General features: G+C 57.4%; 102 protein-coding genes. 31 read left to right on the top strand and 71 right to left on the bottom strand.

The features are described 5' to 3' along the window. Positions 1 to 55: 55 nt before the first annotated feature. The 4 genes from N5095_RS12085 to N5095_RS12070 form a co-directional block, all read right to left on the bottom strand. The gene (locus N5095_RS12085) at positions 56 to 736 is read right to left on the bottom strand and encodes a Fic family protein (RefSeq protein WP_267623137.1); all 681 of its coding nucleotides are present in this window, start codon (positions 734 to 736) and stop codon (positions 56 to 58) included. Positions 737 to 806: 70 nt separating this feature from the next. Next, the gene (locus tag N5095_RS12080) at positions 807 to 1082 is read right to left on the bottom strand and encodes a hypothetical protein (protein ID WP_267623136.1); all 276 of its coding nucleotides are present in this window, start codon (positions 1080 to 1082) and stop codon (positions 807 to 809) included. 38 nt (positions 1083 to 1120) lie between these two features. Continuing rightward, positions 1121 to 1765 (bottom strand): Cap15 family cyclic dinucleotide receptor domain-containing protein, encoded by a 645-nt coding sequence (locus N5095_RS12075; protein WP_267623135.1) that lies wholly within the window; start codon positions 1763 to 1765, stop codon positions 1121 to 1123. Between the two features lie 3 nt (positions 1766 to 1768). Next, positions 1769 to 2650 (bottom strand): nucleotidyltransferase domain-containing protein, encoded by an 882-nt coding sequence (locus N5095_RS12070; RefSeq protein WP_267623134.1) that lies wholly within the window; start codon positions 2648 to 2650, stop codon positions 1769 to 1771. A gap of 158 nt (positions 2651 to 2808) precedes the next feature. Here N5095_RS12070 and N5095_RS12065 point away from each other — a divergent pair, with 158 nt between their 5' ends. Together N5095_RS12065 and N5095_RS12060 are read left to right on the top strand one after the other, a co-directional pair. Next, the gene (locus N5095_RS12065) at positions 2809 to 3714 is read left to right on the top strand and encodes a nucleotidyltransferase domain-containing protein (RefSeq protein WP_267623133.1); all 906 of its coding nucleotides are present in this window, start codon (positions 2809 to 2811) and stop codon (positions 3712 to 3714) included. Next, positions 3698 to 4384, top strand: a complete 687-nt coding sequence (locus N5095_RS12060) for a Cap15 family cyclic dinucleotide receptor domain-containing protein (protein WP_267623131.1) — start codon at positions 3698 to 3700, stop codon at positions 4382 to 4384. The genes N5095_RS12065 and N5095_RS12060 overlap by 17 nt, the downstream gene beginning before the upstream one ends. A gap of 201 nt (positions 4385 to 4585) precedes the next feature. Here the strand turns inward: N5095_RS12060 and N5095_RS12055 are convergent, their stop codons facing one another. From N5095_RS12055 to N5095_RS12020, 8 genes are all read right to left on the bottom strand, one after another. Further along, complete coding sequence (locus tag N5095_RS12055; RefSeq protein ID WP_267623130.1) at positions 4586 to 5452, bottom strand: hypothetical protein; 867 nt, start codon at positions 5450 to 5452, stop codon at positions 4586 to 4588. Between the two features lie 110 nt (positions 5453 to 5562). Continuing rightward, positions 5563 to 6489 carry an ImmA/IrrE family metallo-endopeptidase gene (locus tag N5095_RS12050; protein WP_267623129.1) on the bottom strand — a complete coding sequence of 309 codons (927 nt, stop codon included), beginning with the start codon at positions 6487 to 6489 and terminating at the stop codon, positions 5563 to 5565. Positions 6490 to 6574: 85 nt separating this feature from the next. Continuing rightward, positions 6575 to 6922 (bottom strand): DUF8013 domain-containing protein, encoded by a 348-nt coding sequence (locus N5095_RS12045; protein ID WP_267623128.1) that lies wholly within the window; start codon positions 6920 to 6922, stop codon positions 6575 to 6577. 76 nt (positions 6923 to 6998) lie between these two features. Further along, on the bottom strand, positions 6999 to 8009 hold the full coding sequence (locus N5095_RS12040; RefSeq protein WP_267623127.1) for a DUF6610 family protein: 1011 nt from the start codon (positions 8007 to 8009) through the stop codon (positions 6999 to 7001). 103 nt (positions 8010 to 8112) lie between these two features. Then, positions 8113 to 8412 carry a hypothetical protein gene (locus tag N5095_RS12035; RefSeq protein ID WP_267623126.1) on the bottom strand — a complete coding sequence of 100 codons (300 nt, stop codon included), beginning with the start codon at positions 8410 to 8412 and terminating at the stop codon, positions 8113 to 8115. Between the two features lie 55 nt (positions 8413 to 8467). Then, on the bottom strand, positions 8468 to 8689 hold the full coding sequence (locus tag N5095_RS12030) for a DUF8129 domain-containing protein (RefSeq protein ID WP_267623125.1): 222 nt from the start codon (positions 8687 to 8689) through the stop codon (positions 8468 to 8470). Positions 8690 to 8739: 50 nt separating this feature from the next. Continuing rightward, the gene (locus tag N5095_RS12025; RefSeq protein ID WP_267623124.1) at positions 8740 to 9015 is read right to left on the bottom strand and encodes a DUF7389 domain-containing protein; all 276 of its coding nucleotides are present in this window, start codon (positions 9013 to 9015) and stop codon (positions 8740 to 8742) included. Positions 9016 to 9032: 17 nt separating this feature from the next. Then, positions 9033 to 9437, bottom strand: a complete 405-nt coding sequence (locus N5095_RS12020) for a DUF6166 domain-containing protein (RefSeq protein WP_267623123.1) — start codon at positions 9435 to 9437, stop codon at positions 9033 to 9035. Between the two features lie 130 nt (positions 9438 to 9567). On the opposite strand from N5095_RS12020, the gene N5095_RS12015 reads away from it, so the two are divergent. Beyond that, positions 9568 to 10491 (top strand): bile acid:sodium symporter family protein, encoded by a 924-nt coding sequence (locus tag N5095_RS12015; RefSeq protein WP_267623122.1) that lies wholly within the window; start codon positions 9568 to 9570, stop codon positions 10489 to 10491. 3 nt (positions 10492 to 10494) lie between these two features. Here the strand turns inward: N5095_RS12015 and N5095_RS12010 are convergent, their stop codons facing one another. Further along, a complete protein-coding gene (locus N5095_RS12010; RefSeq protein ID WP_267623120.1) occupies positions 10495 to 10860 on the bottom strand; it encodes a winged helix-turn-helix transcriptional regulator in 366 nt (121 codons plus the stop codon). Between the two features lie 79 nt (positions 10861 to 10939). Here N5095_RS12010 and N5095_RS12005 point away from each other — a divergent pair, with 79 nt between their 5' ends. Beyond that, the gene (locus tag N5095_RS12005; protein ID WP_267623119.1) at positions 10940 to 11278 is read left to right on the top strand and encodes a Zn-dependent oxidoreductase; all 339 of its coding nucleotides are present in this window, start codon (positions 10940 to 10942) and stop codon (positions 11276 to 11278) included. Between the two features lie 57 nt (positions 11279 to 11335). Here the strand turns inward: N5095_RS12005 and N5095_RS12000 are convergent, their stop codons facing one another. From N5095_RS12000 to N5095_RS11990, 3 genes are all read right to left on the bottom strand, one after another. Next, positions 11336 to 11731 carry a DUF7567 family protein gene (locus tag N5095_RS12000; RefSeq protein WP_267623118.1) on the bottom strand — a complete coding sequence of 132 codons (396 nt, stop codon included), beginning with the start codon at positions 11729 to 11731 and terminating at the stop codon, positions 11336 to 11338. Positions 11732 to 11805: 74 nt separating this feature from the next. Beyond that, positions 11806 to 12171: a DUF7568 family protein gene (locus N5095_RS11995; protein ID WP_267623117.1), complete on the bottom strand. Its 366-nt coding sequence runs from the start codon at positions 12169 to 12171 to the stop codon at positions 11806 to 11808. Between the two features lie 3 nt (positions 12172 to 12174). Further along, positions 12175 to 12666, bottom strand: a complete 492-nt coding sequence (locus N5095_RS11990) for a DUF7995 family protein (RefSeq protein WP_267623116.1) — start codon at positions 12664 to 12666, stop codon at positions 12175 to 12177. Between the two features lie 327 nt (positions 12667 to 12993). On the opposite strand from N5095_RS11990, the gene N5095_RS11985 reads away from it, so the two are divergent. Next, complete coding sequence (locus N5095_RS11985) at positions 12994 to 14202, top strand: CBS domain-containing protein (protein ID WP_267623115.1); 1209 nt, start codon at positions 12994 to 12996, stop codon at positions 14200 to 14202. 83 nt (positions 14203 to 14285) lie between these two features. On the opposite strand, the gene N5095_RS11980 is transcribed toward N5095_RS11985, so the two are convergent. Further along, a complete protein-coding gene (locus tag N5095_RS11980) occupies positions 14286 to 14573 on the bottom strand; it encodes a hypothetical protein (RefSeq protein WP_267623114.1) in 288 nt (95 codons plus the stop codon). Positions 14574 to 14596: 23 nt separating this feature from the next. Here N5095_RS11980 and N5095_RS11975 point away from each other — a divergent pair, with 23 nt between their 5' ends. Then, positions 14597 to 15847, top strand: a complete 1251-nt coding sequence (locus N5095_RS11975) for a magnesium transporter (RefSeq protein WP_267623113.1) — start codon at positions 14597 to 14599, stop codon at positions 15845 to 15847. A 283-nt stretch (positions 15848 to 16130) separates the two neighbouring features. Next, positions 16131 to 16610: a DUF7992 family protein gene (locus tag N5095_RS11970; protein ID WP_267623112.1), complete on the top strand. Its 480-nt coding sequence runs from the start codon at positions 16131 to 16133 to the stop codon at positions 16608 to 16610. Positions 16611 to 17146: 536 nt separating this feature from the next. Here the strand turns inward: N5095_RS11970 and N5095_RS22570 are convergent. Together N5095_RS22570 and N5095_RS11960 are read right to left on the bottom strand one after the other, a co-directional pair. Then, positions 17147 to 17479 (bottom strand): DUF5789 family protein, encoded by a 333-nt coding sequence (locus N5095_RS22570; RefSeq protein ID WP_390203101.1) that lies wholly within the window; start codon positions 17477 to 17479, stop codon positions 17147 to 17149. 166 nt (positions 17480 to 17645) lie between these two features. After that, complete coding sequence (locus N5095_RS11960) at positions 17646 to 18074, bottom strand: DUF7539 family protein (protein WP_267623110.1); 429 nt, start codon at positions 18072 to 18074, stop codon at positions 17646 to 17648. 270 nt (positions 18075 to 18344) lie between these two features. Between N5095_RS11960 and N5095_RS22630 the strand changes: the two genes are divergently transcribed. Beyond that, positions 18345 to 18785, top strand: a complete 441-nt coding sequence (locus N5095_RS22630) for a diadenylate cyclase (RefSeq protein WP_308203538.1) — start codon at positions 18345 to 18347, stop codon at positions 18783 to 18785. A gap of 38 nt (positions 18786 to 18823) precedes the next feature. Here N5095_RS22630 and N5095_RS11950 read toward each other — a convergent pair whose 3' ends face one another. Both N5095_RS11950 and pyrH read right to left on the bottom strand, forming a co-directional pair. Beyond that, positions 18824 to 19063, bottom strand: coding sequence for a hypothetical protein (locus tag N5095_RS11950; RefSeq protein WP_267623109.1), 240 nt, complete (start codon positions 19061 to 19063; stop codon positions 18824 to 18826). A 34-nt stretch (positions 19064 to 19097) separates the two neighbouring features. After that, the gene (gene pyrH / locus N5095_RS11945) at positions 19098 to 19808 is read right to left on the bottom strand and encodes a UMP kinase (RefSeq protein ID WP_267623108.1); all 711 of its coding nucleotides are present in this window, start codon (positions 19806 to 19808) and stop codon (positions 19098 to 19100) included. A gap of 93 nt (positions 19809 to 19901) precedes the next feature. On the opposite strand from pyrH, the gene N5095_RS11940 reads away from it, so the two are divergent. Further along, the gene (locus N5095_RS11940; protein WP_267623107.1) at positions 19902 to 20084 is read left to right on the top strand and encodes a hypothetical protein; all 183 of its coding nucleotides are present in this window, start codon (positions 19902 to 19904) and stop codon (positions 20082 to 20084) included. A 104-nt stretch (positions 20085 to 20188) separates the two neighbouring features. Here the strand turns inward: N5095_RS11940 and N5095_RS11935 are convergent, their stop codons facing one another. Both N5095_RS11935 and N5095_RS11930 read right to left on the bottom strand, forming a co-directional pair. After that, positions 20189 to 21997, bottom strand: coding sequence for an SLC13 family permease (locus N5095_RS11935; RefSeq protein ID WP_267623138.1), 1809 nt, complete (start codon positions 21995 to 21997; stop codon positions 20189 to 20191). Positions 21998 to 22193: 196 nt separating this feature from the next. Continuing rightward, the gene (locus N5095_RS11930; protein ID WP_267623106.1) at positions 22194 to 22610 is read right to left on the bottom strand and encodes a CBS domain-containing protein; all 417 of its coding nucleotides are present in this window, start codon (positions 22608 to 22610) and stop codon (positions 22194 to 22196) included. 443 nt (positions 22611 to 23053) lie between these two features. Here N5095_RS11930 and N5095_RS11925 point away from each other — a divergent pair, with 443 nt between their 5' ends. Next, positions 23054 to 23248, top strand: coding sequence for a cold-shock protein (locus N5095_RS11925; RefSeq protein ID WP_267623105.1), 195 nt, complete (start codon positions 23054 to 23056; stop codon positions 23246 to 23248). Positions 23249 to 23604: 356 nt separating this feature from the next. Here N5095_RS11925 and N5095_RS11920 read toward each other — a convergent pair whose 3' ends face one another. The 8 genes from N5095_RS11920 to N5095_RS11895 all read right to left on the bottom strand — a co-directional run bounded on the left by N5095_RS11920 (position 23605) and on the right by N5095_RS11895 (position 28617). Next, positions 23605 to 24945: a hemolysin family protein gene (locus N5095_RS11920; RefSeq protein WP_267623104.1), complete on the bottom strand. Its 1341-nt coding sequence runs from the start codon at positions 24943 to 24945 to the stop codon at positions 23605 to 23607. Between the two features lie 335 nt (positions 24946 to 25280). Further along, complete coding sequence (locus tag N5095_RS22565) at positions 25281 to 25415, bottom strand: heavy-metal-associated domain-containing protein (RefSeq protein WP_390203097.1); 135 nt, start codon at positions 25413 to 25415, stop codon at positions 25281 to 25283. A 78-nt stretch (positions 25416 to 25493) separates the two neighbouring features. Next, positions 25494 to 25634, bottom strand: a complete 141-nt coding sequence (locus tag N5095_RS22560) for a helix-turn-helix domain-containing protein (protein WP_390203111.1) — start codon at positions 25632 to 25634, stop codon at positions 25494 to 25496. 12 nt (positions 25635 to 25646) lie between these two features. Then, the gene (locus tag N5095_RS11915; RefSeq protein ID WP_267623103.1) at positions 25647 to 26357 is read right to left on the bottom strand and encodes a transcriptional regulator; all 711 of its coding nucleotides are present in this window, start codon (positions 26355 to 26357) and stop codon (positions 25647 to 25649) included. A gap of 86 nt (positions 26358 to 26443) precedes the next feature. Continuing rightward, positions 26444 to 26872: a DUF8025 family protein gene (locus tag N5095_RS11910; RefSeq protein WP_267623102.1), complete on the bottom strand. Its 429-nt coding sequence runs from the start codon at positions 26870 to 26872 to the stop codon at positions 26444 to 26446. A 49-nt stretch (positions 26873 to 26921) separates the two neighbouring features. Next, entirely contained in the window at positions 26922 to 27302 is a 381-nt protein-coding gene (locus N5095_RS11905) for a hypothetical protein (protein ID WP_267623101.1), read from the bottom strand. A 102-nt stretch (positions 27303 to 27404) separates the two neighbouring features. After that, complete coding sequence (locus N5095_RS11900; protein WP_267623100.1) at positions 27405 to 27593, bottom strand: DUF8012 family protein; 189 nt, start codon at positions 27591 to 27593, stop codon at positions 27405 to 27407. 139 nt (positions 27594 to 27732) lie between these two features. Beyond that, positions 27733 to 28617, bottom strand: a complete 885-nt coding sequence (locus N5095_RS11895; RefSeq protein WP_267623099.1) for a biosurfactant protein 1 — start codon at positions 28615 to 28617, stop codon at positions 27733 to 27735. Between the two features lie 136 nt (positions 28618 to 28753). Between N5095_RS11895 and N5095_RS11890 the strand changes: the two genes are divergently transcribed. Then, positions 28754 to 29305: a DUF7342 family protein gene (locus N5095_RS11890; protein ID WP_308203537.1), complete on the top strand. Its 552-nt coding sequence runs from the start codon at positions 28754 to 28756 to the stop codon at positions 29303 to 29305. 7 nt (positions 29306 to 29312) lie between these two features. Here N5095_RS11890 and N5095_RS11885 read toward each other — a convergent pair whose 3' ends face one another. The 3 genes from N5095_RS11885 to N5095_RS11875 form a co-directional block, all read right to left on the bottom strand. Beyond that, positions 29313 to 29765: a toxin-antitoxin system TumE family protein gene (locus N5095_RS11885; RefSeq protein ID WP_267623097.1), complete on the bottom strand. Its 453-nt coding sequence runs from the start codon at positions 29763 to 29765 to the stop codon at positions 29313 to 29315. Then, the gene (locus N5095_RS11880) at positions 29762 to 30274 is read right to left on the bottom strand and encodes a winged helix-turn-helix domain-containing protein (protein WP_267623096.1); all 513 of its coding nucleotides are present in this window, start codon (positions 30272 to 30274) and stop codon (positions 29762 to 29764) included. The genes N5095_RS11885 and N5095_RS11880 overlap by 4 nt, the downstream gene beginning before the upstream one ends. Before the next feature lie 79 nt (positions 30275 to 30353). Further along, complete coding sequence (locus N5095_RS11875) at positions 30354 to 31280, bottom strand: transcription initiation factor IIB (protein ID WP_267623095.1); 927 nt, start codon at positions 31278 to 31280, stop codon at positions 30354 to 30356. 274 nt (positions 31281 to 31554) lie between these two features. On the opposite strand from N5095_RS11875, the gene N5095_RS11870 reads away from it, so the two are divergent. Further along, positions 31555 to 32394: a hypothetical protein gene (locus N5095_RS11870; RefSeq protein WP_267623094.1), complete on the top strand. Its 840-nt coding sequence runs from the start codon at positions 31555 to 31557 to the stop codon at positions 32392 to 32394. Next, entirely contained in the window at positions 32391 to 33647 is a 1257-nt protein-coding gene (locus N5095_RS11865; protein WP_267623093.1) for a DsbA family protein, read from the top strand. Before N5095_RS11870 ends, N5095_RS11865 begins: the two co-directional genes overlap by 4 nt. A 153-nt stretch (positions 33648 to 33800) precedes the next feature. Here N5095_RS11865 and N5095_RS11860 read toward each other — a convergent pair whose 3' ends face one another. Next, on the bottom strand, positions 33801 to 34700 hold the full coding sequence (locus N5095_RS11860; protein ID WP_267623092.1) for a DNA-binding protein: 900 nt from the start codon (positions 34698 to 34700) through the stop codon (positions 33801 to 33803). 735 nt (positions 34701 to 35435) lie between these two features. On the opposite strand from N5095_RS11860, the gene N5095_RS11855 reads away from it, so the two are divergent. Further along, positions 35436 to 36359 (top strand): helix-turn-helix domain-containing protein, encoded by a 924-nt coding sequence (locus N5095_RS11855; RefSeq protein WP_267623091.1) that lies wholly within the window; start codon positions 35436 to 35438, stop codon positions 36357 to 36359. Next, entirely contained in the window at positions 36356 to 37168 is an 813-nt protein-coding gene (locus N5095_RS11850; RefSeq protein WP_267623090.1) for a MarR family transcriptional regulator, read from the top strand. The genes N5095_RS11855 and N5095_RS11850 overlap by 4 nt, the downstream gene beginning before the upstream one ends. Positions 37169 to 37231: 63 nt before the next feature. On the opposite strand, the gene N5095_RS11845 is transcribed toward N5095_RS11850, so the two are convergent. The 7 genes from N5095_RS11845 to N5095_RS11815 form a co-directional block, all read right to left on the bottom strand. Continuing rightward, positions 37232 to 37561, bottom strand: a complete 330-nt coding sequence (locus tag N5095_RS11845; RefSeq protein WP_267623089.1) for a DUF8158 family protein — start codon at positions 37559 to 37561, stop codon at positions 37232 to 37234. A 9-nt stretch (positions 37562 to 37570) separates the two neighbouring features. Then, complete coding sequence (locus tag N5095_RS11840) at positions 37571 to 37927, bottom strand: DUF8105 family protein (protein WP_267623088.1); 357 nt, start codon at positions 37925 to 37927, stop codon at positions 37571 to 37573. Between the two features lie 96 nt (positions 37928 to 38023). Beyond that, positions 38024 to 38365 (bottom strand): ribbon-helix-helix domain-containing protein, encoded by a 342-nt coding sequence (locus N5095_RS11835; protein ID WP_267623087.1) that lies wholly within the window; start codon positions 38363 to 38365, stop codon positions 38024 to 38026. Between the two features lie 58 nt (positions 38366 to 38423). Beyond that, a complete protein-coding gene (locus N5095_RS11830; protein ID WP_267623086.1) occupies positions 38424 to 38993 on the bottom strand; it encodes an amino acid kinase family protein in 570 nt (189 codons plus the stop codon). Continuing rightward, positions 38990 to 39358, bottom strand: a complete 369-nt coding sequence (locus tag N5095_RS11825) for a hypothetical protein (RefSeq protein WP_267623085.1) — start codon at positions 39356 to 39358, stop codon at positions 38990 to 38992. Before N5095_RS11825 ends, N5095_RS11830 begins: the two co-directional genes overlap by 4 nt. Before the next feature lie 102 nt (positions 39359 to 39460). Then, on the bottom strand, positions 39461 to 39796 hold the full coding sequence (locus tag N5095_RS11820; protein WP_267623084.1) for a DUF7558 family protein: 336 nt from the start codon (positions 39794 to 39796) through the stop codon (positions 39461 to 39463). Further along, positions 39796 to 40086, bottom strand: a complete 291-nt coding sequence (locus N5095_RS11815) for a DUF8069 family protein (protein ID WP_267623083.1) — start codon at positions 40084 to 40086, stop codon at positions 39796 to 39798. The genes N5095_RS11820 and N5095_RS11815 overlap by 1 nt, the downstream gene beginning before the upstream one ends. A gap of 135 nt (positions 40087 to 40221) precedes the next feature. Between N5095_RS11815 and N5095_RS11810 the strand changes: the two genes are divergently transcribed. Then, the gene (locus N5095_RS11810; RefSeq protein ID WP_267623082.1) at positions 40222 to 40455 is read left to right on the top strand and encodes a hypothetical protein; all 234 of its coding nucleotides are present in this window, start codon (positions 40222 to 40224) and stop codon (positions 40453 to 40455) included. Between the two features lie 36 nt (positions 40456 to 40491). On the opposite strand, the gene N5095_RS11805 is transcribed toward N5095_RS11810, so the two are convergent. After that, positions 40492 to 40974: a hypothetical protein gene (locus N5095_RS11805; protein ID WP_267623081.1), complete on the bottom strand. Its 483-nt coding sequence runs from the start codon at positions 40972 to 40974 to the stop codon at positions 40492 to 40494. 374 nt (positions 40975 to 41348) lie between these two features. Between N5095_RS11805 and N5095_RS11800 the strand changes: the two genes are divergently transcribed. Together N5095_RS11800 and N5095_RS11795 are read left to right on the top strand one after the other, a co-directional pair. After that, entirely contained in the window at positions 41349 to 41795 is a 447-nt protein-coding gene (locus N5095_RS11800) for a VOC family protein (protein WP_267623080.1), read from the top strand. A 146-nt stretch (positions 41796 to 41941) separates the two neighbouring features. Then, positions 41942 to 42496 carry a dihydrofolate reductase family protein gene (locus N5095_RS11795; protein ID WP_267623079.1) on the top strand — a complete coding sequence of 185 codons (555 nt, stop codon included), beginning with the start codon at positions 41942 to 41944 and terminating at the stop codon, positions 42494 to 42496. A gap of 936 nt (positions 42497 to 43432) precedes the next feature. On the opposite strand, the gene N5095_RS11790 is transcribed toward N5095_RS11795, so the two are convergent. From N5095_RS11790 to N5095_RS11745, 10 genes are all read right to left on the bottom strand, one after another. Beyond that, positions 43433 to 44938, bottom strand: a complete 1506-nt coding sequence (locus N5095_RS11790) for a primase-associated protein (protein WP_267623078.1) — start codon at positions 44936 to 44938, stop codon at positions 43433 to 43435. Then, positions 44935 to 45828: a bifunctional DNA primase/polymerase gene (locus tag N5095_RS11785; RefSeq protein ID WP_267623077.1), complete on the bottom strand. Its 894-nt coding sequence runs from the start codon at positions 45826 to 45828 to the stop codon at positions 44935 to 44937. The genes N5095_RS11790 and N5095_RS11785 overlap by 4 nt, the downstream gene beginning before the upstream one ends. Then, the gene (locus tag N5095_RS11780) at positions 45825 to 50024 is read right to left on the bottom strand and encodes a hypothetical protein (protein WP_267623076.1); all 4200 of its coding nucleotides are present in this window, start codon (positions 50022 to 50024) and stop codon (positions 45825 to 45827) included. The genes N5095_RS11785 and N5095_RS11780 overlap by 4 nt, the downstream gene beginning before the upstream one ends. Beyond that, the gene (locus N5095_RS11775; RefSeq protein WP_267623075.1) at positions 50017 to 52254 is read right to left on the bottom strand and encodes a VirB4 family type IV secretion system protein; all 2238 of its coding nucleotides are present in this window, start codon (positions 52252 to 52254) and stop codon (positions 50017 to 50019) included. The genes N5095_RS11780 and N5095_RS11775 overlap by 8 nt, the downstream gene beginning before the upstream one ends. Continuing rightward, the gene (locus tag N5095_RS11770; protein WP_267623074.1) at positions 52254 to 53303 is read right to left on the bottom strand and encodes a TraC-like domain-containing protein; all 1050 of its coding nucleotides are present in this window, start codon (positions 53301 to 53303) and stop codon (positions 52254 to 52256) included. Before N5095_RS11770 ends, N5095_RS11775 begins: the two co-directional genes overlap by 1 nt. Positions 53304 to 53309: 6 nt before the next feature. Then, positions 53310 to 53696 (bottom strand): hypothetical protein, encoded by a 387-nt coding sequence (locus N5095_RS11765; RefSeq protein ID WP_267623073.1) that lies wholly within the window; start codon positions 53694 to 53696, stop codon positions 53310 to 53312. Between the two features lie 75 nt (positions 53697 to 53771). Next, positions 53772 to 55157 (bottom strand): AAA family ATPase, encoded by a 1386-nt coding sequence (locus tag N5095_RS11760; RefSeq protein ID WP_267623072.1) that lies wholly within the window; start codon positions 55155 to 55157, stop codon positions 53772 to 53774. A gap of 1 nt (position 55158) precedes the next feature. Then, the gene (locus N5095_RS11755; protein WP_267623071.1) at positions 55159 to 56640 is read right to left on the bottom strand and encodes a TrbL/VirB6 family protein; all 1482 of its coding nucleotides are present in this window, start codon (positions 56638 to 56640) and stop codon (positions 55159 to 55161) included. 77 nt (positions 56641 to 56717) lie between these two features. Then, entirely contained in the window at positions 56718 to 58556 is a 1839-nt protein-coding gene (locus tag N5095_RS11750; protein ID WP_267623070.1) for a DUF8186 domain-containing protein, read from the bottom strand. Positions 58557 to 58617: 61 nt separating this feature from the next. Next, entirely contained in the window at positions 58618 to 58953 is a 336-nt protein-coding gene (locus tag N5095_RS11745; RefSeq protein ID WP_089872516.1) for a hypothetical protein, read from the bottom strand. 427 nt (positions 58954 to 59380) lie between these two features. Between N5095_RS11745 and N5095_RS11740 the strand changes: the two genes are divergently transcribed. The 3 genes from N5095_RS11740 (at position 59381) to N5095_RS11730 (ending at position 61295) form a co-directional block, all read left to right on the top strand. After that, positions 59381 to 59761, top strand: a complete 381-nt coding sequence (locus tag N5095_RS11740; protein ID WP_267623069.1) for a PadR family transcriptional regulator — start codon at positions 59381 to 59383, stop codon at positions 59759 to 59761. A 683-nt stretch (positions 59762 to 60444) separates the two neighbouring features. Continuing rightward, positions 60445 to 60681 carry a hypothetical protein gene (locus N5095_RS11735; RefSeq protein ID WP_267623068.1) on the top strand — a complete coding sequence of 79 codons (237 nt, stop codon included), beginning with the start codon at positions 60445 to 60447 and terminating at the stop codon, positions 60679 to 60681. Positions 60682 to 60755: 74 nt separating this feature from the next. Next, entirely contained in the window at positions 60756 to 61295 is a 540-nt protein-coding gene (locus N5095_RS11730) for an HhH-GDP family DNA glycosylase (protein WP_267623067.1), read from the top strand. A 24-nt stretch (positions 61296 to 61319) separates the two neighbouring features. On the opposite strand, the gene N5095_RS11725 is transcribed toward N5095_RS11730, so the two are convergent. From N5095_RS11725 to N5095_RS11695, 7 genes are all read right to left on the bottom strand, one after another. Continuing rightward, positions 61320 to 61883 (bottom strand): hypothetical protein, encoded by a 564-nt coding sequence (locus N5095_RS11725; protein WP_267623066.1) that lies wholly within the window; start codon positions 61881 to 61883, stop codon positions 61320 to 61322. A gap of 66 nt (positions 61884 to 61949) precedes the next feature. After that, positions 61950 to 65891 carry a helicase-related protein gene (locus tag N5095_RS11720; protein ID WP_267623065.1) on the bottom strand — a complete coding sequence of 1314 codons (3942 nt, stop codon included), beginning with the start codon at positions 65889 to 65891 and terminating at the stop codon, positions 61950 to 61952. Positions 65892 to 66003: 112 nt separating this feature from the next. Then, positions 66004 to 66357, bottom strand: a complete 354-nt coding sequence (locus N5095_RS11715) for a hypothetical protein (protein ID WP_267623064.1) — start codon at positions 66355 to 66357, stop codon at positions 66004 to 66006. Between the two features lie 601 nt (positions 66358 to 66958). Continuing rightward, a complete protein-coding gene (locus tag N5095_RS11710; protein WP_267623063.1) occupies positions 66959 to 69802 on the bottom strand; it encodes a DUF1156 domain-containing protein in 2844 nt (947 codons plus the stop codon). A gap of 31 nt (positions 69803 to 69833) precedes the next feature. Beyond that, positions 69834 to 70478 (bottom strand): DUF7680 family protein, encoded by a 645-nt coding sequence (locus N5095_RS11705; protein WP_267623062.1) that lies wholly within the window; start codon positions 70476 to 70478, stop codon positions 69834 to 69836. Next, positions 70475 to 73786: an ATP-binding protein gene (locus tag N5095_RS11700; RefSeq protein ID WP_267623061.1), complete on the bottom strand. Its 3312-nt coding sequence runs from the start codon at positions 73784 to 73786 to the stop codon at positions 70475 to 70477. The genes N5095_RS11705 and N5095_RS11700 overlap by 4 nt, the downstream gene beginning before the upstream one ends. Then, complete coding sequence (locus N5095_RS11695; RefSeq protein ID WP_267623060.1) at positions 73779 to 73994, bottom strand: hypothetical protein; 216 nt, start codon at positions 73992 to 73994, stop codon at positions 73779 to 73781. The genes N5095_RS11700 and N5095_RS11695 overlap by 8 nt, the downstream gene beginning before the upstream one ends. Before the next feature lie 105 nt (positions 73995 to 74099). On the opposite strand from N5095_RS11695, the gene N5095_RS11690 reads away from it, so the two are divergent. Then, complete coding sequence (locus N5095_RS11690) at positions 74100 to 74975, top strand: DUF8172 family protein (protein WP_267623059.1); 876 nt, start codon at positions 74100 to 74102, stop codon at positions 74973 to 74975. Between the two features lie 349 nt (positions 74976 to 75324). Here the strand turns inward: N5095_RS11690 and N5095_RS11685 are convergent, their stop codons facing one another. After that, positions 75325 to 76500 (bottom strand): competence protein CoiA family protein, encoded by a 1176-nt coding sequence (locus N5095_RS11685; protein WP_267623058.1) that lies wholly within the window; start codon positions 76498 to 76500, stop codon positions 75325 to 75327. Positions 76501 to 76820: 320 nt separating this feature from the next. On the opposite strand from N5095_RS11685, the gene N5095_RS11680 reads away from it, so the two are divergent. After that, entirely contained in the window at positions 76821 to 77849 is a 1029-nt protein-coding gene (locus N5095_RS11680; protein ID WP_267623057.1) for a Cdc6/Cdc18 family protein, read from the top strand. A gap of 22 nt (positions 77850 to 77871) precedes the next feature. Further along, positions 77872 to 79719, top strand: a complete 1848-nt coding sequence (locus tag N5095_RS11675; protein WP_267623056.1) for a DUF4365 domain-containing protein — start codon at positions 77872 to 77874, stop codon at positions 79717 to 79719. A gap of 15 nt (positions 79720 to 79734) precedes the next feature. On the opposite strand, the gene N5095_RS11670 is transcribed toward N5095_RS11675, so the two are convergent. Next, positions 79735 to 80421 (bottom strand): SOS response-associated peptidase, encoded by a 687-nt coding sequence (locus tag N5095_RS11670; RefSeq protein WP_267623055.1) that lies wholly within the window; start codon positions 80419 to 80421, stop codon positions 79735 to 79737. A 303-nt stretch (positions 80422 to 80724) separates the two neighbouring features. On the opposite strand from N5095_RS11670, the gene N5095_RS11665 reads away from it, so the two are divergent. From N5095_RS11665 to N5095_RS11655, 3 genes are read left to right on the top strand one after another with little or no spacing between them, the layout of a single operon-like run. Next, positions 80725 to 81690 carry a hypothetical protein gene (locus tag N5095_RS11665; protein WP_267623054.1) on the top strand — a complete coding sequence of 322 codons (966 nt, stop codon included), beginning with the start codon at positions 80725 to 80727 and terminating at the stop codon, positions 81688 to 81690. A gap of 2 nt (positions 81691 to 81692) precedes the next feature. Next, positions 81693 to 81998: a DUF8156 family protein gene (locus N5095_RS11660; RefSeq protein ID WP_267623053.1), complete on the top strand. Its 306-nt coding sequence runs from the start codon at positions 81693 to 81695 to the stop codon at positions 81996 to 81998. A gap of 2 nt (positions 81999 to 82000) precedes the next feature. After that, a complete protein-coding gene (locus N5095_RS11655; protein ID WP_267623052.1) occupies positions 82001 to 84166 on the top strand; it encodes a type B DNA-directed DNA polymerase in 2166 nt (721 codons plus the stop codon). A 432-nt stretch (positions 84167 to 84598) separates the two neighbouring features. Here N5095_RS11655 and N5095_RS11650 read toward each other — a convergent pair whose 3' ends face one another. The 5 genes from N5095_RS11650 to N5095_RS11630 form a co-directional block, all read right to left on the bottom strand. Then, complete coding sequence (locus tag N5095_RS11650; protein WP_267623051.1) at positions 84599 to 85921, bottom strand: orc1/cdc6 family replication initiation protein; 1323 nt, start codon at positions 85919 to 85921, stop codon at positions 84599 to 84601. A 1015-nt stretch (positions 85922 to 86936) separates the two neighbouring features. After that, positions 86937 to 87251: a hypothetical protein gene (locus N5095_RS11645; RefSeq protein ID WP_267623050.1), complete on the bottom strand. Its 315-nt coding sequence runs from the start codon at positions 87249 to 87251 to the stop codon at positions 86937 to 86939. 24 nt (positions 87252 to 87275) lie between these two features. Then, positions 87276 to 88205 carry a ribonuclease H family protein gene (locus N5095_RS11640; RefSeq protein WP_267623049.1) on the bottom strand — a complete coding sequence of 310 codons (930 nt, stop codon included), beginning with the start codon at positions 88203 to 88205 and terminating at the stop codon, positions 87276 to 87278. A gap of 229 nt (positions 88206 to 88434) precedes the next feature. After that, a complete protein-coding gene (locus N5095_RS11635) occupies positions 88435 to 88755 on the bottom strand; it encodes a DUF6788 family protein (protein WP_267623048.1) in 321 nt (106 codons plus the stop codon). 231 nt (positions 88756 to 88986) lie between these two features. Then, positions 88987 to 90255 carry an RNA-guided endonuclease InsQ/TnpB family protein gene (locus N5095_RS11630; RefSeq protein ID WP_267623047.1) on the bottom strand — a complete coding sequence of 423 codons (1269 nt, stop codon included), beginning with the start codon at positions 90253 to 90255 and terminating at the stop codon, positions 88987 to 88989. 183 nt (positions 90256 to 90438) lie between these two features. Here N5095_RS11630 and N5095_RS11625 point away from each other — a divergent pair, with 183 nt between their 5' ends. Both N5095_RS11625 and N5095_RS11620 read left to right on the top strand, forming a co-directional pair. Further along, positions 90439 to 93021: a PD-(D/E)XK nuclease family protein gene (locus N5095_RS11625; protein WP_267623046.1), complete on the top strand. Its 2583-nt coding sequence runs from the start codon at positions 90439 to 90441 to the stop codon at positions 93019 to 93021. Beyond that, entirely contained in the window at positions 93014 to 95917 is a 2904-nt protein-coding gene (locus tag N5095_RS11620) for a UvrD-helicase domain-containing protein (protein ID WP_267623045.1), read from the top strand. Before N5095_RS11625 ends, N5095_RS11620 begins: the two co-directional genes overlap by 8 nt. A 249-nt stretch (positions 95918 to 96166) precedes the next feature. Here N5095_RS11620 and N5095_RS11615 read toward each other — a convergent pair whose 3' ends face one another. After that, positions 96167 to 96949 carry a DUF8170 family protein gene (locus N5095_RS11615; RefSeq protein ID WP_267623044.1) on the bottom strand — a complete coding sequence of 261 codons (783 nt, stop codon included), beginning with the start codon at positions 96947 to 96949 and terminating at the stop codon, positions 96167 to 96169. Positions 96950 to 97064: 115 nt separating this feature from the next. Between N5095_RS11615 and N5095_RS11610 the strand changes: the two genes are divergently transcribed. Both N5095_RS11610 and N5095_RS11605 read left to right on the top strand, forming a co-directional pair. Then, a complete protein-coding gene (locus N5095_RS11610; protein WP_267623043.1) occupies positions 97065 to 97541 on the top strand; it encodes an ArsR family transcriptional regulator in 477 nt (158 codons plus the stop codon). Positions 97542 to 98066: 525 nt separating this feature from the next. Next, positions 98067 to 100001 carry a hypothetical protein gene (locus N5095_RS11605; protein ID WP_267623042.1) on the top strand — a complete coding sequence of 645 codons (1935 nt, stop codon included), beginning with the start codon at positions 98067 to 98069 and terminating at the stop codon, positions 99999 to 100001. Positions 100002 to 100413: 412 nt separating this feature from the next. On the opposite strand, the gene N5095_RS11600 is transcribed toward N5095_RS11605, so the two are convergent. The 3 genes from N5095_RS11600 to N5095_RS11590 all read right to left on the bottom strand — a co-directional run. Next, a complete protein-coding gene (locus N5095_RS11600) occupies positions 100414 to 101538 on the bottom strand; it encodes a tyrosine-type recombinase/integrase (RefSeq protein WP_267623041.1) in 1125 nt (374 codons plus the stop codon). Between the two features lie 385 nt (positions 101539 to 101923). Then, the gene (locus tag N5095_RS11595; protein ID WP_267623040.1) at positions 101924 to 102427 is read right to left on the bottom strand and encodes a hypothetical protein; all 504 of its coding nucleotides are present in this window, start codon (positions 102425 to 102427) and stop codon (positions 101924 to 101926) included. A gap of 70 nt (positions 102428 to 102497) precedes the next feature. Further along, positions 102498 to 104220, bottom strand: a 1723-nt coding sequence (locus N5095_RS11590; protein WP_267623039.1) for an AAA domain-containing protein, incomplete at its 5' end; no start/stop codon positions are given.

Genomic DNA, 104220 nt, shown 5'->3' with positions numbered 1-104220 from the left:
CTGAAACCGCTGAAAACTGGCTCCAAGCGTTCGCTGCCTGGTTCAATTCTCCAAACTAAACACGACCCCTCTGCCCGGGCGAATTCGCAGGTGGGACGTAGACGCTACAGGAGATTTCGCTACCTTGGACTCTCGGTCGCGCGGACTGGATCTTCCCACCACCCGAACTCTCAACTTCTACCCCTCGGCTAACGACCGTGTCTAACTCCTCTTCATGGGTTCGAAGGAGTTCAGTCCGAACGAATTGAAGCGTATCGTTGACGTAATCGGTGTAGTCCTCGTCGTCCAAGGCCTGCTGAGCGGTAATCGGCTCAGATCTGTACGGAGGTCGATCATCGATCAAATCCAACTCGACGTCGTCTGGCAGATCGAAATGGCGATCCCAAAATCTGAGTCTGTAAGCCAATCCCGACCGAGCAGCCTCTTCGAACTCAATAAATTCGTCGAGATCTCCTTCTGTGTCGTAGTAATGCAGTGCTTCGCCGTACTCGTCCTTCCGATAGGCGATATACTCACCCGTCAGCTCGGGGTGGTCTGTCTCATGGACCGGAAGCATAACGACATCACCCGTTCCAAGCCCCCGCCGGTTAAACACGGTAACGAGGTGGTCGAGAGCCACATCGGGGTCACCGTTCTGCCAGAGATCGCAAATCTCCGCGTCGTCTGTTGAAAGTTCTATTTGAGTTGGCGAGTTAGAACGTAGTTGAGCCGCGATATCTTCCAAATACGTATCCATTATCACTCGCCGTGGTTTTCAAACACAAAAATCGTACTGTTCGGTCGGGCTTCGAACCAGACTCAGAGGGTCAGACACCGCCAACGCCATCGTCATCGTCGTCAGTCGAGAGGACGAGACCCGCCAGACCGCCGATCAACGCACCGGCTGGCCCACCGATGGCGAAACCAGCCGCGGCCCCGCCCGCACCCCCGAGTGTCTGGCGCTGGCCCTGCGTCAACTTCTCGTGCATCCCGCGACTGACAGTCCCCGATCCGTTGCACTTGGGACAGTCACCGTAGCCTGTCTGCGGGTCAGCCGTTGCACCACTCCCGTTGCAGGTGGGGCACTTCTTCGTCTCAGTCATAATCGGTAGTGTCTGTCAAGATGGCAAAGATGTTCCGGTCAGTCAGCCCGTTCGAAGTACATGAGACCGTTGTTCTCACGTCCAGGGCCAGTGTAGTAGAGCCCTTCGAGGGTCTCTGTGTCGCTCTCATCACGGTATTCGAGGGACGCAGTTCCGAAGTGCATGTTCAGCCCCTTGACGAGTGGCGAGCCCTCGTTCTCGTACTGGTAACTGACACTTGGCCACTTTCCTTCGTCAGTCAGCATCGTCGCACCGTTGCTGTCTGAAGGCGTCTGCGTCGTCTCGAAGTGGACGTTGATCTTTCGCCACGTCTGATCGATGTCAAGCCAGGCCTTCAGTTTCTGGCCATCCTGGCTGTGGTCGTTATCGGGATGAAGCGCCTCGTCGGGGATTTCTCCTTCATACGATGTGACGATCCACCCCTCCCACTTCCCGTTAAGATTTGGAACGCAAGTGATACCGAGCGCCTGGGCGATTCGAGTCTTCCAGAACCACCGGTCGTGGATCTTCCAGACAGCAGCGAAGGCGAGTCCCCATGAGACAACGAATCCCGCCGCAAATGGAAGGACAGTTGAGAGCGCCGAGGTAACCAGCTCGACGAGGATCGTGATGCCGTAGGCGAGCAAAGCCAGGCCGCCGTATATCTTCGGGCGGAGATCATTGTCCGTGGAGTACGTGTGCATAGGTTACCAGTTATCCCAGAGTGTGACCATCGCGTCGATGTACCGGCCCGCGTACCGGGTGTTCCACTCCGCGGGGCCCGACCCGAATATGTCGGTGATGCCGTTCTGGCAGGTCCAGTCACTATAGTCCGTCGAATTCAGGTATCGGAGAATTTTCGCGACTCGGTCCTGTTTGTTATAGGTATATCGTCCGTCTGGGACGTTGTACAGGAGGTTCTCGATGAAGTACGATGGGACGTTCTCCTTGTTCAGTTCGTTATTATCGACGAGGTAGTTCCGTGCGCGCTTGAAGATGCGCACGGTCTCTTTGAACCGGTTGCTGGTGCTTGACTGCCTGGTGCTGCCGTTGTTGATGTGTTGTTTCGGGTAGTTTACGATCTTCGTGTTGTTGAGGTTGAAGAACGCGATGCCCGAGTGGTAGCCGTTCGGATAGTGGTAGTAGTCGCGGTGGTCCGCACAGACGAGCACGTCGGCGTCCAGCGGCAGTTTACCCGCTTCCACTTCGATTGCTTTCCCGACCGGATCGACAGCCGAGGAGCCGAAGCGCGACTCCAGTACGTCAACGACATCGGACCGGAACTCGTGCCAGCTGTAGTCCGGGTCGCCGGAGTTGCGCCGCCAATGATCCCGCTCGGCGGGGCTGAGCCCGGACAGATCAACGTAGTACATGTCCGTAAGCTGGACCACGATGTCCACATCGGAACTGGCCCGGACGATGGTGTAGTTCGCATAGGAGCCCTGCAGATAGGTGTCGAAGTCCGCGTGGGCGAGCGTTTCGCTGGACTGCAATTCCTTCTGGATTCGGCTGTGGGTCCGCTTCGCGGAATCGATGGGGCCGCTCTCGTATTGCGCCCACGATTCCAGTGTCCCTGTATCTATCGGCATTAATGGGAGTTACACGCCTCTTTCTGACCGACCGCTAAAACCCCCCCGATTCCACTTCCACCGTGCTCTGCGAACCGTTAAGGGACCGTAGCAGGCAATTAGAATCGTGACCGTCCCGTCTCCTATCGAAACTCTGCCAATTTCTCTTGGTGGTGGCTATGGCAATCGATGAGGATACCCTCGAAAGCTGGACCGACCCGAAGCGAGCCGCCGTGAAATCAGCGGAGAAAACTCACAAGAAGATCCGGAACGCGCTCAACGACAGCGATACGCTCGCTGACGTCGAGTTCCACGACTTCCTCCAAGGGTCGTACGCGAACCACACGATCATCCGCGATTCGAGCGACGTCGATATCGTCGTTCGCCTCGACGAGTTCCAGTACTTCAACCTCCACGACCTCGACCCGGAAGACCAGGAGGATGTAGATGTCGAAGATTACGATTACGACTACGACGAGTTCCGAGACGACGTGCTGAGCGTTCTGCAGGACACCTACCCTGAGGGGACGTTCGACCCGTCCGGGAACGCTATCGAGATTTCGGCACCGGGTCTACCACTCGACGCCGACGTGCTGGTATGCGTTCAGTACAAGCACTACTACAACTATCCCCAAGGGTACGATGGGATCCTTTTCTGGCCGACCGATTCGATCTCCTCGGTCGTGAACTATCCGACGCGACACAAGGACCACGGATCGGACAAGCAGGACGACACCGACGACCTGTATAAAGAGACTGTGCGGATGTTCAAGAACGCCCGCAAGGAGATCGTCGCGGACGGGTACATCACCGACGACATCGTAGCGTCCTACTTCATCGAGTGTCTCCTGTACAACGTCCCACCGGGCCGGTACGTGGACGACCTGCAAGAACGGTATGTCAAGATCGTCGATTACCTGAAGGACGCGGACTTCTCCGGGTGGAAGTGCCAAAATGGTGTGACCGATCTCTTCGGGCGTGGCCGCACGAAGTGGGACACCTGGCACGCCAAGCTGTTCGTCGATGCTTTGGAAACGTACTGGGAGAACGCCAGCACCAACAGCATAAATGCACGTCTATTCTAGCGATAACGAGTTCCGCCCGACGTTCCTAGCGACCCTGGGCGTCGTCGCGTTCGTCGTCGTGATCGCACTGAACGCTTACGTCTTCCCGTGGCTCTACCAGCAAATCCCGTTCGAAATTCCATCACTGATAGTTCCCGGTCTCGCCTTCGGGGTTGTGTTCGGCCTGTTTCGCCGAGTGTTCGACCGACGGCTGTGGAACAAGGCCTGGATGCCAGACTTCATTGCCGCCGTTCCCGATCTCACTGGCCACTGGGAGGGCGAAATCAAGACCAGCTACGAGGGTGAAATCTCAGACGACTACCTCGCCGACGGAGGCCATCGGCCGATGACGGCTACACTGGACATCGAGCAGACGTGGAGCAAGATCATCATCCACTTCGAAACAGATCGTTCTCAGTCGGTCAGCACGGCGGCCAACTTCCAGACCGAGGGGACGCTCCATCCAAAGCTCTCATACCTATTCGAGAACGAGGGTGCAGATGTTGACGAGCAGGCGGCAGACGAAGGACCATACGACGGGACGACACGGTTCACGTATCGGGAATCGAACGACCGACTCGTGGGCTATTACTACACTGGGCCTGCCCGTGCTTCGGAGCAAGGCGATGGCCAAAAGACGACGTATGGGACAGCGGAGTTCACTCGTATGAGCGACGAGTCCCAGAAATAGTGTTAACGCACTGCTTGGTTTGGAACTCGTGGCCGGTCGTTTTCCCAAGAGGCGGCATCAGCGAGTTCCACGAGATCGGTAATACGCTGGTCAAACACGTTCATGCGTGATATTGAGGAGCAGCTGACGCAACGCTAGCTTCCCAGGGCTTTGGTCTAGCCCATTCTTAATATTAAGAATAAGATTAAGTCTGCTGACAGCCTACAGTGTCGAATTTGGCTGCTGTTCCGATTCTGTGCGAGGGAGGCGTCCGTCTGGTCGGGGAACGTTCCCTGCATCGATTTCGATATCGACGCGGCGCATATGTTTACAGCCCCCTTCAGGTTCGCGTCGCTGCCAGTCGAGACATGTACACGTCTCAGCGGCGACATCGACATCGTAGAAATTCCCGGACTCTGAATGAACCTCGTACACGCCGCCCTTCCTCAAGAGTGAGACGTCCATCTCTTCGTCGCATGCTCGCCGCATTCGCGGTGCGAGCTCATCGGCTGACGGTTCTGCCGAAACCGTATCTGTCTCTGGTTGGATGGCGCTCTGGCGGTCTCTGTTTGCTACCCATCCACCGTCCGGGGCGAGAGCGGAGTCGTCAGGTTCAACGAGGCGAGCAAGGTGCTCCTCGATCGGGTGATTGTAGTGAAGGAGAAAGTGTGCTTCGCGTCGCCCTCGGTGATCGTAGGAGCCACACGCTGCAGCTGGCCCCTCCCAGACGCGCCACGCGCCGAGCGCCGTCATCACCTCCAACGCCCGTCGCGGCAACTCGTCCTGGTCTAACTGCTCGTAGAAGATGCGAAACCGAGTACAGTGCTCTTGCGGTTCGATGTCGGTCCACCACTCAACCTCGTCTCTCCAGTGATCGAACATCGCCGCATCGTTCCCGTACCCGACCGTGATCCCTGGAACACGTGATTCGCCCGTATGGGTGTCTTCAGCCTCGTTCTCCAGCAGCCGGAGTACCGCGAAACGCAGGTGTTCGTGGAGTGGCTGTTCGGTTCCGTAGCCGACTTGCGGATGGCTCTCGATTGTCTGGCGGGCTTCGTCGAGAACCGTCGTGAGGTACTGTTCAGTCATGGATTCGTTCTACCCTGGTCGACGCACGATCACGCGCGCCGCCACCCTTCCGCGGCGCAATAGAAACTCACGGCGACGTGGAGAGCTGTTCATCGACGCGCTACACTGACCTACCCATCGATCACGTCGATGATCTCCTCTGCGGTGCTGCTAATCCGTCCGAAACGATCTTGGATCGACTCTGGTTCGTCATCCTGCCACGCGGCGAGATAGAACGCTGAGCCGCTCGTTTCAAGGCCGCAATACCGACCAACGATGTACGCGACGGCTTCTGCTTCGACTTCGCGCTTTGACCGTTCGGCCTCGTCGTCGACGTCGAAATGGAGCAGCGCGTGCGCGAACTCGTGAATTAGCGTAACTGCGAGGTCGGCCTGGTTCGTCCGTCCTTTCGCCTCAACGATCGGCGTGAAATCATGGATATCCCGCTGTTTGCAGACGCCCTTTGCGTCGCCGTGCTTCCACTCGTCAGCGTCGACGATGCGAACCGTCACGCCGAGATCATCCGCTGCGTCTGTGAGGGCGGGTACGAGGTCCTCAGCGTCGCCTGTCGCCTCAGTTTCTAGCTCGGGAAGCGGCTCTCCCTCGGTCTGGGAGACGTCGAAGACAGCGGCCGGTTTGAATCCCACGAGCCCTTTCGACCACTCTTCGGGTGGTGTCTCGTCGTACTCACAGTCGGTGTTCTCGTGGTAACTGGGCGAGTTCTCGCATTCGGGGCACTGCTTCGTAATGATCGGTGCCCAGATCCAGATCGCCTGTTCGCCCTCCTGGACGTGCCGGTCGAACTCATTCCGCCAGGTGTTGAAGCCAGCGACCTTCGTCGCCTCGGGACACTGGAGTTTGATGAGCAGCGTGTTGCGATGGGAGTAGTCGTGGAACCGACTCTGGACGTCGAGCCACTCTTGGAACTCATCGCTGGCCTGCGCCGCATCAACGTCGCCAACGAGTTCGTCGATCCATGCTTCAATCGTACTTTGCATCTCGTCTGTTCGTGTGTCGGTCTCCTCGAAGGAGGCCGACGAGTCACTAGTCGTAGCCATGATGTTCTGAAATTCGCCTTACTGGATCGCTTCAATTCAGCCCGCGCCGCGCCCCTGACGGCGCACAAAAAACTCGTGACGGCGGTTAGCGGAGGGCTTGTTTCGCATCAGCGAAGCCGACTGTGACGAGGTAGTCGAGAAATGAATCGAACTGGTCGACGTCGCTGGGTCTGTCGGTCGCGAGGTGCCGCGTCCACTCGATGGCCCACTGAAACACTGGATCAGTGCCGCCCTTGCCGTGGATATACCACCAGCGGGCGGCCTTCAGCGCGACGAGCGGATTCGTCGGTGGCTGCTCGGACGCGAGCGCTTGCGTAATCGACCGAATTTCCTCGGGGACATCTTCTGGTTCGACCCTGGTTGATTGGCTGTTCGCTACGTCGACTGGAATTGCATCGATCGAGACGTCGTTCGACTGCTGTTGTTGGCTCACGGAAATCACCATCTCGGAGGGCCTGATCTAGCACGCCCTCGTCCTCTCCGGAGGGCGCGAAAAACAGGACGCTGCGTCACGCAGGCGGGATGTAGACGCTCCGATCACCGGCGACCTCCTCAAGGTTGTTCCGATGCCGATGTGAGAAGTAGCACTCATAGCAGCAGTACCCACAGACTGCTCCTGTGTCGTACTCGGCGACGTATGGGCCACGATCAGTCGTCCAGACGTTGGCGCTACACTCAGTACACGCCGCGCTTTCGATATCGCCTAGTGTGGGCCCGGAATAGGTGAGTTCGGTCTCATCCACCTGGGGTGTCGAATCGGGCCAGACGCCGTGGTCCTGCCAGAATTTTTTGAGCCGGCTGAGACTATGCCGGACCGTCTTTCGGACCGTGACGTGGTCAGCGTCGCGACCACTGTCGTCCCAGCCGTCGGCTGTCCAGAACTCGCCGAACTGTGCTCCGCGATGTAGACCATTCCAGTCGAGGCCGACGATGTCGGCCGGCGGGTCACCCGTCAGCGTTGGTTGGGTGAGCTGCTCCACGACTTCGAGTTGCTTGGGTGGGCTACCACCGAGGATGTGGACGCGACGTCCCCGCCAATCGACGGGGGCGGAGAACTCGTGTGCGAGCGTCTCCGCGTAGCCTCGCGAGTAACCAAGCACGATATCGTCGGGAATTGCCTCGATGGCGGCCCGGCATTTCGGGACGATGATGAACTCCGTCTCGGCAAGACTCCCTTGGAGCTCTCGAATCGTATCGACGTACGACTGTGCTTCTGCAGCGTCGTAGGCGTCACCGATGACACCCACGTCGGGCTCGTACTCGAGCGCTCGATCGACGTACCGATCAAGATCGGGATTCCGAAAATCGTTATCGAGCATTCCGACCGGGCACTCGAGGGTATCGAATTGCGACTGCTGATACGTGCAGTCCTCGCGAAACCCAGGGAGGAAGCCGAGGGCCAGCGCATCGAGCGCAAACGGAACCCGATGGAGGAACGCCACGTACGCCGCCTGTCGGGCGTCAGTGTGTGTCTCAGTAGTACTGTTGCTAACTGGGTCTGCGCTGTCGTGAATGGCCATGAGGAGTCTCCTGCGGGACTCCGTCGCCCCGCAGGGCTCTCCGGGGCAAGATAGACCTCGCTAGTATTAACCAACGGAAGTAGAAAATGGGACTGCGTGTTGGTTAATCTCCGAAAAGGCACTGCAATGCTGCCTCGTCTCCTGTGAGCGTCTGTTGGTCGGCGTCAGTATCCGCAAAGAGCGTCGACTGGTCTCCTGTTGAGGACTGCGCTACCTCTGGCCGGTCGTCGACACCGAACTCACTAGCCTCGGGTCGAGCGAGCCGCAAATCGCGGTCGCGATGATCGACGTCTGCACCGAAGTCTTCGAGCGATGTCTCGACGCTCGTCTCGGCCAGTTCGAGCTGGCCGTCCTCACCGAACGCAGTCTGTCGCTGAATCTCAATCTCGGGTCGGTCGCTCATCTAGTTCGAAGCCTCCACCTCTGATGGCGTCGACAAACAGCCCGTGAGCGTCCATTTAGGTGTCTTCTGACCGAAGCTCGCTGGCTCGGTCATCGAGCCGGCGAAGAATTTGGACGCGTTGCCCGTGGGCGTTCTCATAGGCAACGCACGCTCGCAGCGTTTCCATGTCGTTGATCGTCGCGATACCTGCGTTGATGAGTCGTGTATTCGGTGGGTCGAGGCGCTGTTCCGGGGATAGGTCGCTCGAATCTGGATCGTGCTCTTCTGTATCGCTCACTCCTGGTCGCCTCCACGTCTCCTGAGGCGACGAAAAACAGCACCCGCTCGCTACTCGTCGTCTTCTGGTTGGATCTGGCGAGCGTCCTCGGCGAGGTCGTGGATGTACTCCCGAAGCGTCTCCATATCCTCGCGGGCCTCATCGAGCGTTTTCGCCTTCACTTTCGCTGTGACCTTATCCTGATCGCGGGTGCCAGTGCCGCGAGTGAGTTTCACAGTGAGTGAGACGCCGACATCGCTTCGCTCGACGTATTCAGTAGGAGTCTGTCGCTCACTGTTCTCGGTCGATTCTGTGTTCGTACGGGACTGCTGGGTGGGTTCTGGCATGGATTGCTCTCTGAACGTTAGTTGACGGACGGTGCGACTGGTTCGCCGACTATCTCACGAAGGGCTGCATCGATCTCACGCCCGGTGAGTCGCCAGCAGCCGTCTGGCTCTGTACACTCCAGCTGGCTCACCACCTCGGTCTTGAAGGCCATGTACTCCGCGAGTGCGACCTCCTCGCCGTCGGTGTAATCGAGCAGGAGAGCGAGCGCGAGTTGGGCTGGTCCGCTACCACCATATCCCCATTCGAATCCGCTCGGACTGTGGTCCACCAACTCGAGACTTCGATCGAGTGTGAGCTGTTCCTGGTCAGGCTGTTTCTCGACTATGGCGCGGCCTCGACGACGGTAGCCGACGTAGACGACGTCGACGTCATCTGAGACGCCTCTCTGTTCGTGCGAGTGTGAGTCGTTGATTCCACTCATCGTTTTGTTCGAGAGATGCTCGTTCGAGCACCCCCGCACCCCTCTGGGGGCGAAAAACCACTCTAAGCGGTCCCAGTCACAACTCAGAATACAAACGACCAAACCACGAATGGACGAACTACCTTCATTGATGTCGGATAGCGTCGTGACTCGTGCTGCGGCTCTCGTCGACGACTATCTACTGCTCTGGGTGCTGCTCTCGGTTGGAATCGGACTGGTCGTTCCGTCAGTGGCCGTACTCACGCCGTTGTCGACACCGATCCTCGCCGTCATGATCGGTGCGGTCTCACTGACGCTCGCACCCGAACGATTCCGCCAGCTCCGCGGACGAGCGCTGCTCATAATTCTCATTGTCCAGACCGGGATGCCACTGCTCGCGTTTGTCATCGCCCGGATACTTGGTCTCAGTCCTGCGCTCACAGCCGGCTTCGTGGTCCTCGGCGCGGTGACGCCCGAACTCGTGACGCCGACGATGACCGAACTCAGCGGCGGCGATACCGCGCTCTCGACGGTGGTTCTCGTGGTAGTCGGCCTCGGAACACTCGTGATAGTCCCGGGCGTCGTCACCGTATTCCTGGGAGAATCAGTCACCGTCAAGCCGGTGCTTATCGTCGAACAGCTGTTGCTTGCAGTGGTCATTCCGATGAGTCTCGCCGTCGCGGCCCGGTATCGGTGGCCCGACCACATCAGCAGATACGACGAGCTCTATCCATCCGTGTCGGGACTCATGGTGATTCTCATCATCGGCATCGTCGCTGCGGCGAACGCCTCACTTGTTCGCGATGGCGGGGACGTCCTTCTCCTCGCCGCGGCCGCTGCGGTCGTTCTCAACTGTGGTGGCTACGTCGTTGGCTGGCTCGTCAGCTGGAACTTCACACGGGGCGAGCGTATCGCCGCGACGCTGTCGATTGGGATGCGCGACTTCGCCGTTGCAGCCGCCCTACTCGTTGGTGCGGGCTTTCCCACTGCAGCTACACTCCCTGCCGTTGTCTTCGGCATCGTCGAGATGACGACGAGTGCCGGACTCGCGAAGTGGTTCAGCCGTCCTCGGTAGGCGTTAGACGGAGTCGTCCTGTGTCTCTGCCCATTCGAGGAGCGGATCGAGTCGTTCACGGAGTTCCTCACCTTTCTCGGTAAGGTCGTACTTGACGCGAGGCGGAATCTCCGCGTACTGTTCTCGAGAGAGCAACCCTGCCTCGACGAGGTCATCGAGGCGGGTGGATAGTGTCGAACTGCTCACCTGGCCGAAGGTCTTCTCGATATCGCCGTATCTCGCTGGCCCAATTGCGCCGACAACGCAGATCACCTGCATGGCGTACCGCCGACTGAGCAGATCCATCACACCACCCAACGGGCAGTAGCAGGTGGCCTCGATATTCTGTATCTCTTGGACGTCAGGTGACGAGTCTGGTGTTTCTGCCATAGCTTTCATTCGCCGCACTTGGTCCAATACTTCGGACTTGACAGTATAAACACTGCCGTGTTCAAAGTAATTGTGTATCATGAGCCAAAACGACCCGTCACGAGAGGTTGCATGTACGCTCACCGAAGAACAGGAGCGAGAGCGAAGTGAGGAGGTTCGTTCGCGTCTCATCACCACCTATCTCGGGTTTGAGGAGTGTGAAAACGGCGTGACGATTCGGTTCGACGGAGCTGACGAGGCGCTCATCGCAGCTGCGCAGTTCATCTCGGCAGAGTTGCAGTGTTGTGCGTTTGCCGAGTACGAGCTCACAGTGTCGCCACCGTACGAGGAGACGGTGCTGACCATCACCGGTCCCGACCGAACGCGACAGCTATTCCGCGACGGACTGGTTGATCGACTCGAGGCCGAGACAGCATAGACGACCACTCTACTACGAACCACTCGATCGACTACCGAGTGGATTCTTCGGGAGTGCCTACGCGAGGTGCGCCACCTCGTCAGGTTCTTCGATGTTGTCGAACTCACCGCGCTCGACCGCGTCCCAGTCCTCGCTGGGTTCGGGACTCCACCAGTCGATCTCGTAGGCACCCGGTGCGCCGAGAATCTTCACCCTCGCCGACCCGTCAGGCAGGTCGCGACGAAGTTTTTCGTCGACGTGGAGATTCCAGGTCGTCGCGGTATCGAAGCAGGCGAGGACCGCTTCGTCGTAGCCACGATCCTCATGTGATTCTTGGAGTTCAACCTGCGTGTTGCAGTGCTTGCAGAACACCCCCTCGAAGGGGATGTGGCTGAACACCTCGTGCCCGCAGACGGGACACCAGAGGAACTCGAACAGTGCTTCGCTGTAGCGGTCGATGACGTCCAGACTCATCTGTAGATCTGGCCCTATGACTCGGGCCACCCCTCCTGCCCCAGAAAAACACTCTTGCTGGACATCTTGTGACCTCAGCGCTCAGCGCCGTAGACGATCTTCGAGCGAGCTTCGTAGCCACAATCCGGACAGTCGAACCAGCGCTGTACCTTCGCCCCGTCAGCTGCTTTCTCACCGACGAGAACGTCGTCGTTCGGGCACTCAGGGCAGCTCAACTCGGGGAGTGGTCTGTCTCGAAGAGCGTCCCGAAAGACTGTCGCCTGCTTCGTCTCGAAGCCACGCGACCAGACCGGATAGCCGTCGACGAGGATTGCGCCACGCCATTTGTACCGGTAGGAATCCGGTGCACGATGGAGGACAGCTCGGGCTCCAGTCTCGGTGTTTCGATACGCGAGCGACGGGATGCGACGTTCTCGCGTCCAGTTGGTGATTCGGGGCATCGGTTAGAAGTGGACGTCAGCGGGGACAATCCAGAGGTCTTCACTCTCTTCGAGGAGCCGATCCAGGTGCTCGCGATGCCGGATGCCGCTCGCGTGCTGATCGTACAGGAACACCGACGGACCGTCGTACGCGCCGACTTGATGGAACGCGTGCCGAGCGAGATCCTCGTCGCGCATGATCTCCTCGTCGGAGAGTTCGTCGATAGCTTCCTTCACCCGTTCGAGATTACGCTCGAACTCTTCTTTCGTCGCTTCCCAGCCGCGTTCCAGTAGCTCCTCCCCCTCATCTGATTCCACGGGAGCGGCCACGGCGAGATTACCCCAGCGGGCAGGGCCAGCGACCGTCGTCTCATTATCATCGAATGTGACGTAGTAGTCAAAGACGGCGCCAGCGTGCGGGTCGACTCCAACTAGCCGGTCGAACACCGATTTGCCAGTGGCGAGGGCGTCGTCTCGCGTCGATGCCTCTACGAGCGTGTAAATGACCATATGCATTGGTTTTCACCTTGCTCTGCCGACGCACGCGACTACGCTCTACGTCAGTGTTCGCTGCGCCGGCACCCATCGCCGGCGCTCGAAAAACAGGACTGACGGCGCTGTCCCGGTGTTGTCGTACTGTTGAATAGTCTCTTCGACGGTGATCGTCAAGCTCCCAGTCTCGTAGTGTCCTCCCTCGTGCAGTAGTTGAGACTGCCTGTCTCAATGCATACGGCCGACGCAGTTAGATACATCACCCAAACATCACTTCGCGCGTCCCTCCGTCAAATATCAGGGCTGGGACAGGCATAACCGTCCTGCACCCCTCACACTAGAGAGTTACCCATGGATATCTCCGAGATACTCTCAACGAAGTTTACCGAGTTCGACATCGGCACCCCTCTCTCGAAAGTCGCCGGGGCGTTCGAGAATCAGGAGCTCGATGCCGTCATCGTAACGGACGGCGACGAGTATCGCGGCATCGTGAATCGCCGACAGCTGGCGTCCTCGTCCAATCAGCCCTCTGCAAAGGTCGGCTCACAGGTCCAGCACGTCCCGACGGTCGACCGCACCGAGGACGTCCGCGAAGTCGCGCGACTCATGATCGGGAGCGACGCCAAAACGCTCCCCGTACTCCGCGACGACCGTGTCGTCGGTGTGGTGACCGCAGATGCGGTCCTCGAGGCCGTCCGTCCGTTTCTTGACGCGGCGACCGTCGACGACGCCTACACGGCGGAATTGGTCAGTGCGACCCCTGAGACCACGATCGGGAAAGCGCTCAATATGCTCCGAGAAGCCGGTATCGCCCATCTTCCGGTCGTCGACGGGGATGACCTCGCGGGAATGTTGAGCCTGTACGACGTCATCGAGTTCACGACGCGGGGCGGCAGCAAGAGCCAGGGTGGGTCGTCGGGCGGCTTCGGTGGCCACGGTGGTGGCGGACAGAACCGCGGTGGGTTCGGCTCGCGCGAGGGCGACGCCGACCGGATGCTCGACCTCCCGGTCCGGAACCTGATGTCCGACGCGGTCGCGACGGTCGAGCGGAGCGCGCCGCTTGACGACGTCGTCGAGACGATGTTCGAACAGGAGATCTCCTCGCTCGTTGTCACGGCCGACGACACCGGCGAGCCGATTGGTATCATCACGAAGACGGACGTCATCGAGGCGCTCACCTGGGAGCGCGATGATCGGAACGCCGTGCAGGTGTTTGGGCTCGACCTGCTGGAGGGGATGGACTACGACGATGTCTCCGCATTAATCGAGAGCATGGCCTCGAAATACGGTGAGATGAGCGTAATCAAGGCCAGCATCGAACTGCAGGAGCATAAGGAACAAAGCCGAGGCGTGCCGCTGGTGCTGGCACGGATTCGACTGGTCACCGACCGCGGCTACTTTACGGCCGATGGCGAGGGGTATGGTGCCGCTCACGCGCTTCGACTCGCCGCGAACGCGGTCGAACGCCAACTCCTCAAGGGGAAAACCTACGGCGACTCGAAGAAGCATCCCAACACTGACGAGCAGGCACAGCTCTACGGCTGGTGGCTCGGGGGGTAAATAGTGCCAAAGGGGGGTGAACACGCTGATACGACTACACCTCGAATGAACAACGTATGCCGACGCACCGCCATGGAACGCAGTCATTCATCGACTTCATGGAGACGTACCTCCAGGATCATCCTAAACGCTGCAAAGAGTGTGGAAACGTCGCCCGCGCCCGGTCGGAATGGCGGATAGAAAAACGTGATGAGGATGGTCTCCACTTCGTACATACCTGCCCACGGTGTGGCGCGGAGAACGACGTGTTTCTCAACCTTGCCCCAGAACACGAGCGATCTCGAGGGTAGGAAGGCTATGTGCAGCCTCTCACTTACTATTGGTTCAAACACTCCGGATTCCGCTACGTCACGTCGGTTTCCGAGATTCATGCGACGCGAGAGGGGGTAACCGTATGCAAGAATTCACGATCGATGTCCAACAGCAGATAGCTGCCTCGGAGACACCAGGTGCGGAGTTCCAGGCACTACCGTGGACACGACAACGAGTCGTATTCTTCCAGCTACCCGAGTCGGTCCAGCGAGACGTACTCGATGACATGGATCGTCAGGAGGTACGGCGATTCGTCCGCAGACTTGATCCCGACGATGCGACCGACGTGGTTGGATTACTCGACGAGGACACTCAGGGAGCCGTGCTCGGTCAACTCGAAACCGACCGAAGGGAGCGGATCGAGTTCCTCTTGAAGTTCAGTCCGGACAGCGCCGCCGGTATGATGGATCTCGGCTACGTCACCGTCGACAAGGACCAGGGGTTCGAGGAGGTGGCACGGCTCGTCCGACGTCACGAGGCCCGAACGGGACGCTTCCCGACCGTCTTCGTCACCGATGGTGACGAGGTGTTAGGGGAGTTACCTGGCCATACCTTAGCCCTGGCTGGTCACGGGTCGGCGGTCATCACCGAGTATCTTCGACCCGCTCCCACTGTTCGATACGAACAGCCCGACTCGGAGGTCATCGAGGTGTTCAGGGCCAACCCACAGAGTAAAATCGTCGTTCTCGACGAAGACGACAGCATTCTCGGAGTCATCTATGCGGACGACCTCTTACAGGCCATCGAGGAAGAAGCCGGCCAGACGCTCTATGAGTTCACTGGTGTCGACGAGCAGGAGAGCGTTCTCGATGGCGCCTTCGAGAAGGTTCGCCGGCGGTACAAGTGGCTCATCATCAACCTCGGGACCGCCTTTCTCGCTGCGGCGACTGTCGGGTTATTCGAAGACACGATCGCGGCGTTGACGCTACTGGCAATCTACATGCCGGTCGTCGCCGGGATGGGTGGGAACGCCGGCACGCAGTCGATGGCCGTGACGGTCCGCGGCATCGCACTAGAGCAGATCTCACTTCGAACAGGGAGGCGCGCCATCGGCAACGAGGTGCTTGCGGGGGCTGTGAACGGCGTGATTACCGGCGTTATCGTGGCCGTCATCGCCACCCTGTTCAACCAGAGTCCGCTGTTGGGACTGGTCATCGGCATCGCGATGGTGCTGAACCTCGTCATCGCCGGGTTCTTCGGCGCACTCGTTCCGCTCGTACTGGATCGACTCGGCTACGATCCGGCCACGTCGGCGACCATCTTCATCACGACCGCGACTGACGTCCTCGGGTTCTTCATCTTCCTTGGACTGGCACAGGTCGTGCTCCTCTGACCAGGAATCGGTCGTATACGAGCATCGCCAGTTCCTGTCGCTACTCAATTCGATTGGCGACGGGAGCCCTCTTCTCGGGGAGTCGGTGCGGACGCTCCGTTCTGACCGTTCTCCTTGGAGGCACGGGGCCCACCCGATAGATGGTCGAGCGTGCTCGCCCCCTCGAATTATCGATGAGGTCGTCGGTGGTCGCGCGACGTAATCTGACAAGAGAGGGTTTGCCAGAAGCCAGCCACCACCTGTGGCAGAGCGCATTTCTCGATGGACAGCTAAATACGTACGAATGACGCTCGACGTTTCGGTCCCGGACGCGCCATCGCTTCACGGGCCACAGCCCAGAGGAGAGTACGAAGCGATGGATAATCCGGTCAAGGACCCAGAAGACGACTATCGTCGCGAAGAGATTGAGACGATCCTGGCGAACGGCGCGTGGAACGATGCGTTCGAGGAGTGGGCAGCCCAGACTGGGCTGACCCTGGCCACCTTTGAGACAGTCGTCGAGTACAACCTCATCGAAGACTTCGACTTCTACTGGGACGCCACGACGGACGAGGTCGGCTACCAGTCGCCGACGCTTCCGCAAGCGGCTCGCGACGTACTCGACGCTGAAGTCGTGGACGATATCGAGTTGGAACTCGACACCCTCGGCCGGATCGTCTCGGAGGTGCTCGAAAACGACTATCTCCTGCGCGACGACGAGACGTTCGGATTCTTCGCCGACGACACGTCCGAAAACACGTACGAGTCCCGTGACGAGGAGTAATCGGAGGAGCTCACCGACCCGACACCGTCAGTCGTGAACTGATTGGTGAGTGCCATATGAGGCTCTGTCGGGAGTGCCGTTACGACGAAGAGAAGCGAGACCAGTAGTGGGTAGCCGAATACGTACTGACCGAGCGCATTCAGAATGCCAATAGAGACCAGCAGGCCAGCGGTCGGCAGGTTGAGAATGGGCCGAAGTAGTGCCTGTACTGGGCAAGGTCCGTGGTAGTCGTCCCCTCGAAGAGGAGAGGGGGAGAGCTAGAGCCAGGAACATACTGCCGTGAGAGAGTCGAGTGGCGATGGCGAGCAGGTCGGTGGCCACCCCCAGTATCGAGACGGAAAGTCCAGCCAGCAAGAGAGCAATAGCGCAGGGAATCTCTCAGACCGTGGCGACGAAGATCCCGACGACTGCCGCGGTGATGAACACGGGCCGCATCCCAAGCAGTACCGTCTCGACTCCTGAGACGATAGCCGAAGCGTCGGACGAGAGCTATTTACAGGGCGAAGGCGGGCAATATTTGATATCGAGACTCCAGGTTATCGATGTATCAGTCCCAGTATCCGGCTTCGTACATCGTCGGCGGAGTCGAACGTTTGGTTATCGGTTGGAGCAAGCACTTCTTCGAGGGATTCCGTCCCGCCCTGGGTTTCGATCTCGTAATCGCCACAGGCTTCGACCAATTTGTCCGTCGTGATTGGATAGTCCTGGGCTTCGAGTACCTCATCGAGGCCGCCAAGCCGCCCACCAGGGTCGCCGCTCATCGCTCGGGCTTCACGGGAGCGGTCACGTACCTCCTCTCGCGTCCGCTCTGGCTGTTGTCGCTGTTCGCGGTCTGGGTTCTCGTTTCGGCCCCGTTTGCCATCTGTCATCCTTAGAGATAGGCGCCCGGTTCGGATAACTGTGTGGACCCTCGACGGTGTGAACGTCTCGGATAGATAGAGCCAAGAATGGTTTCCGCTGCGCCGTTGATGGTGGGATTTCCCCGCCGGATGAAATTGACGCGTACGATCATCCGAAAGTGGACCTGGCCAGGATTTACTCCTGGGTCTGACGGGCGAACTCGTCGAGTTCCGCTTCGATGAGTGTTGCAACCCGTTCACTGTATCTCCAGAGTGCAGCGTTGAGTCGCTCTTCGGTCTCGTCGTCGAGGTCTTCGGCCCCTCTAAGGACGGAGTCTTTGGTGATCTGTGGGTGGTACACACAGACGACGCCGAGTGAGGTATCCGAACTCGAGGTTCCCGCTGTGTGAATCCCGTACTGATCGGTTCCCCAGACACCATCGCCGCCCTCTCGTTCCAGCTCGGAGTCGAGCGCGTCGAGCAGTTGCATCTCTTCGGACGAGAGGATGGAGTCGTCACCCTCGAACAGTTCAGTGTACGCCTCCATTCGGGCATTTCTCGTCCACTGGTCCAACTGGGACCGTGCACGGAGTACGAGCTGTCGCTCGTCTGGAAATTCGGCCATGGTTCTAGAAGGGATGCAAGACGAATGAGTGTTTGTACAACGTCTATGTGTGGTGGGCGTGTGGGTAACGTTGGTGTACTTTAGTAGTCTCTATCACGGGCAGAGCATTCAAGCGGATTCTCCATGTAAATCGAGTATGCCGGTGAGACAATCATCATAGAAGCCAACAACGGTCAAGCGGAGTATGCCACAATCCCAGAAACTATCGACATCCTCAGATATGTCGCGGAGAGTTTGAGTCTCTCCTTCAGCCGGTGGGATGAACCATATGTGACCGGACCGAGTCTCTATTTTATTGTCGTCGCTGACATCGATTTCGGTAGATATACCGATCCACTGGGAGACAACACGTGGCCCGTCGATCAGTGTCGGTCAGTCGCCATCTCATCCGATGAGTTCATCGACGCAGCCCGCAACGTGGCATTCAGCTGCGATGGGGCAGTCGTTATTGCCGCGGATAGGACGATCCAAGAACAAATGGTTCGCGTTCGGACTCCAAATGCTACTGAAGTGGTCGAAGAGCCACCCCTCGCTTATGCCGATTGGATGGGAACCAAACATCTCAGTGCGTTAGAAGTGTCCCTCCGGGAAGAGGTGCTTGCCAGTATAACGCTGAGTGAAGAGAATGGTCGTGTGACAGTCTTTCGGAATGGAAAACATACTGATTGCGAACGTGAGAAACTTGGAGGGCGCTGGCGGATTGTCGACTGAGATTGCGTGTCTTTCCCGGTAACGGTTGCTCTGCGAACTCAGTTTTCGAATTCGTCGTCGTATTGTTCGTAAGTAATCGTCAGTTTGCCTGTGGTGGGACGTTTCGCTGCATCTCGGAGCGTTTTGAACGATTCGAGGAGTTCGCTTGTGTCGTCAGAGTCCTCCCGGCCGCTCGATGACTCCTCTCGAATCGTATCGTATACTCGCTCCAGGATGCGTCGAGCGGCATACGAATCGGTTTGCGAGTCAATCTCGAAGGAAGCCACGTATCGCGACATACTCAGATATAGCTCTCCACGGGGTTAACAACCATCATGTTTCAGCGGGAGTCATGTCATCAGCCCCGTCCGAGATGATTCTCGTCCCCTCGAATTTGCCGGTTCGGACAGCGGTGAGGATGTTCTCTGGATCGGTTCCATCAATAACCACGGTTTCGCAGTGTGCACGTTGAATCATCTTCGCGGCGAGAAGGTCGATCGGTACACGACTCCCGGCAGTAGTGTCGATATCGAGGATGAGGGTAATGAGTTGGCTCGCGCGTAACTCGCCGAATGGCTCTGCGTCTGGGTGCGTGTGAGGATCCGCGCTAAAGACCCCAGGCACGTCCGTCGCATAGATGAGACGCTCTGCGTCGACGTACTCAGCAAGGAGCGCACTCACCGCGTCAGTAGTTTGACCGGGTGCTGTTCCACCCATGACGACGATGTCGCCGCAGCGGAGCGCTTTGCCCGCCGCTTCGTAGTCTGTTGAAGGCGTCAAGACGGCGTCGTCGCCGATCGCCGCGATGAGAAGTCGGGCATTTAGCCGAGTAACCCCGATACCGAGTTGATCAAGCTCGACTTCGTTCGCACCGAGAGCTCGCCCCACATCGATGAATTCGCGTGCAGGAGATCCGCCCCCGGTGACGACACAGACGTCGTGCTCCTCGGCGAGTGTTGTGATGACGGCTGCGTACTCTCGAAACTGCGCTTGGTCAAGGGTTGGCACGAGGATGCTCCCGCCGAGTGAGAGTACGATGCGCATGGTGGTCTCTAGACTATAGGACAGCGCCGAACTACAATCTAGCACCTCTTGATAACCCGCCACGTTATCCACGCGGCCCGCCTACTGTCGTTCATGGCGACGATTGTGTATCAAGGCGACAACGGCGACACCGTGTCGGAAGAAATCGACGATGAGAAACTGAACTACCGAGAGGACCACTGGCAGATTCACCACGGCGACGACGAGTACACGTACATCCCGAGAGAACGTGTCTATACAGTGAAGATGACTGACCCGCACTTCGAAAACGAGTGAGGCGATTCACTCGGCCATGGCATGTTCTCTGCACCCACATCGTGCAACACAAGGAATCTCAGTATTCCTGCGTCGTCGTTCAGGGGAGAGATATAACACAGAGATCAGACACGGACACCCCAGAAGAACGCAATTCCGAGGGTTGTTACGACCGACAGGAGCAACTGTAACGGCGCACCAACGCGGATGAAGTCTGAGAACGTGTAGCCACCGGGCCCGTAGACGAAGAGGTTCGTCTGGTAGCCGACCGGCGTCATGAACGCCGTCGAGGCGGCGAATGTCACGGCGAGGACGAACGCGAACGCGTTCGCACCGATCGACTGGGCCGCGCTGGCCGCGACGGGAATCATCAACACGACGCTTGCGTTGTTACTGATGACGCTCGTCAACAGCCCGGTCGCGAGATAGAACACCCACAGAACACCGATCGCCGGCAAGAATGTCGCCGTCGAGGCGACAGCGTCTCCCAGAAGGGCAGCGGCCCCCGTCTGCTGGAGCGCAATCCCGAGGGGGATGACGCCGGCGAGCAGGAAGATCACGTTCCACTCGACGGACGAGTAGAGTTCGGTCGGTTTCAGAACCCCGGTGAAGACCATCGCCACGACCCCTGCTAACGCAGAGACGACGATCGGCAGGATGTTCAGTGCCGGGAGCGCGACGACGCCGGCGATGATTCCGACCGCAAACGGAATCTTGTCGCTCCGATAGGTCACCTCGTCGAACTCGTGGGCGACGATGAAGTCCTGGTTCTCGACGAGGCGAGTGAGACTGTCGGGCGGTGCCTGCATCAGGAGCGTGTCACCGACCCGGATACGGATGTCCTCGAACCGGTCCCGGACGACGTCACCCCGGGTTCTGAAGGCGAGGACGTTCGCGTCGTAGCGCTGTCGGAACGACGAACTTGAAAGCGTCTCACCGACGAGGAACGACCCCGACGGGACGACGACTTCGACGAGCACGGGTTCTTCGTCCTCAGGATGCAGATCGTCTTCAGTTCGGGGGCCACCCGTCAAGGTGAGGCCTTCTGCGTCCATGATGTGTTCGAGCGTCTCCCGATTCGTCCTGAGCCGAAGCGTGTCGTTCTCGCGGATCTCCTTGCGAGCGAGCGGTTCCGAAAAGCGCTCACCGTATCGGATCAGCTGTAACACGTCGATATCGAGTTCGTCGTCCCCCAGTGCCTCCTCGACCGTCTGCCCGACCAAGGACGAGTTCGCTGGAACAGCGACGTCTGCGAGGTATTCTTGGAGGGCGTACTCCTCGACGAGGTCCTCGTCAGCGGGAATCCGTTCGGGGAGCAATCGAACGCCGACCGTCATCAGATAGAGAGAGCCGACCGCGAACACGACGAGACCGAGTTTGGTGAACTCGAACATCCCGAATGCGTGTAGACCCAGCTCGGGAGACTCCGCCCCGAGTTGGGCTGCGATATCGCTCGCGAGGATGTTCGTCGACGTCCCGATGAGTGTCAACGTGCCGCCGAGCATCGAGGCGAACGACAACGGCATCAGCAATTTCGACGGTGAGGTCTTCCCGTTGTGTGCGAGATCGTTGATCACCGGGACCAAGATTGCGACGACCGGCGTGTTGTTGATGAGTCCCGAGGTGGGGCCGGTGATGCCGATCGTCGCCGCGAGTTGCTTGCGTCGGTTGGCTCCCGCGAACGCGGCCATCTTCCGACCGAGCAGCTGGACGATGCCGGTTCGGTTGATTCCGGTACTCAGGATGAGCATCGCCAGGACGGTGATTGTGGCTGGATTGGCGAAGCCAGAGATTCCCTCACGCGGGGAGATTTGTGTCCAGGGCTCGAATATGATCAACAGCACCATCACCAGAATCGCGGTGACGTCGATGGGGAACCACTCAGTGGCGAACAACACGAGTGCGAGAAGGATAACTGCAAAAACGACGAGCATCTCGGCCGTTACGGACGGGAGGCCGAGGGCCAGGACTGCCAACGAAACGATAGAGAAGGGCACACCAAATAGAGACGCTGACGCGGGAAAAGGACTGGTATGTACACCAGCTGGTTATTGAGCGTGACAAGCCGTCGAGACGGGGTGACTGCCAGTTCGAGAATTCCAACAGATGCGTTGTGCGCTCCGAAGATAGTTACTCGTTGGTCGCATCGTTCGGACCCGGTTCCTCTCCGCGAGAAATGTACGCCGCCAAGTCTGTTGTTGTGATAACACCGATGACATCCCCGTTATCGAGAACCGGGACGTGATGGAAGCCATATTCGAGCATCAAATCCGCGACACTACGAATGGATTCGTTCGCGGTAGTTGTGGTAACGTCTGTACTCATCGATGCTCCGACAGTCGCGTCCGGGTCGGGGTCTCCGTCCGCGATGACTCTAATGAAATCAGTTGCTGTGAGAATGCCTTCGAGTTGACCGTCGTCGTCAACGATGATGACCGAGCCAATACCGTGTTCGAGCATCAGTCTTCCAGCATTCCGAAGTGACGTGTCGGTACCTACGGTGTGGACTGGCGAAGACATGAGGCTCCCGACGAAAACATCGTCCATCTAGGAACAGAGCGGATGTCTGGGGATAAGAGTTCGCACCGCAGTACGGATCAGGTGGCTGAACGCTCTATAGAGCTTCAAGGCGATTGCCTCGGAGTCGTTCGAGAGCGCAACGCTCGCTCATGATGAGGAGACTGCGGAGCCATCTCGAACCAGTAGCTCCCAAGACAGTTCGCAGAAGACAGTTCCGACGAACACTCTGATCGAACGGCAGTCGATACCCAGAGAGTGAGCAAGCACCTGAACAGCACAAAAGAGAAAGTATGACTTATTCAGAAGCCCCGGAGCGTTCTGTCGAACAAGGCGATTTTTCTCCTGCGAACCACCCATGTGGCCATCCATGCCCCCAATTGTTCATTTTGTGGATATTTGTCCAAAAATATTTCGGATAGTAAGACGAGTACGGAAGTCTTAACCGTGGGTGCGGTCTGGTTTTAGTTGCAATGGCAAACGGTAAGGTTGATTTCTTCAACGACACTGGCGGCTACGGTTTCATCACGACTGACGACTCTGACGACGACGTATTCTTCCACATGGAGGACGTTGGCGGTGAAGATCTGACGGAAGGAACCGAGATCGACTTCGATATCGAACAGGCCCCCAAGGGCCCCCGCGCGACGAACGTCGTTCGCGCCTAATTCAAGGTTCACGTCGTCGCCAAACGGGCGACACTGTAACTTTGTTCCATTTCTGAGCCAGTTCCATCCGGAGTACTAGCAAACAGACTACGAGACTGCTGAGAGAACCCTACTTGGTTTGAGGCAGTACGCCCAGTTCCCGAAACACGAAGACAGAGACTTCAGATTTCGAGTTCCGATAGAATCGTCTTCTGGCGCGAGCCGGCTTCGGGACGTGGAAAGCTGTTGAGCGGGCATAGTGGGTTAATATAGTAGGGATCGAACGGCGATAATCCGGCCTGCAGTAATTAATCTGACAATCCGAATCGCGGCTCTTGGACCGCGCTGGGCTCGTTTTCATTTCCGTTTCGAATTGACTACTCATTGTCCGTCTCTTCACCTGTCTCAGCTTCGTGAATCACGAGCCGTTCGATTCGAGCGTCATCGACGGCCTCGACCCGAAGGACGTATCCGTTCTGTTGGATCTGATCGCCTACTTCGGGAACTCTGCCGAGACGGCTGAAGACCAGCCCACCGATCGTTTCGACATCGTCGCTCTCCAATCGCGTGTCGAGGCGGTCGTTCACTTCCTGAACGGGTACCCCTCCGTCGACGACGTACGCTCCGTCGTTTCTCTTCTCGATCGAAGGCTCCTGGGCTCCTGTATCGAACTCGTCCTGGATGTCGCCCACGATCTCCTCGAGGATATCCTCGATGGTCACGATGCCCTCGAAGACACCCCACTCGTCGACGACGACGGCCATCTGGCCTTCCCCACGCGTCTGAAAGTCGGCGAGTATCGCGTCGATCCGACGCGTTTCCGGGACCGTGAGGACCGCTCGTGCGAGCTCACGCGCCGTGACCGTGCTGTCCGGGTCCGTTCCGGCTTCGCTCGCTCGCAGGATGTCTTTGGCGTGGACGAATCCAAGCGGTTGATTCCCGTCCTCGTCGAGCACGAGATAGCGCGTGTACGTCCCGGTAGCGGCAACCGACCGGAGTTCCGAGAGCGGCATTGAGGCAGTTACGGTCTCGACGTCCGGACGCGGAACCATGACCTCACGGGCGATCGTGTCGCCGAGTTCGAAGACGCTCTCGATCATCTCAACCTCGTCGAGGTCGATATGTCCCGTCTCCTCCGAGCGAGTGAGGATCATCCGAATCTCAGATTCGGTGTGGGTTTCCTCGCTCTCGGAGGCCGGGGAGACACCAGCGAGGCGGGTGAAATAGTTGGCCGTGCCGTTGAAGACGATGATACCGGGCACGAACACGTAGTAGAAGAACTTCATGAGTGGGGCGACGAGGAGCGCGACACGCGTGGCCTCCTGGATGGCGAACGTCTTCGGCGCGAGTTCGCCGAACACCACGTGGAGGAACGTGATGAAGCCGAATCCCAGGACGAACGCGACGAGGTGGACCGCTCCCGCAGGAAGAAACTGACCGAGAACGGGGTCGATGAGCGCTGCCACGGCCGGTTCACCGATCCAACCGAGACCAAGCGAGGAGAGCGTGATACCGAGTTGACTGACAGCCAGATAGTCATCCAGATTCTGGATGACCTCCTGGACGAGTGTTGCCCCCGGTTTGCCGCGTTCGACGAGTGCGTTAACCTGCGTAGGACGGACTTTGACGAACGCGAACTCCGCAGCGACGAAGACCCCGTTCATGATGACGAGAATGAAGGCGAGGAGCAGTCCGCCGAGAGAAATCAGATCTACCATAGTCAATTACGGACGCGAGGGCACTTGTAGGGATGGATACTGCACTAGTCTTCTGCGGTCAGCGTTTCCACGAATCGCGGGGGATCACGATGTCATTAGCGTCTGTACTATCCCTCCCTCCTCGCTCGCTCGGGGTGAGGGCTGTGAGATACACGAGAACGCCTACTGGGGCTTACAGACCAATCTGGGGCTGCGTGAGAACCTGGCCGGCCACGACGGCACTGCGTCTCAGTTGGTGATTCAATCCGATACCCTGCAGCGGTAATTCGCTTCTCAATGGCGTCGACGTCGGTGTCGTCTGGGTCGTAGGTGACAGTGACAGTTCCGTTCATCACCTATGGATCGACCTCGTGGATACCGTCGAGCGTCGAAACGCTGTTGGCGATTTTCTCCGGACACGACGGACAATCCATGTCCGGTACTGATAGCGAGATTTGCTGGGGGGTCCTCTGGTGGATCCGTTGGGCCACCCGAATCCTGAGTCATTACCTCTAGTAGTCATGCTGCGGGCAAAGCGGTACGGTTGCTGTGCAGCAACTTCCTCGGTGTCAGCCGTCCTCGTCAGTCGCAGTGTCGGAACGGCCTGCGTCGGCATAGGCCAGCGCAAGCTGTGACTCTGCGCGACGAAGTCGATAGGCGAATGTTGAACTTGGGATGCCGAGCCGGTCCGCGAACTCGTAGGCTTCGATCTCTCGTGGCGTTTAGTAGTACCCGGCGTCGACGGCAGCGCAAAGCGCGGCGTCCTGCTCAGGGGACAACGCTGGCTCCTGGTCGTCGATATCTCGCTCCGGCAAGGCAGGTGCATTCGTGATGCGACGAATTTCGACACCCGTCGTCTCGGCGATTTCGGCCGTGAGGTCGTCGTGGAAGGCGCTAAACTCGGGATTGCCTGGGACGATCACGCGCCACTCGTATCGTCGCTCTGTCCACGTCGTCTCGAAGATCAGCCCGTCACCGAAATGCTCGAGCGCGAGGTGGGGGATGGACATGCAGGAGGGCGTCCGCGTCCAGTAGGAGTAGATGACGAGCGTATCTCCGGATTCGTCGAGGACTTGGGTCTGCCAGTCCGCATCGCAGTCCCGTCGTGCGAGGCAATCCGGGTAGTAATCTCCGTCTGTGACTGCAGTGACGATGTCGTCGCGGACTGTTTCGGAGCCTGTAATGTGGTCGACGCGCCAGAGATGCTCCGCGGAGACGTGGCAGGACAGTGACTGGATACGAGTATCGGGTGCAGCGGAGAGGACGTCCGCGACGGCGTTCGTCCCGGGATCGTAGGCAAGTGTGAAAACGAACTCACGCATGACGAACCGTATGCTGCATGCTCGTAAGAACGTGCTGTCCAGGAACGACTCTCTCAAAATTGCATCAAGGAATACGAGAGCGAACATGCCAAACAGCAGCGCTACCAGCATCGCAAGGATATCCGTAGACGAGTTCGGAAATGTAATGTCCGTCGTTGAAGCAGGAAGTCCCGAGGCTTGACCCCCCCGGGGGAGGTTCACTTGGTTTGTTTGGTTTCTCTCTCGACGATGATCGTCAGATTCCCCGTTTCGTAGTCCGCCTCAAACGCAACTATGAATGCATCCGATTCGTAGGCGGCGTGATAGGCTCGATGGAGCTTGAGCGATCCGGTCGCCTTGAAGTGGAAGAACGCAGCCGACGTATAGGGCTTGCTCGCGGTCTCAACCTGCGCCTCGACCGACGCAGGGAGCGCGATCTGTGGCGTGTCGGTGTCGATACTCGCTGCGAACGCCTTCGCCTCCTCAACGGTCGCTTGCGAATGCGCTGGTGTCTCGCCAGTCAGCACGTTCACCGGCGTCTCTGTGTCGTCGGTGAACAGGACGTCTTCGAAGGTCTGTGTCCCGAGAACCGCGTCGGGGTCCAACTCGCAGTCGTGGAACGGATCGTCGGCTAGTTCCTCAGTCATGGAATCATGAGCCTACGAGGGCTCAGTCCTTCCAGCCCTCGAAAAACAGCTACCGGTCAATCGCCTCGAGGGACCCGAGGTCGGCGTGGAAGACCCCGCCGTCGCGAACGACGTACCGCTTCGCCAGGACCGGGAAGCGACATTTCGTGAACCCAGCTGTCTGGATGTCGAGTTCCTCGTCTGGCTCGAGATAGTCGGCAAGCATCCGGAGGAACTCGTGGGTCACGATGCCGCCGTCGTAGTCCGGCAGCCCGTTCTCTAAGGTTTCGTAGACCTCGAAATCATCGTAGCCCCAGATGGTGAGCTCGCCGTCTTCAGTGACCTCCCAGTTGAGCGTCCCGAAGCAGTGGCTCTCGCAGAGCTCGCGGACTGTCTGTGGATTCGATACGATTGCGCCGGTCGACGTCGTCGCAGCTTGGAGTGTTGCCATTGGTTGTACTCAAGGGCGCTTTCCTGCCCTCACACCCCTTCGGGGGGTGACAAACCCGGCGTGGAGAGACGTGGGATCGCTGTTTCGCGGCTGTGGATATCCTTAGGAGTCGACGGTGGCGTCAGTTTCTTCCGAAGCACCGGGTCGGGTGAGCAGTCCCACCTGTTCCAGAAGCGCCGTTGCTTCAGCGAGTCGTTTCCGGTTGGGGTCATCCAGTTGGTCGATATCGATGCTGTTGAGGTTACTCATAGCGCGATGCAGTCGATATCCAGGCGTGTCCCGTGGGTCCATAATGCGCGCCTCGCCGACTCCCGGCGCAGAAAAACAATGCAGGTACGCCGATGTCTCCCGCCGAAGCCAGCATCAGCTTTAACCAACGCCTTTCGTATGGGCATCCTTTGTTGGTTAAGACCCTATTCAACCGATTCTCCTATTCAGGGGCTGGCCCGTGACGAGGAGACTGACACACCTGACACTCCCACATCGGCTGCCCAGTCCAGTTCTCAGCTGGGACAGACTCGAACTCCTGGAACTGATGCACAGTCGTTCGGTCACAGCTGCGACAGTCAAGCCGCGTTTTCGAGGGAACGCTGGGGTGACGATTCTCGGACTGCACGTCGTCGACGGAACGCTGGAGTGCAATTGCAGGTACCAACCAGACGTCGTTCTCGGCGCTCTCAAGGAGACCTGTAAGCCGATCTCCGTCGCGAATGCTGTGACCCTCCTCGTCGTAGAGGAACGTCGTGTGCGCTTCTCCACGTGGCGCCTCGGTCGGCTCAGTCCAGGGAGTCCGCTCACGAGCCACCGCAAGGAGCCGGTCACCACGCTCAGAAGTCGCCCGTACGGCGTCAGGAAGGGAGGGCCACTCGTCGGTCAGTTGCGAGGCAGGCGCATCGTCGAAATCGTAGAGTAGCTGGCAGTTGTCGACGGCTGGATCCCTGTCGGGCTTCGCGAGGAGGGTCGCTGCCGCAGCGCCCTTCGCGAGGGCGTGATAGGCGGTCGATGCCTCGACGAGCAGCTGGACGACGTGAAGCAGTGTCCACTCGGTGTCAGCGGGCTCTTGGTTGTCGGTGGACGCTCCGAGGTGGTTCGTAAGGCAGAACCGGCACTTGGTCTGGCTGGCTCGAATCGATGCACCACAGGACTGGCACTCCGCGCCGATGTCCGGCGGTTCGTCGGGATAGCCTCCCGTGCTCGTCGCGACGCGTTGCCGCCGGGGGTCCCCGTCTAACCCCTCGTTGAGCATCTCGTCTGGAATGTGGGACGCCTCGCCGGTCGGCCGCAGTTCCTCGAAGTCAGAATATCGGTTGTACATCGATTGGCCCGTAGGTTCTGCCGGGATGGTATTTCAACGTCAGGGTGACCGTGCTCGCGACTACTTCTTGATTATCCGCGAAGATACAAACATATATGGGAGCTAGGCACGAACACTGTTGCAAGAGGTGCCCAGTGTGTCCGAGTCTCCGCGAGATGGGGTCCAGTCGTGGACCGAGTCGATGAGCGCCCGCGAACGCATTCGGGCGGTCGCCGAGACACTTCGCGAACCCCGATCAGTCAACTGGATCAGCGACCAGGCCGACGCCGCCTGGAGCACGACCAACGAGGAACTCCAGGCGCTCGTCGAGCAGGGGCAGCTGCGCCGCGTCGAGGCCGGCGAGACGACGCGCTACCAGCCGGACTACACGCGACTGCTGTTCGAGGAGATCCGCACGCTCATCGAGGAGAATACGCGCGAGGAGTTGCGGAACGAATTGGCCGCGATCACCGAGGAGATCGAGGAGTGGCAGGCGACCTACGACGTCGAGACGTGGGAGGAGCTCGAACAGTCGCTTGCTGATGGGGATCTCTCGAGTGGCGAGCTTAGCGAACGCCGCGACGTGATTACGCGCTGGGAACCGAACTTGGAAGATCGCCACCTCATCAAGCACGCACTAGCACTCTACTCGGATGTCGAAGCCGCTCGCGAACAGATGATTGACGTGGCTAACCGCGCTGTGCGCTAATCCCTTCTTACGGTGGGTTTGATGCGCTATTCAGCTGCTCAACGTCGTTGTCCTCGTACGCTGCGCGCCACATCGCGTGGACTGCACGAGTCACGAGTGAGACCTCGGTCACGTCGATACAGGACGGCTCGGCGGCTGTCGTGGCGGCGTAGGGCGGGGGATGAAAGTGGATCTCGGGAGAGTGTGTATTCGGGTGACGATCGAATCGCCAGTTGACGTCGTCGCTATCGACGTAATGAAACGAATACATCCCCAGTTCGCTCCACTGGATATCGAGCCGAGCGCTCTCGGCGTCGCCGAGCCCATCGCTGAGACTGATCTGTAGTTCTGTAGGAGCGACGACGTCATCGTACGACGTTGCGTCGACGAGCGGTTCGAGTTCGAGCCAGAGGTCACGAATCCGCTGGAGCGCCGGGAGATAGATCGGCCCGAATTCACCGGCTCGATCGGTATCGCTCATACAGCGAGCTGGTGACTGGCCTCGTCGTACGCGAGTGCAGCTTGGGCGACGGCGAGATTCTGCCGCGTCGTTCGCCACGCTGAGAGGTCGTCCCAGCCCTCTGTCTCGTCAGCGTCGAGTTGCTGGGCGAGTTCCTCCGGTGACACAACATCGTAGCGATCCTCGTAGCGACGGATCTCGGCTTTCATGTCCTTGATGCCCTCGAGCAACTCCGTCCGAGTCGCCTCGTCACGAAGCTCGCGGATCCGGGACATCAGAACTCGGTCGCTGTTTCGCTTGTACAGCGTTGTTTGGCCGTCTTGGTCCGTCTCGGCGAACCCAGTGTTCACGAGCGACTTGCAGTGCCGACGGGCCGTCGGCTCGCTCACGAGGGCGCGGTCGGCGATCTCGGCTGCCGACTGTCCCTCGTGGGTCTGTTCGATGATTTCGTATACCCGCTCAAACGGCGTGGTGTCGGCTTTCCAGTCGGCTTTGACCTGCTCGTTGATGTCATCCCACGTCTCGGTCATACTGGGTGCTACGCCCTCCAAGAACAAATAATTTCCTGAGAAAACTATTCAATCCCACAGTGCTTGTACAGGAACGTTGTCAGGCTACTTGCTCCTCTAAGGTATCTCGATGCGACCGGATGGTCGTTGCAGTGACGCTCGCCACCTCCGCGACGTCCGCCTGCGTCAGCCATCGTCCCTCTTCGCGACCCGCCTTGTACAGACAGGCGGCTGCGAACGCCGACGGTTTGACGCCCGATGCTGCTCCTGTCGATTCCGACTGTTCAGCCAATCTCCGGGCTCGCTGTCGGATGTCCGCTGGAACATCCAGTTCTGACGCGAGGTGGGGAATGAAATCGCTCGGTTGAACAGGCTGGGCCGGTAGTCCGAGTTCTGTATTCAACGTCTTGTACGCATTCGCGACTCTCGATTGTTCAACGCGTGCCGCGTCGACGACGTCGTCGAGTAACCGCGAGTGGCCGTTACAGCGACAGGCCCCGTAGACGCTTGCTGCCGCTATCGCCTCGATTGATCGCCCTCGAAGCAGGTCTTCGTTCTGAGCGCTCCGGAACAGCTGACACGCCTGGTCACGAACCGATTCCGCGAACTCGAGAACGCTCGCGATTCGCCGAACTTCACCCAACCCGTGTGCAAGGTTTCGCTCGGCCTTCGACTGGAATCGCCCGCGAGACTGCTCGCGGCGCATTCGAGCCACTCGACGTCGCTTCTGACCGGAGAGCTCGTTGCCGTTCGCATCGGTACTGCGACCGATCTCCGTTGACAATCCTCGGTCGTGCCGTGCTGCGGTGAGCGGCGCGCCTGTCCGTTCTCGTTCGTCCTCGTCGAAGGATCGCCACTCTGGACCGTGGTCGATTCGATTCTCGTCGACCACGAGTCCACAGTCCTCACAGACCGTTTCGACCGAGTTTGTAGTGACCCAGCCGTCACACTCGGGACACTGGTTGGCGCTTGACTCTGTCTGGATGTCTTCGTCGAAGCTAGTTTCGTAGATCTCTCTGGTAGCCATGATGTTCACGAGGGAGCGATGCGTTCTTCGGGACGCCCCTCAGCCACTCTGGGGCAAACAAACACCCAACGGTACGGCAATGACATGGTTGTTTGCTGTGGGCTGGCTTTCGGTAGTGACAATCCCGAGATTCGGATTCGAGGGTTTAGGGGCACCTAGATCCGCAAATTTCGAAGGTCAAATATCCTGAATGACCGAAATATATATGTCAGATTCTACCGTACTGACACCCGACTCCCGCCCAGAAACCATCCGGAGTCAGTGAACACCAGAGATGAGCACTTCCGCGACAAATATCCGATCCCGTAGAGGCCAGCAAACCCTTGCTGAGGCAGTTAACTTACGGCGCATACGGGAGCCGATACTCGGCGTCCACAAACGGTTTGAGCTTTCTGATGACGAGGCAGAACAGCAACTACGTGGCGATACTCGCCATTCCCACGTTGTCCTCAACTTTTCCGAGGTAGAGGAGGTGATCGAGCGTGATGGTAGCCTCGATGAGGTACTCGAAGAGTGGCACATCCCCATCGTTGTTGCCACCCAGGACGATGCAATCCTCGATACTCGGAGTTTTCAGGACGTGCTGAACGTTCTGTTTGTTCTTCCGCCAGCCATCTTCGTTCCGGACATCGTGTACAACTACGACACGATGCAGCCGAATGACCAAGTGAAGGCGATCAAGGCCTACGTCTTCCACGTCCGAGAACTCGAGCGCGCCATCGCCGAACACAACATCCCGGTCCGGCTTCTGCCAACCAACAAGGGATGGACCGTTCCCCATTTCGAACTGTACCGCGAACTTTACGAGGAGTGTGGGTATACGGAGATGGCGTTATACGGCGTCCAGTACAGCGGTGGTCGTGCCGGCAACGCAACCCGGCAGCTGCGACGCCATGCAACCTTCGCAATTCAGACCCTCAATCTGGAGAACGTCTTTGTCATCGGTCGATTGGGGCTGGATGAACTCCTCCGGTTCGATCCGAGGGTAAACGGTGCCTGCGGTCTGCGTCAACTCCAGACCGACGAGCGCTTCGCTGATGTCCAGCGGCGACTTCAGCGGGCGTTGTTTGCGAACAGCGATCATACACAGAGCAACCTGACCACCTTCCAATGATATTCATGGGTGTATACCGCGGCGATCGATCCGGATCGTCAGACGACGACACAGCAGAGCACGAGCCCGCTCCCGAGCAAACGAGTCTCGACGAGCACACCGAGACAACAGACGATGACGATGATGCAGCTGCTGCCGCAGCTGCAGCGGCTGGCGCGACTATCGCCGGTGCCGCGAGTGGTGTTGGTGCTGCCGGCGCAACAGCCGCCGGTGGTGCGGTGCCAACGGAGGTGCAGGACCCGGACGAGCCGGCAGACGACGAGAAGGAGCCGGTAGGAGATGGAGATGTGGCTGAGCCGTGTGGGGACGAAGAAGACGGCGAACCCGACGAAGATGCCACGGAGCCAGAGGCCGAACCACCGAGTGAGTACGAATCTCCCCAGGAGGAACCTCCGGAGCAGGACCAGCACCCGGATGACGTCGAGCACGAGGACCCGGACGTTGATACGGATAACGAGGGCGATGAGGAACCGGATGAAAGCGATGCGGATGAGGAGGACGAGAACGATGACGAAGACGATGAGGAAGAAGAGGAGTCAGTGACAGTCACGGTCACCGTCGACCCACTGAGTGCGATGTCGTGGGGGATTCAGCCCGTACTCAAGCGTGTCCAAGAACGGTACGACGTTGAACTTGAGTACGAGCTTGCACCCGTCCGTGAGTTCGACGACCCAGCCGTCATGGAAGGGGTGTGGGAGGACGGAACTGCACTCCACGGGATGCCGGTTGATTCCTCGCTGTGGACGGCCCAGTCTCCGCCCACCTCAACTGAACTGCTCAATTCGGCTGTCATTGCTGCGGCACGGCAAGGTGAGCAAGAGGCCTTCCTCCGCCGGCTCTGGATGCATGGGATTGCGGCGGGGCAGGATATGAATGAGGAGAGTGCCCTCGTGAATCTCGCGGATCAGGTCGGACTGGATGTAGCACAGTTTACGGAAGATGTGGAGACCGTGGAGGTTGAGACGGCAGCTAGTCAGCCCCAGGTTCCAGTGACAGAAGTCCCGATCAAGGGGCACACCCAGACGTGGCAAGGGTATGTCCAATATGTGGATTTCAAGCAGCAGTTCATCTTCGAGGGGCGTGAGGAGCAACCGCCGGGGCCGGTCTCCGACTTCGTTCGTGAGCATGGCCCGGTGGCCACAGAGGAGATCATGGAGGTCTATCAGTGGGATCGGGAGCGAGCGGTTGGGGAGCTCCAATCTTTCCCGGAAATCGAGCGGCAGACGATAGGGCGTGGCGAGTTCTGGGGGTAAGTCGCACTCTGAGGTTGGTTGTCAATTTCATAATTCTGTGGCAAGGTCGTGGCTGCGCGCGCAGCGACCGCAGGGAGCGAGCACGGAGCGGAGGGTGGGGCGGTGGGGTCTGGGTCGGTCTGGCCCACATAAAAAGAAGGCCGCGACGACAGCCTACGATTCCCACCACCGACCGCGCTCTGGGAAATGCACGGTCGTCCACCCGGTCAGAGCCACCGAGACGCGCCCGTTGTACCAGTTCTTCGCCGCTCCGTGAACTCGCACGCGCTCGCCCTCTTCGATCCAGGGTTGGTCACTCGCGACCCACGACGTCAGCTTCGTTTTCCCACTGTCGTCCTCGATAAGGCCGACTTGTTGAATGGCCGGCGAGTTGCTCTCCCAGAGCACGGTTACACGACCTTCGATGCTCACCTCTTTGCGATCGACGTCCTCGAGCATCCCGATGGGAACCACTTGCCCCGGCGCCGTCTGCAACTCCTCGAACACGCCGACGACCGCGCTCATCAGATCTTTCCCACCGACCACGGCTTCACCCAGCCGCCGACCAATCGCTGCTCGTGACCAGCCATCCAGCTTCTTCGCCAGCCGCATCGACTGCTTGTTCACCGCCGCCAACTGCTCCTGCGTGAGTTCTGCACGGGGATCATCTCGTTCCGGGTCAGCCATCGGATTCACGCTCGCCGCCCGCTTCTGGAACTCAGCACGCCGCTCAGCGCTCCGCTTCGCCGCGATGTCTCGCGTCCGCTTCTCCCGACCGTCTTGCGTCCCCAGCTCTGCCTGGGCACTGATGCGCTCCAGCTCTGCCTCCCGCGCCCGAATGCGCTCTTCCTGTTCGAGGGTCGCACCGTAGATCCGCTCGTCACTGGTGTCGACCATCCCGTCGGGGTGGTTCGCATCGACCTTTGCCTGCACCTCCATCTGCACTGTCGCCTGGAATTCCGGCGTCTCGTCGACGACCTCGAATCCGTCTTCGTCGACCTCTGCTTCGTCCGCTTTTTCGAATGCCTGTTCATCGACCGAAACTACTTCACTGGTAACGTTCTTACTTGACATTGCAGTCAAACTCCGAAGGCGCTCACTCGGCGTCTTCTTCCGACACCACGACTCTCCAGCCGTGGCTGTCCACAACGACCAACTCAACCATCTGCGCGCTCTCGCTCGCGCCTTCGCGAGCGCCCCTTGGGGCGCGAGCGAGAGCGCGCCCGAGGAGGTCAATTATCCAGCACCGCGCGCCGACCCGCCCGGAGCGAGCGGCCAGCTTTAAGCCGTTTCTCGCGTCCGGCCCGGACTGCGGGTCCGTGTCCAGGGCGACGGTCGTGAGCACGGCGAGCCGTGGTGTGGCTCGCCGCGCGGAACGGCCCAAAGCGCTGGAACGCGAAAGCCCGCGAGGGGCGCAACCGAAAACGCGCTTAATGCTGGCGTCGAGACCAGATTCACTTTAGCCCGGAACGGGCGCGGGCGGTGCGGAGAGCGCCCGCATACCCGGAATGGTCGGTCGCGAGCGACGCGGAGGGCGGCAGCGGCGAGCGGGGCGTGCCGTATAGTACCACATCCGTCAACCGATGGGGATCACGAGCCTAGCAACAGACTCCGGGCGGGACTGAAAGGGGCCGGGCGCTCGACGTGCCCCGGCGACGCAAGCACCGCAGGAACGAGGAGCGCAGCGGTGGTCGCGGGATGCCGAGCGGCCGAGGGCTTTCATCCGTTATGCCTATGTCTCGACAGAATCAGCTCTGCGTTGCAAAATGCCGAAGTTATTTATATATTGGTTCGCTAGTACGCAACAGTATGCTCACAGAAGGCGAGGTTCGCGCCCTTACAGCCCTCCACGGTGAGCAGACGGTCTCTGACCTTGCAACGAATCTCGATCGGAGTCTCAGCTACACCTCAGAACTCGTCGAGCGGCTCGAAACGACTGGCCTCGTCGAGACACGCCGACAAGGGAAAACAAAGCGGATTCGACTGTCGGACGCAAAGGCTCTCGAATTACTCACGGATCTCACCCAGCAGTATTCACACATCGACTGGCCGGAGCTGTTGTCAGGGGCAGCCCTCCGTGTGTGCTACTACCTTGACACCCCACGGACCGCGACCGAACTCGCACGCCGCGCCGACGTCCACCGAAGTACCGTCCACCGTACGCTTGCCCCGCTTCAGCATCGCGGAATCGTCTACCAAACCGACGACGGGGCGTACGCACTGAACGACGGCTTCCAACAGCTGAGCGTATTCGCTCGTGAGCTTGCCCATCACGTCCACCGTCAGACTGTCGAAGCACAGACCGACACCTACACGATTCTGTGGGAGTCTCTCGACGAGTTCCTTGTGCAGACGCCGACTGAAGTCATCGACGAACACTTCATTCCGACAGGCCCAGACCAGTTCCAGCGATATGGCCTTCCGCTGTTGGCACGTGACCACAGACACTACCTCTACTCGGCGGCGACGAGTGAGCTCTCCCCGGAGATGCTGTGCTGCCACATGCTCGTGATCGATTCGGGCGCACGAACGCAGTCATACTGTCTGCTCCTGCTCAGTCACGTCGACATCAACCACGACGAACTCCGAGCACAAGCCACTAAGTACGGCGTCGACGACATCGTCGACGACCTCTGCACGTATCTCGACACCAGCGGTGCCCAGCGGACGTCGCGACTCCCCGAGTGGGAGGACTTCCAGGAGCTGGCTGATGAGTACGAGGTGACGCTATGAGGGCGCGATTTGACAGCGCATACATCCGGTCGGAACTCGAGCACATCGGCCAGCAGCTGGACAACTCACTCACCGTCTTCTTGATTGGCGGTGGGTCGATGGCGTTTCGCGGACTCAAAGAGACGACCAAAGACATCGACCTCATCGTCTCCTCCGGCGACGATCTGAGCCAGTTACAGGCGGTGCTCCTCGAGCTGGGATACGATATTGTCCGGGAACCGGACGAAGAGTACGAAGAACTTGGTGCCCAGCGCATCCTCGAGAACGATGAAGGGTGTCGCATCGACATCTTCAACCAGCAGGTGATTGGCAAGCTGATTCTGTCTCCAGGCATTCGTGAGCGGAGCGAACGCTATCTCGATCCTGGGAATCTCGTGGTCGAACTCGTGAGTCCAGAAGATATCTTCCTGTTCAAAGCGGTTGCCGGTCGGGTGGACGATATCGAGGATATGTTCTCGTTGATGCAGACCGGCCTTGAGTTCGACGTCGTCGAAGCGGAACTTGAGACGCAGGTCGAACTCTTGGAGCAAGAGCTGTTCGTGACGTACGTGAACGAAGCGTTGACTGACCTCACCGAACAACACAACGTGACGACACCGTTGCACGACCCCGTGGCGGAGATCACTGAGCGCGTCTACGAGGAGCTCGAAGTGCTGCACGCGCTTGACGAACCGAAATCGATGGCTGACCTGCAACAGGAGCTCGACTGGCCAGCAGCGGACGTACAGGAGATTGTGCGACGTCTGGAAGAGAAAGGCACTGTCACGGTAACCGATGGGCGCGTAGAACGTCGCTCAATGACAATCTGACCGCGATGCTTGATCTGGTAGGAAGGTAAAGTCGAGCGGCCGAGGGCTTTCTGGCGTGAGGTTTCAGTTGTCTAACTTCGCGTTCAATTCCTCAAGGAACCAGCCAGCCGTCGTGCCGATTCGAACGCCATCGATGTTGCGCATATCGAGGTCGACCGTGGCTGTCCGAAACGGGTAGTGTTCGACGAGTACTCGATGGATGACGGTTCGGACGGTGTCTTCGCCATATCGATCGACGACAGTAGCCATGGCCTCATCGAAATGGGCGTCTTGGTGATCTTCACGCGGATTCTGTGCTCGTTCAAAGACGAGTGCGATGACGTCGTCGACCGACGCGTGGACTGGATTCCCCGTACGTTCACGAACGTCGTGGAGGGCATCAGTATCGGTCATGAGTCAAATCTATCCACCGTCGACATCCTCAGGCGAGCCAGACGCAGCAGTCTCGAGACGCCGCTGACGGCGAATCTCTGCGAGAGCATCTTCGAGCGTCGCGAGACTGTCGATTGCCGTGGCCTCACTCATAATATCGTCGAGAAGCACAGCTCGCTCGATAGCGTCGGTATCACCCTCGGTTGTCTCGATCGAATCGATGACCACTGACCGGTCCTCAGTCCAGCCACACGCCCAGCAATTTCGGGCCACGATGATCTGCTCGGCTTCGTCGGCAGCGAGCAGTGCGTCCGTCACTGATGCTGAGAGCGGTTGATCCGGTCCCACTTCCATCGTTACTGGGCCACCACACGCCGGGCACTCCATACCGACACCCAGTACCGCTGTCGCTTTCAATATGTGGCGTCAGTGCCATTCACTCACACGATGTCGAGAGGACTGTCGTGGCGAGACAACTCATCTTCAGAGACCCTCACGCATCCGACCCGTACACTTGATCGGAGGTTTCCTCACGTGCCTCCTCGACAGCTCGTTCGAGATCCCCCGAATCGATGTTCTCGCCGAGCGCAGCAAGCTCGGCGTCGATTTCACTCTCGGACTCGCGGCTCTGCTCGGCCTGTGCCAGCAGGTGCTCAAGCCGAAGCGCAGCGATTGCCGTGTCGTCATTGGATCCCGCAGATGGGCACGGCAGGCTTCCTTGATGAATTCGCTCTTGTTGGTGTAGATCCCCGTTTCATCGAGGAACCGCTCGATCTCAGTGTCGAGCGCAACCGGGAACTTGACGCTGACACTCGCGTAGTTCATGGTAATACCATCGTACTACGGAAACCTAAACGACTAGGTCACTGCCTCGGAGCCGATTTCACTCCAAGAGGGCCAGCAATTGCGAGACATAGGGGCTGTTCTCCCAGCTCCGATGCGGGCTAATCGTCTCGATGAGCGTCCGGGCCTCTTCATGGGTCATGTGGTCGTTGCGAGCGTAATCGCAGAGCAACCGTGGTGTCGGAACGATACGCGGATCCTGCAGAACGGCATGAATGAGCGCGAAATTCGTCCCGCCGAACTCGTCGGTCAGAAACCCGTCGACGTCGAGGGCGTTCGCGAGAACGATGCCGTCGGTTTCACTGTCGTCGAGGCCGAACGTCGGTCGCGATTCGGGCGTGTCGGCTCGCTCATAGGGATCGTCGACCGTGTAGTGGGCGTGAGCGGCGAGGACATTGGAGGCTGCAGCGCCATGGATGTCCTGGTACTGAGCCATGTCACGGAGCTCTGCAACGACTTCTGGTGGGACGGCGACGTCACAGGAGGTGAGGAGATACTGGAGAGGATCCGGAGCGGTGTCGGTGTCGTAGGCTGCGTCGGCACGGGGCACAGCGAGACTAACCAGCGCACTCGTGTCGGCGACGACTGTCCGCAGCCGCGGCCTGCTCATCGCTCGTCGCCGTCCGCAGTTTCTACCGAGGTTGCGTCGTCGCCGTAGATGTCGACGTCAGTGGGCGCAGCGAGATCCAACGGTTCGCCCTCAAGGTCCGCCTTGAGCAGGCGGAGCCGTTGGGCGGTTTCAGCGCCGACCAGCTGCTTGACCGTCTCGAATTCGAGTTGACTGTCGTAGTATTTCGTGGCCACTAGCTCCTGGAACGTCTCGCTGTCGGCCGTCTCGTCGATGTACTCGCGGATGGCCTCGACGAGAACATCGGTCCGGTCTTTGTCGAAGAGGTCCGCGATCGCGTCGAGACGCTCGACGAGGTACTCCGGGGACTGGAAGTGGACCCGTCGGGGCTTGTCACTCGCGCTCATTCTATGTGCAAGTTCTGCACACAGTCGGATAACGGTTCCGGTGTATGCACATAGCTTGCACATCGATACAGAACAATGGTTGAACGGGCTGGTCACCGGTTACTACGACGTGGCCTCACGAACGAGATGCTCGTCGAGGTCGCGCGTCCAGTACGTTGCGAGTCCGCCAGGACTACAGCGGACACAGAGGTGTAGTGTCCCCTCGAGATGCCTGAGTTCCACGCGAAATCGCGTGAGCGCTGCGAGTGTGTCGACGACGAGGCCACACCCGTCACAGGCGTGGTGATTCCGGTCATCAGGGTCAGCCCGGGCTTGGACGGCGCAGTCGACGCAGATCGGATGCGAAACCCGTTCATCTTTCCCCCAGGTGAAGGCGTCACCACTCTCTGACTCAGGAAGCGCATCGCAGAACGCACATCCCGTAAGCGTCTGCTGCATTACGACGTCTCCTCGTCGGCATTAAGGCCAGCCGTCCACCCACGATGGAAGACAGCGAGCTGTCGAATCGAGTCGAACGCTTCGCCGCTCGGTTCGTGAACGAGGACTCGCTGCTCGGCGACCGCCGTCACGACGACGTCGTCGACGAGGTCATTGACGATCTGTTGCGCCGTCGTCTCGTCGATGTCCGCCGTCGACACTCGGGCTGCATCCCGGTCCTGTGCGAGGAGTTCGGTTTCGAGTCGCTCGTGATCGTCTGCCGTATCATCGAATACGTCTGGACCAGTCATGTGAATTTACGCTCCGGCACGCTCGGAGGCGCGCCTCGCGCCTTTCGGCGTCGACAAACTCGGCCGTGGCTGGACCGTAGTGACACGAAGATAGCACCCCAATTGTCAAATCCAGAGATACCGATACCTTACATAATGGAGAATTCGCGGACCCCGATCAACTCCAGTGAGGAAGCCGCGCTCGATCATCTCGAGCAGTACTTTGACAGAGCGGGGAGTGACGAGACGATCACGCGAGAGGACGCCGTCGCCCACCTCATGGATCAAGGCGTCGAGCGTGCCGACGCACGAGCATATATCGAGCAGTTGCTCCTGAAGGGCTATCTCTACGAAGTCAATGACGAACTGCGGCTGCCATCACGACCCTGACGAGGGGTGACGTCCACCGTTCCTCGTTTTCGTCCCCTACAGCCCGACCACCGCGACGGCAACTGTGAGGAGTACGAGTGCAATCCAGGTCTTCGTTGCCCAGAGCCGGCGCCCGACCCGCCGACACAACTGTCGGAGCTGATCTCGGAGGGCTGCACGGCGTTCCACTTCTAGAACGTTGACCTCGTCGTAGTAGTCGCGCCGATCTGCAGGCAGCCTCCGGAGTGTTGTCTGGCACTCGCTACAGGTGTACTCGAACTCCGCCCGGACGTGTTGCCGACGGAACTCTCGCTCACCGCCTTCGTCGAAGCTCGTCACCTCGTACACCAGTAGTTTCGAGACGAAGCGACGTGCCCCGCACTCCGGACACCGATCCATCTCAAGCGTTGGTGTCCCGCCGTCGCTGCTCTCTTCATCTAGCCATCCAGACTGCCGAGATTGCTCGCCAGTATCTCGTGGACTCGCCTGGTTCTCTGAAGACGATGCTGTCGCGGACTCGGAGTTACTGAACGTCGACATGGAATCACTCACTGACTGCACTCAGCTGACCGGTTCCCTCGCACGCCAGGGGTCAATCCGAATGATCACGACTGCTGAGCGCCGTCACCCTTTGTCGGCGCGAACAACAGCTTCGTGGACACACTCTCGATTTCGGGTTCATAGAGAGACTGATACGACTCTGTTGAAATCCTCAGCCGATGACAGATTCGGCGTGCGAGATACAGTTCAAGTGGATATCGACGCCCCGACCTGGGTGGGCGTACGGAGAGCCTGGGACCGCTCCCGCCCGACGTAGTAGACGGGGTCGGTCAACAGTCGCGACGAAACTTCCCGCCTCGCTTCCTCCGTCAGCGAAGCCTATTTGCGCATCCCTCACCTGATTTTCTCGGACTATGGCGATCAAGCGGATGGACAACGTCCTCATCGTAGTCGAGGATCTCGAAGCTGCGAAGGCGTTCTTCGCGGAGCTCGGCATGGAGCTGGAGGGCGAGACGCGCGTTGAGGGAGAGTGGGCGGACCGCGTTGTGGGCCTTGAGAACGTCCAGAGCGACATCGCCGTGATGCGGACCCCCGACGGCAACGGCCGCGTCGAGCTCTCGAAGTTCATCACGCCCGAGGCCACTCGCGACGGGTCCGAGGAACCAGCGGCGAACACCCTGGGGATCCGCCGCATCATGTTCACCGTCGACGACGTCGACGAAGTCCTTGACCGCCTCCGCTCCCACGGAGCCGAACTCGTAGGTGAAGTCGCCCAATACGAAGACGTGTATCGCCTCTGCTTCGTGCGCGGCCCCGAAGGCATCATCGTCGGGTTGGCCGAGGAGCTTGACGGGGCCTAGCGGGTCGTCCCCACGCTCTTGGCGGTCACCGTTTTGAGCCCGAGCATCCCCAGGATCAGGATGCGCAACGTAGACACATACCGTCTGATCGGTTACCGGCCCTTCTGTCGTCCGTATTGAATAGACGCGACGATCAAGAGGATTCCATGGCCAACCTCATCTACGTCATCAACGCATCACTCGACGGCTACATCGCCGACGAGAACGGCAACTTCGACTGGTCAGAGCCATCCGAGGACGCCCATGCCTTCTTCAACGACCACCAGCGATCGGTCGGCACTTCCCTTCTCGGCCGTCGCATGTACGAGACGATGAGGGTGTGGGACGAATTTCTCCTCGACGACCTACCCGAGGTACAACGCGAATTCGCCGAGGCGTGGCGGGATACCGACAAGGTCGTCTACTCGACCACCCTGGACACCGTGCCGGAACCGCGGACCTGCCTGGAGCAGACGTTCGACCTCGAAGTGGTACAGCGCATGAAAGACCAAGCCGACCGCGACCTGTCCATCGGTGGCGCGGGCCTCGCTGCCGAGGCCATCCGGGCAGGTCTGGTCGACCGGTATGTACTGCGCTTAGTCCCGACGATCGTCGGTGGGGGAACCCGAGCCCTCCCCGACGCAGCGCGGGTCGACCTCGCACTCAACACGACACGTCGTTTCGACGACGGCTCTGTCCTCGTCGACTACAGCCTCCGATGACCAAACTGACCCCAAAATAGGCAGCAGGATAGACCCTCAGTCCGATCAACGGAACGGATTACCTTCACCTGTAAATTACACGGGTCTATCTACCAGCCAATCTGCGACCATCGGCCGTGCAAGATATGCGCTCTGTATGCAGCATGGTCGCTGAAACATATCACCATATAAAGATTTCAACAAAGCCACCGACACAAGATTCGAAGGACCCACCGTCGCGTTGGAGTCGTCAGCTGCTCGTTACTCCTGACTCACCGCCGGTCAACACACTGGCTACTAGATGGGGCCGAATTAGCTCTCCTTCCGAATTTATACGCAGTCTGAAAAACCATCTCGCGTTGAATGGAGAACCTCAATTTACCCCTACGCGATCTACATCTGCTGCGCATCATCGATTCGTAGCCCCTTCCCTGTCTCCCTCAATCTCACTCCCCGACTACGGCACCTACTGTGTTATCCACAGCTGATAGTTTTCCAAGTTCCGCCCCTACTTCGACCCTTCCTGAATCCCCTCTTTGCAACACACCGGATTCGCACCTCGTACCCCACCCTTCCTTTGGACGATTTTCGAGGTGCGAATTCCGATTTGGCGGCTGCAGAATTGCATAGGATAACGGAAGCCTGATTTGAGGGCGTTATTTGTTATCTGAAAGCGAGTCTCGGAACTCACGTTGATATATGCAACGTTTGACGGCTGCTATCTGCTGAATATCGGTGAAACGGGAAATCGGTGGGAAAAGGTTACGTATCCTATATGAAAGCAAGTTCCGACGATAAATGAAAACTGAGGGGGTGGAACCGCTAAGACTGCTCAATTACTCACGGAGAAGCCCTCATTCGTATTTGCAACCCGTAGTCCCAAACGTTCTAGAAAGACCGGCGGATGAATAGCTACTCGAACTGACAACAGTGACCGGGTCCGCTCGACTCGGTCAGTTACTGTGAGGGAGACGCTCCTTGGTCATCGATCTGCTCGTACATCTCATCGGGGAAGGGGAGGCTTCCATAGATCGAGTACGGACACTGGTCGCGCCCGATGCAGTACCGCTGCATATCATCATTCGTACAATTCATCGGGAGGGGTATCTCGCCACCGATGTCGTTGTCGAGTTCGTACCGAATCTGGTACTCAGTCACCTCGTCGTCGTACCAGGGCCACCGCGAGAACAAGTCTTTCACGTCGCTGATGAATTCCTCCGTACTCGCGTCCCGGTACTGTGGGAGCCACCACGCCATCCGCACCAGATTGAACAGGTCCTTCCGAACGGGTTTCTTCTCCTGCAGGCGCTCGTCCATCGCTGCCATACAGGGCAACTCGAACAGATCTGCGAGCTCGTCGACGTGGAGGGGTTGCGCACCGTCGCTGTATTCGGTGAGCGTGTACCGATTCAAGCGCGCGTTCTCGACGGTGACGCTCGCGTGATCGCGGTTCCGCGAGAGCACCGTCCCGAGACTTCGCGGCGAAGAAATCGACTCACAGACTCTTCGCTCCCACGTTCGCTTCGGCTCGTATGCGTCAACCGCTTGGTAGAGGTCGCGTGCAGTCTGCGTCTCACCGAGTTGGGCGACATCGTCGTCAGCGGCGGAGACGGCGTTGATGATCGTCAGCAGGTCACGTTTCTGTCGGCTCCAGTTCTCCCATACGCGATGGGTCTGCCCAGCCTGGAAGAACCGGTCGATACGGTCAGTGATCGCTGATTCGTTCGCGGTGAGCCAGCTTCGTTGGTCTGCGGTCAGCGCCTCTTCTTGAACTGCGAGCAGCCGCCCAAAGGCGTCCTCTGTGTACTCACGGTACTTTTCCATGAAGTCCGAGACGGGAACGTACAGATGGTTGTCCGCGACATGTGCTTTGATCTCGCCCTGCTGGTTCTCATCCCCCTCCGAACGAGCGAGGCACTTTCGTGAGGCGGCGACGAGCGGAATTTCGAGGTAGTACCCCTCTCCGAACTCGGGGCGTTCGGTGATGTCCGTACAGACACGCCCCGGATGGACACCGTCCTCACCGGGGTCTTTCGCGTAGAGGGTTTCGGCGATTTCCTGGTGGAGCGACCAGTCTTCGTACTCGCGAACGAGTGAGGCGATATTGTTGACGTAGAGTTCGCGGAGATCACCGAGGAGCGCGAGATGACGGGGTGGCGTATCTTCGAGTTTCGGATGGTCCATGATGCAGACCGCCCCGAGCGTCGTGAGGATGGCAAGCGCGCCCGGGTCATCCACATAGGGGCGCTCCGCCGCCTCCTCCCGTGTGCTTGGCGCGAACGCATCGGTAGTGAACCGCTCGATGTCTGCGAGCATCTTCTCTGTTTGCTGCTCGCCATCGACTGTCCACCGCTGATACCCGCGTTCGAACAGCTGCGTCAGCTGTAACTCGCCCTTGTCTCGTGGGAGTGCTGCAACTCGATACGCCGTGTACTCGTCGTCTGCTGGCGTGTCTCGGCTCATGATTCGAGGAACTCGGGCGTTGCTTCAGTCCGGAAATCGAATCTCGGATCGTAGATCGGCTGAACAACACGCGAGACATCGGCGTGTAGCGAGTACAGCAGCCGCATCACTCGGCGCCGGTCGGCCGTGACGACCGGATCGATGGGAATCTCATATTCTTCGAGGAGCAGGTCGTTGATGACCTCGCGACTTTGCTCGTCGTAGTGGTGTTCGCGATCTGCATCGAGCAGGTAGACGTGACAGCCCTGCCCCGAGTAGACAACCATCGTCTCGTCGGCTGCGAAGTCGTCCTCGAAGATGTCCCGGACGGCAAATCCGTACTCAAGAGCCTGCTCGATATCCTCGAACGCGTAGGGATATCCCTCAGGTGGGCTGTCAAGGACACCTGTAGCACGAAGCTGCTCAGTCCCAACATCGTCGGCTTTCCCATCGGTTGATTCACTGGAAGCGCGCTGTGCCGCGATGTCCTTCGCGTCGATATCGACCGCGAGGACCCATGGTCGCTCCCAGTGATCGAGCGCGTAGTAGACTGCGTCAGGGCGTGGTTCTGGTCGTTCTAGGAGATCCGGGTCTGCGAGCGCGTAGGTACTCCCCTGAGCGGGGTCGTAGCGGGCGGGGTACTGAATGAATTCGACGAGGTCCTCCACCGAGCCGAACTGCTGGATGGTTCGCTCGCCGGAGTTGCTGGTCTGCCAAGTATCGCGGCGGATGAACGACCGATCGGGAGCGTTCTGCTTCCGGATCGGGTATGCCTCGCGGAAGGCGATAGCGTACTGCTTCGGGCCACTGGCTGTAAGGAATGACGGGAGGGCGTCGAGGTGGTCCGGAAACGTCTCTGTGTAGTAGGTGTGGAGCTCCTCACGGGTTGCTTCTCGCCACTCCCCAGTCATGGGTCTTGGTCGACCTCCGTTTTCAGGCTCCGGAACGTATGGAGAGCGTCCATTCCCTGCAGGTCGTGGTCGTTGATCGCCGCGCGAAGCGAACTAATCGTCCGGGTTTGCGTGGACGTCAACGAGATATCGACTGTGTCTGTGAGTGATTCGATGATCTCCAGAATGAGGTCCTTGTCTTCACACGCCCAGACAGCAGCCGCGTCGACGCTCGCTAGCTTCTCGTAATCCGAGAGCAGCGCGTCGGGATTGTTGCTCGGGGTTTCGACTTCCCCTACCCAGACGAGTTCGTCAGCGGCATCGAACCCCGCAACGTCAAATACGACATCCTCCGAATGGTGATGGTAGACGGCCGTGCGAGCAACGTCTTCCTGCTGGGTGAGCCATGCTTCGAGGAACACAACGCCAGCCTTGTGTGGCGTTTTCTCACCGAGATCACCGATACCAGGGCTGGTATCGAGTGACCGATCGAGGAACCGTCGCCCAGCGGGGAGGACCGTATAGTACGTCTGCCAGAACGACCGGTGCTCTTCGATGAACTCCTTCTCTTTGAGCGTCTCGAGGTCAAGATTAGAGAATGGCTCTTTGAGCACGGTCATGCTCTCCAGCAGCGAATACTCCTCGATCTGGTGGTTCATCGCATCCAGTACGAGCCCGAGGAAGGCGGCCTCATCACGTGTGATGCCTTCCTCGCGGAGCGTCTCATCCGGAATGCTCGTCGTGGCGTCCTTGAATCGGGTCGATGGGGACACCTCCGGATTCTGATTCTCCTCTGGTCCTGGTGGGTGCTCTGACCCTCCGTTGGAAGCAGAGGACTCCTCAGTAGATTCATCGAGTGATGCGAAGTCCTGAATCGTCACCTCGATGCCGTACGATTCAGCGTGCTCGGTGATTGTCCCGAGTCGAGTGAAGAGTTCACTGGATGTCGAAGCGGTGGAGCGAGCGCGCTTGGCGGCAACGAACACATCGTCTTTAGACGCGAATTGACAACACGCACTGGCCTTTCGCTCTTCGGACGTGGGATATTCAGAGCCACAGACATCACAGACGTAGCACTCGGTGTCCGCGTCGTAACTCACGTGCTCGGGCAGCGAATCTCCACTGGTCGTCTCCGCCGAATCCGCTGTCTCTTCATCGCCGTTCATGGTTTGAATTTCTGAAGCCTCGCTGCGCTCCTCACGGTGTTCTGACGCTGCCTGTCCCACAGCCGAGAGTTGTTGGCTTCCCTCGGATTCCTGTGACCCGTCTGCAGTAGCGCCGAACATGGGCGCACTCCCGATGTCTCGCTCGTCACTCGATGAGGTGCCTGGGGCATCCGCTGTGTTCGTTGCCTCGTCCTTCGCAACGACGCCTGTGTCGTCGCTCTCGCCATTCGCACCGAAGAATGGTGCATCCGATGGGCTGCCGCCGTCGGCGGCTCCAGCGCCCGCTGTACTCGCGCTCGACGATGCCACGTCTGCGTCGGTGTCCTCGCCGACCTCGTCCAGCGTCTCCCGAACTTCCTCGCGGGCAAATTGATTCGTCCGGCCCGGCAAACTGCATTCGTCCTGCGTTCGCCGCATCACCCGGGGAATCTGCTGTTCCTCGAAGAGATGCCGGTCGTCACCCGACAGCGGCGCATCGCTCTCGGGATGGCCGTCGGGAATCGGTAGCGATGCAAGTGAGAACGGCGCCGGGCCGGTCTGGCCGAACTGTGGACTCGGTAGCTGGACGATCCACTCACCGGCTGGCAGGCGGCTCACGCGATTCCGGAACTCGGTCGTATTCAGATTCTCGTGGGCCATCGACTCGGCGAGCTTCGCGTCCGTCGCGATATTCCCGATGAGCTTCGTCTTGACGTTGTTCAGAATCTCCGTGTACGCCCGGTCCGACGTGCTGTACTGCGCGACCTGCTCGGGGTACTGCAGGATCAGACCGAGACTCACACCGAAGGCTCGCCCCTGGGGGATGAACTGCTCGTAGACCAGCGAGGAAGTCGTGACAGCTGCCGCCTCCTCGATGATCATATTCACAATCGAATCGTCGGCGTCGCTCTCGCTCTGACGAGCCCCACTGTTCAGCGACCGCCCAGCGCCACGACGGCCCTGGACGGCGTCCCAGAGATTGCTCAGCAGGATCATCGTCAGGGCGTGCTGGGATTCGGCGCGGAACTCACCAAGGTCGAACAGGATGACTGCGTCGTCGTCGACGAATTCGCGGAAGTCGAAGGCGTTCCCGACGTACTCCTCGGCCTCGTCGTCCCACTCGGGGACGTGGGTGAACATCTGGTAGAGATGCTCGTGCTCGACGATCTTGTCGAGGCGATTCGCTGCGGCCCCCATCGTCTGCTGGAACTGATGGTCGTCGACCTGGCACTTCTGAACCAGTGACTGTTCGATATGCGCGTTCGCTTCGCAGAGTTCGGGGAGCGTCCGGTCCCGGCTCATCCGGAACACAGCCTGAATCAGGTCCTCGAGGCTGAACGCGTCCTGGCCGTACTCCCGGTCGAACAGCGCCTTGATCAGGAAGGTGAGAATCTCGTTGGCGACGTACGCCTGCTCGTGGCGTTCCTCACCGAGAATGAGCCGCATGATCTCGTGGAAGTGCTCAACCTTGTCCTGAACGGCGTCCTGGCGGGAACGCCCCATCGCGAGTGCGGGGCGAATATCGAAAAACGAGACCGCCGGCAGGGTATCTGGCGCGTTGAAATAGTAGACGTCGTCCAGGTTTCCGTTCTTGGCGTAGTGGGCGTGGAGATAGTTCTCGGCCATCCCATCGCCCTTCCCTTCGAGGAGGACGGTCGGGCCGTCGACGTGCTCGTGGAGTGAGAGCATCTCGGTCTGCACAGCTGTTGACTTCCCACTCCCGGTCGACGCAGCCCGAATGTAGCTCGTCGTCAAGAGGTCCGACGGAATACGAATAGGTTGGTCCAAGGATTCGTTCCGGTTCCGGAGGGGCTTCCCCACTGTCATGCCTGTTCCGGCGAACTCATCGAGGAGATCGGGATCTGGGAGCGGTAGTGGCTGGCGGAGTCGCTCTTTCCCGCGAGCGCCACGCGAGCCCTCGGTGGTCAACGTCTGTGCGCTCGGCACCGCCACGAAGTTCGCGAGTTCATCCGCGTTCAGAATGAGCTGGGGCCGGCGCTTCCCCATCGAGGACTGGTTGAACGAACGGTTGACCAATCGGTTCAGTTCTTTCTTGGCGGGGTCTCGAAGGTTGGTCAGGCTCTTTGTGACGCGGCTCCCGTCGAGATGGTAGAAGTACCCATCCAGGTGATTGAACGCGTTCGCCAGCGTCTCGATATTGTTCGCCGCCTGTGCTTTGACTGCCTCATCTGGCTCGTTCGAGAGGACGGCGACAGTCCGGACGTTCACGAGAAACGTCTGTGAGGGTCCCTTCTGATCGATGAGCGCCTGTCGGGAGGCGACCTCTCCGCTGGCTGCACTCGACGTCTGCCGGGTGCTCTCACCGACGTGTGGCGGGTCACGACCGCGTCGGCGATCTCGAATCCGCTCTTCGTCGGCCCCGTAGACCATATCCGCCAGACTCGTTCGAGCGGACTGGAGGGCACCGTCGTGTTTCGTCTCGATCTGCTTTTTGCGACCTTCAGCGAACTTCTGCCAGCTGCTGTACCGTGTGAACAACACTTGCAACGCGGTGGGGGCTGTGGCCTCTGTGAGTCGTTCAACGGCCGTCGCGAGTGGCGCTCGTGCTGGGTTTCCCGAACTGGTGCCTTCCTCTTGGACCTGCGAGTACTGCTTGATCGGAGTCATCCAGTCGCGGCTCCGCTCACCGACGCCGCTCCAGCGAGCGGCGATTGGCGTGCATTCAGAGAGTGACACCTCCTGATCCTCTGTGTCGGAGTCCTCTGCCGGGAGTTGGGACTCCTCCTCGTCGGTATCTGGACGACAAAGTTCTGCGGGGAGGTCAACCGTCTCCTCGTAAATCTCGTAGCTGGCTGGGTACGCAGTCTGCAGCTCGGATTCGACCGTCGGCAGCATCTCCTCGTCGTCGACGCCGAGATAGAACCGTACCGGCGCGTCTTCGCCTTGGGTAAGTGCGAGGAACTCGAATGTGGGCGGGCTCTTCCGTGGGTCGTATTTGACCTTCCAGCCGGTGCGGAGCTTCCGCAACCCAGCTAGTCGGGACACGATATCGGCCGAGTCGACGCGTTCCCGCGCTGGTTCGATGCGGACGTAGCGACGAGTCTCAGTCATCGGCCTCTTGCGGTGCTGTCGAGACACCGGCCTCAGCGAGCAGTGAGTCCGGGATGTCGTAGTCGTCGACGCGGCCTTCTTCGGCGAGATACTCGACGTCGCCAGCGTCGATGTATCGCTGGTCGACGAGATACTCCCACGGGTCGAGGTCGTCATCGAGGACGTGGATCTCGTAGTCGTTCACGTGGAGGGCGAGCGACTTCGTCCAGTCATTCACCGCGAGTAGGCACTCCGAGTAGCCGCCGTCTTCGCCGGTCTGCGCGGTCGCGATGAAGTTCTGCTCGGAGGGTGTGAGGCCGTGAAAGTCGATCATTGCGTCGCTGACCGACTCGTGGTGGAAGATTTGCTTGATGTCGCAGAGGTTGTAGACGTTCCGCGCCTTCTCGACGGCCTCCTCGGACTTCTTGTCGGACTTCGCGATGAACTCGTCGACCGTCTGGGAAATGAGCGTAATCGCCGTGTTGAAGTGCCGACTGTGCCGGATGAACAGGTCGATCATGTCCGTCGTCGCCGCTCGCCGCAGGAGGTAGTGTGCCTCGTCGATGGTGACCTGCGTACGTCGGTCACTGCTCTGGGCACGCTGGTAGATCCAGTCGAACATGACGTGCATGAACAGCGGTGCTTGGCCGGTATCGGCGAACATCGACATGTCGATGACGACCAGCCGGTTGTCGAGTTCGACGTTGGTTCGCCCGTTCAGATTGTCGTTCTCGCCACCGTGCTGGAACGCTTCGAGACCGAGGAGGAGTTGGTAGGCGTACTTCTCGTCGGCCTCTTTGAATCGCATCTCCAGCTGTTCGATCTCCGGGCGAACGCGCTCCTCGTTTGCATCCTCGTGAAGCTCGATGAACTCCGATGGTCGGTCGCCGTCAGTGAGCGCGTGGAGGATGTCGAGGACGTCCTGCATCGTCGGACTCGTGTTCTCGTGCGTCACCGGGTCGGGGGTAATTCCGTACTTGAGATAGGCGAGACGGACAGCCCGCCGGAGGATACCCTCCTGTTCCTTGCTCAGCGACTGGTCCGCGACCGCCGAGAAGTGCGTACGGAACAGCTCCATCACGGAGCGGAACTTCTTCTTGAACGGGTCGTCGGCGACGTCGTCGATGCCGCGCCGGATTTCGAGGGGATTCACGGTGTTCTGCCCACCGAAGCGGATGACCTGGCCGCCGAGGTCGTTCGCGAAGTCGACGAAGTCTCCAAGCGGATCGAGGACGAGCATCTCGATCTCGGGGTCCATCATCAGCCGATGGTACATCTCGTGCTTCTCGGCGAACGTCTTCCCCGACCCCATCTTTCCAGCAATCGCCTTCGAGTACGACGAGAGCCGATAGCGATCGAGCAGAACGGGCGTGTTCGTCCCATCGAAGCCATAGAAGACGCCCTCGGGGTCAGCCACGGCGGGCTCGATGAACGGGAACATCGTCCCCACGGCGGTCTCCTGCATGAGTTGGGTGGCCTTGATCGGGTCATCACCCAGCGGCGCGAGTGCGTCCTGAGATTCGATCTGGCGTTTGTCGAGCGTGACCGCCTCAGCATTCGCGGCCCCAAGCGTTTCGACGACGCGTTCGGTGGCGTCATCGAGTTCTTGTTCGGTGTCGGCGATGATCTCGATGTAGATCGCGAAGTCGAAGAGTTTCGTCTCCCCGAGGATGATATCCCAGATGAGGTCTTTGACCATGTCGCGGTCGGCCTCAGCCTCGTGGGTGTCGGTCTGGTTCTTCTCGTGTTTCTTGTGGAGACGGGCTCGCAGCTGTGTGAGGCGTTTCTGGAGTTTGCGGAGGACTGACCCAGTATCGCGAGGCTCGATGTGTTGGGTAACGCGGACGTGGTCGTTCGTCGTGTACAGGTTCTCGAGCCACCCGAGGGGAACGCGTTCGGGATAGCCGTGGATGGTGAGGGTGCGGACGAACTGGTCGTTGCGAACCATATACCCCGACTCGAAGAGGTTCGAGACCTCCTGGAGTTGGCGCGGAGCGATGACATCCCGGTCGGCAAGCGTCTTCTCGGTCTCGTCCTGCACAATGCCGAGCCGGAGTTCACCCTCGTCGACGTCCTCGACCTCAAGCAGGTACTCGGCTTGTTCGCGGATGTTCTCCTTCGTGAGGTCGTCCCCGTTCGCTTCGAGGATCTCCGCAGCGCGGTCGAAGGTCTCGTCGTCGATGTCATCGATGCTCGGCTCGCTACTCCCCACGGGAAGCCACGAGCGAAGACGGTCGAATCGTCCCGCCATTAGTGCTCACCCTCCGTTTTCGTCGCGTGTGAGAACTTCTCGAACTTCGGGTCGACGTGGTTGTAGTAGTGATAGAGAATCTCCATCGTCTCCTGGCGGTCGGTGACGCGTTCGATGGAGACGTCCGTCCGGCCGAGTTTGTTCGTGATTCGGCGCTGGCGCTGCCGGACTTCGCGGATACAGAGTTCGGTGCGGGCCTCCTCGTGGGAATCGCCCAGTGGTGTTCGATCGACGATCCCCGAAAAGACCGTCCCGATGACCGGAAGCGTCCCGAGCTGACTCAATACGCTTCCTGTATCGAGGTCCTTGTGGACCTGGTCGGCGTCGACCCGCGTGACGATGTAGAAATCGCGCTGTTTGAGGTCCTCGTCTTCGATATTGGTGTTCGCCCACTGGATGTAGAACTTGCGTCCGTACTGGAGGATGGGCGTCTGACCCCGCGAGGCCATGCTTGCACCGGCTGTGTAGAAGCGTTCGAGATGCCCCGTCAGGTCGAAGGTCTTCGGATAGCAGGGCACCGCAACGCTGGACTCCAGCGACATCAGGAACGACATGTATGCGCTCATCGTGTCACGTTTCGCCTGGTCACTGAGCGAGAGCCAGTTCTGGGGGTGGACTTTCAGCAGTCCGATGTAGCTGTTCTCGTCGACGGCGATGCCGTCGTCACGAACGTAGTCAAAGCCGAGTTTCTCTTGAGTGGTCGTAGACTCGCCGAGTCGATTCTCGAGGTCGAAGTGGTCGCGAGCCCGAGCCCGTTCGCGAGCGGTCGGGAGATCCTCGTCGATGTCGTCGAGGAACTTATCGAGTGCGCGGAGGACTTCGAGGTCGGACTCGGGCGCTCCGTTTTGAGTCGCCGCGGTCGGCTGGGTACCGTTCTGTGACTCGGAACTCGGCGTCGAGGTGGAATCGTCCGCCGATACACTCGTCGTCGATTGTCTGGTTGAACTATCGGATGCAGCGTTCCCGTTCGTTGTCTCGTCTACGTCGTGTTCCCCATCGCTGTCGGCGGTTGTTCCGTCGGTGGTCTCGTCGGAGGAGGCAGAGCCCATGGGTGGTCACCTCGATTCGGTCTCCTGCTCGGCTTCGATCGTTTCGACGTCAAGGCCCTCCTGCCGGACGCCGACGACGTCCTGGACGACAGGCGTCTCTGCCTCTGTTCGAGTGCGGCGGTTGTAGTACGAGTTCGATGAGAGATAGTAGTCTGCGGCGGCCCGGGCGTAGCTGATCGGTCGCTGGCCAGCGGGCGCAACGAGGAGGATGAGGATGCCGAGTGTGAGACCGATGCCGCCAGCAATCAGGAAGAGCGTGCCGGTGAACCCGAGGCTCTGGGCGATGCCGAGGGCGAGGAATGGGATGATGAGGACCTCGCCGACTTCGCGGGCAGTGAGACCAAATACCAACTTCGTGTTGATGATCCGGCCTGCGATGGGGAAGGTCTCCATGTGATTATTTCCTTACTAAGATAGATAGTTAATAGTTTTCCCGGGATATCGGTTTTCTATAGTATTCGTGATTTGTTAGGTATTTGTGTCCGTAGAGGGATCCGGAAACGATTCGTGAAGATCATCGAGCGTGATTGCCTCTGCATCACGCTCGGCGGCATGCATTGCGGCGTCGTCGACGATCCCCACGATGTCAGCACTACTGAGTTCCTCTGAACGGTCGGCTAGCTCTTGGTAGTCGTCTTCGTCGAGTGCGGTCGGAAGTTCGCGGAGTCGAACGCGGAAGATCGCCTCACGAGCGTCGTGGTCAGGGAGGCCGATTTCGTATTGCTGGTCGAAGCGTCCCCGTCGTGTGGCGGCCTCGTCGAGGAGGTCGGCTCGATTCGTCGCTGCAATTACGAGGAAATTTGGCTCTTCGTCGTCCAGGTGCGCGAGGAACTCGTTGACGACCTGGGCGTGCTCACGATGGAGCTCGTTTCCGCGACCAGCGAGCAGCGCATCGATTTCGTCGATGAAGATGACGCACCGGTTGAACTGCTCGGCCTCGTCGAACAGCCGGTTGACCTGCTCGGTCGACTCGTTGATCCACCGGGATTTGATATCGCCCGCAGATAGCTCGAGATACGGATGGCCGAGTTCACCAGCGATTGCTCGGGCGAATAGGGTCTTCCCGGTTCCGGGTGGGCCGTACAGGAGAATTCCATTCGGTGGGGAGACGTTAAACCGCTCGTAGGCTTCGTCGATTCGAGTCAGAGGTCGGAGGACAGATCGCGTAATTTCTTTCTTCAGCTCATCTTGGCCACCGACGTCCCGATACCCAACATTTGGAGCGGGTTTCCAATCGTACTCGAGATCACCAAGAGTAGGGCGCAGTTGGTCTGAATCGTCGCTGTGCTGAGGAGCTTTATGCTTAGCATGCTTTGTGGCCCTGGGAGCAGACGAATCCAGTTCATCAGTTTGAGCCGTCTCTGATGGCGAGGATTTTTCTTCGATATTGTCCGTAGCAGTGCCGAGACTCGTCGAGATCATCAAGGGGATGCACGCAATCCAACTGAGACCCATAAGCCACAAACGGTCAAACATAGACGAGACTCGAAGTGGAGCGAGGGTTTCTGCAAGTGACGTCCAGCTGTTCTCCCAAGCCGGGAGGAACCATACAGCTGTTAATACAGCTGACCCAATGAGAATCCCAAAGACCCAATCAATATCTGCACTTTTGGTGTTCTCGCCATGCATTGGGTAGATCGCTCCAGTCAACAGAGCTGCAGTAAACGAAGGGAGCATCCAGATGGCTGGAACACCTAAAAGAGCGGCCACTCCTCTAACCGAAGAGGGAGTATTAGCGACGACCCAGATGACCCCAAGTGGGGCCAGCACATAGTTTGCTGTAAAGAGACCCGTTGAGAGAAGCTCCACAACTACCTTCCTCAGAAGATCTCCAATCCTCAGTGTTCCAATCATCTCACTTTGACCGATCCTTGTCGGCGGACTCATCCGTCCAATCGCTTATCTTCTGTTGGTTAGGTCCAGTCTCCGTCGACGTATCGACAGCGGGGTTCTCGCGGTATCTCTCAAGACCAGCTTCCGCCCAGTCAACAGGTGATTGGTGGAGATTTCGAGTCGCGTAGTCGGCACCGGCTTTGACGTCTTGAGCGGCACGCTTTCCGCCCTTCTTTCCTTGAGCCCCTACCTTCTTACTCGTCTTGACAGTCTCTTCAGAGAGGACAGTTGTAGCTGTGCTTCCGGCTGCACTCCTTGCCCGACCTGCTGCAGATTCAGCCCTACTGACAGCGCTGCTCCCGATTCCGCCAGTTTTCCGATCAGCATAGCCCAGCCCCTTAGACGTTCCATGCCTCGCCTGTTCCATCAGGGCGGTACGAGTCGATTTTCCACCAGACTGGTTCGTCGACGAACTCTGGGAACTCGATTTGCTCTTCGCACCCTGACGACCAGAAATGCGCCGCGGCGACAGCCCAGCCATCGCCGCTGATTTGATGCCGACGAGTGCGGGAGCGACGAGGCCAATCAACCAGAAGAGGTACGCCTCGAGGACCTCCCCGAACCCAGGATCACTCGCCTGCTGAGTCTGTGCCACTGTTGCTCCCTGCCCGGCCATGTCCGCGTACGCCCCGGCAGCCGCGGCGCCAGTCTGCAAGAGACCGGCCATCACGATTCCGGCGAGGAGCATATAGGCCGTCGCCCGGAGGGCGGTTTTCGCGATCTCTGAGGTGTAGCGGAGCGGCCCAAAGTCCAGGAAGAGCATCGCCCCGAGGACGGGCAGGAGAATGAACGTCGCGTTGAACAGGAACTCCCGGAGGACGAACACACCGAGTGCCAGCAGGATGCCCGCCACGGACACCATACTCAGGATGAGCGCCCCGATGATCACCCCAGCACCCGACGCCGCAGCCCCGTCGAGACTGGATTTCAGAACCTCTGGTCCGAATGCGGCACCGTAGTTCGCGGTGAAGATATGGCGAATGATCGCGTTCGTCAGCAGGAGGCCGAAGTGCATGATCTGGCGGGCGACGGCGACGAAGATGATCACCTTCAGCGCCTTCCAGACGAGCATGAAGTTCGTCACCTCCCGCTGATCGGCGAACGGCTTCGTTGCGACCCCCGCCATGAACATGATCACGAGCAGCTGCGGGAAGATATCGAGATTGTGCTGGAAGGCCGCCTGCATCGTCGGGTCGGAGTAGGGGCTGTCGAAGATGATGAACGTCCGCATCCCGTTGGCGATGAGCTCGCCGATGAAGCCGAGAATCCCGGTGAGGATGTAGGTGAAGAAGTTCGCGATCCAGTCGGTGAAGACGGCGGCGAGCGGAACCAGCGTGGCGTCAGTCGGCAGCGTCGCGATGCCGTGCTGGATGGACGCCAGAGTATCGGGACCGATGCTGTCGTGGACGACGTCGAGTGGGACGTGGAATCTCGATCCGGTCATCGTGTGGTCTGAGTTCGGTGGTGTGCGTTTGTTGCGTGAGCTTTAGGGTGGAAATGCAAGTAAGTGCATCACGAGTGCTAGCCTGTTCCCCGCCGCATGTACGCGAACGGTGCGAAGAAGACGAGAAACGCCGCCACGGAGACGAGCGCACCCGCCAGGCTGGTCAGGAGCTGGTAGATGTTGAATGGATCCGGCTGGAACGCGACTCGTGTCTGTGCTGATCCGTAGTAGACGTTCTCGGAGACGTTGGTCGCGCCCGTGAACGAGGCTGTGACGTAGAGGTCACGCCGCTCGACGACAACTGCGCCATCGGCGTTCGTCGTTACTCGTCCCTGAGCGGCCCCGCTGAGCCAGAGGGTTCGGCCCGCTAGCGGTTGGCCAGTGGTGACGTCGGTGAGTTGGATCCGGGCGTGCGTCTCGTTGAGTGTCGTCGCGGAGAGACTCGCGTTCTGCTCGCGAACGGTCTGTGTGGTCACCGGAATCGAATCGTTGTGGATATCTCGGAGCTCTGTAATCGGCTGGTCGACGTTCGTGATGACGATTGTCGTGTAGCCGCGAGGCGACACCGAGGTGAGATTCACACGCCGGTCAAGCGGGGCCGCGCTGCCGGACATATTGAAGCCGTTCAGTCTCGTAATCTCTGGAGCAGCGGTGACACTCGTGTTCTGCGTCCAGCGGAGCGTCGGCTGCCGACTACGAGCGGTGAGCCGCAGTTCGAGGACGTTCGGGAACGGGACGGTGCGCTGCCGTTCGTTTGTGGCCGCGAGCTGCTGTGCGAGCGTCTGTTTGAGTCGGGTCGTGTTACTCGGTGAGAGCGAGAGGGTGGTGTTCGACGTCGTGAGAAGCCGTCGACCGCGTGTCGCATTCGTGTACCGGCGCTGCGAATAGACGCCCCACACGTTCTGAACGCGTCCAGCCGACCCCTTGAACCGAGCATAGCTCCAGAGTCGGCGGTCGGAGAGCGTCTGTGGGCCCTCGAACCGGAGGATGATTCGGTCAATCCCTTCCTCGGAGCGGACGACCGTCTGTGTGACGCTGAGGTCCTGATTTGTGGAGACGACCACAGAAGCGCTGTCCTGGACCGTGTGCGAGAGGGTGAGCGTCTCATCGGCAGTCGTATTCGACAGCTGCCAGCCACCGCCGTCGCGGACGTAGGTCTTCGTCGTGACAGCGACGGTTGAGTTGATCGTCGCGCGAACCTGCATCGTCGTCGGCTCGGTTGCGCTCGCCCCGTCGTACTCGAGTTGACGCGGCGACGCTGAATCACTCTCCCAGGTCTGATTGCCGATTCGGACGCTTCGGTCGACCTGCTGCTCGAGGAGATCGTACGAGAGACAGGTCTTGGTGTCGCCGGCAACGGTACATGTCCGGTTCGGAAGGAGCGTCGAGTAATCGAGCTGCGTCAAAACCGTGCCATTCCGGGGAATCAGCAGTCGGTCACTTGCGTTTTCAGAGCGGTTGTCCTCGCTGGCTCCCATGCCAGTACGCACTCCCTTGTTTGTCCCGAGAATCGTGATATGGGCGTCTTTGACGACCGTGCCGTTCGAGCGTTGTGAGTCGGGGAGCCAGAGACTCGTCGAATCGTTGCGCTGAATCGAGTTCAACTGGGCGAGTCGGTACTCACGAAGCGTCTGTTGGTTCGGCCCGACACGATACGGTGGTCGAGTCGTCGCGTAGGAGAAATCGCGCATCCGACTAATGTTCGCCACAGAGACGTTCTCCGCACGGACGACATCGTCGAGGGTGGAGAGCACGAACGGCGGAAGAGCCCCGGCGTCTGGATCGCGGTCGTCGGAGATGAACGCACGCGTCCCGTTGTTGGGCGCGGTACCAGTCGGTGCTGTGACCGCACTCACGACGGGGAGCGCGAGGAGGGCAACAACCACGAGGCCAGTGAGGGGACGACTGTCCGTCATAGGTCAGAGTGATGGGGTGGAGAGAGCGGTAGCCCGCTCTCGCCTCACCCGAGGACACTGCTCAGGGAAGGACTGGGACAATCATCCCCGGGGCGAGGTTCTCGAAGAGGCCGACGAACACGTTGTAGCTGACCGAGAGGACGATCATCCCGGCGCCGCCCCACATGCCGCGCCAGCCCCATTGGGCGCGGTCGGCACTGCGTCTGGAAACGAACCAGACGGCAGCGCCGACGAGGAAGACGATCACACCGATCTGACCGAGGGTTGTGGCGACGAACTCCTCGATCTGCGTGAGTGAGCTGCTTATTTCGCTTTGTTGGGCGGCAGCGACGCCTGTACTTGCGGTGAACGCGAACAGGACGACCAGGGATCGTGCGACACCGTGACGATGGCGCATGATTAGTTCATTATAGTGACGGCACTAAAAACCTTAGATAAGACTATTGATGCATTTATCTTAGACGACAGATAGCGCTTCTAACCGACAAAAATAGTAAGTAGACCGCATTCAGGCAGGGGTTTCGAGACGATTCAGTGCCATCATGCCATTGGTATTCAGACGGTCGGATTACAAGGAGACCTATCCGTTGGAATCAAAAGCGTACTCATTGCCGCTAAGAGTCCGATTTACACCAGTCTGACCGAATCACTGGGGAGCGCAGACGCATCGGCTTTAGATCGAAATAGAGGTGGTATAAGCACAGCTAGTCGGCTGAAGAATCCTGGGAAATCGCCTGGCTTCTGCTAGATAAGGTATGACAACTATCGAGTCCAGTCTGAATTGAAGCACAGAATTTTAAGCATCGGTGCTAGGATGGGTGAATATGGCTGATTCAGATCCACCGGACGAGGAGGGGGCAAGCGACCAGGACCCCCCGCCGGCCGGTTCGATTGATTTTTCGACGTATAATATTCCAACCGACCTCACCGCCTTTCAGACCTATCTCCTCTGTCTCATCTATCGATTTGAGACAGTGGAAGGAGTGACCCTCCAGAATGCGCTCGAAAATCTCTACCCGGAAGACATCAATCATGGGCGGTTGTACCCAAGTCTCGACCGGATGGTCGAATCAGGATTAATCAGTAAACAGACGAAGGAAAGCGACAAGCGCCGGAAGGAATACTCGCTCACCGGCCGAGGTGAATGGGTCGCCGAGGAATATCTTCGATTCGTGCGTGAAATGATTATGCCCACAGACATCTGAAAAAAACAAAAGGAGAGTTTCGTCAGCGGAACTAACATATATGTTTCAGAGAGACCATTTTGTGATGAAAAGACGTAAACTCCTGTCACTCGCCTCTTTCGGGGCTGCATCGCTTCTGGCCGGTTGTTCTTCAAATGAAGGCAGAACTGGGGACAGCAGATCTCCACATACTCCTACCCGTACGCAGAGTCCTACTCGTTCACCCGAGCCCGCTTATATCTCAGAGGTGAAAGTGCATGAGATACCGAACATTGGCGAACTCAACACTCTCGGGTTCCAAGTCACACTCACTAACCTGAAGTCAGGGTCGGATTACAAGGTGCGAGTTTCTGTCAGTTCAGATGGCGGAACCAAGACTACTATGTTCCATGTTGAGCGCAAATGGGGCTTACAGGCCCCCATGACAGGCGGTAAGATTGTTCCTGTAGAGAACACCAGTACCGAGACTAGCACCCTCTCATATCAGGCAGTGCTGATTGAGGATGGGACAGAGGTTGACTCTGAAGACGACGACTTCGAATATGAGTGAACCAGCCAGAAACCACGGTCGTCTGAGCGGCCCTATATAAGCCAATAGAGAGTTAATTGAATAAGAATATTGGTATTCCACGTAGACACCAATTCATCCAACCGAATGCGGAGTCAAGATATATACACGCCTGACACGAACGTTTTCGTAACGAATGGCGTCCATCAACGTTGACAAAATAGAGCTAACCCAGGAACATCAAGCAGCTCTCACCGCGGTCATCTGGGGATGGTTCCTTCGAACTCAGCACCCACACCTTTGGCAAGCGCTCAATCTGGTCTTCGATTCAGCGGCAGTGACAAAGGAGTGGACAACCAAGGCGTCCCGCAAGCTCATTGAAGCATACGTCCTGAACGAAGCCCTCGAGATGCTCCCCGACATTCAGCTTTGAAACACAGGGGACTCACAAGTGATACATTGGAAGCGAATTTCATGAAATCAGACGGCGTATTGTAAAGCGTGGGTATGACTGAACTCTCAGCGACCGAGGTCGACCGCCTCGCGGAGGACTTCAACAGATATCATTCCCAAGAGTTTCCAGAAACGCATCCTGTAGTGGAGGAACGGTTGACTGACCTGCTTCAGGAACAAAATCATCTCGGCGTCGACGAGGTTGCCGACGCAATCCGGTGGAAATTAGCTAATCAACCTAGTCGTCGTGATCGGTATATCGAAAACCTTCGCTCTGTCCCTGGAAAGTTCGTGGAATTTGTTACGAGTGCTGCGTTTCTTGTTGGAAAGACTCGACAGCAGATGAAGACCTTGTCTGCGATTCCAGGAGTGGGTTATGCTACTGCGACAGTCCTGATGACGTTTAGAAACCCTACAGAGTATGCCATAGGGGATCGATACATCAACGAGGCGGTTCTCGGGTTAGTCGATACACAGGTCACACTCTCGAATTATGAGCGACTCCTCGGCAAACTTCGTGAGCTGAATCCGGGGGAGTTTGATCTACGGACTGTGGAAAAAGCGTACTACATGGAGCACCTGAAAGGTCGCTAAGGCGAGTCTCGGATAATTCTGGGTTCAGCGTTCAATCGAAGGGATAGAAGCGTCATCATATCCAGCAGACAAGAGGAAGTCACGGATCTGGTCTGGCTCAGAGTCAGACGAGAACGACTGGCCCTCGAATAACTCCTCTACAACCTCGCTAGCGTCTTCACAGAGTGTAATCGACTGTGTCAGAGAACTCTGCTCAAGCGGATCTCGGTACTCGTCGATGAGAATCGGTTGCCAACCATTGCTGTGGAAGTAACGATAGAGTGAGAGTGTTCGGATTGTATCATCGTCAGAAAAGTAGCTAGTCTGTTCTCGCTCTTTGGCAAGTGCGATTTTCCCGTTTTGAAGTTTTTCAGCGAGTGACTCGAAGCTACGGAACTCAGCAGGGACCGGTCCATCGATGACGTGAGTGATAATTCCCGGCCAGGTAAACCCGTATACGCGCTCGAAAAAATTCACGATCGAACTTTCTGAAGACTCAAAGACAAGCAGGAGATCGCCGTGTCGCAGTTCAGAGCCGTCTACACTGATATGAGACGAATATGGATAGCCATCGGCGTCGTCGAGGACTTCGATATCTGGTTTGGACACGTGATAATGGAGAAACCGGGAATACAAAGAAACACCTGCTCTCTCCAGGTCGGAGATTTCGCTTACTCAGAGCGAACTTGTGGATGATTGGTCGCGGTTTCGTTCGAAGCCATCTAACCAGGTAGGAAGCACATTGATGTCGATATCCTCGGCGATCGCTCCATCGGTAAGAAGTCGACTAAGTACGCCATCACGTCCCCATCCACAGATAATTGGCCTGGTAGGAAGGTTATCTCGCGACTCTGCGTGACGAACCAAGCGCTGGGGGTCTTCGTTTTCCTCACGAATAGCGGTGGCGAGCTGGCTCAACAGGGGGTTCCCAGGCGCTAGATGGTGCACAGATGGAAATTCGTCTGTACATTCTGCGGAGAACGTCACTGCGACCATGTCGTCGGCTGGTGCAATCGCTTGAGCAAGCGTCTGCTCTCCATCGGACTGCGGAAGCTCAATCGATGCTCCGTCAGTAGTGAGTCGATACGTGCTCGCTTCAAAGGCGAACTCGTCGACAGAGTCGAGGTGGTCTACATCAAGCTCCAGGTCGCCGATTTGCGTGAATTCGACACCTAAGTCGACCAGCGTCTCATTGCCAACGAAGAACGCCTGCAGGCTCTCAACCTCGAATGGGGCCGGATACTCGTACTCAGAATCTCCAACGTCGACGATATCAGGATGCTTGTAGGACTGCCACGCATCGAGCTTTGCCTCATCAATAACGTCCTGTGCGACCAACGAGTCGGTGGAGTCTAGCGATTCACCGACATCGACCCTGTCACCTTGTTCTTGTTCTTCGATTTGTTTGGAGAATTCTCGGTCAGCCTCTTCGACGACCCGTCTGCTCTCCTCACGGTCGGTTTTGAGGGCCGCATCTCGAATCTGGCGGCTCACTCCAGAGAGGATGGGCTGCATCTCGCCGACAACGTTCTCGAACAAGCCGATTCGGTCGTCAAGTCGGTCGTAAATGTCTGTCTCGACGGTATCCTCGTAGCTGTAGTTGAGGATGGCGACTTCATCGAACCGCTGTCCGATACGGTCGATTCTGCCGATCCTCTGCTCAACGCGCATCGGATTCCACGGGAGGTCGTAGTTGATCAGTGCGCCGCACTCCTGCAGGTTGAGCCCTTCACTCGCAGAGTCGGTACAGACCAGAATGTCGACGTGACCTTCGTCAGATGAGAATTCACGCTTCACACGCTCCTTACCGACCTGTATCCACTCTCCAGACTCGCCGTCGTACACCTCGCCACCGCGGCCGGAATAGGTTGCGACCGTTTCACCGTGTATAGAGACGAGACTCTGGCGGATGAAGTCCATCGTGTCTGCGTACTGGGTGAACACAATCGCTCGATTGTGCCCCTCGCGGTCTAACTCGTTGAGATCCTCGATTAACTGCCCGATCTTCGGGTCTTGGTCAATCGCTGCGAGTTCATCCACGAACGACTCTAACTCGTCAATCTCCTGTTCCAGCAAGTGAAGCCCTTCATCAGTCACGTTAGGAATGATCTCCGCGAGGTCCGCATCTTCGAGATTACCTTCTAACTCATCGAGCGCTTCAGAATCATCGAGATCATACTCAGCAAGTGTCTCCATGACGACTTGCTGGGTACTCGCATCAGAACCGTCCTTTGCCCGTTGCTTACCTTTCAGCACGGTACGCTGTCCCCGAAGCTTTCGGAGCCGATTTTGGAGACTCTGTGAAATCGCGTACACGCTGCTGGTGAGACGTTGCCGATACGTGGTCATCACGAACCCGATAGCACGGGATTCGGCCTCGTCTGACTGCTGGGCGAGTTTGTAGAACTTCCTCGTGTAGTCGTCGATGCGGTCGTACACACGTCGGGTCTCCTCAGTGAGCTCAATCTTGTGCTGTTCTGGATCACGGTCGGGAACCGTCGCGTCAAGGAGGCCGACCCGTTCGTACTTTCGAAGGGTGTCACGAGTGTTTCGATGGATGAGCGCATCGACGGGCGTCGATTCAGAGAGAACGTCCTGAACAACTTGCCAGCCGGGCTCTGATAGCTCGTCAAGCGCGGCAAGTCGTTCGTTTCGTGAGTAGGTCAACCACTCTTCGTCGGCCTTCCATTCGGGATAGAGGAGATACTTCAGCTTCTCGTCCTCCTTGGCGTCGAACGGATCGACGTCGTACTCTTCCATCGAGGATTCGAACAGGTCGACGTACCCGTCGTAGTGTTCGCCGTAATCGCTAGCGAGGTCACAGGCACGCAGGACACGCTGCTTCGCGATGGAGCGTGCATGCTGTTCATCTCTCACGTCGAGTTCTGCACCAACAGAGTCGAAAACCCGATCTGAGAGACTTCGAGACCCAGAGATACGGTCCTGGTATCTCCCCTCGGTGAGGGTTGCTTGTGCGGACCACGAGTCGGTGTCTCCAGACGATTCGCCCCCTCCGAAAACCTCGTCGAGTGCCTTCGTGAGTGCACGTCGTGTCTCGAAGAACTCCACGAAATTTTCCTGATTGCCCCATCCGCTAGGGAGGTCAAGCAGAGCCATCAAGTCGTACAGTTCGCCAGCGTGCAGCTGCATCGGCGTCGCCGTGAGCAGGTAGTAGGTCTGTGTGTGACCACGAAGCCGTTCGAGCATCGAGTAGAAATTGCTTCCCTCGCGGCCGTTGTGTGCCTCGTCGACGATGACGGCATCCCACACCCCCTCTCGGTTAACTGGTTGTCGGCCACGACAGCTCGCTGGGACGTCCTCCCGCGTCCGGACGTGGCCACCGTCCTCTGGTGCCACCTGATCCCATCGGTCCTTCAGCCGTGCCGTGTGCCAGGACATGATGATGATCGAGGGAGCGCTGGCGACGGTGTTCGCTAGTTGCTCGTGGAGGAACCGCCAGATAGGGCTCTCGACCCATGCCTGTTCGTGTTCGTCACTATCGACATCGAGCTCTGAAGCTGTAGGAGGAGTGTGTTCGCGGCCGAAGGCGTCGATGAAGGCGTATTCGTAGTCACTCCCACGTTCGTATCGATACGTATTCAGATTGAACTTCTCCCACATCTCCTCTTGCCACTGGACCGTAAGACTTGCTGGAACCAGCAGGAGGCCGGTTTCGAGTTCGTCGGTGAGTCCAAGACGTGAGAGTGTCAAGCCGGCCTCGATTGTCTTTCCGAGGCCGACTTCGTCGCACAGCAAGAAGCTGTTCGGATAGGTGTTGACGAGCGTGTCGGAGACGACCCGCTGGTGCGGCCACGGCGTGATCGTACTCCCTTTCTCTGCGAGCGCGAGACCGCCGGGAGAGAGTGGTCCGTCGGCGATGATGTTGGCTTTGTCGCGGTCGGTCGGAGGTGCTTCGCCTCGGGCGATCTGGATTGCCTCCTCCAGCTTCGTCTGCGAGTCCGGGTCTTTCCAGTCGATGAGTTCTTCCTTGATGGCCTCTGGGAGGTTGTAGACCTCGACGTAGGGGTGTTCGTCTTTCCAGAGGCGCTCGAACGTGTCGACGTCGCCGTCGACGTACGTCGACTGTTGGTCGACCCACGAACGATGGACCTTGAACCGCTCGTAGTTGTTCTTCCACCCACCGACGGTCTCGTTGACGCTCCCTTCGAAAGAGAGCGCGTTCCCGTCTTCGTCGTGGAAGACACCCATCTTCGGGTGGAAGATGCGCCACGAACCCTGACGAGGGACAGCGACTTTGATGTGAAGCCGATCCTCACGGAGGAGCCGAGCGAGAAGTTGGAGCTGGGCGTTCAGTTGTTCGTCGTCCAGTTCGTCCAGAGATTCAGTGAGTTCGTCGGTGAGTGCCTCGAAAACGGGACGGTCAGTCGTGTAGAGTTCCGTTCCCACAACCAATCGCATTTCGCCGTCGTTCTCGAGGAGTGCGTCAATCCCTCTGGAGGCAACCGCGAGCGCGCTGCTAGAGAAGTAGCCCGCAATTCGGTCGTATCGGATAGACCGTGTGAGCGCTGGGACGTAGAACTCGTCGACGAGGTACGCACCGTCTGCCTGTGGCTTGCTTTCGTAGATAGACTTCCAGGTGTATGAGGGAAGCGACATCGAGATGACTTATGTTCGAGTAATGCGGGACTCTATTTATAAACGTGTGCCTGCCAGTGGAGTACAGTTCGGAGCTTCCACTTGGCAACAGGAGCCAAAATATCGACTCCTGTCAACGAGGGGTCAGAGGTAGCGTATTCAAATCGACGAATACGTTTTCGAGTAGTTGCTCAGCAAGGTGGTTTGTGAGCGAAATAGCTTCCCAGACAACAGCAACATAGTCTTCGAATGTCTGGAGCGTCACCGTTGTACTCCGAGCCATCATCGAGTGAGCCAACTCGTTGCGGGCAGACCTGAGGTCATTATCCAACACGTCGGCGTCAGTCCCGTCGGGAATAAGGTCACAGTCTGAGAGCCAGCCGAGAACCTCCTCCAGCCGAGTCTCGTCCATATCAGGGTCGATACCCGTATCTAACTCCTTGACAGTGAACGCGCCAACCTCTTCGACCATCGATGCTGCTGCCATTACTGCAACGAACAGCGGTGGGTGAGCTAGATAACTGAACGCCTCTGGGCCGTATGATGAGAGATGATGTGAGTCTTCGTCCAATAGGTGTCCAGCAATCTGACCAGCCTGCCACAGACTTTCAACAGTCCATTGTACCCACATCGCCGCCTGCAGTGAGTATTCGGTTCGGCGACGCAAGTCCCGAGAGTGACGAAGCCACCGTCGTGCGAGTTGCTCGTACGGGTCGGCGGTCCCAAACGAAGCTTGTTGTCGGCAGAGGTTGAGTTCCTGTTCGAACTGGTTCAACCGATACTCAGAGCTGTTAATCAAGGAAGCCATCTCCCCGACTCCCCAGCTGATCCGTACAGGGAGTGGCCCGAAGGTGTATCCGTCCGACGAGTTACGCCTCTGGAGGTCAGTTTGGAAAATCGACCGCGAGGACTGATACAGGGAATAGCAATATCTGAATCGCTCGAGACAAAGCTCGACAATCACAGCGTGCCAGCCATCCTGAGGAAGTGCGGTTTTTAGGTGGACCGTGTCGACTTCGGACTCGAAGTAATCATACTCTCGGGCGGCGAGACGAGCAGCACTGAGATCGCCGAACGGTCGCATCCGCTCAGAAATTACTCAAGTTACTCTGCTTTTTCTCATCGCCGTTATCCGCGAAGACGTTTGGGCTGAAGTCGAGATCCAACACTTTCTTTGTTCGCCCAACAGCTAGGTCGCGGGCGATTTCCCAGTCTTCGTAGTCGTGAGGGAGTACCTGAAGGATTGCCTTCAGTGTCGCCTTGAACGTCGAGTCGGAGTCGAAATTCCGTTCACGGAGCCAATCACAGCAAGCACTCTCGCCCTGCACATCGTAGACGTGCATCGCCGCGTGAACTTTGTCTATAGCGAGACTGAACGAGAGGTCGTCTGGATTGACCGGTGTTCGACTCGAACGGTTTTCTGGCTTCTCGTTAATATTTTGGACACGATCAGCGTGTCCTCGGAGATTGATGTCTCCGCTACTTTTTTGCCATATTTTCGTATTGCGTTTAATGTCATCAATATCAACACCAACACCCAGACCAAGCTGGCGTCCTTCATCGTAGGAGAACGTTTGTCTTTCGTAAACTAGCCAACATAGAATATACCATTCAGTCACACTATCCAAGTCATCTATTCCCTCTGCCTCCAAATATTCTTCAGCAAGCACTCTTGTGACCGCTTCTCGTGCTTCCTCCAATGCACGGCGTGGAGGAACCGGTTCATCCTGGTCATCAACCACAGGGTGTGCCTCAGCGAAGACTCTCAATGTGGGTCCGAAAGCACTGATAATGATATCAGTCTTTGTTAAGTTGAACTCGGAATCGATTAGATTCCGTGCAGCCTCTTTTGCAGCATCCCTCGTATCTTGTTTGACATCACTCCACAGCGTCGGAATCGAAGAGTCATCATCGTCTTCTGTAACAGCCTTGCGTCCAGTAAGTAATAGAGTGCTATCGGCTGAACCGCTTCCCTGAGTGTCTGTACGGTTGGGGCGTTCGCTAGTAATTGGGTGAGTAGCCGTTATAGTGAATCCAGAGTTGATTAGAGACTGTGTGAGCGTATCCCATGCGTCTGTCTCTTTGTGCGTGAACATAACGGTCATCACTCCACCTGGCTTCACCACTCGATATATCTCAGAGAAGATATCACTCATTTTCTCCTCATAATCAGATCGGGCAAGATCCTTTTTCGAGGTGCTACCTGCGAGTTCACTAAACTTAGATGGATTAGCGACAGCTTCCTGGTCTTTGTTTGTCACTTCTTCAACAAATAGATCAGAGAATACATCATCAAGATATTGTCTTAGCCACACATAGAATATATCAGACAGCTCCGCATACATGATACTTGAATAGTATGGTGGGTCAACAATCACGGATTCAACTGAATTAGATTTCAGGTCCAGACTTGCTGCGTCTCCATTCAGTACTTCAGCAGGCTCCGATTCAGAGTTTTCTAGATATCCGACAATTTTCTCGTAAGACCCAAGTATTCTATCCAAAATGTCGGTATACTGTTGATCACCCGAAGAAGGATTATTATCCGTGAACTGCCATTGCGGACTGAGGTTTTTTGCACCAGTAAGGTGCATGGGGTATCCACGATGGATATTGTATGGTGAAAACCGAGAGTTCCGATCGACCATTTTCCCGCCGGCAAGGGCTAATATTGTGATAATTGCTTCAGCTTTTTTCGGAGAGTACTCCTGTTGAATCCTATCCTTTGCTTTCTCAAACGCCTGCCAATACTCATAATGGGCAACCAATTGACGTGGAGTGAACGCATCCCTCCACTCGGAGAAACCGTAACCAGCAGGTTCAGACGTTTTCTGTCCGTTTTCAGGGATACTCTGCGTTAATAACGAGAACAAATTGTAGTCAGATTCGACTCTATCAACCGCTTTTTGATATCCGTCGTAATCCGCTTGAGTTGCTACGCGGTATCCCGAACCGCCTCCAGATTTCGTGTACTTTACACCGAGGATTGCGTACTCGTAGTCGCCATTCTTTACCCGTTTTTTGATTTCACTACTTTCCGTTACTACACCACAGTTAGGGCATTCCGTATTCCCACCTCGAGACCGCGGACCATCTTGGGGGTTGAATTCATCTTTTTTGACGTCGTTAGGGAGTTCTACTCTTTCAAACGTAAGTTCTCCATTCACGTATTTCGGTCTTGCAGCGATACCCTTTGATGAAGAACGTTTGAGGAGCCACAGCTTCGACGTTAGGGGTAAATCACAAGCACAGTTAGGACAACGAATAGTATAGGTCGAAACGTAGTGTGAGGGCGTCTGCCGACTGTTCTTTCCTGGGAAATATTCTACTAAGTTCTTTGAAGCGGTTTTGTCGATTTCCGACCCCCATTTTTCTACTTCTTGACGAAGGTGACCAGCGGATAATGGATAATCGAGGACTACCTTCAGCATTACAGAAGGAACGGGATTGAGTTCGTTTGCCTTCGTTGGCAGACCGTATCTTAGAGATTCAAGCGGGATTACTCCTGAACCAGCTGTTGGATCAAGTACTGTCGGGAGAGAGCCATCCCAAAATTCACGGAGTTGAGAGTGAAGATCACTTTGTTGATTCTTAGTCGGACTGGATTCGAAAGGACGTGGATATCCGTAGTGGTCACCAAGCGTACCGGATCGGTTTCCTTCTGTCGCTTTCTTGTTTACCACATAATCTTCTAATGGAATGCCTGGCTCAAAGTTTGGCTTGATTTGCATCAAACTGAGTATATCATCACTGCTGACACCTTCTGGCAGAACTGATGCCAAGACAGCGAGACGTGCAGCAGGAGTCGGCCGTCTAGCATACCACGGGAATAAATATCGATTAGGTGGCATATGCTTGGGATTGTCCTCCTTCAGGTTCTCAATCCCAACTGCCTTCAGTGGAAGTTTACCCTCAATTGCGAGTGATTTCATCGTTTTCTCAGATTTGGATTTTTTTGTCATATCAGTTAATGTGGTCAGTCAGTAGCGTTCGCAGTGCTTTCTCGCCGTTCGGTGAGGACGGAGATCGACACTTTGCGTGCCAGTAGTAGCACTCTTCGTCACTCATTCGTGCGATGCCACGAGAGAACGCCCGCATCCGGTCGACGCGGTGGATTGGCTTCACACCGAGGAAACCTAGAGCAAGTCGGACGCCGACGGTCTCAGGGAGGAAGACTTCGGCGTCGCCGGTGGTCGTGATAACCGACTCGTCGAGGTCGGCTCCACGGAGCGTCTCACGTAACAGTGGAAGTGTGGCTCGAAGGCGACTCCCAGATAGGCGAGTGACCTTCACAGCCGTCCAGTCGTCCCATTCCCATCGGTCGACGTCGGGGTCAGCTGACTCTGCAAACACCGTATCGAACGGTTCGGTTACCAGCCGACGGTTCGGGTTTCCACGCTGAAGACGATCGCGACGGGCTTCGGCTTGGTCTTCGGGGAGTAGCTCGTACAGCGTCAGTGAGGCGCCGTCGACGTCGTCACGACGGGCGAGTGCGAACGTCGGTCGGCCCCCGTACACGCTGCTTCCGAAGCGGCCGTCTGAGAGGGTGTCACTCTCGGCTGCAGGTGGCGTCGCCGAGTCGACGTTGGGTGTTGGGTGCGATGTCATGGTTGAAGCTCTGCGGGGAGTTCGACCGGTCCTCGGCCTTGAACCTTCACGTCGATGTTCGTCGAGCCGAGCTCGTCCTGGAGCTCTGCGAGCACGTCGTCTTCGGCGTCCGTAATCGGCTCCGGGTCGTCCATATCCACACGGAACTTGAGCTCGACCCGCGACGCGCCTCCGAACGGGTCCGGCTGATTCGTCACCCGTGAGAACTCGTCGATGCCACCAGTGAACTGCGCCTGGTACGTCGCACCACCGGACGATTCTGTCTCGTACCGCATCCGTACAGAGACGTTTTCGGCCCGATCCTTGAACGCTTGGCGTTGAGCGATGAACGACCCCTTCGACAGCTGGTCCTCACCACCGATCTCGATCGTGACGCGGTCGATGCCGGGGTCGCCACCCGATGCCGCCTTCCCGAGTGCGTGGGTTCGTACCTCGTTGAATGCTCGTGAGGCGGCCATCAAGCTCGTCGAACGCTCCCAGTCATTCGGCTGGGCACACTCGGCGCAGAGTCCACGCGGGTTCAGCTCAGCTTGACTCGCGACGGTCTTCCCGCAGTTAGCGCACTCATGTTCGATATCGGGCTCGTGTTCCGAGCAGAAGTCTCCTTCCTGGTCGACCTCGACGTCACAGCCGTCCTTAGCACACAGAATTTTGTCTGTCTCCGGTGGACGGATAGCGTCGTGGTGGACGTCGAGAAGGGCGTTGATGTCGGTGTAGACGACGTACTCGTCGCCGACCTTCACGTCCGAGTCCCGGATACTTGTTTGGACATCCGGAGAGTCAGAGAGCGGGTTCGCCTTTCGCCAGTTCTCCGGACGGTCGTCCTCGTCGCCGTCCCAGTAGGCGAGTCCCTGTTCACCGGACGTGCTGTCCCAGTAGGTGTAGCCAGCGTCGTCGACCATCTTGGCCACCGTTTTCCGTAGTGGCTTCGTGTTGAGGAGGTACGGGAGCCCCGGCTTCTTCGCGAACTGCGTGACCAACTGCTCGGTGGTCATGCTATCCTGCGTCTGCTGCCAGAGCTTCTGTTTGAAGAACGCAGCACCCTTCGGGCCGGCGTCTGCACGAATCAGACGGTCCTCGAGTGTCTCTTCGACGGCGTTGACGAGCGTCGTCCCACCGTTCGCTTCGGTGGCATTGATTGTCAGATGGGTCAGTCCGTCACGGTCGACGTAGTACAGGTGTCGGTAGACGCCGCGGACGAGTTCGCCCAGAAGCCCGTGGGTCTGGTCGCGGCGTTCACGAAGCTCCTCGATCTGTTCGTTTGAGAGGTCAGCCGTCTGCTGTGAATCGTCCAGTAGAGCCTCGATTGCCTCGAGTTGACGTGCCTCGTCGATCGCACTCTGGATGCGTTCTTTGTCAGGGGCGAGGAAGAGCACGTAGTTCTTGTAAACTCGGCTCTGGGTCTCACCGCCGTGCTTTGAGGCAGACTTCTGGTACAGCGTCTGAATCTTCTCAGGAACCTCACTCCCGCCGTCGGAGACGGGGGCGGTGTCCATGTGCATCACTGCGAGCTGAGGCTTGGACACTTTGTCCGGGAGATCCGCTGGCGACTCGGGGAAGACGACTGTTTTGAAGCCACCCGTCCCGATCTCGGAATTCTCCAACCGCGATTCGAATCGGTTGCGTGCCTGTGCGTCGGGCGTGTTGTCCACACGCTGGTCGATGATCCGGATAAGATTCGGGTCGGACTTGAACCGGACACGCTCCTCGTCGTAGAGGTAGTAGCACGCGACGTTCATGTCCCCACCTGCGAGGGCTTCCAAGGCCGAGTCGTAGTTGTCGAAGCGGACCTCTGGGTGTCCGAGGGCGGCGTTCATCTCTGCCCGCGTGAGCCCGGTAGCCTGCTCCCCGTAGGCGAGGCTGTGCCATAGGACAGTGGTCGTAAGGTGGCTGGCCAGTGGCGGAATGCCCTTCTCGGTCCACTTGCGGTCTTCGAGTTGCGCGTGGGCGGTGTCATCCTCACTGTAGATGTCGGCCGAGACAGCCGCACTGAGATCCACGAACTCGAAGAGCGTCTCGCGGAGAGTCGAATCGATACTCCCATCAGGTGCATTGTCTGCCGGCGTGAGGTCGTAGAGGCGAATCCAGTGTCGGTCGTAGTGAGTGGGTTGGTGATTCCAGAGGTAGTAGACGGCACGAGCGAGAAGCTTCAGTGCGCCACGGGTTCGCTGGAACTTGGGGATCGTGTCAATCTTCTCTGTGAGCGTGTCGATAATCGTCGGATGGAAGGGATACTCTCGCTCCAACCGATCGACGAAGCTCGCGTCGGTCGCCTCCTGGGGGAACTGCCGGTCGCTATCAGCGTACAGCTGGAAATACGACTCTGAGACCGCTGCTGCCTGCTCGTGGTCGATATCCTCGAAGAGACGGTGCTGAAGAACCTGCCCGACCTCGTTTTCGGACGTCGGAGTGACCGTCTTGTGTTGCCGACGACCAATCTGATTGAGTTCGTCGATGAGCGTCCGGACTTCCTCTGCTTCCTCTTCGAATGCGGTGTCTGCGATACTGTAGACGACTGTGACGTTGTCGAGTTCAGACGCAGTCTCGAGAAGAGAGAGGATAAAACTGAGTGTCTGGCTGGCAAGCGTGGCAGTTCCGACTTCGACGGCAGACGCAGTCTCGAGATAGGCCGCGATCTCGTCGACGAGGATGAGCGCAGGATCATCGCCGAGGTCGAAGAGACCTTTGAGTGTGTTCCCGCCGGGGGCGTTGCGCTCCTGGTCGTACTCCTTGAGGTACTCGTACCCTTCGAGGCCGTATAGCTGGTAGGCGATTTCGCCCCACATCGTACGGGTGTTCGGGGCGTCCGGATCGGTTCGGTCACTTCGAGCGTTCCGGGCGTCGACGTGCCCGCCGACGAACACTGCAGTGTCGACCGACAGACCATCCTGAACAGCATCGAGATATGCGTCGCCTACGTCACTCGCATTATCCACGAGGTGACGGTTGAGGTCTTCAATATCGGTTGGGCTCGTCGCTAGGTGGTAGGAAGCGATAAGATCGTGCGTCTTCCCGCCACCGAAGCGGGTGTCCAAACAGAGGATACTGCTTGAATAACCTCTATCGTCATATCCACCACCTGCAAGGAATCGCCCGGATAGGTTGGTCAACAGTGTTCGCAGCCCATCAGTGGGATACGTCATGTCGAAGAACTTCGTTGCATCCCGATACACCGGCGCGGCGTCATCGACCGAGTGGACAACTGTCGCTAGACTTGCGGCGAACTGATCCTCCTGGAGCGTTCCATCGAGGACGTCGTCTCGTGGAGTACAAGCTTCGAAGAGGTCAGGATACTCGCTGCTACTCATTGGAATCTTCCTCGGTTGTGGGTTTAGACACGATTACGAACTCACCGTGTGTGCTGTTGTCGATAATCGCGTGAGCGATGTCTTTGGACTCAGCGATGTCGACCTTGATGGGGTCTCCGACGTCAGCATCGAACATGTCGAGTTCGGGGCCGGACAAGTTCACCCGACCGGATTGGCCGGTGTTTTGTCCGATTGTTTTCTGAGTCATCTGAATACTCACATCACCTGACCGGAATGTTATAACCTTTACTTAGACTAAGTCGGCTCAACAGACTGGGTTAATAAGTACTGATGAAGGAGTACAATATACCAGATGGGCCACGTCTACTACCATCATCCCGGTGACAAGCAGTTTTCTCTTGACTTCGTGCATCCGGACCCTGCTGAAGTCGTCTCGCAGATCGTCGGCTACGACGACGACGTTGCCGTAAAGGTCCAGTCCTACGATATTGATGAAGCGTTCTACGTCGTCTACACGTCCCGCGTTGGCGGTGGCCCCGTTCGCGAGATCGCTTTCAATCTGAATGAGTCACTCGCGAAGATGAGCGAGGACAACAGCACCATCGTCGTTCGTCTGCTCGAGATCTACCGCGCCCTCATCGCTCAGAATGAAGAAGAGGAAGGAGTTCCCGTCGAGGCGTACAAGAATATCGATGTCGACGCGCTGCCGGATGTGCTTAATCGGACGTCGTGGGAGGGATCGGCAACAACCGTTGCAGGTCGACTCGCCTCAAACCTGATTCTGAAACACGCACTTCCGAACGCCAATCACCGGACCGCTGTCGCACTGGTCCAGTTCTACCTCCGGCGCCTGAATCCGGATTTCTCGATGCCGGAAACGTCCGTCGAAGTCGATTCAGAATCGTACGACTGGCGGAAGTGGGTGAACGAGTACATCAACGAATCGAAGCGGTTGTTGACCGTTCGGCGGAAGAACGTCCTCTTCAAGCACTTGTACCGCTTCGGCGCGAGAACGCTTGAGCGGAAACACGCGGTCGAAATCGACTTGACCGCATACGAGCTGGATATGTACCCGAGTGGGGCGAAAATCGTCTATGCGGAGCAGCACGAAGACCTCTGGACCGAGTTCGTCGAGGAGGCTGTCGAACGCGCAGGCTATCCGGAGCTGAAGGAAACGCCGGGGCTATCGAAAACAGAGTTCGCTGAAAAGATCCGGAACCTCGACTAAGTGGGTCTGTTAGTCTTGGAGCGTGGCGACTGTTCGGCCCGTTTCCTCGGCCTCTTCGCTGCGCGACATATTGTACGTCGCGAGCGCTTCGTCAACCGCCTGGTCAAGACTCATTGGTCAACCTAATCTTGACTCTTCCAGCGTATAAACGCTTGCATGGCTCTAGAAGAGTATCATACGCCCTCAATCCGCCGCTATAGGCTTGAAACACGGGTATTCCTCCTACATCAGTGCAGAGGTCCTCTACTCAAGGCTCGATCTGAGGCGCTCTCGAGATGGGAGAAGTTGTAAGATACTAGTACTGAGATGAAGAGTATGAATCTCCCTTTGGAATTGTAGGTAGAATCAATCACGGGTTCGTCTCACCGCAATCAGGGCAGTACTCGAACCACGCGCCTTCCTTGTGGCTTCTGTGTTGGCAGCGTTCTGGTTTCTCTTCCAGGGTCACGAGATTCAGGTCTGGATCCGGCGGTCCACCGAAGAAGATGTCCGTCCGCTCGTCTGCATAGCCTCGAAGGTTTGTGAGGAGACGAACCGGGCAGTACTGGCATTCCCGAAGCTCGATCTTCGGTTGATCATCGAAGTTCGTCCAAACCGCCTCCGCTGATTCCCACTCGTGGAATCCTTTCGGACCGCTGCACCGATCGATTTCAGGCCGATCAGCAAGTGCCTTCTCCAGTACTGCATCATGGTAGCGCTGGGTAAGTTGCTCCTCGAAATCGGAGGGGTACTCGACGACCAGCGTATTCTGGAGCACGCGTAATGGCAGGTCGGGGGTCGTAATCGAATCCGGATTGTACACGTACTCGCTGGCGTCTTCATCGTATTGACGGCGAAGGGTGCAGGGACGGCTGGTACAGATTTCGTAGTCTTCCTCGCAGGTGAGGACGTATCCAGGGACAGTTCCCCAGCTGTGTTCGCCGGAATACTGGTAGCTCTCACACTCGATGAACCGCCTCACCGAGTAGTCGCGAACGCTGTACCCGGGGGCGTCCTTCGAAGCGAAGGCGTCGTTAACGACCGAATAGTCGAGCTGGTCCGTACCGAAGTCTTGGGAGGAGAGCCACGCGACGGAGTACCCTGCGCTCAGGTAGTCGTGGGTCGTCGTTCGGATATCCTTCTCGTGGTTTCTGTGTTGAACTTCGATGATGACGCCGTTGCCAAAGAAGGCGTTCGGCGTTGTGAACTCTAAGAGTGCGTCGGCCCGTCGAGTACTGTGTTCACTCCCGCTGTCGGAGACGTCGAGTGTCACCTCCGGCGCACACTGTGCGGCCTGGTGGCCGAACTGTTCGGTAAGAGCTGCGACTGCGAGGGCGACACACCGAGCATGGGTGTCTGATTCACCGGTCGCTGCGATCGAGCAGGATGTCTGAGCGTCTGTACTGGGATGGTAGAAGTGGCGAGCACGTCCGTCGCCGTCGCGTGGATACATTACGTCCCGGCATTCTGGACACTCGACGGCCTCCTGATCCGGGATCATTGCCGGCACGACGACGGTACCGTTCTGCAGCGCACGGAAGGGCACGTTGTTGAAAGTCACTCAAAGGATGGATTTGAGTGTGTCGCTGATTGACAAGTGAGTGTCTGAGTGGGGCTCGAGAATGAGTCTAATTTGGAGAAAGGCGGTCTTCAGGCCGCACTACGTAAGTTCACAGCGGTATTCGATTTCTCAGCCGTCGGAATGGAAGGTGATTCTGGAAGTTTCCGGAAACAGGCGGGTTCAGAGACGGAAACCGCTCGACTGCGTACGGTCGTCACGACTCTTAGAAGCCACACTAGCTACTTTCCGGAAAGGACCCGGTCATGCTTATAAGTCTTGACGAGAAATCAGTCTGTCAGTACCGCATGATTCGCGATGCTCGCGTCCTTCGTGCCGGGTTTGTTCCCAGAGAAGTCGAGCATCGCGACCAGGAGGTCAACCACCTCTCCAGCGTTCTCGAACCGATCACGAACGGGGAGCCTGCCGACACTGCTATCGTCACCGGCCCCAGCGGTGCCGGGAAAACCTGCATCTCCCAGTTTGTCACCGAACGCCTCCGTGAAGAGGTACTCGACGTCGAAGCCACCTACGTCAACTGCTGGCGCAACTACACCCGATTCCGAACGCTCTACCAAATTCTCGATGGGCTCGGAGAAACCATCGACATTCATCGCCAGTCGACACCCCACGACGAATTGGTCGACCGGCTTCAGCAGTACGACGGCCCCCGGAGAGTCGTCATCCTCGACGAGGCAGACCAACTCGAGGACGCCAGCGTCATCTACGACTTGCACAGTCTCCCCCAGTTTGCAATCATCTGTATCGCCAACCAGGAACAAGAGCTGTTCAGCCGCGTCGACGACCGCCTTGTGAGTCGACTCCGCTCCAGCGAGCACGTCCGAATGGACAGCTACCACGACGAGCAGCTGTATGACATCCTGCAGGCTCGTGCCAAGTGGGGCCTCGACCAAGATGTCATCACCGACGATCAGCTCTACCGGACTGCGGATGCGGCTGCTGGTGACGCCCGTCTCGCCATCGGGATTCTACGCTCGGCGGCCAGTAAGGCCGACCGTGAGAATGTCGAGAGGATTACCGACGACATTCTCCTCGATGCTGCGACCGATGCTCGGGCCCAGATAAAGCAGAAGAGCCTCGATTCGCTTACCCCCCACCAGCGGATCGTCTACGACATCGTTCGCGAACACGGCCCGCTTGGGCCAAGTGACATCCACGACCGCTATACTGCGGAGGTTGATGACCCCCGTACGAAACGGACCGTCCGGACGTATCTCTCGAAGATGGCACAGTACAATCTCCTCAAGGCGGAGGGTACGAGTCGAGATCGAGAATATTCACTCGTCGATTCGACGGCTCCCTCAGTAATGCAATAGGCAATATGGAAAGAGACAGAGTATGACAAAGCGTAGTGAGCAACAACGCCTCGATAGACGGGGTGAAGCACATCTAGAACTGCAACTTGAAAAGTACGTTGTGAATTCCTATGAGAACGATTTCGGTTTAGATTTCGAGGTGAATCTAACCGAGCAAGAAGAAGACGATGAGTTTCAGCACGTCACCGGGGAGCACTTGTTTATTCAGCTGAAGTCGTCATCCGGGTTCGAAAACGACGACAGCGTGCATGCGGATCTGAAAATTACGCACCTCACACAGTATCTAGAACAGCCAATTCCGGTGCTTCTCGCCATTTACGACGACGATTCCGGAGAGATCTATTGGTGCGTTGTGCAAGAGTTCGTTTGGGATGAGCTCTCGAATAGGGAGAAGAATTGGCGAGAGCAAACAACCGTTCGAGTACGTATAAATCGATCACGTAACCTTACCAATCACGATCGGCTCGAAACAGCTGTACAGCGAGCACAAAACCGTATTACGAGACAGCAGTCGTACGGCATGAATATCGGTGAAGGGATAGCATTCACACCGGACGATTTCACCGAGCTCCAACGCCAAGTTGACAATGATCGTCTTAGCTACCGTGGGCATCTGCTGCTCAAAGCCCGACAGCACCTGAAGCGTGGTGATTTCGAAGCCGCCGAAGAGTCGATTAGTGAGATCTCTGAATCAGAGCACGACGATGAGGCCAAAGTCAAAGCTCTGTTCATGGAGATGATGACGCGAAATCCAGCAAACGCTGACGAAGCAGTGGAGATGGCGGAATTTGCTCATGAAGCTGAGACACTTGCACGGGACCTTGGCTTAGAAGCAGATGAACTGTTAGCGAGAGTTCATAAGCACGTCGCTGGTCTGTTCGTAATCCTCGAGAAACGTGAAGAAATGGTCGCTACGGATTCCATCCAAGATCTTGACCAGTTCAACGTCTCCGAATATGACTACCTTCGTGATAGAGAGTCTCGAGAGTTGCTAACTGGGGAATTAAACGCTGCTGGAGAAATCAACCGTACTCTTGCCGACTTACGGGAGAACGACCAGTACTACGTATACGCCGTCTGTCTTAGCCCAATTATTGACTACTTGTTGAGTCGGATCATGGTAAATGTGCTCTCACCAAGGAACGAGCAAGACATACCCGATAGCGTACATCCACTCGTGGAACAAGCCACCCAGATAGCCGACTTCATACCAGACCCGGAGACCGAATTTAATCTGCGAAAAAGCGTTGGTCTCTATCACTACCAGACGTTGAACCCAGAGACAGCTAAGGAGTTCCTCAAGGATGCAAGAGATCTCGCTGTAGAGATCGATGACCGTATTCTCGTCAAGGACACCGAGCAACTCCTCGACAAAATTGACACAAAGCCGGACCCGTATGACCATTCTGAAGAAACCGATTACGACGATATAGCCCCCGAAGAAGCGACTAAACGCGTTTTGGAAGTACAGGGGATTGACGTAGACATGGAAGGTGACCAAAGCACAGAATCCTATGACCCAATGGCTACCGCAGCCCGGCTAGGTGTTGAAGATGCGGATCCAGAGGAGTACTACCGCCATTGTGAGCACTTACACTTAGCGTACCAACCTAGTTTCTTTGGAAAAGTAACAGGTGTTACTTCTATCGGTTCAAAATCGCTGTGGTGCCAGCATGGTGGTGGTATGACAGGCGCAAGTCTCAAGCGCCTATTCAGTTCATTTACTAGTGAGTTCTGTGACGGGTGTGATCACCACTGCCCACGATCGAACGAATGGGAACTAACAGATGAGTTCGCCGAAGAGCAGGTGAACGACCCGGAGTTCCAAGAATTTTTAGAAGCGAAAGATAGTGCGTTCACTTCTCAATAAGCCTGTATCGTCCTATTACGAACCAAACTCACCTAGTCCGGATTGCTCGTGTTCGAGCGATTCGATAACGGTGGGGTCGTCGTTTCCGGGATTGTTGACCCGTGTCGAAATCTCGTACGCCGCCAAATCGTGTTCTGGATAGGGCTGACAGAGTTCCTTGCGGGCGTCTGGGCCAGCAGAGAGCCACTCGGACTCAACGTTTTCCGGCAGAACGACAGGCATCCGGTTGTGGATCGGTTCCATCAGGTCGTTTGGCTCGGTCGTTAGAATTGTCACACACGCAATCGTGTCCGCTTCGCCCTCCCACACGTCCCAGAGACCGGCCATTGCAAACGCGGGGCCGTTTTCTCGATGAATCCGATACGGCTGCTTCGGGCCACCATTTGCTGATTTCCACTCATAGAACCCCGACGAGAGGACGAGACAGGGGCGGGATTCCCAGGCACGCTTGAAGACACGCTTCTTGTCCGCTGTCTCTGAACGAGCGTTGATGATCCCTTCTTCAGGTTCATCCGCCCAGAAGGGAATCAATCCCCAGTGATACTGGTCGATCTCGTCGTCCGCTTCGTTCGTGATGACTTCCAAGTCATCGCCCGGAGCGATATTGTAGCGTGGTGTGTATCCGCCGTCGGCGACAACCTCAGCATCAAACCGAGTCTCAAGGTCACCCTGAGAGACGAAAAGGGAATTTCGTCCGCACATACACAGAGATTCGTGGGGGACTGGCTTGAACGTATGTCACGGTGAGCAGAGATGAGTATGGCCACGTTGTGACTCGCGAAGGTCGCAATACGGCATATCTTAACCAACAGATGGCCCCAGAACTCGCTGGCGTTGGTTAATCGCAAAGATAGGATCTGACGATTCCGGAAGCGTTCTCGGAAATAGTAACTCAAATCGGTAAACCGGGCGACTGCGCCGCTGTAGTTCCCGATCCCACTCTATTTCCTGAAACGCGGAAACGACACGCCGCGGCTTATCGGGCCGGTTGGCATCTAGTTGAGTATGTTCGAAGACTCCACGTCGACGTCGAGCGCGTCGTCGAAGCAGTTGGCAGTAAGTCGGCCATCACGGGGGGCAGATCGGAATCAGAATCTCGTCGACAAAGCCGATCCGGGCGAGAACATCCTGCTTCCCTCGCTCGACGACGGCATCACGCTCCTAGATATCGACGGTGGCCGTGGGGTCCCGATACTCCAGTCCATCGTCCTCGACCATTTGCTCATGCACGACGGGCCCGCCTTCTGGGTCGATGCTAACGGACACGCTACAACGACTGCGCTCGCGCGGATATCGCCTAGCCAACGGCTGCTCGACCGTATCCACGTTGCGCGGGGCTTCACTGCCTATCAGCATTATGGAGCGGTCTGCGATCTCCCAAGGGCGGTAAATCAGCACGTCCAACAGACCACGGCCACAGAGGCCAACGCGACGAATACCCAGTCCTCTGGACGCGACGACGAGACAGCTCAGTACACCCCTTCACTCATCGTCGCCCCAGTCGTCGACGCGCAATACCGTGCCGACGACACGCTTGGAGAAACCCATGCAGCGACACTCCAAGCGCGTACGCTCGCACGGCTCGCGACCTACGCCGAAGGTTACGACATCCCGGTTCTCGTTACCCGAACCAAGCCCGATGAGTTCACGGCATCTGTCGCCACGGCGGCTGAGCACCACTTAGAGTGCGAGCAAACGCGGATGGGGCCACGGTTCGTCGGTGACGAGTTCGAAACGCTCGTCTATCCCGTCGACGGCGGCGCGTACTACCAGACGACGTTTGCCTACTGGCGGCAGCTGCTCGGTGCTCGTGCGAAACAGGTCGGACTGGAACCGGCCGCGCCCCCGACCCCGACAGATGCCACCGACGGCATCGGACTGGGCGTGATGGCCGACGGATCGACCGCATCGCTCACCGCAAACCCACTCCTCGATGCGTGGACTGGCACTGTCGGTGCTGGAGGCCAATAGCGATGGGGCGGACCAATCCGACGTACCGGGACGCACTACGAGCCATCGAAGACCGGTGGGCGGACTTCCGTCGTGCGCTTCGTCGTCGCGACCAACCACGGTTCGATCAGTTGTTCACCTACGCTCGCGAGCACGCCGACGCAAGTGGGCTATTGAATCACCAGAACCCGTTCCTGCCGGCGCTCCTCAGCATCGATCTCGAACAGGAAGCACGACTCGAAAGCCTCGAAGATCGCCTCGAGGGTCTCGAGGAAGCATGCGAAGCCGAATACGACCTGGAGGCCGACCCGCGCGATGGAAACGAGTAGCCATGCCGTTCACAATCGACTACCTCGATGACGGCCGCATCCTCGAATGGGAGACCGGAGCCGACGATGCCGTTGTAACCGAGCATGACGACTACACACCGCGTTTCTACGTTGCCCCACGCTCACCCGACGTAGATATCGACCTCACGAACCTTCGAACGGTCTACGAGCGTCACCCCGATGTCGTCGCGACCGAGGTCGTCCCCCGGCGGCCCGGCTTCCGTCGCGGCGACGAGGATGTCCTCGCTGTTGACGTCAGCCACATCGACCGAGTCACATCGCTTGCTCGGCAGGCACGCCAGTTGTCCGACTACCCGGTTGGGGATCTCGCCTGCTTCAACGTCGACCTCTCACGAGAGTTCAGGTACTGTCTCGAGAACGATGTGAACCCGACGCCAGCGAGCGACCTCTCTACACTCCGACTCAGCGTCCCGCTTACGGAGACAAGCGGCGATGTGTACACTGAACTGTCCGTCGACGGCGATACGGTTACAGGCCCGCCGGTAGACATCCTGACGGCAGTACAGGGGGCGCTCGACCAACACGACCCGGATGTCCTCGTGTGCTCAACGAGCCAAATCATTCCGACCCTGTACGGGATGGCTGCCAGCGCCGGCGTCGACGACTTCTCGCTGAGCCGGTGGGCCGATGTTGACTACCAGCAGCTCGCGAGCCGATCGACCTATGCGAGCTACGGCCGCGTCGGGCACTCACCGGCACGCTACAACGTACCCGGGCGAGCAATCATTGACCGATCGAACACGTTCTTCTTTGGCGAGACTTACATTGACGGCGTCCTCGACCTGGTAACCCGGTCACGAAAGCCAATTCAGGAGGCGGCCTGGGCGTCGATCGGCAACATCCTCACGGCCATCCAGATCTGCGAAGCCCACAAGCGAGGAGTTCTCGTCCCGTGGAACTCTTGGCGGCACGAGGAGTACAAATCGATGGGAACGCTCCACGACGCCGACCGTGGTGGGTTCATTTTCGCGCCGGAAGTCGGCCTACACGAGGACGTCCACGAACTCGACTTCTCATCGTTGTACCCGAACATCATCTGTACGAGGAACGTGTCGCCCGACGTGATCCGGTGTGAGTGCCATCGCGGCCGCGACGATGTCCCCGACCTCGGCTATTCGATCTGTGACGAACGCGGCTATCTCGTCGACGTCCTCCAGCCGATCATCGATGCGCGTGACGAGATCAAGGCCGCGATCCGTCGCGAACAAGAACGCGATGACCCTGACGAGGAACGCCTCGAAGAACTCGAAGGGCGGTCGGGAGCCCTGAAATGGATCCTCGTCGCCTGCTTCGGCTATCAAGGATTCAACAACGCGAAATATGGGAGAATCGAGTGCCACGAGGCGATCAACGCGTTCGCTCGCGAAATTTTGTTGACGGCAAAGCAACGCCTCGAAGCCGGTGGCTGGCGTGTCGTCCACGGCATCGTCGATTCAATTTGGGTGACACCAGATCCTGATATCGGCGACGATCAGCGAGAGAATCTCACGGAACTCGCGACTGAGATCACCGAAGCAGTCGACATTCGGCTCGAGTACGAAGCTCACTACGACTGGGTGGCGTTCGTACCCCAACGCGAGAGTGACGCCGGTGCGTTGACGAAGTATTTCGGAAAGGTCGCTGGCGAAGACGAGTTCAAAATCCGTGGCATCGAGGCTCGACAGCGGTCGACGCCACCGTTCATCGAGAACGTCCAGCGGGAGTGTCTCGAACGGCTCGACGCAACTCGATCCCCAAGAGCCGTCCTCGGCTGTCTCAAACGGGCAATCAAAACACTCCATGCTGGTACGGTGCCGGTGAAGCAGCTCGTTGAGCGGAACCGTGTCTCAAAACCACTCGAAGGCTATACACAGAGCACACAGACCGTCGCGGCGCTGAAACGTGCTCGCGACCAAGACCTCGCAGTTCATCCTGGCCAAGATATCAGGTACGTGGTCGTCGACGACGAGAAAACCTCGCGGGAGCGTGTCGCCCTCGCCCATGAAGAGTTCGATACGTACGACTCGTCGTACTACGAAATCCAGCTCATCCGTGCTGTCGAAAGCATTCTCTCCCCGCTCGGGTGGGATCGAACAGATATTCGTCGGGAACTCGCCGAGACACGGGAGCTGGATCTGACGGAGTTCACGGTTGTGGAACCTAGGTAATCAGCCATCGGAAGAAGTTCAGCTCCCGCTTCCGAACAATCTGGAGGATCTGTGCCGGCATAGTGATACAGAGGGACACCCCCCTGTGTCCGCATAATCTTCTGAAGAAGGTCTGGGGATACCGTAAGAAAGGAACCCTCACCCCCCACCGTGTCCGCATAAATTGTTCGGGGATATTTGAGACGACGCTTCGTCACCCCCCACCACGTCCGCATAATCTGAGCGCAAGAGCGCCAGGCGTACCGACTTATATCGATTTTTCATTAGGTGCCGGTCATCCAGAATCTCGGGGCCAGGAGAGACACCTCTATCGATTTGTTGTGTGAGAGTCCACCAAACCCTAGAGACACACCCCTATCGACTTGTTCTCGATATCGAGTGAGCTAGAACGTCGCATCACCCTCGCCCCTATCGATTTGTTCCGAGCAGGAGCTACTGATTGATCTGAGCCCGCACCACCGTCCGTAGTTCATCCACGTGGACGTCTTTCAGTCGTGAATCTTCTCGAAGCGTTTCGATAATCGTGTTCGGATTCTCCCCAAACGTGAACTCGAGGTAGCTTCCCGAGTGCGGGCCCTGACTTTTTCGCTCAGTCTCGACCAAGGAGTACGTCGTGAGCTCCTTCATCTTGTTCACGTACGTCTCCTGGTGATACTGGTCTGCATCAAGTGTCCCCGTTAGATACTGGTATACTCGATACCCGAGCGGACTTTTCGCTGCCCCCCCGGTCTCCCGGGCAACGGCAGCAGTCGCGAAGAGACAGAGCTTCTTCTGGGTACTAATTCCACGAGTTACCTCCAGAACGCGGTTCTTCTCGACCTTGTCTTGGGCTTCTCGAATGTGCTCTTCACGAACCTGGTCCGCGTTTGCTTTTTCGGCGATTGAACCTGCTGTCCGCATTAGATCGATCGCCTTCCGTGCGTCCCCGTTCGTTTGGGCCGCAAATGCTGCAGCCAGTGGGATCACGTCGTTACTGAGTGCGCCCTCGTGGAAGGCATCTTCCCGTGCCCAGAGAATCTCTCGGAGTTGGTTGGCGTCATAGTCGCTGAAGTGGACGTCCTCCGGTGTGAACGAACTGAGTGCTCGACTGCCAACGTTCTCCATCATCTTCGTGTCGTTGGTGATGGCGGTCACAGAGACCTGGGCGGTAATCTCGTCCGTACTCCCAGCACGAGAAAGCTGGTACAGAAGACGGGAGAAGGCAGGTTCCTCCATATCTCGGCGACCGACGAGCATATCGAGTTCGTCGAGGATGAAGACGACTGTGTCGTAGTGCTCGTTAATTAGACGATAGAGTTCTCGCCATTTCTTCTTGTTCGGGATGCCGTGTTCTGGAACCTCAACGGTCGCTCCGACGTCGTTCGCGACTTTTCGAGATAACTCGTAAACGGCAGAACCGAGAGTCCCGACGTTCTGGCAGTTCATCTGGACTACGCCGAATCTGATGTCGCGGCTTTCACAGAGTTCGAGGATGTTCGAACAGACGGCGTTGATGATGAGCGACTTCCCAGTCCCTGACGGCCCGTAGAGGAAGAGGTTTGGGGGCCGTTCATTACTAATCGCAACTCGAAGATGCTGAGTGATGTCGGTGAGCTGGGAGTCGCGGCCGACGATACGTTCCTCGTCGACGATCTCGTTCGGTTCGAGCAGAGAGCGGTTCTTGATGAGACTCGCGGCTTCTTCCTGCTCGAGGATGAGATCTTTAATGGAACCCGTAGACTCGGGTGTTTCCTCGGGACCAGGATCCGTGGGCATACCCCACCCCACTCTATCAGGATACTAAAAGATTCCCCTGTCGATTTCTTTTCTGCCGCTATGAGGCTCAGAGACATAGAATCAAAGAGTTACAGCGTTCTGTTCGCTGACCTCCGACGATTTGTTTGTGAGGCTTTCTTTGGACGACATCACGAGAAATGAAGAACACCCTCTCACCCCTATCGATTTGTTCTAACCACAAAGGAGGGGTGGGGGTAACTCGATGTCGATCACGCTGTTACCACCCCTAAGCCGAATATTTCGTTAGATGAGTTGTTGTCCTCTCTATCTATTCTTCTTTCTTCTAGTTCTAGTACTAGCCTAGCTAGAGTAGACACACCCCTATCGATTTGTTCTAACCAATTGGAGTCGCTTGATTTGGCTTCGTTTCTTGACTTAAACAGGTCCCTGTAACGTGGGTATGGTCGGCTTCTACATCCTCAATACAAGTCCTTAGACTCGCTTCTGAACTTGGTGAGTCTCCTCTATCGATTTGTTCTACATCGCCCTCGTCTCTCGAAAAGACCGAAAACAGTGGTATAAAAGCGTGAAATATGGGAGAGAACACTTGATCACCGTCTCTCTCATTATTTCCATCGGTGTCGAACTGCTCCCGTGCTGCTCTTTCCCGGGAGAACAAATCGATAGGGGTGAGGGGGTGGTTGCAAAGTCAGTACCGCAATATGCAGAATCCGTTCCTCAGCCGCGGCTTCCCCCGTTCACAATTCCATTCTACAATTCGAGAATGTCTATCTCGATGATTGAACTACCTTAGCTACGCCCCTGGACAAATCGATAGAGGTGACTCTGTGTACGCGCGTTGTCTCGGTGAACAAGTCGATAGGGGTGAGCCTCCGCATCCTGGCGATTAGAATGCAATTCATCGGATTCTACGTCACTGCAGGGTCGATGCGTACCGTCCGCGTGTCACCGATTGCAAGACGATTTGAGTCTCCCTCGCCAGTTAACCAACGCGAAGATGTCTTCCGGTAGCCTTGTTGGTTAAGGGCGTCGGTCACATCTCCCGATCGATTTCGAGCTTCCGCATAGCTCGTTCGAATACGTCCGGGTGACGATGGGCAAGATTCTCGAGGTGGTTCCGAATGGACTGGGCCGGATTGACGTCGACATCATCCGTGTCCTGGAGTTCACGCCAGAACTGATGCATTTCTTCGCTTACGGAGACGCCTATCGTGTGGTCCTTCACGCCAGTATTGAGTGCGTCGTAGTAAGGTTCTGTATCGAAGTCCGACGAATCTTGCTGGTCCACTCGGTCTTTTTCCTCCGCTGCGTCATCCATCGCTTCGCCGAATGGATTGTCGTTGCTCATACGCTCTTATTCTTAAGCTTAATATTAAAGATATTCGTCTAACGTCTCGTCCGTGATCTGGACGTCTTGTTCGGCTGCGAATTGCTGCGCACCAGCCCGGAATGCATGATAGCACTTCTGTCGAGTATTACGCGGAGTCCCATCACTGACTTCGACGACGGTCTCGATGGCACTCGCCGTGTAGGGGTCGGACGGATATCCAGAATCGTACTCTTCCTCACGGGCCCAGGCAAGCCATCTGGCAATGAGTTCTTCTGTTTCTGCGAACCCGAACCGTTCCAGCGTCCGATCCTTCGCGACGAGTCGCGAACTGAGTGTCTCGCGCAGTTCGTCGATACGATTACCAGCACGCTCCGTTCCGAACAGGAAGAGAATGAATACGGGTTCACTTTCTCCTAGGTCACCAACGCTCTGCAACGCGGCTAGTAGCTGCTCGAAGGTTCGTGTATTCCGAGCTGCATCCTCGAGTTGGTCAACCTGAATGATACACGAGATATCGAGGGCTTCGAGCTGGTCGGCAACCTCCTCGACGATCTGTCGAACTTCGTCTGTGGCGTGCGGGTACGACTCTGGAATCTCGAGGTCATCGTACTCACTGAGCTCGTCGAGAAGGCGTGTATAGAAGCGACGTGTCGTGATGGACTCCACTTCGCGTATTCGAGCGACTCGGAACTCCTCGCTCCGAGGGCCATCTGAAAGAGCATCGTACACGAGATCACGGAAGTGAGATTTCCCAGCGCCCCGTTCATCGATGATCGAGATGTGGCCTGCTCGATTCAGGATGTGGCTCGCGACTTCGTTGAGTAGATCTTGATTCGCACGCACCGCAATACTCGCGTCAGGAAGTGTTTCAGCCGTGAACGGAATTCGCTCTGGCTTGATCCCGAGTTGATTCGCATAGGTCTCCTGTGCCTCCTCTGTTTTATCGAGGGCCTCGGTGAATTGGTCGCTCATAGTGGCTCCACATACTGAACCGACTTAAATCTAATCTGAATATTAATCTTAAGATTAACTACGGTCGTTTCAGCCACTCTCAGAATCGAGTCACTATCGAAATCTGGTTCTCTCAAATACGCGGAAAACATCCACTCCTACGGGAAGATATTGATACTGGAATCGGCAGCAACAAGTCCACAAGGTTAACCAACAGACACGCCAGTATTCTGCATCTGTTGGTTAATCTTTACTCGCTCGGATTCACTGGTCCCTTGTATTGAGATTTGATTTTGTCACCCTCTCTCCACTGCCAGTAGTAATATCGATTCCCGTTGATCTCCTTCTCAGTCAGTGTGGCTTTGGTAGGGACGTCTTCAGGTAAATCCTCAGGGCGTTCTTGAGGTTCGTCTTCATCAGCCTCATCCAACCGTGTCTCTCGCTCTCGATACTCCGCGAGTGCATCAGCATACTTGGCGATAGACCGGAGCGTTTCCGCATTACACTCCTCGAGTGAGGACGCTACTTCTCCGGGAACCTCGGGTGGGGTCGCTGGTTCTGAGTACGACATGGGAGCACTTTAACCAACAAATGGGGCTCAACGGCTTAATTTTGTTGGTTAAACAAGGGCCTTCGATTACGACTGTCCTGCGCTTCCCGACCCACTTCTCCGCAAATGAAGGAGATTGATGTCTTAGCCGGCGACCTGTCGATACCCGGCACCATGCGACCGCGATCTAATACACACTTGGCGTTGACATCCTCCTCGCGCGAAAGCGTGAGGTTCCCGAGCGTTGAGATATTATGGTTCGCAATTCACCTGTTCTCTCGGTGCGAAACGCCCCGAGGTCTGATTGAACAAGTGAACTGCTGGCCGTGCCAAACGACCGTTACTCATATCCCCTGTTGGAGGATTCTGAGTTATCTTTCTCCGGATGTTTACCGCACCGTTCACGTCCGCATTCATCGTCGCTCCGCACGACTCACAGGCGTACAAGCCACGCTCCACACGATTCGCGTCACGCTTTTGACCACAGCACGAACACGTCTTCGACGTATCTCGCTCTGAAACACGATCAACGAGCATACCGTATTCTTCAGCCTTGTATTCGAGGAGACGAGTGAAGCGTTCGAACTCCCACCCGTGGAGTTTCTTGTTTCCACTTCGACCCCAGTTTCGGGAATCGCCGTTTTTGTCCTCTCGAATCTCGCTCAGGTCGCCAATAGCGATTCGACCAATCCCACGGTCTATACACTGCTCAACGATCTGCTTGGCGAGGGCATGTAGAAAGTGGTCTTTCCGCCGAGACAACTTTTGCCGAGCGCGGAGTGCCCGTCGTGACGACCCGTTTTTGCCCGCGGTATCGTACTCGTCTCGCGTAAAGTAGTGTTTGTCTTGCTTGAGAACGTTTCCCGGATACAACTCAGCATCACCATCGTCGTATGCAATGACGAGGTAGTTACTGATTCCAAGGTCAATACCAGCCGTCCTGTCACCGGGGGCATCCTCGATGGGTATTTGGACCTTGCAGACGAGATGGAGTTCCCAGCGATCGCCGTTCCACACGGCTCGAACCTGTTGGATGTTCTCCACAGCTACGTCCGGTCGTGTCTCGTACTCACAGAGGATGAAGTCCGAATGATGGTTCTTGAGGTTGAAGCCTTTGCTCAGACGGAGTTGGTTGTGCTTGGAATCGTGCTTGATGCCGTTCTGCTTCCATGTCACGGTGGAACGTGGATGCTTGTCGCCTCGCTTTCTGTAACCGGGTGGATTTGCGTTAGTATCGCCGTTCTTGCGCTTTTTGAACCAACCGTTGAACGCCTCAGCGAGTTCTTCGAGAACGCGCTGACTTGATTGAGAATGCAGATCACTGTAGCGTTCGTGGTCTTTTAGTTCGCGCTTGAGGTCGGCTTCAGACGGAATTTCTCCGGTCTCATCCCATTCTTGTTGCGTATGATAGCGAGCGACGTTCCACAGTTTCGATGCCGAGAACCCGCACTGGTTGAGGTCGTCACTCACCTGTTTGTGGTTGACAACCTTCGCTCGATAGGTGCGGCTTGTTTCCAGCATCAGACTGTGTTCATAAGCACTTATGGAAATTAAGTATTAAAACCGATGGTTGAGATGGAAACATTAGGCTCTGTCATCGGTAGTTAGTGCAGGAATTGTCGGCTGTATCCTCGTTCTGAAGGGCAGGAGTTTAGCCTCCAAATTCCCATAATTATATGAATTATTGGCTGAGTTGTTGTTGCCGTGCCAGTTACGCGGGCGAAACCACTTGACTCCCTCTACGACGAAGTCCGAGACTATGACCTCGTCATCGTTCCTGATGCGCCGCTTGCCAGTGGGCTGAACCGACGTCTTGATCGCGCTCATCTCGGTATATTTGCCATCACGCCGCGTCGACTCGCAGCAGGCCGCCGCGAACGCGCCGAGGACCGGAGCGCCTTTCTCGAACTCGTTACGACCACCGACCTCGAGTGGAAGCAGGCTGCATACGCGATTGGCAACACGCTCCAATGCTGGGAGCACCAGGGACGTGTCGATGCCGTTCTCGACTACGACGCATACGCTGACACCGCGACGGAAACCACCGTCGACCAGCTCTCAACGCTCGATACGACTTCCCGGCGACTCGGCGAGTACCAAATCGACGACAGCAAAGACGTCACCGTCGTCGGCCACGACCAGCTCACGACTCTCGAACGATCGATTCTCCCCACGCAGTACGATACGTTCGATCCATTCACCGATGCCGCATTCGACCGACCGCCGTTCCACATTTTCGATTCAAGTACCGCAATCGTCGACGCTGTGCTCGGCATCCTCTCCGCCGACAATGCGGAGGACGTTGCGGTCGTCGCGGATCGCGGGAGTGAATATGCAACGCTCGTTCCGAGCGCGCTCGAAGCCGCCGATATTCCGTTTATCGGTGGCCCAGGGTTCGCTGACGAACAGCATCACCGCGGATTCGTCCAGTTCCTTCGCGCCGCTACTCGCGGGACAGAGACGCGTGTGAAGACAATTCGTTCAGTCCTCTCCAACCTCGGTATCGATGTCGACGTTGAACACGACGACAAACGGCTACAGGATGTCGACGCGGACAGTCTCACGTGGTTCCAGGAGTTCAGCGCGGAAATCGGCGAGACAACGTTCGCTGGAGCACTTACTGCATACGAACGACAGGCCGGGATCAGCCTCGATGCGTTCCGAGTTGAACTCGATGCGCTCGGAATCGCTACCGTCGACGTCACTAGACAGGGCATAGATCGGCTCGAATACTATCTCCAGAGCTACGAAGTCCCCGTCGACCGCGAAGACGAAGGAGTTCTCCTGGCCGACGCAAAGTCAGCAGCCTACGTGGACCGCCCCGTCGTATTCTACCTCGGCCTCGACGAAGCGTGGACTCACTCTCCACCACGTCGTCCATGGGTCGACCGTGACGCTGAATTCAGTCGGAACCTGACGCAGTTTCAGCTCCTCCTCCAGAACGGCGTCGAACAGTACTACCTCGTTCAGGACACGATCGGCGGCTCACCCGCAACGCCGTGTCTCTACTTCGAGGACCTCCTCGATGATGACTTCGAACGGTTCAGCGATCTCGATACGGTGACTCACGGACGGACCTTCAGTGCGGCCCAGGATGGGTTCGAGAAGGAATCACTCGACGTCTCACCGACGCAAATCGACACCGTCAGCCAGTCCAGTCTGAGTACGTACGTCAACAGCCCGCGTGACTACCTCTTCAGTCGGCTTGTCGATGGCCCCGATAAGGACTACTTCAAGGAGGGGAATCTCTTCCACGACTTCGCCGAGTTCTACGTCAACCATCCCGACCTGATCGACGAGGAGACCATCGAAGACCTCGTAGACGTAATGCTCGAGGAGGCGGGTCCGTTCGTGCGGCGCGTCGACCGTCCAACGCGCCGTACCAAGTACTGGGTCGGCCTCGAAACCATCGTCGAGCTGCTCGACGAACGCACCCCGGAGGGTGACGACCTGCTCACTCCGAACAGTGGGTGGGGGCAGAATTTCTTCGCGGCCCATTTTGACAGGGAAGTCGACTCGCCGTTCACGGAGCGCTGGTTCGAGAACGAAGACCTCGGACTGAAAGGCAAGATCGACCTTGTTCATGGACCGACTCACCTCCTCGATTACAAGAGTGGGAGTCGGAAACGGGCATCTCGCGTCGTCAAGAACTCCGCGCTCGATCCACCGAGCGATACGCCGAACTTCCAGGCACTTCTCTATCTCGCCCACCGTCGGAGCGAGCACCCAGGCGAGCGCCTACAGTTCACGTTCTTCCACTTTCTCGAGACGCTCGACGACGTCGTCGCCGGCGAGGCGGACTTAGAGGAGACGCTGACGACCATTGAGTATCATCCGACCCAGTTCGAGGAGCACGCCCGGTCGCGAGCGACGTTCGAGGCGCTCCGCGATGACGGGGCAAAGAACTGCCAGAAGACGCTCTCGAAGATTGCGTACGCTGATTACCAAGCCGCGTTCGAGACGGCCCCACTACCGGCGACACGCGATAGTGACGAACTCATCGACTCCGAGTTCGGGCAGGCGATGCAAACCCGACTGCAGGCGTGTGTCGGTGAGTACAAATACGTCTCGTCGGGCTGTAAACAGCTGCTTCATCAGCTGGCACGAGTTCGGAGTCAGAACTACTTCGAAGAGGACCTCAATGCCTTCGAGACGTTCGTCACCGAGCGCATGACAGAACTGAATCAGCGACGCGCTGGCGAAGAACGCTTCCCTGTGAACGGGCTCGCCGGTGAACCGAACTACCGTCGCGTCGACAACCGCGACCTCCTTCTTGACCATGACTGAAACTGATCCCAACCCTCAACAGCAGGACCTCATCGACAGCACCGACGGCTTATACCTCGTTGACGCTGGCGCAGGCACGGGGAAGACGTTCACCATCACGCGCCGCTATGCGAACATCGTCGACGAGGACGACGTCGCCCCCGAGGACGTGCTGCTGGTGACGTTCACGAACAACGCTGCAACCGAGATGAAAGACCGGATCGTCGGCCACTGCGAGTACGGGATGCGCGATCTCGCTGATGCGCCGATTCAGACGTTCCACTCGCTCTGCCACGATCTCCTCCAGGAGCACGGCTATGCTGCGCCGACGCACCTCGGGCTCGACGACCGCATCACGGGCTCGACGCGGATCGTCGAGGATGACCTCGTCGAGAAAGCCTTGTTCGAGGAGTTCATCGACCGGTTCAGCGACGACCACCCCGAGTACGATGACTACTTCCGCATCGTCTCCGACCCGACCGAACTCCTCGGACTCGTCTCGCAACTCGCCTCGAAGGGCGTGTTCCCGACAGCCGACGGCTGGTATCGAAACGGCGAACGGTATCTCGACGGGGATTTCGAGGCGTTCAAATCGCTGTTCGACGAGGTAAATAAGCCACAGAATGGCGGGAGCAAGCAGTCACGGCTTCGCTCGAAGCTCAACCGCTACGGGAAGAACAAATGCTACCTGCCAGACGCCCCTGAGAAGGCCGAGATTCGCGGGCAGGGCACGAAACGCGTCCCCGATGCTGTCGCTCGGATGGTGTTCGATGCTGACCGCGAGAGACTCAAGGCATTCGTTCACGATGTCTACTACGAGTACCTCGAATTCGCGCTCGGCCGGAACTACCTCAACTTCGGCTTCCTCCAACTGTTCGCGTTCGTCCTGCTCTGTGAGGACCACGCGCTTCGTGAGTCCATTGCGTTCGACTACGCGATGGTTGACGAGTTCCAGGACTCCAGCGAGATCCAGTTCAAGCTGACGCTGCTACTCGCGGGCACGAACAACCTCTGTGTCGTCGGCGACTGGAAGCAGAGCATCTACGGCTTCCAGTACGCCGAAGTCGAGAACATCACTGCCTTCGAGGACCGGCTCAATCGGTTCGTCGACGAACTGAATGCCGACCACGAACGGGTCACCTTCGACACTCGGCCGATTCATACCATCGAGCTTATCGAGAACTACCGCTCCACCCAGGAGATCCTTGACTTCTCGGAGCACGGGCTACTTGTTCCGGCGGCGAACCGGGACAACGTCGATGTCGAGGCCATCCAGGATCGAATCGTCTCACTCTCGACCAACACCGAACACGAGAACACCCAGATCGAAGCGATCGCGAGCCCGGAGGAACACGAGTCGGTGGTCGCGAAGATACAGGAGATCGTCGGCAACGACGCCTACCGGGTTGAGGCCGATGACGGGTCGCTTCGGACGCCCGAGTATCGAGACGTCGCAGTTCTCACGCGAACACGAGAGTTCGGCCGCGACCTGCTGCAGACCGCCAAGGAGTACGGGCTGCCGATGGCGTACGAGGGCGGGATCGAACTGTTCCGCACGCCCCAGGCGAAGTTATTGCTGGCGTGGCTCCGCATCCTCGAATCCGACACCGACCGCGGCTGGGCGGTCGTCCTCGAGGAAGCAGGCTACACACTCGATGAGATCAAGCACGTCCTGGAGACTGAGGCGTATCCCGAGAACATGCGCTCGTTCCGCGAGAAGCTGGCAGAACTGGAGACGCTCGGCGGCGTGGCTGAACGCGTCTTTTCGCGGTACGGGGATGACGGTGCGACGGCCGACGTCGTCCTCCACACGATTCAGTCGGTACACACCGCGACGACACTGACTCGGGGAGACCTTATCCGGTTCATCGAGCGCGGCATCGAAGCGGGCAGTACCCACGATGTTCACGCGAACGCCGGTGCGAACTCGGTGACGGTCCAGACGATTCACGCAGCGAAGGGGCTCGAACATCCGATCGTCGTACTCGCGAACATGAACAGTGGGCGATTCCCGCCATCGGGCGGCGGGAGTGGAACGATCACGTTCCAGGATCCGGCCGGACTCCGACAGCGGAAACGCTACGCCGAGGTTGATGGCCTCCCTCACGTGTACGATGACTGGCGGACTGACATCCTCCGCCGGTGTTTGCCCAGGGAGTACGACGAGGAGCGCCGACTGCTCTACGTGGCGATTACGCGCGCCGAGAGCCACGTGATCTTCTCGGCCGGGGAGGACCCAAACACGTTCCTCGAAGAACTCCCGGTCGAAATCGAAGCGTGGGACACTGAACCTGATGCGGACACCGTAGACGAAACCGAGCAGACGGAGTTGCTGATCACGGTACCGACACCGGAGGGACCGGTCGGACACTCACCACACTCGCTGATGCGTGAGGATGTTTTCGAGGACGTCGACGAAGGTATGGGGAAGGCGTTCGGTACCGACGTCCACGACTTTGCGGAAGCGTACGCGCGCGGCGATGATGTAGAACTGAATCGGGACGACCCCGGATGGGACGACAAACAGCACGTGATGTCGTTTCTCGACGGCCTGTCGGGCGACCTGCTCGTCGAGGAGGACGCCTACCTTCCGCTGGACGTCGACGGGACTCGTGTGATGATCTCCGGGATTATCGATCTCGTTCACGTTCGAGGCGACCGCATCGAAGTGGTCGACTACAAGACCGACCGTGGTCGGCACGCGGAAGCCGAGTATCGGAAACAACTCAGTGTCTACTATCACGTGCTTCGGGAGCTGTATCCTGAGCGTGAGATTTCGGCGTCGATTCTCTATACAGTCGACGGAGTCCGCGAAGAGATTGACCCCCTCTCTCGGGACGATCTGGTCGATGTCGTAAAGGCGGTATCCGATGTGGAATCACCCCAAACTACGCCTCCGTTAGGCAGCTCCCGTTAAGTCGAATAGTGGAAAGGAATTTATCGCTTACGCCTCTCGATAACAGGTGTGTACCGAGTTTAATCTTAGAGTTAAGATTAATGGCAGTTCTAGTCCCGATCACAGACAGCGCCGTTTCAATGGAGACCTATTCGAATCAGTGGGGACTTCGGCATTTCTCTCGGACAAGAGGGCTTTCGATTGGACACACTGATGTCGAACAACAACGGAAGACCCTTTCTTAAGGTTAGGATTAATCTTAAACTAATTTTACCGCTGTTCCCACCCCGGTCTCGGTGACCCCGGAAGATCATCTGTAGCGTCGAGTAGCTCTTCCTCAGTCGTCCAGGGATAACATCGCCCGTGAAGTTCGAAGAGACGGAAGTCGTTCAGATGGACCCAGCTGTACGACGGAACCTCGATATCGTGTTCCTTAAGCGTGGTCCTCACCGCATCGACCGAGATGTCGATCCCAGTTTGGTTTGCTCGTTCGACGAGGGCCTCGAGTTCTGCAATCTTTGTCTCGTCATCGATGTCGGTGGCAGCTTTGATCTGCGCAGCAGCAGCGACTACGTCACGTTCGTCGGTGAGGCGATCCTCCGTTTCCCACTGGTAGGCACGCGGGAAGGCGTACGCCTTTTCGAAGTACTCGGTTTCGCCCAGTTTGCCGAGTTCGTTGATCTCCCCGCCCGCGTCTTGCTCGAACACGGCAGCCACGTAATCACAGAGTGTCGCCGTGATATGGAACTTCACCCGGAACTCCGGAAGACGCGGAAGATCGATGTCTGAGAGGTCTCCGATGAGGAAGGCATACGTTCCGTATCGGCGGTTTAGCCGATCGCTGACTGCCCGTACTCGGCGGAGATACGGATCACGGTAGCTCCCGAGGACGAGATACGCGGTTTGATCACGGTCGTAAATTGCTGGTGTCTCACTGTTTGCCCACGAGAGGATTCGAACGGCCTCCGTCGATCCAACGTCGAGCCCACGTAAGGCCTGCTGTACAGCCTTCATAATCTCGCCCGAGTTCGGGGGAACGGATGGAGCACTCATACGCGGGAACAGTACTGGCTGGGTAAAAGACGTTTCTAACTGACTCAGTACTTCGACGATTCTATTGACTTGTTCAACCCAAACCGTTATGCAGTCGAGCCCACTACTCTATAGTATGAGCGACACGGCCCCGGAAGGGTTCGAGGACCCCTTCGCAGAGCAGCAGCGGATGCGTGAGCTGCTCTCCCAGGAGACGCGCCACCTCATCTTGCAGTTAATCCTCGGTCACCCAGCACACCTCGCGTCGTTGGCCGAGCTCGACTATATGATCCCGAAGAACGAGGCGGCCATCCTCGACCAGCTTGAGACGCTCCAAGAAGCAGGAATCCTTGACGTCTACGTGCACGAACCCAACGTGTCGACGCGAGACCTTCCGTCAAAGTTCTGGGGACCAACCGAGCGCGGGGTTGAGATTCTCTACGAGCATAATTTCCTGCGGGGCGTCCCGATTGCCCGCGCGGTCTACGAGGAGACGAAAAAATCCGAGCGGGTGCAGCGCCACGAGGACGCACCGCGACCGACGCTTCCCGAAGCCGTCAGAGAGCCCCTCGAATTCGACGAACCGAATATGGAAGCGGCTGAGGCTTCCTAGGGTTCGTCAGGTGGTTTCGAGGAGAGCACTTTCTCGCTGCCTCCAGGTTGGCTGGTACTTCGAACGCCATATCCGTCGCTGCGACTGTTGGAAGCGATGGTGAATGGCTGCGAGCGCCTTTTCATCGAGGTGGTATCATGGTGTCTTCCGGGATGAATGTTCTCTCTGAGCTACCATGGTAGCTCTAAGCTACCGCTATCCTGGTGCCTTGCTGTGAGACTACGAATGGGCCGTTGCCCTCAACTCTAATCTTAATATTAAACTCTTCTGAGGAACTCATAGGCACAAGTACTGTATTGGGAGTTGGCTCTATTGAAGCCCTCAATAGCTGATACAACCCCCGTGCGAGATACAGAGGGTGTATCTTGCAGCGGAGTACCCAGAGTGAGACGGCTGAATTGCTAAGTACAGCGAGACAACTAAACGCGTCTTCCCTTCACTGTACAAGTCAGAGACCCCGCAAGCGAGCGCCTCGAATTATTGCTGAGCGTAGGACTATATGCAGTGAACAACTGAACCAACTTAATGACAGAAGACTCTCTTGACGGCCTGGAATTTTCATCCGGGTCTGAAGAACGTACTGCAGGAGAGTTCATCGACACGATCCACGATGAGGACATCCTCTACTACTACATCCAAGACGCCTACGAGAAAACAAAATCAGGAATACAAATCGACGCGGACGGCAAGGAAGAGAAAATCAAAACCCACGCCCAAGTCGAAGTCTTCCAATCCACCATACAGTACGTCGAAGCCTTCGGAATCTACCTACTCTCCTACATCAAAGGCAAAGAGAACCTCGTCGACCATCTCGTTGAAATCCGACCCAAACACCTCCACCGCTTCTTCGAAAGCCTCCAGGATGGAGAAGAAGACGAATACCTGCAGAACCAGGGAATCGACGAAGACTATGAAGCCGTCCTGGAGTCACTGTTTGGCTACGCCTTCATCGACGAAGTTGGAGAAGAAGTTTCTGAAGAAGAGTTGCGGGAGGCAATCGACCAGTCCATCGAAGTCTTAGACGCCAATATTCGACGCATAGGCGAGTTCTATCTGTACTTCCACGATATCTACAACGCGGTAAAGCACGGGAACAGGGCCTTACCTCAATTGGAGAACGGATTCAAGATCTCCCGGGAAAATGAGAAAGACACGGAACTCGAAGTTGATCTGAACTTCGTACTGTTCTTATGCAGAACCCAGGACTGGAAGCCATTCCTCGCCGGTGTCCCTATCGACTACCTCATTGACCACTCGCTGAAAATCGCTGGGAAGACACACCGAGTGTTCAGCTACCTCAAGAAGGTTTCCCGGGCAGAAACCTCTGGCGAGGAAATCGACCTCTCCTTCTTCCGGTTCGAGGAAGCCGATGATGAGGATGAACAGGAGTGGATTACAGCCACAAGCAAGAGCGGAGTCATCATCCTCCCCAAAATCGAGGAACTGGAAGAACTACAGCAGCCACAGGAAGTGAAATTTCCGGGCAGGATCGAACTAGATCATCGCACCCTCTACATCAAGACCCAATACGATGAGGAAACCTCGGAAGAGTACCCTCTGGAGGTTACAACGCTACAACGCGGAGTCGTCGGTCTTACCCCGCAACCGTTACTCGGTGTCAACTTCAACTTCATCGTCGACGAACTCGACGTCGACCAGTACTTCGAATACCTCAATCTCCAGGAGTTAGAACTGAACGGCGAAGGAATTGACCGAATTATCATCGTTGACGAACAGGCGAATCAAGAGATCGACACCGGAACCCCAGAGAACTTCGACATCCCGGAGGAACTGGACTACTTCCTGGAGTGGGAGGAGTTGAAACAGCTGTATTGGCTGCAACAGATCAGCGGCGAGCGAATCCCGATTCCTCTGAACGTTGCGAAGGAACAAGGAGACATCATCAACGAGTGCATCGAATCAGATCTGGAACAAGACGATGCTGTAGCCGCTGTAGAAGAGCTGAAAACAGTTGGTGAAAAGAATCACTGGACTACTGTCCACGTCGATTTAGTCACCTTAGACGGCCGCACACTCCAGTCTGAACCTGTCTGCCAGATACAGGGCGAACTAATCCCTGATATCGAGTTTTACGAGGACGAGCACACAGAACAGTTCGAAGAGGAATGGGGTGACCCAGGAAAGGATCTCCAAGTGGTGGCCAGAGGATACGAAGGAGGATACGAGGACTTAGTCGAGGCTCTCAGCGATCACTCCTCCAAGGTGGAAGAGATCCTCGAGCAGCTGGATCTCGGAGCGGATGGCCCTACGCCACCGAAACTGGTGTTACACTACGAAATCGGGGAACCAGGATTCTGGTTTACAGAACATACGCTGCGATTCCAATTCCTGACAAACCAAATTCGAATCAACGTCAAGCAAAGCTGTCCTCTCTGCGGCAATACGATAGCGACAGATCTCCGGACTCATCTTGTTGATGACTGCAATCCCTCAATCTAAATCCGCTCTCAATACCTAATCAATACGCGGTATCGTTCGTGTCTCGTTACCGGAGGCAGTCAAAACTCTCTCAAGCAGTTGATTGACACCGAGCAGAAACTCTAGAACTCGCTAAATCGGACTCACAGCGGATGAAGCTGTTCAGTCGGATCACGCTCTCACACAACAGATCAATCTCGAATACACGATACGCGCTCTACGTTCAGCACGGCTCCTGAAACCTATCAGACCTCAAGTGCTCAACAAAGCCTGGGAGTTCTCATGCTTCCATCCTAACCAATGATAGCTGAGTCACTACAGCTGACCGGTTGATTCTAGAATTAATCTTAATATTAGGATTAATACATGGTCAGGGGAGTTCCCCTCTGCTTTAACCAACAGTCTCCATACAATTGGATTAGTGTTGGTTAATTCAGTCCTTGAGGAGATCGTCGACTTGCTTCGCGGTCTCTGCTGCTTGGATATCGGAGTACGATTCGTGGGTTGTCTCGATGCTCGCGTGTCGGAGTGCTGATTGGGCAAGTTCGGCGTGGCCGCTCGCGTAGAGCTCGTGACCAAGCCCTCGACGGGCACCGTGTGGCTTCAGGTAGTCACCGTCGACGTCGAGGTCAGCGTCATCACACAGCCGCTTCATCAGGTTGCGAGCACCGTTCGTCGAGAGCGCTGGTGGGATGACCTCATGTTCTCGGAGTACCGTCTCGATATCGCTGCGCTCGAGAATAGTTTCGATCTCCTCGTCCGAAACTCCCTCGTGGGTCAGCTGTTCGCGAACGGCGCGATATTTCGACGGGACGTGGCCGCTGGGAAAGACCGGCCACTCGTCGGTCGGTGGATCGAGGACAGTCCTGTACCGCTCTAATGCCGTGGCGGCCCGCTCGGGAAGCTGTGCGTACTCGTACTCTCGTGACTTCCCGAGGACGCGGACGGCACCGGAGTCGAGTTGGACGTCTCCCCAGGTGATGCCGTCGCGCTTGTCGTCGGAGGGTTCAGCGAATACCTCCGCACCGCGAACACCAGAGAGTCCCAGGAGATAGACGATTGCCCGGTCGCGAAAGGCCCGCTCACGACTCACGTCCGCTTCCTCGTCAAGGGCGTGGTCGACGCGTTCGTCGACGTAGCGCGTGATCGCCCGCCGCTCCTTTTGCCGCCAGAACTGCCGGTCGGCGTCACCGAGATCCTCGGGGAGCTCGTCGGTGGCACGCTTCGCTTTGGCCGGATTCGTATCGAGGAGCTCGTCGGCGACGCAGAACGTGAGGAACGCGCGGACGTACGCGTAGTAGGTGGTCGCGGTACTCGCTTTCAAATCGCCGTCGCGGGCCTGCTTTTTGAGATGACGCGCGTATCGGCGGCAGTCGAGGACGTCCAGGTCCTCGAGGTCCGTCACACCGCGCTCCTCGCGCAGCCAGGCTCGCCACGTCGCGAGGGTCGACGCGAAGTTCTTCCTGGAGTTACCAGCCTCGACACTGTCGAGGTACTGCTGGATGGCCGTCTCGACCGGTGTTCCCCCGGGTGTAGCGTCGCCCTCGTCGGGTTCCATGGTTCGTGCTCGACCGACGGCGGCGACCCACGTAAATCTACTGTGTACAACTGGGATAATACACAGTAATTCTAAATTCTTAAATTCTTCCTATATCGAAGGGTACACAGGCTATAACGGCGATATTCTATTTTATGAACTGTATGTGGCTATACAAAATGCCGGGTGGGCTGAGGCCACAGATTCGGAGGATTCGTAGCTACAAATCATCATCATGGCCGACTGGCTGCGAAAAAGACGCCTAATCGGTAGGGAGCGAGGGATTGGCGGATTCATCCTTGATGAAGACGACGTGAATCCCTAATACAGCCTCCAGTCGGTCACGATTCCCGCACATGTGGTATTTGTCTGCCGAGACAACCTTTTCGAGAGTATTGGAATGCGGTCAATCCGTTTGAATACGGCCGAACGGCGGTTCTAGATCGGACTCTAAGCGGAATAATTCTTCCAATGTGCTTTTGGTAATTTCTGGGTGGCGGTACATCGCCCGGCCGATTGCTTGGAAGCGTTCGTCAGCCGTGGTCCAGTTTCGTATCTCTTCTAGATCGAAGTCGGGGTCATCGCGGTAGTCTCGAAGTTCCCACGCCACACTGCGAGCCTCGTCGATTGTCAACCGGACGTCGTCAACAGCGGTCGGATTCTCTAGCTCGCCGTGGTTGCCGATCTCGGTGTTTGTTAGCGCTGAAATGTTACTGATGAGGTTTTGACTGAGTTCAGTCACGTCTGCTTTCAGCTTCTCGTCGTGATGGGCTGCGACGAGTTGTAAGTACAAGAGCGCCGACATGGTATCCTGCGATGCATACACGACTTGGTGGACGGATTGGACGTTCTCGAACGCTTCGTACGCGTCTTCGAGCTGAATTTGCGCTTCTGTCAGGATATCTCCCATCAAATCGAACGACAAAATGTGCTCGTATATACTTTCTCCCCCTGGTTGGCGGACTATGGGCGCTGAGAGATCAACGTGATCTCGATACCAGCACGTCCTTTTCGATAAGGTACTCACTAAGACGGGCGAATGTGTCCGCACAACTGTCTTCCTCGTCTCGAAACGCTGCGGTGTTCGAGAGCGTGTCCCAATCACCGATCACCACAAGTCGCTTTTTCGCACGAGTGAGGGCAACGTTCAGCCGTTTGCGGCCATCATCCCGAGGTGATTCAAGGAATCCAGAATCGTTGCTTGCATTCGACCGGACAAACGACACGATAATCACTTCTCGCTGACCACCCTGGAACTTGTCAATGGTTTCGACGTCAACACCGTTCCCGACTTCGCTATCAAGTTCCGTCCGAATTTGACTACGAATGTAATCCCGTTGCGCGCTATACCCAGTAATCACCCCGACATCTGATGGAGCCACACCATGTTGAAGCGCCTTGTTCACTTGCGCAACCACGTATTGTGCTTCTGTAGGGTTGTAGTAGGAATAATCGTCCTGTTGCTCATCGCCAGAATCATCGATCCCAAGCAGCGGTGTGAGCCCATCAATGGTCTCGGCCCGATTTGCTTCTCCATGTTCGAGGTTCCCGTCGTAGAACTCCTGACTGGCGAACGCTGCAATGTCCTCATGCATACGGTATTGCCGATGGAGGGTCTGCGCGAGGTCGTCCCCGTATACGTTCAAGAGGTGCTCGAAAAGCGACGTGTGTAGCTCTTGATCTCGCATCTCAGGGTCAGACACAAATGGTGGGAGTTGTTTGTGATCACCCGCAAGCACGGTCCGGAGACCATATGGACGGGGGTACTCCTCATCCTCGTCTAGTCGGCGTCCCCGACCGAATGGAACTGCCGTTGCAGGCCCTGAAGCTTGCGTCGCTTCGTCAATCACCACCAAGTCGAATGCGATCTCGCTCTGGTTTTCGAGCGTCGCAGCAGTATTGGTCGTTGAAGCAATGATATCAGTATCACCAAGGTTCCCATTCAACTGGTTTGACTGTTGGAAATACCGCCTGCCTACGAAGCTATTGACATCTCGCCTTGAACTTCCGATTCGAGCCATCGATACATCGAGATCGTCAAATTCCTCTACCACGTTGTGGAGCGACGCCCGATCAATTTCGTTCTCAGTGCTTTCCCCGGCTACGATGTTATCGACTGCCTGGTTAGAATGAGCGCAGACAAGCACTCGTTGGCCCTGCTTCACTGCATGAGCGACAACCGTGACAAGCGTCCGTGTTTTCCCCGTCCCCGGTGGGCCATGAATACAAAAGACGTCATCCGTTCGTAGTGCGTCCACAGCGGCGCGTTCTTGATACGTGTTCAAGTTGAGGAACGGCTCGAACTTTTCCCGTAGAGGTGAGCAGAACGAGATCTCGCGGTTCCCAGCGAGAAGATCACGGTGGTTGGCCGCAATCGACTCAAATGCTTCGTACTCTCGTTTTTCGGCGATCCCTTTCGTTATCACACGAAGAGAGCACTCATCGATTCCACCAAGGTTGACGTCACTGAAGTCAACCGCACCGAAAGCAGGGTCGATAGTAATAGACGATGATCCAATCGCCGTTACCAGTCCATCGAGATACGTCTCCTCACCCGTATTGGACTCCCACACAAGTAGCACGGTATTCCCTTCGAAAACACCGTACTCGCTTTGAACCTGATTATACCTCTGCCGGTCGTGTTTAGTTAAGCGTGAAAAGTGAGGCGACGTGATTTCTTGGTGCTCTATGCCAGAAATCAGC

It is taken from the genome of Halobium salinum (assembly GCF_026586625.1).
GTDB lineage: Archaea > Halobacteriota > Halobacteria > Halobacteriales > Haloferacaceae > Halobium > Halobium salinum.
This window is presented reverse-complemented; position numbering and strand designations above follow the sequence as displayed.

Excerpts from the sequence above, each read along its gene's own strand:
- N5095_RS11760 (WP_267623072.1), bottom strand. The coding sequence starts at position 55,157 with ATGATTGGAACACTGAGGATTGGAGATCTTCTGAGGAAGGTAGTTGTG.
- N5095_RS12005 (WP_267623119.1), top strand. The coding sequence starts at position 10,940 with ATGAGCCAAAACGACCCGTCACGAGAGGTTGCATGTACGCTCACCGAA.
- N5095_RS11805 (WP_267623081.1), bottom strand. The coding sequence starts at position 40,974 with ATGTCGACGTTCAGTAACTCCGAGTCCGCGACAGCATCGTCTTCAGAG.
- N5095_RS11615 (WP_267623044.1), bottom strand. The coding sequence starts at position 96,949 with ATGAGTGCTCCATCCGTTCCCCCGAACTCGGGCGAGATTATGAAGGCT.
- N5095_RS11735 (WP_267623068.1), top strand. The coding sequence starts at position 60,445 with ATGGCGTCCATCAACGTTGACAAAATAGAGCTAACCCAGGAACATCAA.
- N5095_RS22570 (WP_390203101.1), bottom strand. The coding sequence starts at position 17,479 with ATGACAGATGGCAAACGGGGCCGAAACGAGAACCCAGACCGCGAACAG.
- N5095_RS11785 (WP_267623077.1), bottom strand. The coding sequence starts at position 45,828 with ATGACTGGGGAGTGGCGAGAAGCAACCCGTGAGGAGCTCCACACCTAC.
- N5095_RS11820 (WP_267623084.1), bottom strand. The coding sequence starts at position 39,796 with ATGCAGCAGACGCTTACGGGATGTGCGTTCTGCGATGCGCTTCCTGAG.
- pyrH (WP_267623108.1), bottom strand. The coding sequence starts at position 19,808 with ATGCGCATCGTACTCTCACTCGGCGGGAGCATCCTCGTGCCAACCCTT.
- N5095_RS11855 (WP_267623091.1), top strand. The coding sequence starts at position 35,436 with ATGCTCACAGAAGGCGAGGTTCGCGCCCTTACAGCCCTCCACGGTGAG.
- N5095_RS11870 (WP_267623094.1), top strand. The coding sequence starts at position 31,555 with ATGAGCACTTCCGCGACAAATATCCGATCCCGTAGAGGCCAGCAAACC.
- N5095_RS12000 (WP_267623118.1), bottom strand. The coding sequence starts at position 11,731 with ATGAGTCTGGACGTCATCGACCGCTACAGCGAAGCACTGTTCGAGTTC.
- N5095_RS11645 (WP_267623050.1), bottom strand. The coding sequence starts at position 87,251 with ATGAGCAACGACAATCCATTCGGCGAAGCGATGGATGACGCAGCGGAG.
- N5095_RS11715 (WP_267623064.1), bottom strand. The coding sequence starts at position 66,357 with ATGGCAGCAGCATCGATGGTCGAAGAGGTTGGCGCGTTCACTGTCAAG.
- N5095_RS11910 (WP_267623102.1), bottom strand. The coding sequence starts at position 26,872 with ATGACTGAGGAACTAGCCGACGATCCGTTCCACGACTGCGAGTTGGAC.
- N5095_RS11755 (WP_267623071.1), bottom strand. The coding sequence starts at position 56,640 with ATGACCGGATCGAGATTCCACGTCCCACTCGACGTCGTCCACGACAGC.
- N5095_RS12015 (WP_267623122.1), top strand. The coding sequence starts at position 9,568 with ATGTCGGATAGCGTCGTGACTCGTGCTGCGGCTCTCGTCGACGACTAT.
- N5095_RS11665 (WP_267623054.1), top strand. The coding sequence starts at position 80,725 with ATGTTCGAAGACTCCACGTCGACGTCGAGCGCGTCGTCGAAGCAGTTG.
- N5095_RS11935 (WP_267623138.1), bottom strand. The coding sequence starts at position 21,997 with ATGCTCGTCGTTTTTGCAGTTATCCTTCTCGCACTCGTGTTGTTCGCC.
- N5095_RS12065 (WP_267623133.1), top strand. The coding sequence starts at position 2,809 with ATGGCAATCGATGAGGATACCCTCGAAAGCTGGACCGACCCGAAGCGA.
- N5095_RS11675 (WP_267623056.1), top strand. The coding sequence starts at position 77,872 with ATGACAAAGCGTAGTGAGCAACAACGCCTCGATAGACGGGGTGAAGCA.
- N5095_RS12050 (WP_267623129.1), bottom strand. The coding sequence starts at position 6,489 with ATGGCTACGACTAGTGACTCGTCGGCCTCCTTCGAGGAGACCGACACA.
- N5095_RS12040 (WP_267623127.1), bottom strand. The coding sequence starts at position 8,009 with ATGGCCATTCACGACAGCGCAGACCCAGTTAGCAACAGTACTACTGAG.
- N5095_RS11850 (WP_267623090.1), top strand. The coding sequence starts at position 36,356 with ATGAGGGCGCGATTTGACAGCGCATACATCCGGTCGGAACTCGAGCAC.
- N5095_RS11835 (WP_267623087.1), bottom strand. The coding sequence starts at position 38,365 with ATGAACTACGCGAGTGTCAGCGTCAAGTTCCCGGTTGCGCTCGACACT.
- N5095_RS11720 (WP_267623065.1), bottom strand. The coding sequence starts at position 65,891 with ATGTCGCTTCCCTCATACACCTGGAAGTCTATCTACGAAAGCAAGCCA.
- N5095_RS11930 (WP_267623106.1), bottom strand. The coding sequence starts at position 22,610 with ATGGACGATGTTTTCGTCGGGAGCCTCATGTCTTCGCCAGTCCACACC.
- N5095_RS11705 (WP_267623062.1), bottom strand. The coding sequence starts at position 70,478 with ATGACATCGCACCCAACACCCAACGTCGACTCGGCGACGCCACCTGCA.
- N5095_RS11610 (WP_267623043.1), top strand. The coding sequence starts at position 97,065 with ATGAGCGACACGGCCCCGGAAGGGTTCGAGGACCCCTTCGCAGAGCAG.
- N5095_RS12010 (WP_267623120.1), bottom strand. The coding sequence starts at position 10,860 with ATGGCAGAAACACCAGACTCGTCACCTGACGTCCAAGAGATACAGAAT.
- N5095_RS11680 (WP_267623057.1), top strand. The coding sequence starts at position 76,821 with ATGATTCGCGATGCTCGCGTCCTTCGTGCCGGGTTTGTTCCCAGAGAA.
- N5095_RS11845 (WP_267623089.1), bottom strand. The coding sequence starts at position 37,561 with ATGACCGATACTGATGCCCTCCACGACGTTCGTGAACGTACGGGGAAT.
- N5095_RS11770 (WP_267623074.1), bottom strand. The coding sequence starts at position 53,303 with ATGGGCTCTGCCTCCTCCGACGAGACCACCGACGGAACAACCGCCGAC.
- N5095_RS11765 (WP_267623073.1), bottom strand. The coding sequence starts at position 53,696 with ATGGAGACCTTCCCCATCGCAGGCCGGATCATCAACACGAAGTTGGTA.
- N5095_RS11940 (WP_267623107.1), top strand. The coding sequence starts at position 19,902 with ATGGCGACGATTGTGTATCAAGGCGACAACGGCGACACCGTGTCGGAA.
- N5095_RS11695 (WP_267623060.1), bottom strand. The coding sequence starts at position 73,994 with ATGACTCAGAAAACAATCGGACAAAACACCGGCCAATCCGGTCGGGTG.
- N5095_RS11810 (WP_267623082.1), top strand. The coding sequence starts at position 40,222 with ATGGAGAATTCGCGGACCCCGATCAACTCCAGTGAGGAAGCCGCGCTC.
- N5095_RS11605 (WP_267623042.1), top strand. The coding sequence starts at position 98,067 with ATGACAGAAGACTCTCTTGACGGCCTGGAATTTTCATCCGGGTCTGAA.
- N5095_RS11980 (WP_267623114.1), bottom strand. The coding sequence starts at position 14,573 with ATGAATCTCGGAAACCGACGTGACGTAGCGGAATCCGGAGTGTTTGAA.
- N5095_RS11900 (WP_267623100.1), bottom strand. The coding sequence starts at position 27,593 with ATGGACCCACGGGACACGCCTGGATATCGACTGCATCGCGCTATGAGT.
- N5095_RS11985 (WP_267623115.1), top strand. The coding sequence starts at position 12,994 with ATGGATATCTCCGAGATACTCTCAACGAAGTTTACCGAGTTCGACATC.
- N5095_RS11690 (WP_267623059.1), top strand. The coding sequence starts at position 74,100 with ATGGGCCACGTCTACTACCATCATCCCGGTGACAAGCAGTTTTCTCTT.
- N5095_RS11960 (WP_267623110.1), bottom strand. The coding sequence starts at position 18,074 with ATGGCCGAATTTCCAGACGAGCGACAGCTCGTACTCCGTGCACGGTCC.
- N5095_RS11790 (WP_267623078.1), bottom strand. The coding sequence starts at position 44,938 with ATGAGCCGAGACACGCCAGCAGACGACGAGTACACGGCGTATCGAGTT.
- N5095_RS12085 (WP_267623137.1), bottom strand. The coding sequence starts at position 736 with ATGGATACGTATTTGGAAGATATCGCGGCTCAACTACGTTCTAACTCG.
- N5095_RS11640 (WP_267623049.1), bottom strand. The coding sequence starts at position 88,205 with ATGAGCGACCAATTCACCGAGGCCCTCGATAAAACAGAGGAGGCACAG.
- N5095_RS12070 (WP_267623134.1), bottom strand. The coding sequence starts at position 2,650 with ATGCCGATAGATACAGGGACACTGGAATCGTGGGCGCAATACGAGAGC.
- N5095_RS11825 (WP_267623085.1), bottom strand. The coding sequence starts at position 39,358 with ATGAGCGCGAGTGACAAGCCCCGACGGGTCCACTTCCAGTCCCCGGAG.
- N5095_RS11920 (WP_267623104.1), bottom strand. The coding sequence starts at position 24,945 with ATGGTAGATCTGATTTCTCTCGGCGGACTGCTCCTCGCCTTCATTCTC.
- N5095_RS11915 (WP_267623103.1), bottom strand. The coding sequence starts at position 26,357 with ATGCTGGTAGCGCTGCTGTTTGGCATGTTCGCTCTCGTATTCCTTGAT.
- N5095_RS11660 (WP_267623053.1), top strand. The coding sequence starts at position 81,693 with ATGGGGCGGACCAATCCGACGTACCGGGACGCACTACGAGCCATCGAA.
- N5095_RS11975 (WP_267623113.1), top strand. The coding sequence starts at position 14,597 with ATGCAAGAATTCACGATCGATGTCCAACAGCAGATAGCTGCCTCGGAG.
- N5095_RS11620 (WP_267623045.1), top strand. The coding sequence starts at position 93,014 with ATGACTGAAACTGATCCCAACCCTCAACAGCAGGACCTCATCGACAGC.
- N5095_RS11905 (WP_267623101.1), bottom strand. The coding sequence starts at position 27,302 with ATGGCAACACTCCAAGCTGCGACGACGTCGACCGGCGCAATCGTATCG.
- N5095_RS11730 (WP_267623067.1), top strand. The coding sequence starts at position 60,756 with ATGACTGAACTCTCAGCGACCGAGGTCGACCGCCTCGCGGAGGACTTC.
- N5095_RS11880 (WP_267623096.1), bottom strand. The coding sequence starts at position 30,274 with ATGACCGAGACGTGGGATGACATCAACGAGCAGGTCAAAGCCGACTGG.
- N5095_RS12080 (WP_267623136.1), bottom strand. The coding sequence starts at position 1,082 with ATGACTGAGACGAAGAAGTGCCCCACCTGCAACGGGAGTGGTGCAACG.
- N5095_RS11865 (WP_267623093.1), top strand. The coding sequence starts at position 32,391 with ATGATATTCATGGGTGTATACCGCGGCGATCGATCCGGATCGTCAGAC.
- N5095_RS12035 (WP_267623126.1), bottom strand. The coding sequence starts at position 8,412 with ATGAGCGACCGACCCGAGATTGAGATTCAGCGACAGACTGCGTTCGGT.
- N5095_RS11925 (WP_267623105.1), top strand. The coding sequence starts at position 23,054 with ATGGCAAACGGTAAGGTTGATTTCTTCAACGACACTGGCGGCTACGGT.
- N5095_RS11885 (WP_267623097.1), bottom strand. The coding sequence starts at position 29,765 with ATGAGCGATACCGATCGAGCCGGTGAATTCGGGCCGATCTATCTCCCG.
- N5095_RS11840 (WP_267623088.1), bottom strand. The coding sequence starts at position 37,927 with ATGGAGTGCCCGGCGTGTGGTGGCCCAGTAACGATGGAAGTGGGACCG.
- N5095_RS11875 (WP_267623095.1), bottom strand. The coding sequence starts at position 31,280 with ATGGCTACCAGAGAGATCTACGAAACTAGCTTCGACGAAGACATCCAG.
- N5095_RS11970 (WP_267623112.1), top strand. The coding sequence starts at position 16,131 with ATGACGCTCGACGTTTCGGTCCCGGACGCGCCATCGCTTCACGGGCCA.
- N5095_RS11860 (WP_267623092.1), bottom strand. The coding sequence starts at position 34,700 with ATGTCAAGTAAGAACGTTACCAGTGAAGTAGTTTCGGTCGATGAACAG.
- N5095_RS11745 (WP_089872516.1), bottom strand. The coding sequence starts at position 58,953 with ATGCGCCATCGTCACGGTGTCGCACGATCCCTGGTCGTCCTGTTCGCG.
- N5095_RS12060 (WP_267623131.1), top strand. The coding sequence starts at position 3,698 with ATGCACGTCTATTCTAGCGATAACGAGTTCCGCCCGACGTTCCTAGCG.
- N5095_RS12075 (WP_267623135.1), bottom strand. The coding sequence starts at position 1,765 with ATGCACACGTACTCCACGGACAATGATCTCCGCCCGAAGATATACGGC.
- N5095_RS11995 (WP_267623117.1), bottom strand. The coding sequence starts at position 12,171 with ATGCCCCGAATCACCAACTGGACGCGAGAACGTCGCATCCCGTCGCTC.
- N5095_RS11600 (WP_267623041.1), bottom strand. The coding sequence starts at position 101,538 with ATGGAACCCGACGAGGGCGACGCTACACCCGGGGGAACACCGGTCGAG.
- N5095_RS11655 (WP_267623052.1), top strand. The coding sequence starts at position 82,001 with ATGCCGTTCACAATCGACTACCTCGATGACGGCCGCATCCTCGAATGG.
- N5095_RS11800 (WP_267623080.1), top strand. The coding sequence starts at position 41,349 with ATGGCGATCAAGCGGATGGACAACGTCCTCATCGTAGTCGAGGATCTC.
- N5095_RS11775 (WP_267623075.1), bottom strand. The coding sequence starts at position 52,254 with ATGGCGGGACGATTCGACCGTCTTCGCTCGTGGCTTCCCGTGGGGAGT.
- N5095_RS11895 (WP_267623099.1), bottom strand. The coding sequence starts at position 28,617 with ATGTACAACCGATATTCTGACTTCGAGGAACTGCGGCCGACCGGCGAG.
- N5095_RS11990 (WP_267623116.1), bottom strand. The coding sequence starts at position 12,666 with ATGCATATGGTCATTTACACGCTCGTAGAGGCATCGACGCGAGACGAC.
- N5095_RS12055 (WP_267623130.1), bottom strand. The coding sequence starts at position 5,452 with ATGACTGAACAGTACCTCACGACGGTTCTCGACGAAGCCCGCCAGACA.
- N5095_RS11815 (WP_267623083.1), bottom strand. The coding sequence starts at position 40,086 with ATGACTGGTCCAGACGTATTCGATGATACGGCAGACGATCACGAGCGA.
- N5095_RS11950 (WP_267623109.1), bottom strand. The coding sequence starts at position 19,063 with ATGTCGCGATACGTGGCTTCCTTCGAGATTGACTCGCAAACCGATTCG.
- N5095_RS11795 (WP_267623079.1), top strand. The coding sequence starts at position 41,942 with ATGGCCAACCTCATCTACGTCATCAACGCATCACTCGACGGCTACATC.
- N5095_RS11635 (WP_267623048.1), bottom strand. The coding sequence starts at position 88,755 with ATGTCGTACTCAGAACCAGCGACCCCACCCGAGGTTCCCGGAGAAGTA.
- N5095_RS11700 (WP_267623061.1), bottom strand. The coding sequence starts at position 73,786 with ATGAGTAGCAGCGAGTATCCTGACCTCTTCGAAGCTTGTACTCCACGA.
- N5095_RS12020 (WP_267623123.1), bottom strand. The coding sequence starts at position 9,437 with ATGAGTGGAATCAACGACTCACACTCGCACGAACAGAGAGGCGTCTCA.
- N5095_RS11780 (WP_267623076.1), bottom strand. The coding sequence starts at position 50,024 with ATGACTGAGACTCGTCGCTACGTCCGCATCGAACCAGCGCGGGAACGC.
- N5095_RS11830 (WP_267623086.1), bottom strand. The coding sequence starts at position 38,993 with ATGAGCAGGCCGCGGCTGCGGACAGTCGTCGCCGACACGAGTGCGCTG.
- N5095_RS11670 (WP_267623055.1), bottom strand. The coding sequence starts at position 80,421 with ATGTGCGGACGAAATTCCCTTTTCGTCTCTCAGGGTGACCTTGAGACT.
- N5095_RS11630 (WP_267623047.1), bottom strand. The coding sequence starts at position 90,255 with ATGCTGGAAACAAGCCGCACCTATCGAGCGAAGGTTGTCAACCACAAA.
- N5095_RS12025 (WP_267623124.1), bottom strand. The coding sequence starts at position 9,015 with ATGCCAGAACCCACCCAGCAGTCCCGTACGAACACAGAATCGACCGAG.
- N5095_RS11650 (WP_267623051.1), bottom strand. The coding sequence starts at position 85,921 with ATGCCCACGGATCCTGGTCCCGAGGAAACACCCGAGTCTACGGGTTCC.
- N5095_RS11595 (WP_267623040.1), bottom strand. The coding sequence starts at position 102,427 with ATGGGAGATATCCTGACAGAAGCGCAAATTCAGCTCGAAGACGCGTAC.
- N5095_RS11750 (WP_267623070.1), bottom strand. The coding sequence starts at position 58,556 with ATGACGGACAGTCGTCCCCTCACTGGCCTCGTGGTTGTTGCCCTCCTC.
- N5095_RS11740 (WP_267623069.1), top strand. The coding sequence starts at position 59,381 with ATGGCTGATTCAGATCCACCGGACGAGGAGGGGGCAAGCGACCAGGAC.
- N5095_RS11710 (WP_267623063.1), bottom strand. The coding sequence starts at position 69,802 with ATGAAATCACTCGCAATTGAGGGTAAACTTCCACTGAAGGCAGTTGGG.